Below are 112,517 nucleotides of genomic sequence, written 5' to 3'. Positions count from 1 at the left end.
CTGATGGCCGAACTCCAGAAGATCGGCGACATCATGGTGAAAGAGTGGGAACAGGAAGCACCGGAAGAAGTCGGCGCCATCCTGTCCAACTACCGCTAAAAGTTTACTCAACGGAAGCCTCCCAGGTTGTCGGGAGGCTATTCCGCGAGGCATCCGTTATGAATTCTCTTCGAGAAAAGTTTTATCTGGCGTCCGGCTACGCCGCTGGTTTCTGCATCGCCCTGATCATGGTCGTCATCCTGGCGCAGATCGTCGGCCGCCTGTTCGGCTTTATCATTCCCTCAGCGGAAGACGTGTCCGGCTGGGCGCTTGCAGCCTCCACCTTCTTTGGTCTTGCCTACACCTTTCATAACGGCGGACACATCCGGGTCACCCTGGTGATCCAGAAGTGGTCGGGGCGGCCCCGCTTCGTTCAGGAACTGGTAGTACTGATTTTCGGGTTCGGACTCGCCTGCTACATGACATTCTACTGCTGGCACATGGTGTGGGAGTCCTACATCTTTGAAGAGGTGTCACACGGCTATATTCCCGTTCCCATCTGGATACCCCAGGTTCCGGTTGCACTCGGGATGACAGCACTCAACATTGCCATCCTCGACGACCTGGTCGGGATGATCCGCAAGCGCACACCCTCTTATCAGCAGCATGAAGACGAGCTGAACCTGGAGGACGTGTAATGGATATCGCGTTTCTCTCCATTGTACTGGCAGTGTCGATGATCCTGATGCTCGCGGTGGGCGTGTGGGTGTCTCTGACGCTGGTTGGCATCGGCGTCCTGGGCCTGCTGCTCTCAGGCAACGATCAGATTGGCCTGTTGTTCGCCACGTCGAGCTGGGGCGCCAGCACCAGTTGGTCCCTGACAGCCCTGCCCATGTTCATCTGGATGGGCGAGGTTCTGTTTCGTACCCGACTTTCCGAGGATCTTTTCAAGGGGCTGGCGCCCTGGATGGGCGGACTGCCCGGCAAGCTCCTCCATGTGAACATTCTGAGCTGCGGGATTTTCGCGGCTGTTTCCGGCTCATCTGCAGCCACGGCCGCAACGATAGGCCGAATGACTCTGCCCGAACTGAAAGCCCAGGGTTACAGCGACAAGATGGCGGTGGGTACCCTGGCCGGCTCCGGCACGCTTGGGCTGTTGATTCCTCCCTCCATTATTCTGATTGTATATGGCGTGGCGGCAGAGGTTTCCATCGGCCGCCTGTTTATCGCCGGGGCCCTGCCCGGGCTGATGCTGGTCGCCATGTTTATGGGTTACACCATGATCTGGGCCAAGCTCAACAAGGATCAGCTCCCGACCACCAAGAAGGAAAACCTGGCGTTCTCGGTCAAGATCAAGGCGCTGAAGATGCTGCTCCCGATCGTTGGCCTTATTATTTTTGTGCTGGGATCTATCTATACCGGTTTCGCAACACCAACCGAGGCCGCTGCTCTGGGAGTGTTCGGCGCCCTTATAATTGCGGCCGCAACCGGTTCACTAAGCATCCAGAGTTTCAAGGACAGCCTTCTGGGCGCGGTGAAAAGCTCATGCATGATCGGTCTTATCCTGGTGGGTGCCCACTTCCTGACACTGGCCATGGGCTTCCTCGGCATTCCAAGGGAGCTGGCCGCCTGGATCGGCAGCATGTCCCTGTCGCCGTTCGAACTTCTGATTGGCCTGACCGTACTGTTCGTGCTCCTGGGCTGCTTCCTCGACGGGATTTCAGTCGTGGTTCTGACCGTTGCGGTTGTCATGCCGATGGTTCAACAGGCTGGCATCGACTTGCTGTGGTTCGGGATCTTTATTGTACTGGTGGTAGAGATGGCACAGATTACGCCCCCGGTAGGCTTCAACCTGTTCGTCATCCAGGCTCTGACAGGCAAGGACATACTCTATGTGGCCCGGGCGGCACTCCCGTTCTTCCTTCTGATCATGGCAGCACTTTTCCTGATCGGCTGGTTCCCGGAGATTGTCACTTACCTGCCGCAGACCATGAGCCGGGGATGACGCAGGCAACAACGTTTTTCGGAGGTACACAATGAAACTGAACTGCGATATGGGTGAGAGCTTCGGCACCTGGACCAAAGGCATGGACTCCGAAGTCATGCCTTACATAGATATGGCCAGTATTGCCTGCGGTTTTCATGCATCCGACCCCCTGACCATGGACCACACCGTCAAACTGGCACTGGCCCAGAACGTCACCATTGGCGCCCACCCCGGCTACCCGGACCTGCTCGGTTTCGGCCGCCGCGACATGGACTGCCGGCCGGACGAGCTCAAGGCCATCCTGGTCTATCAGATGGCCGCGCTGAACGGGATCTGCCAGGTGCACGGCACATCCATTTCCTACGTGAAGCCCCACGGGGCTCTCTATAACCGGATGATGGTGGAAAACACCACGCTATCCGTCGTTATGTCTGCAGTGCGCTCCTATGCGCCGCAATGCCCGCTGGTGGTTATGGCAACCCCCGAATGGCAACAGGTCAAGGACCGTGCAGATGAGTACGGTATCGAGGTCTGGTTCGAGGCCTTTTCCGATCGCGCCTACAGCGACGAGGGTAAACTGGTGAAACGGTCGGTACGCGGTGCCGTCCACGAAACCACCGAAGCCATTGAAGAACAGGTCACCCAGATTATCCGGGACGGCACTGTCACCTCCATTTCGGGCAAACGCATTCCGATCAAAGCCGATACCATCTGCATTCACGGCGACAGCTACCATGCCGTCGATGCGGCGCGGCACATGCGACAGGTTGTGGAAGCTATATGAGGATCGAGTCGGTCAACGAAAACACCTGCATGGTGTATTTTGGCGACCAGATAGGCGCGGAGTCTGCCGGCCTGGTCAAGCGGGCCACCGATCGGCTGCGCCGTGACATGCCAGACCTCATCATCGACCTGGTGCCGTCTTACACGTCAATCCTGGTGACCTGGGATCTGGAGCAGGCTGACCGTTTTGCCATCACACGCCGGTTGCGCTCAGCGATAGACTCTGGTGACGATAGCTCCAACGGGGACGACTCCACCCGCATTGTCGAGCTGCCCGTCTACTATGGTCCTGAAGTGGGTCTGGATCTGGAGGATGTCTGCGAGCATGCAGGGCTGTCTCGAGACGATGTTGTCCGCATCCACAGTGAAAAGCTTTATCAGGTCTACGCTATCGGCTTCGCGCCCGGCTTCGCCTATCTGGGAAGCACCGACGAACGGATTGCCATTCCCCGGAAATCGACCCCGAGACTGAAAGTACCTACCGGCTCCGTCGGCATAGCAGGCACTCAAACCGCGATATACCCAAGCTGCACGCCCGGTGGCTGGCAGATTATTGGCCGCACGCCGCAAAAGATGGTCGATTGGGACAGCGACTCCTTGGCGCTAGTACAGGTGGGTGACCAGGTGCGTTTCCGCGCCATCTGTCGGGACGAATTTCTTGAGCTGGGAGGCAACCTCGATGAGCTTTGAAGTTCTCGACCCGGGAATGCTGGCCCTTATCCAGGATTCCGGCAGACATGGCTACCAGCACATGGGCGTGACAACCGGTGGCCCCATGGACGAGTTTGCATTTTTCTGGGCGAACCGCCTGTTGGGCAATGACCTCAATGCCCCCCAGATCGAAATCACCTTTGGCAGGTTCAGCCTCAAGGCGCACCATGATGCCTGCATAGCCATTACCGGTGGCGATCTCGGCGCCCAAATCAACGATAAGACCATTGAACCATGGCGCACCCATCACATCAGCAAGGGTGACCGTCTGGAGTTCAACGCGCCGGTGAGCGGTTTGCGGGCCTACCTGGCTGTCAGTGGCGGATTCAAGCCAGCCATGAAGCTGGGCAGTTGCGCTACCGTGGCACGCGAGGGCTTGGGGGGCCTCGATGGCAAGGGAGCGAAACTGGCCAAAGGCGATAAGCTGGAGTTCGAGAGAAACGCCTCATTTCTTGAGGCGTTTCTTCCCGAACCGGAAATCCCCGATTATCAACAGCACCTGCGTCTGGGGGTAATTCCCGGCTATCAGTATGAAAGCTTCCCGGCCGTTCAGCGGATGAAGTTTTTCTCCTGCGACTATGAAATCAGCCAGAATATCGATCGAATGGGGTATCGCCTGAAAGGCGATGCCATCCATTCAGGTCTGGACGGGATTGTCTCGGAGGGGATCGCCTACGGTGCCATTCAGGTTCCGAAAGACGGCCAGCCAATTGTCCTGATGAAAGACCGGCAAACCATCGGCGGCTACCCGAAAATCGGCTGTCTGAGCGCCCTTGATGCAGGTCTTCTGGCCCAGAGGGGACCGGGATCATCGGTCAGCTTCTTCCTCTCGGACGTTGCAGAGGCCGAAGGCCGCCGAATGCTGTTTAACCAACGGCTGAAAACAGGCGCGCCCGACATCAGGACTGACTGACGCCGGGCGCGTTGGAACCGATTGCCGCCGATTATTCGGAGGCGGCAATCAGGCTGGCGTTACCGCCCGCTGCGGTTGTGTCGACGCACAGGTGACGTTCGATCACAAAACGCTGATCCAGGGTGTGCTCTGTAATCAGCGGCAGCAAGGCGCCATCACGCCTGGCCAGCGCCTCACGGTATTCCTTGAGCAGCGACTGAACGCCACAGCTAACCACTGCTTCGAAACCATCCACCGTAGCCAGTGCTTCTGGCTCCAGCAGACCCTCCACTCCGGTAATCGGCAGTCCTGCCTTCACGGCCTGGTCCACGGTGTCCTGAACACCTGGCGCAATCACCACTACCTTGTTGCCCTGTGACAATGCGGTACCGGCCTGCTCCAGGGCGGTTTGCTTATCCGGCCCCAGACACAGCACCACACCACGAGCGTGGTTGGACAGGCGGTTGGTCTCACCCGTTGGCCCGGGCAGCTCTTCCGCGTGGGCATCCAGCGGCGCTGGAACATCATCGAAGATGGGCTTGATGGCCTCCATACGGGCTTCAGGCTTGGGCGCCTTCAGTTTGTCCAGCTGGCCAATCAGCTTCTGCAGCTGCTTCGCATCCACTGTCCTGACACTGGAATCCGCCTCACGCTCGACCGTGTCACCTTTCAGGAATCGACGAACATACTGAGGACCGCCAGCCTTGGGGCCGGTGCCGGAGAGGCCCTCGCCACCAAAGGGCTGGGAGCCCACGATTGCGCCGATCTGGTTACGGTTTACATAAGTGTTGCCGACCTTGATCCGGCTGGCAATGCGCTCAACCCGGCGATCAACACGGCTATGGATACCAAACGTCAGACCGTAGCCCTTGGCATTAATATCGTCCACCACCTTATCGATGTTCTTCGCCTCAAACGTTGCCACATGCAGTACCGGCCCGAAGATCTCCTCTTCAAGCTCTTCAATACCGCTGACGCTGAGAACCGCCGGAGAAACAAACAACCCTTTCTCGGGAACCTCCATTTTCTTCAGCAGCTTACCGTTGCGCTCGAACTTCTCGCAGTGGTCCACGATCTTCTTGCGGGCATTCTCGTCAATCACCGGGCCCACGTCCGTGGACAGCAACCAGGGATCACCGATGCCGAGTTCTTCCATTGCACCGTAGAGCATTTCCAGAAGGCCATCGGCAATGTCTCTCTGCACATAGAGCATGCGCAGGGCTGAACACCGCTGACCGGCGCTCTGGAACGAAGAAGCCAACACGTCACGGACAACCTGCTCCGGCAATGCCGTGGAATCCACGATCATCGCATTCAGGCCGCCGGTCTCTGCCACCAGCGGCGCGTCCGGCGCCATATTCTCGGTCATCACCTTGTTGATGCGCTGGGCAGTCGCGGTAGAGCCGGTGAAGCACACGCCACTAACCCGCGAATCAGAGGTCAGAGCCGCACCCACGGTGGCGCCGGTACCCGGCACCAACTGGATGACATCCTTCGGGATACCAGCCTGATGCATCAGTTCCACAGCGCGGATTGCGAGCAGAGATGTCTGCTCGGCCGGTTTGGCCACCACGGTGTTGCCTGCAGCCAGATTCGCCAGAATCTGCCCGGTAAAAATCGCCAGCGGGAAGTTCCAGGGCGAAATACAACACATCACGCCGCGGGCATCGCCACTGTCTTTATAACGAATGGCCTCGTTGGCGTAATACTGGGAGAAATCGACCGCCTCACGGATCTCCGCCACCGCATCCAGCAGGGATTTACCCGCTTCACGGGTGGTAAGGGCGAACAGCTCTTCGTAGTTCTCCTCGTACAGGTCGCCGACCTTACGAACGCACGCTGCGCGCTCTTCAGCGGATTTCTCAGACCAGCTATTGAACGCAGCCGCTGCCGCGGTAATGGCAGTGTCCATATCGGCATCGGAGGCCTGGGTTACGTGGCCAACCAGATCGTCCGGATCGGCCGGGTTACGCACCACTTGCACTTCGGTGCCGGCAACCTCACCGGCAATCACAGGACCGCCTTTCCAGCGATAATCCTTATAGGCGCCGCGACCCTTTTCGATTTCATTGACGGTTACCGGGTCGGTAATATCCCAGCCTTTGGAGTTGCGACGCTGATCGCCAAACAGTTTGAACGGATGAACGATTGCCTTGCTGGAAATGTCTTTACCCATTTGCTCAACACTGACAATCGGATCCTTGGCAATCTCCTCGGGGGTGATGCTGGTGTCCACGATCTGGTTCACGAAGGAACTGTTGGCACCGTTCTCGAGCAGTCGACGCACCAGGTACGCCAGCAGATCCTTGTGTGGACCGACAGGCGCATAAATCCGGCAGGGCACGCCACTCACTTTCAAAACCTCGTTGTGCAGGGACTCACCCATGCCGTGCAGGCGCTGGAACTCGTAGTTGTCCACGCCTTTGGTCTTCGCCATTTCCAGAATGGAAGAAACCGAGTGGGCGTTATGGGTGGCAAATTGCGGGTAAATCCGGTTCGTCATGTTCAACAGCTTGGTGGCGCAGGACAGAAACGACACGTCACTGCAGGCCTTGCGGGTGAACACCGGGAAGCCGTCCAGACCCATGACCTGGGCACGCTTGATTTCGGCATCCCAGTAGGCGCCTTTCACCAGCCGCACCATGAACTTGCGATCGTATTTTTCAGCCAGGCCGTAGAGCCAGTCAATAACGAACGATGAACGCTTGCCGTAGGCCTGGACCACAACGCCAAAGCCATCCCAGTTGGCAAGCTCGGGATCTGAAACCAGTGCTTCAATCACATCCAGAGAAAGATCCAGACGATCCTGCTCCTCGGCGTCGATGTTGAAGCCCATGTTCGCAGCCGCGGCCTTTTTCACCAGTTCGCGGGCCCGGGGCAGCAGCTCGTTCATCACACGCTCTTTGTTGCCGTACTCGTAACGGGCCAGCAGGGCCGAGAGCTTGACCGAAATGCCCGGGTTCTTGCGCACATCGCCCTTGCTCGCCTTGGCAATGCTGTCGATGGCATTGGAATAGGAGTCGTAATAACGCTTGGCATCATCATCGGTGCGGGCGGCTTCGCCCAGCATGTCGTAAGAATAGGTATAACCCTTCGCCATGTAGTCTTCGGCTTCATCCTGGGCTTCGTCGATATCGCGGCCCAGAACAAACTGGCGACCCATTTCTTTCATGGCCTGGCCGGCAACAGTGCGGATGACAGGCTCGCCAAAGCGCTTGAGCAGCTTGCGCAGGGTTTCGCCCACGGTATTGCGCTCGGAGTCCTTCAGCAGGTTGCTGGTCATCAGCAGGGCGACCGTGGCCGTGTTGATCAGGCCAGACGACGCCTTGCCCACGTGGGTAGCCCAGGCACCGGAGGTGATCTTGTCTTCGATCAGTTCATGGATGGTCGTATTGTCAGGCACCCGCAACAGCGCCTCCGCCAGACACATCAGGGCGACACCTTCTTTGGTGGTCAGACCATACTCAGCCAGGAATTTTTCCATGATGGTGGACTTGGCATTCTTGCGAACGCTGCGCACCAGTTCGGCCGCGCGAGCAGAGATAGCGTCGCGCTCAGCCTGGGACAACTGGGCACCAGCAATCATCTCGTGGATCACCTTGTGCTCGTCAGCGAGATAATAATCACGAATCGCCTGCCGGCTATCGACAAGCTCGGGCGTCTGTGATTGCTGCGGTCTCATAGTTGTACCCTCTTAGTTGTTTGTCTCTCCGGCATTCTACCGAGATCAACAAAGACTATTTCTCTATAAAATACAGACAGGCCCGCCATTACGACTTTTTTAGATAATCAAAATTTAATATTTTTCTCCGTAAATCGTAATTTACGGGCACTTTGCCTGCCCTCATCCTGCTATGCGACTTTCAATGCCAGCTCTCTGAGGACTCCATGAGCTACTGAGAAAACAGCGCAATCCACCTCATTACCGGCCTGCATGTCGTTCAACATCCTCTCCCAACGCCCGAGCAACATGCGTTTGTCCTCGCGCCAGGCCTCGAGACGCTTTTCCGGCGTTCCATTGCGAGCCACGGGCTCGGACAACACACTGAATGTGAGATTCCGCAACTGATGATCCAGCTCGTCCCTGAAGTGAATGGTCGCCAACACCTGCCAGTGTCCATTCGCCCGGAACGCCCGCATCTGACGGTCCAACCAGGTCAGATTCAGACTCTCACCAAGGGTGAAATACACCCACGCTACCGACTCAAGGTCTTCATCCAGCTGGCGAGCGATCTCAACCATGTCCATCAGCCAGTAGCGGCTTTCCGCGGAGGCGCACCAGGCCGATAAATCCTCGGGAACCATCCACTCACAGTATTCAGCATAGCGTTCATACCACCGACTTGCAGGAATCACCGATTCGAGGCGGCTTTTCGAGGCCAGAACATCGGCCAATGGCGCCCGGTAGTGGTCAATACAGGAAACCGGGTCCAACGCCTGCCGGCGGTTTTGCAACAGCCAACTGGTACTGCGGGTGACCAGTCGAATAGCGTCGGCGAACAATTCCGCCTGAACACCTGCACTGATTTTGCCATCCAGCGATTCTATGGCCTCCCAATGGGCGTCTACGTCATGAATTCGCAGGGAGATCAGGTAAGCCGCAGCAATCCGGCCGGCATCTGCCCCCGTGGAACTACGAATACGGTCGAACCAGGTAATGCCCACGCGGTTGACCATATCGTTGGCAATCTGTGTGGCCGAGATTTCAGCCCGAAGGGGATGAGACTCGACCGCTTCCGGAAAAGCGGTCAGCAGCGAGGCAGGAAAAGCCGAGTGCAGCGCCGAGTTAAAGCGCGTGTCATGCACGATTGGAGATGCGACCAGGGCCTGCTTCAGTTCAATTTTTGCGTAGGAAACCAGAACCGCCAGCTCCGGCCGGGTCAGCCCACCGCCATATTCCCGGCGGGCCTGCAGTTCCTCGTCAGAAGGCAGAAATTCAAGACCGCGGTCCAGCTTGCCTCCAGCTTCAAGCCTGCGGATCAGCCGGTCATACTGGTCTGCAGTGGCAACCGCCGGATTCTGGGCGAGGCTGAGCGCCATGGCCTGCCGATAGTTGTTGCGCAGCACCAGCTCAGCCACTTCCGGGGTCATGGCTCTGAGCATTCGGTTCCGCTCCGGAAGCGACATCAGCTGTCGATGCACCAGATCGTTAAGCAGGATCTTGATGTTCACCTCGTGGTCCGAACAGTCGACGCCACCGGCATTGTCAATAAAATCGCTGTTCACGGAACCGCCGCGACGGGCGAAGTCGATCCGGGCCTTCTGGGTGACACCTAGGTTGCCGCCCTCCCCCAGTGCCTTGCAGCGCAGCTCGTTACTGTCGATTCGAAGCGCATCGTTGGTCTTGTCACCCACGTCTTCATGGGACTCTGAGGGCGCTTTCACATAGGTGCCAATACCCCCATTCCACAGCATGTCCACAGGCGCTTTCAGCAGAGCACTGATCAGATCCGCCGGCGACAGGGTCCGGGCCTTTATGCCCAGCGCCTTTCGCATTTGCGCAGACACCGGAATGGATTTCATGGAACGCGAGAACACCCCGCCGCCATCGCTGATAAGCGCGGTATCATAATCGGCCCAGGAAGAACCGGGCTGGTTGAACAGTCGCTGTCGCTCACGAAACGATGCCGCGGCATCTGGATCGGGATCCACAAAAATGTGCTGGTGGTTGAACGCGCCGACCAGGCGAATCCGCTCCGAAAGCAGCATGCCGTTACCAAACACATCGCCACCCATATCACCGATGCCGACCACGGTGAATTCATCCGTCTGGGTATCCGTGCCTTTCTCGAGGAAATGCCGTTTGACCGACTCCCAGGCGCCCCTGGCGGTAATCCCCATTTTCTTGTGGTCATAACCCTCACTGCCACCGGAGGCAAAAGCATCACCCAGCCAGAAGCGGTACTCTGCGGCCAGTGTGTTCGCTATATCGGAAAACGTGGCCGTACCTTTATCAGCGGCGACCACCAGGTAGGTGTCATCACCGTCATATCGAACCACATTTTCCGGGGGCACCACCTGGCCGTCATCAAGGTTATCCGTGATATCCAACAGCCCCCGGATGAAGGTCTGATAGCAGGCAACACCCTCTTCCCTCAGAGCCTCCCGTGCCCCATCCCGTGGCGGCTGCTTTACCACGAAGCCGCCCTTTGCGCCTGCGGGCACGATGACCGAGTTCTTCACCTGCTGGGCTTTCACCAGACCAAGAATCTCCGTGCGGTAATCCTCGATCCGGTCAGACCAGCGAAGCCCGCCTCTGGCGACCGGCCCTGAGCGCAGGTGCACGCCTTCAATCCGGGGCGAGTATACGAAAATCTCGAACTTCGGACTCGGGCGCGGGATATCGGGAATCAACGACGAATCCAGCTTGAGAGACAGGTACGAGGCAAATCCGCCATCTTCGCGGGTCTGAAAATAGTTGGTTCGGAGAGTCGCCCGGATGATCATAAAGAACCGCCGGAGAATACGATCGTCGTCCAGGCTCGCCACTGCTTCGAGGGAATCACGAAGCTCTGTCTCCAACTTTTCGCTCTTCCCTTTCCGTCCCTTTATATCCGGCTCGAAACGGCTGAAGAAGAAGGCAACGAGCCGCGAGGTAATATCCGGATGGCGTGCCAGTGTTTCTGCGATGAAGGGCTGACTGAAACCGAATCGAAGCTGCTTGATGTAGCGGGCATAGGCCCTGATCAACGCCACTTCGCGCCAGCCGAGGCCGCACAGCATGATCAGCTGGTTAAAATCGTCGTTTTCGGCAAAGCCGTTCCAGATTTCCCGGAACGCCGACTGAATCAACGGTCTGGCAGTTTCCAGATCAGCCGCCCGGCACCGATCGTGGAGCTCTACGGTAAAATCGCTGACTCCGAAGGTTTCGCCGTCCCGGCGACGGACCCGGTAGGGATGCTCACCCAGAACCCGCATTCCCAGGTTTTCCAGAATCGGGATGACGTCTGACAGAACAACCGGCTGGCCTTCACTGTACAGTTTGAAGTGGAATCCGGTCTCGGCTGGATCCCGGGGCTGGTAAAAGCGCATGGGAACATCGGTGCTTACCGCGATGGACTGGATCTGTTCTATATCGGCGAGGGCTTCGGAAACCGGGAATCTTGCCCGGTAGGCAGAGGGGAATCCGCCGCTGAACACCTGGGCGTAGCGACCACCAATAGATTCGCCGAAGCTCTGAACCAGTTCGCCATGCAGGTCATCGTCCCACGATCGGGATTCCTCCACCATTCTCGCCACGATCTCCCGAAGTTCGAGGGAGTCGTCGTTGTCAGACGACTGGTTCTGGAGGACATCGGCAAGCTGTTCCAGCAGGGTTTGTTTTTGTAATGCGCGGGAATCGGTCATCGGAACTCTCCGGACTTGGTATACGTTCACAGTGGGCTGATGTAACTACCAGTATACGCAAGGCCAGAAAGTCACTTAGACCATATAGTTTCCGATTAGAGGAGTTTCGATTATATTTACCATATGATTTAGCCGTTAATTTAAGCTGGAACCAACAACATGGCCGAATTGGATCGAATAGACCAATCAATTATCCGCGAGCTTCAGAAAAACTCCCGGATCACGGTAACCGAGCTTGCGTCCCGGGTAGGCCTTTCCAAAACCCCGTGCCAAGTGCGGATGCGCCGCCTTGAAGAGCATGGATTTATAACCGGGTACACCGCCCTGGTGAATCAGACCAAACTGGGGCTCAGCCACATTGCCTTTGCCCAGGTAACATTGAACGACACCAGCAGCGGCGCGCTCACCGCCTTCAACAAAGCCGTCCAGAGTGTCTCGGCGGTGGAGCAATGCCACATGATTGCCGGCAACTTCGATTATCTGCTGAAAGTCAGAACCCGCAACATGCAGGAATACCGGCAGGTTCTGGGTGAGGAGATTTCGGCCCTGCCCCATGTACTGCAGACCAGCACCTTTGTGGTCATGGAGAACGTCAAGGACGCCGGCTTGTAGAGGAGAACCTTACAACCCGGCGCCAGTTGTCACTCGGATTGCTCGTACTTTGGCTTATAGCCGCTTGCATCCACACGCGCCCGATCAGGCTCATCTTCCGCCAGTGGTTGAACTTCCTGCAGGCTGGCGAGCGACCGAAGCGTCAGTCGCTGGTATTCTTCAGTGCCCTTTTTCTTCCACGCAATCTCCTTGTCGCTCAGCATCCGCATTACCTTGGCCGGTGAGCCAACGATCAGCGAGCCAGGCTCACAGGTGAATTTTGCTTTTACGAAGGCGCAGGCGCCGACAATGGAACGAGGCGCAATATGGGCTTCGTCCATCACCACCGCATTCATGCCTACCATGGCATCCTCACCAACGATGCAGCCGTGCAGAATCGCCCCGTGCCCAACATGGCCATTCTTCTCGACGACCGTGTCCATTCCCGGGAAGGCATGCATCACGCAGGTATCCTGGACATTGGAGCCCTGCTTGAGAACGATTCGCCCGAAATCGGCTCGTAACGAAGCCGCTGGCCCGACGTAGCAATCCGGCCCAATCCAGACATCGCCGATGAGAACCGCAGTGGGGTGAACATAGGCGGACGGGTGAACGACGGGAACAACGCCTTCTATACTGTAGCTGGGCATAGCGATCTCCTGGTTGGCGCGGGCCGGAAGCGATCGGCTATAGGCCGGACCGAAACGTGGGACCCTAAAAGTAATTGTGATTCATTTTCTGTATCACATTATCCTTTTCCGGGAGTTTTTTCACACCCTGACAGCCGTTTCAGATGCGTAATTCGCCTCCATTGCCCGGCCAACTCCTGAGCCCCGATAAATTTTTATCGATTTTTCAGAGATATAGAAATGCCACGCTATGATGCCCGACTAAAGTGATACAAAACCAAGCCAGCACAATCCTTGACGAGTATCAATTCTAAGATATACTCATTTTCCACGATCGATAGCACCGTGCCGAGCAAGGACACCTTTCACGCTATCCCCTACAACAAACAACAGGACAACAACGCCATGACTCAGCCGAGCATTCTTCTTGAAATCGATCAGGGCGTGGCTCTGCTTACCCTGAACCGTCCGGACAACCTGAACAGTTTCAATGTTGAAATGCACGAACGCATGCGCGATGCCATCAGCACCGTGCGCAAGGATGAGTCTGTCCGTGTGCTGGTCATTACCGGTTCTGGCCGGGGCTTTTGCGCGGGGCAGGATCTTTCCGACCGCAGCGTATCCCCGGATCAGGAAATGCCGGACCTGGGTGCTTCCCTGGAGAACTACTACAACCCGCTGATGCGCAGCCTTCGGGATCTTCCGATGCCCGTGCTGTGCGCCGTTAACGGTGTAGCGGCAGGCGCCGGCGCCAATATCGCCCTGGCCTGCGACATTACTCTCGCAGCCCGGTCAGCCAATTTCGTTCAGGCTTTCTGCAAGCTCGGCCTGGTCCCCGATTCCGGCGGCACCTGGACCTTGCCCCGCGTGGCTGGCATGGCGCGGGCCAAAGGCATGGCGCTTCTGGGCGACAAGATCAGTGCCGAGCAGGCAGAGAGCTGGGGCATGATCTGGCGCTGTGTCGATAACGAGCAGCTCATGGAAGAAACCATGAAACTTGCCCGCCATTTCGCTACCCAACCCACCAAGGGCCTTGCGCTGATCAAGCGGGCGCTGCACGCCAGCGCCAGCAATACCTTCGAGGATCAGATCAACCTGGAGCGTGATCTTCAGCGCATGGCCGGTCAGACCGAGGACTACCGCGAAGGCGTTGCCGCCTTCATGGAAAAACGCACGCCGAACTTCAAGGGGAAATAAGCCATGCCGGCACTGGATACTCAAACCAAAGTTGCCGTCGTTGGCGCCGGAGCCATGGGCTCCGGCATTGCCCAGGTGGCCGCCCAGGCAGGCCATCAGGTTTACCTGCACGACCAGAGAGAGGGTGCGGCTGAGGCAGGCCGCAATGGCATCGCCAAACAGCTTCAGCGTCGTGTCGACAAGGGCAAATTGGAGCAACAGGAACTGGACGCGGTTATCGGCCGGATTCAGCCGGTGGCGAATCTCGACGAAGTTGCCGACGCCGGACTTGTGATTGAGGCCATCATCGAAGACCTGCAGATCAAGCGCCAGCTGCTGGCCAACCTGGAAGATCTGTGTGCCGGGGATGCGATTCTCGCCACCAATACCTCGTCCATTTCTGTCACCGCCCTCGGCGCTGAGATGAAGAAACCTGAGCGCCTGGTGGGCATGCACTTCTTCAATCCGGCACCGCTGATGGCGCTGGTCGAAGTCGTCATGGGGCTTGCGACCAGCAAAACCGTTGCCGATAACGTTCACGCGACGGCCACTGCCTGGGGCAAGAAGCCGGTGTATGCGACGTCGACTCCCGGCTTTATTGTGAACCGTGTGGCCCGTCCGTTCTACGCGGAAAGCCTACGCCTGCTGCAGGAACAGGCCACCGATGCCGCCACACTGGACGCCATCATTCGCGAAGCCGGCCAGTTCCGGATGGGCGCATTCGAACTGACCGACCTGATCGGACACGATGTCAACTACGCCGTGACCAACTCCGTCTTCAATTCCTATTATCAGGATCCGCGCTTTCTGCCGTCGCTGATCCAGAAAGAACTGGTGGAAGCCGGTCGCCTGGGTCGCAAGAGCGGCCAGGGTTTCTACCCCTATGGAGAGGACACGGAAAAGCCTCAGCCACAAACCGAACCAGCTCATCAATCGGATGAGACCGCGGTCATTGCCGAAGGCAATCCAGGCGTCGCCGCCCCGCTGCTGGATCGACTGAAAGCAGCCGGCCTGACCATTATCGAGCGCGACGGGCCGGGCCAGATTCGCTTCGGTGATGCGGTAATGGCACTCACTGATGGGCGAATGGCCACCGAGCGCGCTGCCAGCGAGGGCGTCGCCAACCTGGTGCTTTTTGACCTGGCTTTTGACTACAGCAAAGCAAGCAGGCTTGCCCTGGCGCCAGCTGATCAGGCATCTGAAGCAGCGGTTTCCTGTGCCTGTGCTTTACTGCAAAAAGCAGGTATTGAAGTCAGCCTTATCGCCGACCGCCCCGGCCTGGTCATCATGCGTACCGTAGCCATGCTGGCCAATGAGGCGGCCGACGCAGCCCTTCACGGTGTAGCGACCATTGCGGATATCGATCTGGCCATGAAAGCCGGCCTGAACTATCCCGACGGCCCCCTGAGCTGGAGTGACCGGCTTGGTGCGGGGCACGTTTTCACCGTGCTGACCAACATCCAGAACAGCTACGCAGAAGACCGCTATCGCCCTGCCTTGCTGCTCCGGAAGAACGCATTTGCACAGAAGGGGTTCTATTCATGAGCGAGATGGATCCGCAATTACTCGCCGAAGAATGCGCGAAAGCCATGTTCGCGCGGGACCGCGCCAGCCAGAAGCTGGGCATGAACATTGAATCTGTCGCCCCGGGCAAGGCGGTCATCACCATGACCGTAACCGGCGACATGATCCAGGGCCACGGTTCCTGCCACGGCGGCTACCTGTTCACCCTGGCCGATTCGGCCTTTGCCTTTGCCTGTAACAGCTATGACCGGGCCACCGTTGCCTCCGGCTGCAGCATTGATTACATGTACGGCGCCAAAGAAGGCGACCAGCTGACTGCCACCGCCGAAGAGCAGGCCCGCGGCGGTCGCACCGGCGTCTACGACATCACATTAACCAATCAGGATGGCCGCAAGGTTGCCCTGTTCCGGGGCCGTTCCTACGAGGTTCGTGGCACCGTACGCAATTCGGAGGAAACTGCATGAGCACCGACAATACCCTTAAAGACGCCTACATCGTCGATGCCATCCGCACCCCCATCGGTCGTTACGGCGGCGCCCTTTCCGCCGTGCGTGCAGATGACCTGGGCGCCATTCCCATCAAGGCGCTGACCGAACGTCATCCGGATCTGGACTGGTCGAAAGTTGACGACGTGCTCTACGGCTGCGCCAATCAGGCCGGTGAAGACAATCGCGACGTTGCCCGCATGTCCCTGCTGCTGGCAGGCCTGCCGGTAGACGTCCCGGGCAGCACCATCAACCGCCTGTGCGGTTCCGGTATGGATGCGATTGGCAGTGCAGCCCGCGCAATTCGCACTGGCGAGACCCGGCTGATGATTGCCGGCGGCGTCGAATCCATGTCACGGGCTCCCTTCGTTATGGGCAAGGCCGAGTCTGCATTCAGCCGCAAGGCGGAGATTTTTGACACCACCATCGGCTGGCGCTTTGTAAACCCGGTACTGAAAAAGCAGTACGGCATTGATTCCATGCCCGAGACAGCCGAGAACGTGGCAGCCGATTTCAACGTCTCCCGGGAAGACCAGGACGCGTTCGCCCTGCGCAGTCAGCAACGCACCGCGGCAGCGCAGAAAGAAGGCCGACTGGCCGCTGAAATCACACCGGTGACCATTCCCCGTCGCAAGCAGGACCCGCTGGTGGTGGATACCGATGAGCACCCCCGTGAAACCAGCCTTGAAAAGCTGGCCTCGCTGCCGACCCCGTTCCGCGAAGACGGTACGGTGACTGCGGGCAATGCGTCCGGTGTCAATGACGGGGCCTGTGCCCTGCTGCTGGCCGGAGCTGACGCCCTCAAACAGTACAACCTCAAGCCCCGCGCCCGGATTGTTGCCATGTCAACCGCCGGTGTGGAGCCACGGATCATGGGCTTTGGCCCGGCACCGGCGACCCGCAAGGTTCTGGCTACTGCCGGCCTGGAGCTGGCCGATATGGATGTGATTGAGCTGAATGAAGCCTTCGCAGCCCAGGCCCTCGCCGTAACCCGGGACCTGGGTCTGCCAGATGACGCCGGGCACGTGAACCCGAACGGTGGCGCCATCGCCCTGGGCCACCCTCTGGGCATGAGCGGTGCCCGGCTGGTGACCACGGCCCTGAACGAACTGGAACGCCGCCATGCCGCGGGCCAAAAAGCCCAGTATGCCCTGTGCACCATGTGCATCGGCGTTGGCCAGGGGATCGCGCTGATTATTGAACGGACGGATTCGGTGGCCTGAGGCCACCGACCGGAACAGAACAAAGACCATTACTCGACAAGAACAACGCAGGATAGAACCATGACCTTACCACTGCAAAAACTTGGCAAACTTGACCGCATGGAAACCGCCAGCATCGATGAGCTGCGTCACGAACAGCTGCAGCGCCTGCGCTGGAGTGTTGTCCATGCCTATACCAACGTGCCTTTCTATCGCAAAGCGTTCGATGATATTGGCCTGAAGCCAATGGACATCAATTCCCTGGATGATTTGGCCAAGGTTCCGTTCACCACCAAGGCGGATCTGCGCGACAACTATCCGTTTGGCATGTTCGCCACGCCGATGTCCGACGTGGTCCGGGTTCATGCGTCCAGTGGTACCACCGGCAAACCCACCGTTGTGGGCTACACCCAGAGTGACATTCACACCTGGGCCGACATTGTGGCTCGCTCCATCCGGGCCGGTGGCGGCTCCCGTGGCGACAAGGTCCATGTGGCCTACGGCTACGGTCTGTTCACCGGTGGTCTTGGCGCCCACTATGGTGCCGAGCGCCTGGGATGTACCGTTATTCCTATGTCCGGCGGCCAGACCGAGAAACAGGTCCAGCTGATCAAGGACTTCGAGCCGGACATCATCATGGTCACACCGTCCTACATGCTGAACATCGCCGACGAAATGGAACGTCAGGGCATCGATCCCCACAAACTGCCCCTTCGCCTGGGCATCTTCGGCGCAGAGCCATGGACCAACGCCATGCGATCAGAGATCGAGGAGCGCCTGGGCATCGAGGCCCTCGATATCTACGGCCTGTCGGAAGTGATGGGGCCGGGCGTGGGCATGGAATGCATTGAAACCAAAGATGGCCCGACCATCTGGGAAGATCACTTCTATCCGGAAATCATCAACCCGGAAACCGGCGAAGTGCTGCCTGACGGTGAATACGGTGAGCTGGTCTTCACATCATTAACCAAGGTGGCCCTGCCGATTCTGCGCTACCGCACCCGCGACCTCACCCGCCTGCTCCCGGGCACAGCGCGCCCGATGCGCCGGATTGACAAAATTACCGGCCGCAGCGACGACATGCTGATCATTCGCGGCGTCAACGTGTTCCCGAGCCAGATCGAGGAGCAGGTGCTGAAATGCGACGCGCTGGCGCCTCACTACGAGATCGAGGTTTACAAGGATGGCAACCTGGACTGTGTGGACATCCGTGCCGAACTGAAACCGGGCGCAACTGATACCCCTGAAAGTCGTGCCGCGGCAGCCAAGGAACTGACTCACCACATCAAGTCCTACATCGGCATCAGTACCCGTGTAGAGGTGGTCGAAACCAATCGCCTCGCGCGCTCGGAAGGCAAGGCCAAGCGGGTATTTGACCGCCGTAACAAGTAAATCCGACCGACCGGCAGAGAGTCAGACGGCAGCGGATGCCGCTGACTCTCGCACCTTTTGCCCACCCGCAAGCCCCTGTAATCACCGATTTAAAATTGCTTTCCGTTTGCTGATCTCAATAGCCTTTTCTCACGTATCACTTTTTTTATTATGAAAATCAGCACTATAAGATCCTATAAGGAAGCTTTTAGATATAACATGACACACAAAGACAGTTCTTGATATTTATTCAGTATCATATAATATGGAGTTAATGGCCTTCAGTCTTTACTGAGGGCTCTCTGTTCACGGACAACAGAACAACAAGCCCGATCCGGAGGTATTTGTTTATGTACGCCCAGCTCGTTGAAACCGGCGCCAAGCGCCTGAAGACCAAAGAAGAAATGTCGCCCGAAGAGCGCGAGTTTCAGGAAAAGGTCGACGCCGAAACCAAAATCGAACCCAAAAACTGGATGCCGGAAGGCTACCGGAAGACCCTGGTTCGCCAGATTTCGCAGCACGCTCACTCCGAAGTGGTTGGCATGCTGCCGGAAGGCAACTGGGTAACCCGCGCGCCTACTCTCAAGCGCAAACTCCAGTTGATGGCCAAGATTCAGGACGAAGCGGGCCACGGCCTGTACCTATACAGCGCCATGGAAACTCTGGGTGCTGACCGTGACGAAGAGATCGAGAAGCTGCATCAGGGAAAGGCCAAATATTCCAGCATCTTTAACTATCCGACCCTGAACTGGGCCGATATGGGCGCTGTTGGCTGGCTGGTGGATGGCGCCGCCATCGTTAACCAGGTGGTGCTGCAGCGCACCTCCTATGGCCCCTACTCCCGCGCCATGATCCGCATCTGTAAGGAAGAAAGCTTCCACCAGCGTCAGGGTTACCAGATCCTGCTGGACATGATGCGTGAAGGCACCGAAGAGCAGAAAGCCATGGTGCAGGACGCTATTAACCGTTTGTGGTGGCCGGCCCTGATGATGTTCGGACCGCACGATGACGAGTCCCCGAACTCCCAGCAATCCATGGCGTGGAAGATCAAGCGCAAGAGCAACGACGAACTGCGCCAGATGTTCATTGATCAAACCGTGCCGCAGCTTGAGTTCCTTGGCTGCACCGCGCCGGATCCGGATCTGAAGTACAACGAAGAAACCGGCCACTACGATTTCGGCGAAATCAACTGGCAGGAATTCTATGACGTTCTCAAGGGCAACGGTCCGTGCAACCGCGAGCGTATCAAAACTCGCAAGAACGCAATTGATGAAGGCGCCTGGGTCCGTGAAGCGGCAGTCGCCTATGCCGAAAAACAAAAACAGCGCGCGCAAGCCGCCTGATATCGGAGGAATACAACATGTCTGAATGGCGCCTTTACGAAGTCTTTGTACGGTCCAAGCACGGCCTGAACCACAAACATGTGGGCAGCGTGCATGCCTCTGACGCCGAAATGGCCATGGAAAACGCCCGTGATCTGTATACACGCCGCAGCGAAGGCGTGAGTATCTGGGTGGTTCCCTCCGACACCATCACGGCGTCCGCATCCGACGAGAAGGAAGTGCTTTTCGATCCGTCGGAAGACAAGGTTTACCGGCACGCTTCCTTCTACAAGCTGCCCGATGAAGTCGGACACATGTAAGGAGCGTTACCCATGACACAAGCAGAAGCATTAAAGGAATACCTGCTGCGCCTGGCAGATTCCGACATGATCCTGGGGCAGCGCCTGTGCGAACTGTGCGGCAAGGCTCCGGCACTTGAGGAAGAGATGGCACTGATGAACGTTGCCCTCGACCTCGTCGGCCAGGCCCGTAACTGGTACGAGTACGCAGCCGAGCTGATCGACGATGGCCGCGACGCCGACAAGCTGGCATTCCGTCGCGACGCCCAAGACTACCGTAACCTGCTGCTCACCGAGCAGCCCAACGAGGATTACGCCGTCACTATGGGCCGTCAGTTCTTCTTCGACGTGTACCACTATTTCACGCTCAAGAGCCTGACCGAATCCAGCGACGAGCGCATTGCCGGCATCGCCGCCAAGGCTCTGAAAGAGGCGACTTATCACTTGCGTCGTTCCTCGGAGTGGGTGAAGCGTCTGGGCGATGGCACTGAAGAAAGCCACGGCCGGATGCAGGAGGCTGTCGATATCCTCTGGCGCTTTACCGGCGAACTTATAACTCCGGACGACACTGATCGCGTGATGGCCGAGGCGGGCATTGGCCCGGATCCGGACCAGCTCGCCAAAGACTGGCGTGGCATGGTCAACGAGGTACTCACCCAGGCCACCCTGACACCGGGCGCCGAAGACGCCTGGATGTACATGGGCGGCAAGCACGGCGAGCACACCGAACACCTCGGTTTCATTCTGGCAGAAATGCAGTTCCTGCAGAGGGCCTATCCCGATGCCACAACATGGTGATTCAGACAGCCGGTCAGCTGTCGACATTCTGATTGCCAGTGATCGGGTGCCGGCAAATGCCCGCCCCGATCTGCTGACAGAGGACGACATCTGGGCACTTCTTGAAGAGGTCAAAGACCCTGAAGTGCCGGCAGTCAGTGTCGTGGAGCTCGGCATTGTCCGGGCGGTTCACTGGGACGGCAAAGAACTGTCCATTGATGTGACCCCGACCTACTCCGGGTGCCCGGCCACCGAACTGATTGAAGAGCTGATTGCTGAAGCCTTGCGTGCTGCGGGCTTCCGGGATCCAAAAATCAATCAGGTGCTGACCCCTGCCTGGACCACCGACTGGATCACAGACGAAGGCAAAGAAAAGCTTCGGGCATTCGGTATCGCGCCACCCGAGGGCAGCTCCAGCAAAATGAGCCTGCTCGGAGAACCGGAAGTCATTGCATGCCCTCATTGCGGCAGCAAAGACACCGAACGGGTCAGCGAGTTCGGATCCACCGCCTGCAAAGCCCTTTATCGTTGCAAGGAATGCCTCGAGCCCTTCGACTATTTCAAATGCATCTAGAGCCGATACGATCATGAACAAATTTTACTCACTGACCCTCAAAGAGGTCAGACCTGAAACAAGAAACGCCGTATCACTTGCTTTTGACGTGCCGGAAGATCTGGCAGACAAGTTTCACTACCAGCAGGGGCAGCACCTTATCGTGCGCACCAAGCTGGATGGCGAGGAAGTTCGCCGCTCCTACTCGATCTGCCGCAGTGTCAACGATCAGGAGCTTCGCATCGCCGTCAAACAGGTTCCGGGGGGTCGCTTCTCCACCTTTGCCAACGAGCAGCTCAAGCCCGGCCAGACTCTGGAAGTCATGCCGCCGCAGGGCCATTTTTCCATTGATCTGGACCCCGAGCGTGAAGGCAATTACCTGGCCGTTGCCGCTGGCAGTGGTATCACTCCCATCCTCTCAATCGTGAAGACGACTCTGGAGACCGAACCCAAGAGTGAAGTCACCCTGTTCTATGGCAACAAGGCCACCAGCAGCACCATGTTCCGTGACGAGCTTCAGGACCTGAAGAACGAGTACATGTCTCGCCTGAACCTGGTGTATATCTTCACTCGCGAAGAGCAGGACATTGACTTGTACAACGGGCGCCTGGATCACGAAAAGTGTGACGCCCTGTTTGACCACTGGATCAATGCCAAGGAACTCACAGCTGCTTTTATCTGTGGTCCGCAATTAATGACAGAGGACGTCAGAGACTCGCTGCTTCGCCACGGTATGGAAAAAAACCGAATCCATTTCGAGCTGTTTACGCCGGTCGGTGGCGTGCCCCAGGCACGGAAAGACCGTGACCCCGCCCATGTGGATCCGAAGTCCGTCAGCGAAGTGACTGTTATTGCCGACGGCCGTTCCCTGACCTTCCCGCTGGTGCGTGACACCAAGAGCATTCTGGATGCCGGAAACGAAGAAGGCGCTGATCTGCCGTACTCGTGCAAGGCTGGTGTCTGCTCAACATGCCGCGCCAAAGTAGTGGAAGGCGAGGTTGAGATGGACCAGAACTTTGCTCTGGAAGACTACGAGGTGGAAGCCGGATACGTGCTTTCCTGCCAGTGCTACCCGATCAGCGACAAGGTGGTTCTGGACTACGACGAAATGTAGTTTCCATCCCCAAATCAAGATAAGAGCAAGGCAAGTCCCGCAGCAGCGGGACTTGCCTTCGCGTTTCAGAAACGAATGGAGTTTCCCATGTCAGTCCTGAAAAGTTTCATTGCCGGCCAGTGGGTCGGTGAAAAGCCCGCCAAGGCCCTGCCCAGCGCGGTGAACGGCGAGATCGTTGCCCAAACCCACGACGACACCCTCGATTTCAAGAACGCCGTCGAGTATGGCCGCAAGGTTGGCGGTAAAAACCTGATGGCCATGGATTTCCAGGAGCGCGCCCTCGCGCTGAAAGCCATGGCGATGTACCTCCAGGAACACAAGAAAGAACTTTACGCCCTGTCGATGCATACCGGTTCCACCAAGGGCGATAACGGCATCGATATCGATGGCGGCTTTGGCACCCTGTTCTCCTATGCCAGCATGGGCCGGCGCGAGCTGCCTTCCGGCAATGTCGTTCACGAGGGTCCGGTAACTCCGCTGGGCAAGAACAACCACTTTGCAGGCACCCATATCCTGGTGCCCCGTGGTGGCGTGGCAGTTCACATTGATGCCTACAACTTTCCGGTGTGGGGCATGCTGGAGAAGTTTGCACCTACATTCCTGGCGGGCATGCCATCCATCGTGAAACCGGCCACGTCTACCTGTTATGTGACCGAACTGGCCGTTCGCCTGATGCAGGAATCCGGCGCGCTTCCCGAGGGCAGCCTGCAGCTGATCATCGGCAGCACCGGCGACCTGTTCGACCACCTGGAAGAGCAGGACGTGGTGACCTTTACCGGCTCCGCCGCCACTGCGCGGAAGCTGCGTAATCACCCGAACATTATCAACCGTTCGATTCCGTTCAACGCCGAAGCAGACTCCCTGAACAGCGCAATCCTCGCCCCGGACGTGACCCCCGAGCACGAAGAATTCGATATCTTCGTGAAGGAAGTAGGGCGTGAGATGACTGCCAAGGCCGGTCAGAAGTGTACCGCCATCCGTCGTGTCCTGGTCCAGAAAGATCAGGTAAACGCGGTCTGCGACAAGCTGAAAGAGCGGCTGTCGAAGATCACCGTGGGCGATCCTTCTGCTGAAGGCGTTCGCATGGGTGCACTGGCTTCCATCGACCAGCTGGAAGATGTAAAAGCCAACATCCAGGAACTGCTCAAGACCAGCGAGCTGGTGGTGGGTGGCGAAGGCAACTTCAAGGCTACCGGCGATGGCACCGAGAAAGGCGCCTTCATTGAGCCGCACCTGCTGCTGTGCCGAAACCCGGAAAACGGCTGTGGTGCCCACGATATCGAGGCCTTTGGCCCGGTAGCCACCGTAATCCCTTACGACACCATCGACGATGCCGTTGAGTTGTGTTCCAAAGGCCGTGGTTCCCTGGTGACTACCCTGACCACCCGTGACCCCGCCATTGCCGGCAAGGTCGCCCCACTACTGGCCGCCTTCCACGGCCGTCTGCATCTGCTGGATGCCGAAGCGGCGAAGGAATCCACCGGTCACGGCTCGCCCCTGCCCATGCTCAAGCACGGCGGCCCCGGTCGCGCCGGTGGTGGTGAAGAACTGGGCGGTATTCGTGCCGTACATCATTACCTGCAGCGCACCGCGATCCAGGGCTCCCCGAGCATGCTGGCTGCGGTCACCCGCGAATACGTGCGCGGTGCCAATCTCATCGAAACCGATGTGCATCCGTTCCGTCGCCACTTCGAAGACCTGCAGATCAACGAATCGTTGCTGACTCATCGACGCACAGTTACCGAAGCAGACATCGTCAACTTCGGCTGCCTGTCCGGTGATCATTTCTACATGCACTTTGATGAAATCGCAGCGCGGGACTCCCAGTTCGGCAAGCGTATTGCCCACGGCTATTTCGTGCTTTCCGCGGCGGCCGGTCTGTTCGTCTATCCGGGCGAAGGTCCGGTGCTGGCGAACTACGGTCTGGACACCCTGCGTTTCATTGAACCGGTTGCCCCGGGAGACACCATCCGGGCGCGTCTGACCTGCAAGCGCAAGATCGATCAGGGTCGGACATCTCCGGACGGACACCCGCAAGGTGTCGTGGTCTGGGATGTTCAGGTTCACAACCAGAACGACGAAATGGTTGCGAGCTACGACATCCTGACACTGGTTGCCAAGAAGCCCGAGTAACTCCGGGCTTCCCTGCTTTCTCCCTGTCTTGGACCCCAGGGAGAAAGCGTCAGGCAAATAAAAGGGGGACAGGTCGCAAGACCTGTCCCCCTTTTATTGGTGCAAGGAAAAACCCGGGCGCTTACATGCCCAGGTAGGCTTCCCGCACTTTCTCATTGCTGAGCAGCTCACGTCCGGTCCCTTCAATCACCACCTTGCCAGTCTCCAGCACATAGCCGCGATCCGCCAGCGCCAGTGCCTGAGAAGCATTCTGCTCCACCAGGAATATGGTAATACCCTCTTCCTTGAGCTCTTTGACGATGTTGAAGATCTCTTCAATGATCAACGGCGCCAGCCCCATGCTCGGCTCGTCCAGAAGCAAGAGCCTTGGCTTGGCCATAAGAGCACGACCCATCGCCAGCATCTGCTGCTGACCACCGGATAGCTCGCCAGCCAGATTATGCCGCTTCTGGCGTAAGATCGGGAACTTGGTGTACATGCGCTCCAGATCGTCCATCACCTCGGGCGTTTTACCCCGGGTGTAGGCGCCCAGCAGCAGGTTGTCATGCACACTGAGATCCTTGAACACCTGCCGGCCTTCAGGCACCTGAACAATCCCGTCAGCCACCCGCTGATCGGCACTGATCTTTGACAGATCCTTGCCTTCGAAGGTGATGGCACCGCGGTCTGTAGGCTGAAGACCCGAGATGGTCATCAACAGCGTCGATTTGCCAGCGCCATTGGCGCCTACGAGTGACACGATCTCGCCGCTGTTGATGTGAATGTCCACATCATGCAGAACTTCAATCTGGCCGTAGGACGTCACCAGCCCCTTGATAGACAGCATTTCCTCTTTGGCGTGAGGCGCAGTCACCCGGTCCGCGTGCTTCAGGCCAAGACCGCCGAATTTCTCCGGGGTGTAGCTGACAATCTGGTGCCGCAGCTCCCGGAATTCCTCCCGGACCCGTTCACCGAACAGCGGATCGTTTTCGACATCCCGCGCTTCAATGATCTGCTGCCAGTCTTCCTCGGTCAGGAGTTTGCGGGCCCTTGGAATAACCACACCCTCTTCCTTGCGAATGTGTTTGCGCAAGGCTTCCGTGAAACGCGCCAGGGCGTGACTGAATTCCTCGCGCCCTTTCGGCCAGCCTTCTTCGCACTCAGCCAACAACTGGCGCAACTCCACCAGCTTTTCATGACCGATAACATAGCCCTTGGCCAGCTTTTCCAGCAGAGGCGCTGTCTCAGGAGACTTCTCACCGAGCCGTTTGTAGAGCTCAATGTCAGTGGGCGTGCTATGCACCCGCTGGGAGAAGTGCTGAATGTAATCAAAAATGGTCTTCAGTAGCCTCTCATCCGGGCGCTGATCGTTAAGGTTCATATCACTCAGCAACTGGTCCAGCAGATCCAGAATCCGCCACAGCGCCTGGTGCTCATGAACAATAATCCTTACGGCCTGCTCACTGCGTGACTGGGCAGGCGCCATTTCAGTATTTTGCTCGGTCATGTGAAATGTCTCCTTGCTCAGCCACCCAGATAGGCGGCGATAACATCCGGGTTCTGGCGAATTTCCTCAGGGGTCCCTTCAGCCAGAACACGGCCGTAGTTAAGCACCAGTAACCGGTCGGATATCCCCATCACCAGTTTCATGTCGTGCTCAACCAGCATTACCGTGGTGCCCTGATCCGCAATTTTCCGGATCAGTTCCTCAAGGGCCGCGGTTTCAACCGCGTTCAAACCGGCGGCCGGCTCGTCCAGAAGGATAACCTTGGGTTCGGCGGCCAATGCCCTGGCAATCTCCAGGCGCTTGAGCGCGCCATAGGACATCGCCGACGCTTCGGCATCAAGGTAGTCACCACAGCCCACGTATTCCATCAGCTCGGCAGCGCGCTTCCGGGCCGCAGCTTCGTTGCGACGCAGGGAAGGCAAACGGAACAGGGTGGTAAACAGGCTGCTTTTGAGCTGCAGGTGCCGGCCCAGCATCACGTTTTCGATGGCGGTCATGTTCATGCAGATCTGCATCTGCTGGAACGTGCGGCACATACCCCGCTCTGCCAGATCATTCGGTTCCAGTTTTGCGGTACTCTCACCGTTCAGCATGATCTCGCCTTTGGTCGGCGTATAAAGCCCGGTGATCAGGTTGAACAGCGTTGTCTTGCCGGCGCCATTGGGGCCGATAACAGAATAGACCTGACCGGCTTCAACCGAAAAGCTGACGCCTTCCACCGCATGCACACCACCGAAGGCTTTATCCAGCCCCTTTACTTCGACCAGCGCTGTCATGCCTCACCTCCTGCTTTCTTGCGCATTTTTTTGGACACAAACGCGGTCAGTGTGGGCAATAGGCCCTTGGGCATAAAAATCATGGTGAGCATCAGGATCAGGCCGAACATGACATGCTCCAGCTCCTGGAAATCCGCCAGAACCTGGGGCAAAAGCTTTAGCACCACGGCACCGAGAATCACACCGAAGGTAGAGCCCATGCCACCCAGTACAACCATGGTGATGAAGAGAATAGAGAATTCGAAGCTTGCTACCGCAGGCGTAATGAAGCCCTGGAAGTGGGCGTAAAGACTGCCCATCAGGCTGGCGTAGATCGCCGAGATCACGAACACCAGGCTTTTGTATTTCGCGGTGTTCACACCGACAACACTGGCAGCCACTTCCGAACCGTGAACCGAGCGCAGTGCCCGACCAATCGGCGATTCGATGAGGTTCAAGGCAAACCAGACTGCCACCAGAAGCACCACGCTGGCGAAGATATACCAGGCCTGGAAGCCTTCGATCGTGATACCGAACAGCGAATAGCTACCAAAAGCGCTCAGTTCCCAGCCAAACACCTCGAAGGCCGGCACCGGCATACCGTCTGGCCCGCCCGTCAGTGCACGCTCGTTGTTCAGGATAATGGCAATAATAAAGCCAACGGCCAGGGTCGCCATGGAAAGGTAGTGGCCTTTCAGGCGCAGAATCGGCCGGCCGACAATCCAGGCAATAGCGCCCACAACGATGGCACCCACCACCAGAGCGGGTACCGAAGACCAGCCATAAGTACCGGTAGCTATGCCGGTAAAATAAGCTCCGAGACCGAAGAAGCCGGCATGACCCAAGCTGATCTGGCCGGCAAAGCCTACCAGGAGGTTCAGGCCAACCACTGTAGCGGCAATGATCGCCATCTGCGTAACCAGTTCATAGTGGAACGGGTTGCCCAGAAAGGCGGGAAGAATAATGAGAATAAGGGCGAGGAATACCAGCCCCCGGAGGCGCGACTGCATAAACGTATTCAACATCAGACGCGCTCCACTACCTTGGCCCCAAACAATCCGCGGGGCATGAAGAACAGCACCAGCAGGATCATCGAGAATGCCACGGCATCCTTATAGTCCGATGAAATGTAGCCGGCGGCCATGGCTTCAACGATACCCAGCGACAGACCACCGACAACCGCACCAACACCGCTACCAAGGCCGCCAATAGCAGCCGCCACAAAGCCTTTCAGCCCGAGAATAATGCCGATGTCGTAGGACGTGAACGTGATCGGGGCCACCACAATACCGGCTACAGAGCCCAACAGTGCCGAGACCATAAACGCCAGCATCAGAACCATCTGCGTTCGGATACCTACAAGACGCGCCGCTTCCTTGTTCATGGATGTAGCCAGGATAGCCTTACCAATCAGTGTCCTGGTAAAGAACAGAACCAGGCCGACCACCAGGATCGCGCCAATACCGAGAACCCACAGGCTCTGGCTGTTCAGCACCGCTCCGAAAACTTCAATAGGCTGGTCTGTGCTGAAATTCTGCATCACATGGTATTCCTTACCCCAGACAACCTGGGCAATACCGCGGATAAAGATCGACGCGCCGATAGTTATAATGATCAGGGTAACGACATCCGCCTGCTTGGCAGGTGCAATCGCGAACCGCTGCAGGGCGACGCCAAGAATGCCGGCCAGAATGACAGCCAACACGACCGCCAGGATCATGGGCACGCCCATGGCCGTAAGCGAAACCGTAGCCATGCCTCCAATCATCAAAAACTCGCCCTGGGCGAAGTTGATGACGTGACTGGCGTTATAGATGAGGGTAAAGCCGAGGGCTATCAGGGCGTAAGTCGCACCGATAGTAATCCCGGTGAACAGGTACTGTAAGAATTCTGCGAGCATAGCGGTGGTTCCGGTCGAACATCGGCTGGCGACTTACCCTGAGAAGGGATCATCGCCAGCCGCGAGACAGGTTAAAGGGGTAGTATCAGTCGATCAGTTTCCATTCGCCGTTCTGGACTTCCAGAATGCGGAAGGACTCCGGGTCAAGGCCGTTGTGGTCTTCCGGTGACATGTTGAACACACCGGTCACACCGACATAGCCCTGGATATTTTCCAGCGCGTCACGAACAGCTTCCGGATCGGTAGATCCAGCTTCTTCCATGGCGCGAACTGCCAGCATCAAACCGTCATAGGCGTACGCACCGAATGTGGACACCTTGGAATCCCAACGGGCTTCGTATTCAGCCTTGTAGTTCTGAACCACTTCCTTCTGGGGATCGTCGTCTGGCAGCGAGTCCGGCACCAGCAGCGGAGAGGCAGGCAGGCGAAGGCCTTCTGCGGACGAACCAGCGAGTTCGAGGAAGCTGTCAGACGCAACACCGTGAGACTGATAGAACGGAAGTTCCATGCCCAACTGGGCATAGTTGCGGGTTACGATGGCCGGGCCCTGACCAAAACCGAAGTTCAGTACCGCTTCAACACCACTCGTGTTACGGATATTAGTCAATTGGGCGGTCATGTCTGTATCAGATCCGCTGTAGGTAACATCGGCCACCACTTCCATACCCATGTTCTCTGCTACTTCCAGGGTCTGGGTACGGCCGGAGCTTCCAAAGCCACCTGTGCCTGAGATCAGGCCGAACTTGGTAATGCCACGATCCTTCATGTCGGCCAGAACCCGCTCTGCCGCCATGCGGTCAGTTTGCGGAGTCTTGAAAACCCACTCTTTTACCGGCGTCGTGATAACCACAGCACCGGCGAGCGAAATGAAAGGAACCTTGGCTTGCTGGATCAGCGGAACGGCTGCCATGGTGGCGCCGGTGGTGCTGCCGCCAACGATGATATCGACCTGATCGGAGCGAATCAGCCGGCTGGCAAAGTTACGTGCGGAAGAAGCGTTACCCACGTCGTCGTAGTGAACCAGCTCCAGCTGACGACCAAGGACACCGCCTTCTTCATTGATTTTTTCGACGTACATCTCGAGCGTTTTCAGCTCGGGATCACCAAGGAAGGACGCCGGTCCTGTAACAGACAGGAACGAGCCGATCTTGATGGGTTCAGCTGCCTGGGCACTCATCATCATGAGACCGGCGGCTGCAACGGCTGCGCATTTTCCAGCGCGACGAATCACTGTTTTAAACATTGTTTTTGTTCTCCCGAAGTGTGCAAGGGCTTGAGATTTTGTGTCTTCGCTCCCGGTATAATTCGATACCATTGACGAATATCAAACGAAGTTATTGTATCATAACGCTCGTGTCAACTGATTTCAGGAAGTGCCAACACGGCCTGTTTAGTAAAGCCGACACTGGCACAACACGCCAGCGCGGCTTACAGAAAGACAATCCTTTACCTGACACGTGAGAACCGCATAATACGTACAACGTGTTTCATTGATTCTTATTTGCGAACCCAGGCCATGACTGCAAAAAGCCAGCTAGAATTGCTCGTGAAGAACTTCCAGAAGAAGCGCCCCCTGCGTGCAGGGTCGCTTATCATCACCATCTATGGCGATGCCATTGTGCCCCGCGGTGGCAATGTCTGGCTGGGCAGCCTGATGAAGCTGGTCGAGCCCATGGGTATCAGTCAACGGCTGGTCCGCACCTCTGTGTATCGCCTGGTTCAGGAATCCTGGCTGCAGACCGAGAAAGTGGGCCGCTGCAGTTATTACAGCCTCACGGGCCCGGGACTGCGTCGTTTCGAGCAGGCCTTCCAGCACGTCTACAATCTGGACACGGGTGAATGGAGCGGTAGCTGGTGCCTTGTGTATCTGAACCAGCTGTCTCCGGAACTCCGCCAGAAAGTCCGCGAGGAGCTCAAGTGGCTGAGCTTTGGCAGTATGGCGCCCGGCTTGATGGAACACCCTCGGTTTACCCGCAGTGAGCTTATTCCCATGCTTCAGGAATGGGGCGCCCTGGACGACACCATCGTCATGCAGACCATGCCCATGGAACAGAAGAGCCCGAAAGCTCTGAGGCTGCAGGTCCGGGAAAGCTGGAACCTTGAGGAACTGGGTGGTCGATACAGGCGGTTTCTGAGCCAGTTCCGCCCCCTGTGGCGTGAGCTGCAATCTGAAGACACCCTTAGCGCTGAAGAGTGCCTGATTCTCAGGATCCTGCTGATTCACGAATACCGCAAGATCCTTTTGAGGGATCCGCTGCTGCCGGATGAACTGTTACCCGGTGACTGGGAAGGTCGCAGCGCCAAGCAGCTTTGCCGCAACCTTTACCGGCAGATCTATGCGCGTGCCGAGAAGTGGCTGGACGCGAACCTCGAGAACGCCTCTGGGCCCCTGCCAGGTCCAGGCGAGAAGTTTTACAAGCGCTTTGGCGGTTTGAGAGATACCGCAACCCAGGCGAAATCCAAAACAGAACCGGAAGTATTATAAACGCCGGTCAGTCAGGTGATTGACCGTCAGCGGAAGAGAGCTGCTTTCTGGTTGCCAGGCGCCCCTCACGGCGAATCTGGGCGTTGTTATATCTACGCTGCTGCTCGCACGTCTCCGTAATCACATCCGGTACCTCCACAGGGCTGTCATGCTCGTCCAGTGCAACAAAAGTAAAAAAGGCCGAGAGAATATGCCGGGTATCGCCGGTGTAGCTGTTCTCCGCCTCCACCTTCGCCCCGATCTCCATGGACGAACCCCAGCTTCGGTTCAGCGACAGGCTGAATAACAGCGTATCATTACCCTTCGCCGGCGCCCTGAAATGGATTGAATCCACGGCAGCCGTCACACAGACATGGGCAGAATGTCGTTCTGCTACAACCAGCGCGAGCCGATCGCATTTCGCCATGATCATCCCGCCGAACACCGTATCGTGGGAGTTCATGTCGTTCGGAAACACCTTGTACACGTGCTTCTCAATGGCAGATGCGGAGACGGGCTTTGAAGGCTTGTCAGCCATTAACGATCCTCTTTTTCCGGTGCCGATGAAGCAATAACCTTCCTGACGACATTCGCACTGTGCAAAAACGCCGCCTGCTCCTTCTCATCCAATCGCGGATGCAGGACTCGCTCAATGCCATTACGGCCAACAACCGCAGGCAGGCTCAGGCAAACATCATCCACACCGAGAAAGCCGTCGACGCGAAGACTGACCGGTAGCGTATGCTTCGAATCATTTGCAATGCATTCAATGATCTCTGCCGCCGCCAGGGCAACCGCATAGTTGGTACAGCCCTTGTGCCTCAGAACCTCAAAACCCGCGCGGGACGCTCTCTCGAACAAAGCATACCGGCCGGGCGTAGCGTCGAGTGTTTCGCCGCCAACATCCGCGCAACTCATGGCGGGAAACTGGCTGTCCCCGTGCTCACCCAGAATATAAGCGCGAATATCCTCACTGTGGATGCGAAGCTCTTCTGCCAGTAATTGGCGAAACCTGCTCGAATCCACCAATGTGCCGGTTCCGATCACCTGATTCGGACGAAAACCGCCAAACTCCAGAGCATAATGCACCAGAACGTCCACTGGATTCGACACCATTACGATCTTGCAGTCCGGCGACATCCTTGCCAACTCTGGCATCAGCTCCTTCATCAACTGGACATTGCCCTGCGCAAGTTCCAGACGACTGCTCATGTTTTTCGGCGTCGGAACGGATGCGCAGACTGCAATCACATCCGAGCCAGCAGTATCCGAAATCGTACCCGCAGTAACCTGTGCAGGCGTGTTCACAAACAACTGACCGTGCCGCAGATCAAGCACATCACCCAACACGGACTCTTTGCTTCGGCCAACCAGAACCAGTTCGTTGATTATGTTTTTCAACGTCAGCACGAAAGCCAGCGTTGACCCGACATTGCCCATGCCAATGACTGAAACTTTCATGTGGCCTCCGCAGATTTCCTTTCACTTCCCCTGACCTGAGCTCTACGAGCCAAGTGAAGAACAATAACCCCTAACGCCATCACCACCAGGGTCAGCCAGAGGCCGTTGGTGTAGTTGCCTTCCACATCAGCGAGATAACCAACAACTGCCGGCGCCACCATCTGGGCGATACCATAGCTGAACGTAAGCCGACTCATGGGCCGGGAAGGGTTTTCCGGGAAAACCCGCCCCACCATCGCCAGCATCATGCTGACAATACCGATAAAGCTGGCACCGTAAATCACTGAACTGAGCATCACACTGGCCAGACTGGTATTCACGATCAGCATCAGGATGCTGATCGAGTTCAGAGCGTAAGCCAGATATAGCGCCAGCCACTGTCCCCAGCGACGAGAAAAGACATCCCACAACCAGCAGGCCGGCGTGGCGGCAAGACCTGCTATCAGCCAGACCAGCCAACCCTGCCCCTGAAGCTCGGGCATGGATTCAGCGATCGCGACCAGAAATGTGGCCGTGACCACATAGCCCACACCAGCGCAGAAATACGCCAATTGCAGGATACGTATGAATCGGCTGTGCTCGTCACTACCATCGGTTGTCCCCGTTTTTGGCAAGGCACAGGCGCGGTAATCGGGCATCCAGCGCCAGGCGGGGATCAGCAACGCCAGGGCCACCAGACCATAGATCACCCATTGCTGGTCCCATGTAAACGGATCCTTGATCAGCTCCGCGGTAACAGCGGTCAGAACAATCCCGAGCCCGATGCCGGAAAAGAAAACGCCAAGCTCGGACTTCTGGTTGTTCTTGATCAACCAGCTCATCAGCAGACCCGCGCCAAGTAACATGCCCGCGGAGGTGCTCAGCCCTGAGATGAAACGCAGGATGAACCAAAGCCACACGTTGGTGGTGTACCCCATGAGAACCGTCGAAACCACAGCGACCACCAGCCCGAGCTGGTAAAGCCTGACCTTGAGACCGAGATCGCTGATGCGGGTAATCAGCACTGCACCAGTCAGATAGCCGGCGTAGTTAACCGTCGCCAGCATGCCGACAACGGATTTGCTCAGCCCCAGTGCAGCCACCATCTCCGGGATCATGGGCGTGTAGGAAAACCGGGCAATCCCCACCATGACCACAACAGCAATCACGCTGGCGACCAGCACCTTTATCGTTTCTATTGGCTTCACAGGGTTTCCTTACTTCGGAACGGCTTCAGATCAGGCGCGACCCAGGAACTTGCGCTCCTCCACGTTGATGCGAATGCGATCGCCGGTGGAGATGTGCTCGGGAACCTGAACGACCAATCCCGTGGCAAAACGGGCGGGTTTGGTTCTGGCCGTCGCAGAGCCACCCTTCACAGACGGGTCCGTCTCCTCGATTACCAGTTCAACCGTGGGCGGAAGAGCCAGAGAAACCGGCGAATCCTTCAACAGGATGACCATAACGCCCTGCGTATCTTCGGAAATGAACAACAGCTCGTCGGCAATGGCCTCGCGGTTCAGGCTGTACTGGGTGAAATCCTCGGTATCCATGAACACGTATTCATCGCCATCAGCATAGGAAAAGGTGGCTTCCCGGCGAGTGAGATCGGCCAGGTTGAGCATGTCCGAATCCTTGAAGGTCTCGTCCAGCTTCTGGTTGGTCACCACATCGTACATGCGCATGCGGTAGAGACTGCCGCCGGCCCGGCCCTGGGGCACTGAACGCTCGATGTCCTTAACAAAATACACCCGACCATCGTATTCAACGGCGGAGTTCTTTTTGATTTCACTGGCTCTGGGCATGTCTTCTGTTTCCGTAAAATAATTGGGGTTTTGGGGCTGCTGATATATCACGACTTCGCCCCGGAATCGATAGCTCTTAGTTTACTAGAGCTCTCACATCAGATAGAAAGCGGTCAACCTGTTCATTGGTCGTTGCCCAGGAACACATCAGGCGGGCACTGCCTCCAATAAAGTTATAGAAGCGCCAGCCTTTGGCCCGCAGTGCTGCCTGCAACGGCTCCGGCATCTCCACGAAAACACCGTTGACCTGTCTTGGGTAGCGTAGCTGGATACCGGGAAGGCCTTCCAGCCCCGCGGCAAGACGCTGGCCGCAGGCGTTGGCGTGGCGGGCGTTCTGCAACCACACATCGCCTTCGAGAAGCCCGCACCAGGGTGCAGAAATATAGCGCATCTTGGAGGCCAGCTGACCAGCCTGCTTACAACGCCACTCAAAGTCCTCCGCCAGAGACCGGTTGAAGAACACCACCGCCTCGCCGAGCGCCAGACCGTTCTTGGTACCGGAAAAGCATAAAACATCGACACCGGCCTTCCAGGTAATCTCCGACGGATGCACATCCAGCGCAGCCACCGCATTGGCGAAGCGGGCACCGTCCATATGAATATTGAGCTTGTGGCGATCGGCGACCGACCGGATAACCCTCAGCTCCTCCGGTGTATAGACCGTGCCAACCTCTGTGGCCTGGGTCAGGCTGAGCGCCTTGGGCTTGGGGTAGTGAATATCGGTCCGCTTGGTCACCAGGTGCTCGATGCTCTCCGGTGTCAGCTTGCCGTTCTCGCCCTGCCCCAGGAGCAGTTTGGCACCATTGGAGGCATACTCTGGGCCACCGCATTCGTCCGTTTCTATATGGGCCAGCTCGTGGCAGATCACGCTGTGAAACGACTGACCGATCGATGCCAGGGCCAGCGAGTTGGCAGCGGTGCCATTGAACACGAAGTAAACGTCGCAGTCGGTATCGAACAGCGTTCTCAGACCATCGGCCGCCTTCTGCGTCCAACTGTCCTCGCCGTAGGCCGGCTCATCCATCCGGTTGGCCGCTTCCATGGCTCTCCAGGCCTGCGGGCAAACACCGCTGTAGTTGTCGCTGGCAAACTGTTCGGACTGGGACACAACCGCTCCTGAAAACTCTAAGGAAAGCCTTTTACGTTATAGGAACCGTCAGCCGTTGCCAACTTGCCAATCACCCGGTTACCACCGGGTCGGCGGAATGACGAAGCCCGATCCTTTATACTCGTGCCTCTGACAGCCAGCAGAACAAGGACTCTTCCGCCATGAGGCGCTTCAATATCGCCAGCATTCCTGGCCGGATCATCACCGCCATACTCGCAATTGCCTGCCTGGCCGGTAGCTATTACACCATGACCACCGGTCTGAGCCAGCTCACCGAGGCACGGCAACTGGAACGACTGCCTGAGACGCCCGTTGGCGCTTTGACCACGGGCCCTTATGTGGTTGCAGGCGAAGTCACGGATCAGTTGGGAACGCTCGAAACGCCCTACTCCAAAAAAGAGGCGGTGTACTACCGCTACAAACTCGAGGAGGAATATCGCGACTCCGACGGTGATCTGCGTATCCGCACCCTGGACTCCGGCGCCCGTGGCGGCGACTTCCAGCTCAGGGACCAGACCGGCTCCGTCACTATCGCCCCGGGCAGCGACCTGGAAGCGGTCGAATGGAATCTGGAGCGAACCTATCGCAATCAGTCAGGCCGCAGGATCTACTCAGAGTGGGCGCTGATTCCCGGTCACACGGCGCGGGTAATCGGCCAGTACAGCAGAGAAATCGGGGCAGTTACCTTTTATGGCCTCGAGGACTCCAGCCTGCCGGCCATGGTTTCCCGGAACACGCTGGCCGTGGACAGTGGCGACCGGTTCTTCGAAGCAGCCATCCGCATTTCCATCGCAACGGGCCTGCTGGCTCTCGGTATCGCGCTTTCGCTTCCTTTGATCAGAATTCACCGGTTCTGGGTCTATGTTCTGGTAATGACCATTGCGGTGTCCGGCACGCTCTCAGTGCTCGGCATCAACAAACTCCAACAGGAGTGGTCTGCCATCGCCAATTTGTATGAGGCCCGCTACCAACAGATTTATGAAGCCGGCAATCGCTCGCTGGTGCTTGCCGACGTATCCGCGTTGCAGCAACTTATCCGCCAGAGCACCAGTGGCTGGCTGGATCGCTGGATGTTCCGGAGCCTGGTCCAGAATCGCCTGCCGGTCCCTGAGCTTGACGAGCAGACCGCCAGCATGGCCCGGTCCATCGTGGCCAACCAGCCCGAGGGCCGATACCAGCATGCCTGGACCAGCCGCGGACTCGCAGCAGCCAGCATTATTGCGGCCCTGTTGCTGTTGTGGCTGTCGATCCGGACCGTCAAGTTCAAGCGTCTGATCGAAGCGGTACCCACCAGCAGTACCCAGGGGCTCAGTTTTGGCCTCTCTGAGCTCAAGGCCATGGTGGATGTGGATGACGACCACCCACCTCTTCGGGAGCCTTTGAAAAACGAGAAATGCGTTGCCTTCGACTACAAGGTGGAAGAAAAGCGTGGCTCCGGAAAAAACGAAAAGTGGCGAGTCATTGAGCATCGGGAGGAACGAGCGCCCTTCTGGCTGGAAGACAGCGAGGGAAAGGTTCTGGTCCAGCCAGACGGCGCGAAGATCGAATACCTCCAGCACCATTCAGAGCGCCAGGGCGACAGGCGTTACACCGTGCGCTTCCTCGATACCTTCGTGAACGTTTACTGCCTGGGCTTTGCCGGCCTGGATCGCGATCAGCCGGACCGGCTCACCATCCAGAAGGACGAAGCCTCACCCTTCCTGATCAGTGGTAACGAAGAAGAAGACATTGTGCTGGATCGAGGGGCGCGGGGTTTCGCGGGCATCGCCCTGACACTCGGGTTGTTCCTGTTCTCCACCACCGCACTGTTTGCTGCAGACGGTGGTTTCAGCCCGGACAACCTGATTCTGTCGGCTCTTACGGTACCAATCATCTTGCTCATCTACACCGGAATACTGCACTACAACGACATTGTGTTCCTGAAAAACCGCGTGGACCGGGCAGCCGCCAATATCGACACCATTCTCCAGCAACGCCATGACCTGTGGCCCAACCTGGAAAAAGTGGTAAAGGCGTCTCTGGCCCATGAGAAACAGCTGCTGAAAGCGATTGCACAACTACGCAGCGCGGACCCTGTCGAGATGAGTGCCAAGGGCCAGGCTGACAAGCTTATCCAGTTTGAACAGAAGGTAACCAATGCGCTCCAGGCCCGTATCGAGGGATATCCGGACCTGAAAAACAACGAGGTGATTCAGACGTTCATGTCGATCATGGCAGAGACGGAAAACTACCTTGCGCTCCTAAGAAACAGCTTCACCCAGAGCGCCATGATCTACAACACGCGGATCCAGTCCTTCCCTGACGTGATCCTGGCAAAGCTGTTCCGTTTCCGCGAAGCGCCGCAGTTCAGTTCAAAAATGTGAACTAGCCGTTCAGGCCAAGGTGCTCGGCGTCCTGCTCGATGCAACGATCCAGCAGCGCCAGATAGTCCGCTTTGGCCTTTACCTTGGTTTCACGATGGGCGCGCATGTTCAGGGTTTTGAAGTGGAGGGCGAGTTCGGTAGCCCGTTCAATCAGTTTTTCCTGGGCAACTACTTCATCCAGGAATCCCGCCGCTACGGCTCCTTCCGGGTTGTAGATCTCAGCATTCACGACCGAACGGTAGAAGTGAGCTGGTGCCAGTCGATGGCGGGCAATTTCAATACCGGCGTGGTGCATGGTCATGCCAATGGCCACCTCGTTCAGGCCAAGCTTGAAGGGCCCCTCAATACCAATGCGGTGATCCACTGACAGCAGAATGAACGCGCCCTTGGCAATGGCATGGCCACTACAGGCACCGATGACAGGCAGCGGGAACGCCGCCAGACGCCGTGTAAAGCTGGAGCCCGTTTTTACCAGAGTGGCAGCCTCTTTCGGCCCCTTCTGCATTTCTTTCAGGTCATATCCAGCAGAGAACACACCTGGCTGCCCGGTCAGGATCACAACGGCCTTGTCCTGCTCTGCCCGATCCAGCGCCGCATTGAGCCCCTCGAACACTTCATGGCTCAGGGCGTTAGCCTTGCCATTGCTGATGACAATCGTCGCAACACCGTCTTTCAAGTCATAACTTACCAGCTCAGTCACCTGTTCTACCTCTCTACCGGAGTTAAAGTGAGCGTTTGTTTACTTCGACGGAACTGATTGTGGGTTAGGCTCGCTAGAGATTCAATATCCATTGGTTATGTCGCCAAAACCTGGCCGAAATTTGAGCCAGTCAAGTACCCGGTAAGGTCTCAAAGCGGACAATCCGATTAGATTCCCTCCAACCTTTGTTGTCCCTCTTCTCTCTTGCCAGTCGATTTTAGTTGATCCATAAACCATAAAGTTGAGTATTAAACTATCTCAAGGGTTTTTTATGGCAGATAAAGAGATGGGCGCGGATCGGTCCGGAGCTTGGCGTGCAGTGGTAGAGGCGTATCAGGTGTGCAGCAACCGGTACGGTGCAACGCTTGAGAAATGCGGGCTTACAACGGCTCAGTACGAAGTGATGCTTGTTATTCGTACTCTTGGAGAGCAGGCCACGCCGAAGCGAATCGCTGATCGTTTATTGGTAACGAAAGGCAATATCACCGGCGTTACATCCAGATTGCTTTCTCGTGAACTGATCTCCAAACAGGCTCACGACTCCGATGGAAGATCGATGATTTTTGGACTGACAGATGCCGGTTACCGACTGTTGAGTGATGCCCAAGCGGTCGCTAGTGAATTCGTGAATCAACAGCTCGAACCATTCAGCGATGCAGAAGTGGAGATCGTCGGCAGGTTGATGCGGCGAATGAAAACTCACCTATTAACCATTGATCCTGAAACGGTGGTTCACACCGTCTCAAGCCAACGCTAACCGAGCGGGGATCGTAATGATAGACGCTAAATTCTTGTCAACGCCGCCGGTGAGCCTGCGCGCTCTTGAACTGAGAGCCGCCGCTGACGCAGCCGCTTTGCCCATCTGGATGCTCAAAGTTGCGGCCCGGAAGGTGCCTGATGTCGGGAATGGCCGAAGCGTTTTCGTCTTACCGGGTTTCGGTGCCGGTGATCGGGCCATGGCACCGCTGCGTTATTACCTGCACCGACACGGTTTTAAGCCTGAAGGATGGGGGCTTGGGGTAAACAAGGCCGGACTCGATCTGGATCATGATCCGAAAAACATCTCGTGGGCGTTAACCATTGATCGGGAAATTCGCGGGGAAACAGGGGTTCCCTACTTGTGTGATCTTATGGTTGAGCGGATCAAGGGTTTCTGTCGAGAAAACGGCACGCGGGTTTCATTAATTGGATGGAGTCTCGGCGGAACCATAGCGAGAGAGGTAGCCCGCGATCTCCCCGAGCTGGTTGATCATGTCGTGACCCTCGGCTCGCCAGTCATTGGTGGCCCAAAATACACCGGTGCCGCATCGTATCTCGCCGGCCGAGGCCTTGATCTGGACTGGATTGAGGCCGAGGTTGAGCGCAGGAGCCTGATTCCGCTGAAGCCTCCCATCAGTGCCATTGTCAGCAAAACAGACGGTGTAGTGGATTGGTCTGCGGCGGTCCTTCCAGGTGATCAGAAAACGCGCTACATCACCGAAGACGTTGCCCACCTTGGCATGGGAATCAATCGTAGGGTTATGGAGCTTGTCGTGCGCGAGTTGGCCAGACCAGGTAACCAAGGATGAGGTTTGCAGCACAAGAATCCCGGACATTGTTGCTGGTACCTGGCGCAATGACTGGAAAATGGATCTGGGAAGGCAACTACGCCGACGCGTTTGAGGCGGCGGGTTACAACGTCAGGACAATGAGCTTTCGGGGGCATGATGCAAGCTTTAAAGAGCGCCTGGGCATGCGATTTGAAGACTACGTCGATGACTGCGTATCAGCGATACAGCAATGCCCCGAGGCGCCTCTTGTTCTGGGCCATTCGCTCGGTGGCCTGATTTCACTCCATGCGGCTGCGAGAACCCCAGTAGACTCGATCGCGCTGTTGTCGCCGGCTCCAGTCCAGGGAATCTTAAGAAGTATGGTAACACTCGCCCTATCGTCACCCACATCTTTGGTGAAGTTTGGTGCGGCATTGACCGATGCTCGTGTAACTCGCCTGGGTTCGCCCCCAAACGGCATCTATTCGGAAAGTTGTGATGATACAAAGACAAGTCTGATCACGGAGCAACTGAGATCTGAGTCGATTCCGGTCCTCCTGAGCCTGTTGAATCCACCAAAGCTACCTCCCCTGGCCATCGATAGCAGTCGTATCCTTTTTATCGGTGCAACTGGAGATCGAATCATCCCGCCAGTAGAAGTCGAAAAGTCTGCGAGGATTCTGAACAGCCCCTGCAGAATTTACACCGGACTGTGTCATACCTATCAGGCAGAAAAAGACATAACGCCTGTGATCGAGGATTTGCTGGCATTTTTCGAAGCAGAGGTTTTCAAATCCAGTTTATTGCCTACGGGAGAGGCTCAGTAGGTCGCAAAGCGAACATTCGAGCGGATCGACCAACACCTCCCCCGGAGAAATTCAGCCTTTTTGTAAAAATGTTTGCAGTAACGCGGTTGCCCCCAGGAAGCTGGGTCTCGTTAAATTCCACGGATGCCGGGTTTATACAGAGGTAAGAAGCCACTCCCGAAATTCATTTGCCGATGCTTTTAAGGGCAAATGGGTGTTGTGAACAAGGTAGTCTTTTTTGCCAGATTCGAAAACAAATGATCCCACACGTTTCAGCGTGTTAGATCGAAGATCCTCTTTGACCATGAAGTGCCAGCCCAAAGCAACCCCAAGGCCCCGACGAGCCGCCTCGTATGCAAGAGTGACCTGGTTAAAGTTCAGAGAATTCTCGGCCGGCTGATATTCCACGCCAAAGCTACGGAACCAATCATGCCACCCGATACAGTCCCATTCGGTGGAATCCAGCTCTATAAGCGGCATGTGTACCAGATCCTCAGGTTGCCTAGGCTCTCTGAGGTTCAGCTCTGGGTGGCATACAGGATATACGAACTCGGTGAATAGAGGCTGCGTGTCGAGGAGAGGCCAGTCCCCTTCACCATAGAGGATGCCAAAATCGAATTCCGCCACTTTAGACGCATCAATGGCGTTGTCCGATCGGATGCTGACAGTAATTTCTGGATGTATCCGGTTGAACGCTATTACGCGAGGGAAAAGCCAGTAATGGGCGACAGCGTGAGTCGCGATAACGGTGACAGTATGCGCATCGTGACGCTGGCGAACTTGCTCGATACCCGTTGATAGCTGATGCAGTGCGGGCTGAACTGAGTTGAGCAATTCTTTTCCTGCGTTAGTCAGCTCTACGCCACGAGCATGCCGCATGAAAAGCGGCGCTTTGGTTTGTTCTTCGAGGGTCTTAATCTGCTTGCTGATCGCGCTTTGGCCCAAATTGAGTTCACCAGCGGCGGCCGTAAAACTTCCCAGCCTGGCAACTGACTCGAAGGCAGAAATCGCATGAATAGGTGGAAGCCGTTTCAGTTTATTCATAGATCCAGATGTCTGACTCAAGGGCGGTGTTGAGGGTCATTTTGCGTAAACCTGACGAAGAATAATAGCCATGCCCCACAGGCATGGCTCAAGTCGGATATGTCTCTACTGGAACAATCGTGATTGCCCTAGAGTGCGCTCATCAGAATTGGTGTGCCAAAGGAGAACGTTATGATTCGCTCAGGGGTATTACTAGGCGCTGCAGCAGGCGCGTGCTGGGGATTGGTTTTTCTCAGCCCACTAGTGTTGCAGTCGTTCTCGGCGCTGGAGATCGCCACCGGTCGGTTTCTTGTGTACGGCGGGGTCTCACTATTCCTGCTAGCGCCATCGTTTTTGAGGATCTGGAAACGGCTGTCGCTGTCCGATGTAGGCATTCTTATGGTGCTCGGCGCTTTAGGAAACGTTCTTTTTTTCTCCTTGCTGGCCGGATCAATTCAAGATGTGGGCATTGGCCCCGCATCACTGGTAGTGGGTATGGCCCCGGTTGTTGTCACGTTTTTGGGGCAGTCCGACAAAGACACGCTGCCACTCTCGAACCTTGCTGGGCCACTGCTGTTCATTGTATGCGGAATATTTTTTATCAATGCTGATGCATTGCAGATGTGGGGGGAGCGTTCTCAGCCCATCGGCCAGTCCGTGAGAGGATTGTTGATGGCGTTCGGCGCACTCGCCAGCTGGAGCCTGTTTACCGTTTTGAATGCGAGGGCGTTGAAACGCCGAACTGATGTGTCGAGTGGATTGTGGGCTTATCTGACGGGAGTAAGCGCAGGTCTATGGGCTCTTGGACTTGCAGTAGTACTGTGGGTATGCGGCTCGTCCTCTACCTCCACAAATGCTGTACCAGAGGGAAAAGACTGGCTTTTGTTTTGGGTTGTCAGTTTGGGAATCGGAGTAGGTGGCTCGCTGATTGCCAACATGTTCTGGAACGGTGCATCGCGGCGTTTACCCCTTTCATTGACAGGGCAAGTTTTCGTGTTCGAACCGGTGTTTGCTTTGCTATACGGCTTTATCTACAGCAGTCGGTTGCCACGGCCAATGGAGGCTATCGCGATTACCATGCTGGTGACGGGCGTGTTGTGGGCCATGAAAGAATATGGTCGTAAAGCCTAATATTTTTGATTTAGCGGCAAATGGGCGCAATGCGAGTGTTCGCTTTTGTTTAAAAGCACACATGCTGCCAAAACAAACGGTGAAAATAATCATAACTTGGCCGAAACCGCCAAGATATGGTGTCTAAAACAATTATTGCCACCTGCAAAGTCAGCTTTACCCACAAAAACTGTGGATAACTTTGTGGGAACAGCTCGGATAGGTGCCTTCAGCCCTGCAATGGCAGGGCCTCAGCAATTGTGGCGTTTTAATGACCGGCTAGCGAATAAATGGCCTTATCAGGCTAGCGAATACCCTTGGACTGCAGCCACTGGCTGATCTGCGCCTGATTCATGGCGCCGCTCTGGCGGGCGACTTCCCGGCCATTCTGGAACAGGATCATAGTGGGGATACTGCGAATGCCAAACTGGCTGGCCGGACCCTGGGCCTGCTCGGTATTGAGCTTGGCAAAGCGTACCTTGCCCCGCCAGTCTTTAGCAGCCTGCTCAAACTGGGGCGCCATCATTTTGCAGGGGCCACACCAGCTCGCCCAGAAGTCCACCAATACCGGCACATCACTGCGCCCGGTATGGGCAGCAAAGCTCTGGTCCGTAAGTTCCAGGACCTGATCCGGCCACAACGGCTGTTTGCAGGCGCCGCAATTGCCACCCGCTGACAGTTTATCCGCGGGTACGCGATTTACCTTGTGACAGTGGGGACAAACCAGGTGTCGGATGTCAGTCATAATTGATTACCTTCAGATTGAGTACTGGAATAAATGATCAGGGCAGACGAAAAGAAATCAAGCGGTGCAACTCCATACATCCTGGCGCCATCATGAGCCCCATGTGGGAAGCGATGCCTGGAGAGGACGAGGCGCGCGAAGCTGCGATCACCGAGGTAGAAGCCGGCGTTCCTATCAGCAGGATGGGCAAGCCTGAGGATGTTGCCTATGCGACCTTGTACCTGGCTTCTGACGAATCAAACTACGTAACTGGCATTGAGCTGAACATCGACGGGGGCATACTGGCCGGAAGCGCCTCGGCTCCGGCCAAACGATAAGGTCCCAATTCAGAAATCGGACATCACGTCCTGAAGATCCTGCTTGAGCTCTGCAGGTTCGGTGATCCATACCGTTCTATCGAGGCCGGGAAACACACCCACATCAAGGCCATCCCTGGTTAAGCCTGGAACCCATTTCCGAAAGAAGTCTGGCAGTGAAATACTGCGAGGCGTCAGCTCCTCGCCGCCGTTGGCGTACTCGGCGGCAAACGCCGAAGCCGGCCACACGGGCAGGTATTCCACATCGCCATCGTCCGAGGCGATCTTGAGGAACTGGCTCTCGCCGTTCACCAGAATCCAGATTTCCCGTTCCTCGGCCACCTGGCTCAGGAAGTAGTCGTACCGCTCTTCACCATCCATTTCCATTACTTGATTGAGGTCTTCACCGCTCATGTCAGGTACGCCACTCCAGTCGTTTGCTTTTGGGTATTGGTCGGAGACTAACACGGATTTGCAGGGGACTGGCGACCGGTCTGCCAAAACATTACCACCAGGGCGGCGGAAGCGAGATTGCCGAAGAGCATGAACAGCCAGGCCGGCCATGGCAAGATCGTAAGCGAGCCAGAAAAACAGGATGATCAGCCACCAGCGGCCAGACCAAGACCGGCAACGACAGGGCTGACCCCGCCGATCAAAAACCAGATCAGGTTTGGAAACGCCCAAACCGAGTAATCCGATAGCAGCACCGGTATCCAGAAGATATACGCCCACCCCAGGTAAACCAGGGGGAACGCTAATAACGGTCGCCTGATCAATGGCATTGTCCTCGGTAGGTCATTGTTCCGGGCAGTATCCCCGCAACGCGTTAGCCTTTGTTGACATATATCAAGTGTGCGGCAGGTCAATGGCAACCGAAAGACTTCTCGCTACCCCGCCTCGGTTTACCTGCGTATCATCATGGTGCAGTGGAATCGGCTCACCCCTCAGCCATCCACAACACGGACACCCGAGAATGCCTTCTACAGATCAAAGCACACAACCCGATGCCATTCCCTTTCGGGCGGTAACCCTGTTTCTATTGCTGACCTTTGGCATCGCCTGGGGAATCCTGGCTGCCTTCATCTTTTTTCCGAAATCCATGGTTGGACTGTTCGGCGAAATCACCGGCGAACACCCTCTTTTCTATCTCGCCGTCTGGGCCCCGGCCATCTCGGCGTTTATTGTAATTTTTCGATGGTCCGGGCTGGAAGGATTGCGCCGGCATTTGGGACGCGCCCTGCTGTGGCGCTGCTCATGGCCCTGGTATACGTTCCTGCTTCTTGGTGTCCCCCTGGTGTTCTTTGCGGGGTCATTCTTTAAGGGCAACCTGTCGGAGGCTGCCTTTCCATTCCCGTCTGCATCAGCGTTTCTGGTTGCGCTTTTTTTTATTGCCATTAAAGGCCCTGTTGAGGAGTTCGGCTGGCGAGGCCTGGCTCTTCCCCTTCTGCAACGCAAAATGGCACCGATCTGGGCCGCGCTTGTCATTGGCGTCATCTGGGGCCTTTGGCACACGCCAGCTTTTCTGCTGAGCGGTACCGAGCAGAGCGCCTGGTCATTCCTGCCGTTTTTTACGGGCACCATCGCGCTGAGCGTGATTGTGACGCCTCTGTTCAACGCTTCCCGGGGAAGCATTTTCCTGCCCGCGCTCTTTCATTTTATGCTCATCAACCCCGTCTGGCCCGACGCCCAGCCTTATGACACCTATATTTTTGCGTTGGTGGCCATAATCATCATCTGGTTGAACCGCCAGAGTATGTTTTCCCGCGAATACAGCGTTACCGAAGTCCTCCCAAAACAACCGGGCGCTTGATTTTGACTTACCGCGGCAGAGTATTTTCCGGGCTTGGAATAGCCCTTCTGGCAGTTTTGCCCTGGTTGATCTCCTGCTCGGCCGGCTACCAGAAGGCAACCAACACCTCGCTGGCGACAACATTTTCAAATGCAGTGGAGCGGTTTCAGAGAAGCTATGCATTTCCCGGAATAACAGCCAGTTACGTGCTGCCAGACGGCACCAGCCACTCCGCAGCCGCCGGTTGGGCCGATGTGGAAAATGGCCAACCAATGACCTCAGAATCGAGAATGCTGGCAGCAAGTATCGGTAAGACTTTCGTTGCTGCGACCATGGTGTCGCTCGCGCAGGAACGAGCAATTGACCTGGACGCTCCATTATCAACCTGGTTGGGTCAGAACAACTGGTTCCAACGGCTTCCCAACCATCGGAGCCTGACTATACGTCAGCTGCTAAGCCACACTTCAGGCTTACCGAATCATGTTTACCTGCCTGCCTTTGTCGAAACTGTTTCGGAACGCTGGCCGGAACCCGGAAACCCGTTCACCCCCGAAACACTTGTCCGTTTCGTTCTGGACGCAGAAGCACTGTTTCCACCGGGCGAGCAATGGGCTTACACAGACACCGGGTATATTCTCATCGGACTTGTCATTGAAGCCATCACCGGTCGAACTTATTACGAAGAGGTCAACGACCGATTTCTCGAACCACTGGGGCTGAACGCGACATCAGCATCGAACAAACGCAGGCTTTCGGGCCTTGCTGCCGGGTACGCCGCTGCCGACAATCCCTTTGATTTCCCGGTAAAAACAACAGATGAGAACGGCGTTATGTTTTGGAATCCAGCGCTGGAGTGGACCGGCGGCGGACTCATCAGCACCTCCCGTGACCTGGCAAAATGGGGAGCTGCAATTTTTGGGGGACAAGGAGTGTCAGAGGAGATCCTGAACACAATGCTCCAGTCTGTTCCGATTGGCGACGATATGCCTGGAACCTATTATGGTCTTGGCATCTCCATTTTCCGATCGGGTCCGCTTTCACCTGTTTTCGGTCATGGTGGCTGGATCCCTGGCTACAGCTCAAGTCTCCGTCACTACGCCGAAAGCGGGATTACCATTGCCTTTCAGGTAAATAGTGATCGGATATCTCACCAAAGCCTCTCTGAAATCGAACTATGCCTGGCCCGCGTAGTCATATCGAGTGGTGAAAAGACCGACTGTGTACCCTGAGCACATCGCCCCCTACTAGTCGCTAACCCGGAGCTGAAAAATGAAAAAATACCTCGCCCTCCCGATTTTGTGCATCGCGATGCCTGTCTTCGCGCAACCGGCGCCTCAGAAGGGGTTCAGTGGTGAAGTCTCGCTAAATGCGGGGATCATCTCTTCAACGTCCAACTTTAACGTCGATGGCGATGCGACCATCAGTTCCCTGGAGAACAAGGCAGACAGTGAGTCAGAGGGCCTGATTGCGCCGCTTGGCAACGTTGCCTATACCTTTGGCGAGGCATTGGGTCAGCAGGTCTATTTTGGCACCACACGGGAAGACATTGCCGTCGGGACGCTGGCCGTGCAGCTTGGATATAAACACAAACTCAGCTCCGGCACAGTTGTAGATATTTCCTTTTTGCCGACGGTGATTTCGGGAGAAACCTGGCAAAACCCTTATCAGCTCAACACACCAAGAAAAGAAACGGACGTCTCGGGCAACGCCTATCGCCTGCAACTTAACAGTATTTCCGGCTCCGGTTTCAGTCTCGATCTTGCCTTCGCAACGACGGATGTTGAAGATGACCTGACCGCCGGAACGGATCTGGCTCGCGATGCCGACAGCTACTACGTAAAGGGCAGTTACCGTTTCACCGTCTCGCCGACCAGCTTTGTCTCACCCTCTGCCATTTACATCCAACATGATGCCGATGGCAGTGCCAGCAGTTTTGACGCCTATGGCGCGGAGGTGAGCTGGTTCAACATTCTGGGCAGGCACAGCCTGGTACTGACCGCAGGTTTCACAAAGCGGGATTATGACAGCGCCAGCGCGCTGTTCAACAGAAAGCGTTCGGATGATGAGCTCAGCCTGTTTGCAGCCTACGAGTACCCGGAATTCATGGGATGGAAGGATTGGTCGTTTATTTCTTTTGCAGGTTATGGCAACACACAATCCAACCTGACCTTTTTTGATGAATCCTCATACCTGTTTGCGGTTGGTCTGAACTACAAGTTCTGATCGCCAATGATAGCAACAGGCTGATAAGCCGGAGAGTCACGCTTTGGCAAGACGAAACAGGGCTTCGGGCCAGATCCGTTTGACCCAGAGCGCAGCCATTTCCTTACCCTTTCCGACCGGGATCTCCCGTTTCTTGGCTTTGAGGGCTTTGAATACCACTTCGGCGCATTCGGTTACATCCATGCCGCCAGCAATATCGTCGTCCTCTTTGCCGTAGGCTGAACCATCGCCGGAGAGGGCATTTCGGGAAATATCGGTACGAATGAAACCGGGCGTTATTGTTGAGACGCACACGCCCTGGCCTTCAACTTCGGCGCGCAATGCATCGAAGAAACCCATTACCGCATGCTTGGCAGCACAGTAACCCGTTCGCATGGGAGCACCAACCTTGCCGGCGACACTTGAAGTCACCGCAAGGTGCCCGTCACCACGCTCAAGCATGTGGGGCAATACTGCTTTGGTCAGCGCAATCTGGCCCATAACATCGACATCCATCAGTTTCTGGTAAACCGACATATCCGTGTCCTTGCACAGAGAGCGCTGTGAAACACCCGCGTTGTTCACCAAAAGGTCGATAGAACCAAAGGTATCAAGCACCGTTTGAACTTTACCGGGCAATGAATCCCAGTCGGTAACATCTAGCGGCAGCACCAGCACATGATCCGTTGCCACTCCTGCCTCCCGGCAACGCTCGGCAACACGTTCCAACTCAGCTTCCCGACGAGCGGAAAGAACCAGGCGAGCGCCATCCTGTGCAAACTGCAAGGCAAGTGCCTCGCCGATACCAGAGGAAGCACCGGTTATCCAGACGGTTTGGGGAGACATGAAATATCCTCGAAAGTTCTCAGTTTTCAACCACACGGGCTCTGAGCCGTGGCAGCTGAGCGGGATAATATTCCTGAATAAAGGTTACGAGCCCCTCACGGATGGCACATCGAAGATCCCAGCCAACGCTGGAATCAGGAGTACTCATCAGAAAGCGCACTTGCAGGGCCTGATCGCTGGCATCCGTAACCTGTACAGATGCAAAATCACGATCCCACAGACCTGACTCATCCAGCAAACGTTTGAACTCCTGCCTGAGTGGCTCAACCGGCATGGTGTAGTCTACCCAAATGAACACGGTTCCCAACAGATCGGAGGAATTTCTGGACCAGTTCTGGAACGGGTTCTCGATAAACCATTGCAGAGGGACAACGAGGCGGCGCAAATCCCAGACCCGCAAGACCACATAGGTGGCTGTCACTTCCTCCACCCAGCACCATTCCCCCTGTACATGCAGCACATCGTCTATGCGAAAAGGTTGAGTCAGGGCAATCTGCATACCGGCCAGCAGATTGCTGAGCACAGGGCGGGCCGCGAACCCCAGAATCAGGCCGCCAACACCCGCTGAAGCGAGCAGGCTGGCACCCATGTGTCGAACAGACTCAAAGGTCATCAGGGCAGCCCCCAAACCAATGATCACAATGAGTATGTTAAGTGCCCGGACCAGAAAACGGGTCTGGGTTTCGACCTTCCGTGCCCGCTTCCACTGTCCTTCCAGGACCGGATTAAGCGCAACAATGACCTCGCCGATGGCCGAGGTCAGTCGAACCGCCGCCCACGTGATTGCAAGCACCAGCAAAAGGGCTGTGACGTGCTGAATCGCTGCCATCAAGGGTAGATCAGATGGGGCGGTCTCCAGAGAACCTGCCAGGGCAAGCAGGCAAAAAACCACACCGAGAGCCCGGGCAGCGGCATCCAGGAACAGCCGGATGACCGTTCTGGACTCTGAGAAACGCCGAAACACCGCCAGAGCCAGCCGGTAAAGGATATAGGTCGCCGCAACCACAAGAATCGCCGAAAACCCCGGCCACAACCACGCCTTGAAACCGGCTTCAAACGATTCCAGCATCAGCCCTCCCGGAGCTTTCAATCACAGAAGTCAGCCGGCGAACACATCTCTGTATTCTGCTCGGCTCCTTAAAAGCCTAGACCAGCCCCTGCTCACGCGCCATTGCCATAGCCGCTTTCGGCCCGGTCCAGAGCGATGGAAGGATGATCAGTGAAACCGGAATCGCCGTCAGCACAATGAACTGCTGGAGCACACCAATCTGGCCGGCGCCCATATACAGAAGGATGGCCGCCATCAATGCCATGGCACCCCCCCAGAACACACGAATCCAAGGGCTCGGTTCGTCGTGGCCAGCCCCGACCATGGCAATGGAATAGCTCATGGAATCGCCGGTGGTGGCTACGAAAATGGTCGTCAGCAGCAAGATTGCAGCCGCCATCCAGGTGCCACCTGGCAATGCCTGGGCGACCGTCAGTGTCGCCACATCAAAACGGAAGTTATTCAGTGCCTCGGTCAGGTCGAAGGTCCCTGCAAGCTGATGATAGATGCCAGAGCCACCCAGGAGGGTGAACCAGATGGTGGTCGCAATTGGCGCCAAAACAGCCACCGCCAGAACCATTTCGCGAACAGTCCGGCCCCGGGAAATTCTGGCGACGAAGACCGCCATCAGAGGCGTGTAACCGATGAACCAGGCGAAGAAAAACACCGTCCACCACTTCATCCACCAGGCCGGCGCCGTTTCGGCGGTCATGGTCGCCATGGCAAAGAACGAGGTAACATATTCTCCCATCGACTGGGTGTAGGTGTTGGCCAGGAACAGCGTTGGCCCGAAGACAAAAATCACCCCGGCAATAACCAGCGCCAGTATGACGTTGAAACGGCTCAGCAACTGAATGCCCTTGTGCAGACCGGTCATGGCAGAGGTCATGTAGACGCCAGCCAGCACCACCAACACAGTCAACTGGGTGCTATAGCCGTCAGATACCCCAAACAGCTCATGCAACCCAAAGCTCATCTGGGTGGCCAGAAAGCCGATGGGGCCAACGGTTCCAGCCACCACGGCAATCACACAAAAGGCATCAATGACACCGCCGAGGCGGCCCTGAATCACCTTCTCACCAAAAACCGGATATAGCAGGGTTCTCGGCTGTAGAGGTTTGCCCTGGCCATAATGGGCCCGGGTCAGGACCAGAGCTGTGAGGGAGCCGAGCACGGCCCAGGCCAGGAACCCCCAGTGGGTGAACGATTGGGCCATGCCGGGCGCGACCGCTGCGGCCGAACCAGCTTCGGTATCAAAAGCCGGCGGCGTAACAACGAAATGATAAACTGGTTCACCAGCGGCAAAAAACACCCCGCCTCCGGCCAGCAAGGTACACATGATCATAGAAAGCCACCGGAAACGGCCGATTTCAGGTCGGTCCATTCCGCCGATACGCGCGGCACCAGCCCGGCTCAGGGCTGTTCCTATAGCTATGAAAAACGTGAGTAGTAGCAGCAGCTGGAAAAAAGAGCCCAGATAGGTTGCGGTCCACGCAAAGCCGACTCCGATCAGGTCAGCAACGTATCCGCTGTCGACGATTGAGGCACCCACGAACAGAAGTATGAAGCCGATAGTGAGCACCAGAACAACGGGATCGCTATCGGTCAGCGGTCCACTTCTGGCTCTCGGAGCGGGTTGGGATTTCACGGTCATAAGGTCTGCCTCCGGAAGAAAAAGCCGCGCAGGCTACAGGAAGTGAATGGATCATGCACGGAGATTTCTGAAAATACGCATGGCCTGATGAAATATGCCACCGCATTGTTAGGCTTCTATCTTTTGAGGAGATAACTCTTGTCCCATCTGCACTTGGCCATACTGCTGGGCATGACCGTGGCACTCGGGCCATTGGCGCTTGATGCCTACCTGCCCGCTTTCCCGGACATTGCTGACGGGCTCGGCATTGACCACGGGCACGTGGGGCTCACGCTTAGTGCCTATGTCACCACATTGGGTCTTGCCCAACTGGTAGGTGGACCTTTGTCCGATCGATACGGTCGCAAACCGGTGCTTTTCGGGGGGCTGCTGATCTTTATCGCCGGCGCGGTCATGGTATCGCTGGCTGATAGCCTGTCCGACATGGTGTTCTGGCGGATTGCGCAGGGTATTGGTGGCGCCTTCTGCGCGGTGTCGGTTCCTGCCATTGTCCGGGATGAAGTCAGTGGACAGGACGCTGCGCGGCTGTTTGGGCTCATTGGCCTGATCATGTTCATAGCGCCCGCTGCGGCACCCTCGTTGGGATCGCTGATGCTTGCGCTGGGTGAGTGGCAGTGGATATTTCTGATGCTGGCCGGCTATGCCGCGTTTCTTGTGCTGACTCTGCAGATGGCGCTTTTCCCGAGGCTTCAACCGCGTACACCGACAACCACGCCTATTCGCTCGCTGGTGACCAATTACCTGCTGGTGCTCAGGCACAGAACCACCATGCGCTTTATCGGCATTCAGGTACTGTGTTTCAGCACCATGCTCTTGTTCATCACCCACTCCTCATTCATTTACCAGGAATGGTACGGCCTCTCTAACAGCACGTTCGCAATCTTGTTCGCCGCCAACATTGCGTTCATGGCTGCCCTCAACCTGATAAACCGTCCGCTGCTGAGGCGATTTACCTCGGTGCAGTTGGTGCGCGCCCAGGTCATCGCCCAATGCCTGGCTCTTGTCGCTCTGGTTGCCAGCGTTCAGTTCCAGGGACCCCTCTGGCTGGTGGCAGGCTGCATCATTGTCGCCATCGGCTGCCAGGGCGGCATAGTGCCCAATAACATGGCCAATGCCATGGAGTTCTTCCCGAACTTAAGTGGCACCGCGGCCGCTCTGCTGGGCGCATCGCAGTTCACCATTGCCGGGGCCGTCAGCACACTGTCCTCTGTCTCTGGAGACCAGACACTCCTGACCATCGCAGTCTCAATGCTTGTCTGTTCATCGGGTGCCGTTCTTCTTGCACTGGGCGCACCCCGGGCAGTAGCTTTGGCGAAAAAATCCGGTTTGTAACAATTTCAGCAAAGGAATCGTCTAAACAGTTTTCGGGAAAATTGAACCATCCCCCACACAAAAGACGTATTGCTGTTAGCAAACACAACAAAGGACGTGTCCAGAAATGACAATGCCAATACCGGAAGCGCAGTCCCCCACCCGAGCCCTCAACCCCGGAGCCGGCCTCCTCAGAACGCCGGATCTCAGCGTCGGGTCCGAGGAGGACAAACGCGCCGAAATCGCTTCCTACTTCACCAACACCTTTGACACCTACACGCGCCTTTTCGACTGCCTCGCCGATGATTCAGGCTATTTCCAGAAGTCGATCCCCCTGAGACACCCTCTCATTTTCTACCTCGGCCATACCGCGACTTTCTTCGTCAACAAACTGGTACTGGCCAAACTCCTCCCCGAACGTATCGATCCGCACATGGAATCGATTTTCGCGGTCGGCGTTGATGAGATGAGCTGGGACGATCTGGACGAAGATCATTACGACTGGCCCACCGTTGCCGAAGTCATGGATTACCGTGCCAAAGTCCGGGCCACCGTGTTGGAACTGACTGAATCACTCCCGCTCAGCCTGCCGATCAACTGGGAGAACCCCTGGTGGCCGATCGTTATGGGTGTTGAGCATGAACGCATCCATCTTGAGACGTCGTCCGTGCTGATCCGCCAGCACGACCTCGCAAAGGTACGCCCGCAGCCAGAATGGGCACCGATTCGTGGGACCGGGGAAGCACCGGAAAACGAACTGGTCACCGTGCCGGCTGGCAAAGTGTCCACCGGAAAACCCTACGACGACGCCTTCTACGGCTGGGACAATGAATACGGCGAACATGAGGCCCATGTCGATGAGTTCAGGGCCAGTCAGTATCTGGTTAGTAACCAGGAATTCCTCGAGTTTGTTGAAGCCGGTGGTTACCAGGAAGATCGATTCTGGAATGAGGAGGGTTGTGCCTGGCGACAATTCGCCAAGGCAAGGCATCCTACCTTCTGGCGCTGGCAGAATGGATGGCATCTGCGCCTGATGACCGAAGAAGTCGAGATGCCCTGGGATTGGCCCGTGGAAGTCAACTACCACGAGGCTAAAGCCTTTTGCGAGTGGAAACGGGAGCAAACCGGCCAGCCCGTCCGCCTGCCTACAGAAGACGAGTGGTACCGCTTGTGTGCGGAGGCCGGCATCGAAGAAGTAGGCCATGATCCCTCCAACGCCAACCTGCATCTTGACCATGGAGCATCGTCGTGCCCGGTTACCCGGTTCCGGCATGGTCAGTGGTTCGACGTTGTCGGCAACGTCTGGCAGTGGACGGAAACACCGACCTATCCGTTCGATAATTTCAAGGTGCATCCGCTGTACGACGATTTCACAACGCCGACGTTTGACGGGCAACACAACCTCATCAAAGGCGGTTCGTGGATTTCCTGCGGCAACGAAGCCCGATTATCGGCCCGTTACGCCTTCCGGAGGCACTTCTTCCAGCACGCAGGCTTCCGCTACATCGCCTCTGAAAGCGAGGCGGTGCAACCCAATGCTTACTATGAAAGCGACCGGTTACTGACTGAATACGCGGAATTCCACTTCGGTGACACCTGGTTTGGTGTGGAGAACTTCCCGAAAACCCTGGCGGATCTTGCCCTGGACGCGAGGAAGGGCAAGCCCACCGGAAAAGCACTCGACCTGGGCTGCGCCTGCGGCCGTTCCAGCTTTGAGTTGGCAAGAGAATTCAATGACGTGGAAGGCGTGGATTTCTCGGCCAACTTTATCAGGCTGGGCGCAGAAATGGCCGAGCAGGGTTCCATTCGGTATGCGCTTGCAGAGGAAGGCGAACTGGTCAGTTATCACACCCGGACGCTCAAAGAGCTGGGCCTTGAGGAATGCTCAGAACGGGTAAGCTTCTACCAGGGAGATGCCTGTAACCTGAAACCGCAGTACTCGGGCTACGACCTTGTTCTGGCGGCCAACCTGATTGATCGTCTCTACCGGCCAAGGCGCTTCCTGGACAGAATTCACGAGCGCATTAACAACGGTGGCCTGTTGGTTATTGCCTCTCCCTACACCTGGCTGGAAGAACATACGCCGAAAGAAGAGTGGATTGGCGGTTTCAAGAAGGATGGTGAGAATCACACCACGCTGGATGGCCTGAAAGAACACCTTTTACAGCATTTCCGGTTAGTCCGTGAGCCGAGAAAGGTGCCTTTCGTTATCCGCGAAACCCAACACAAGTTCCAGCATACCCTGTCGGAAGTGACTATCTGGGAGCGGTTGCCGCGCTGATCAGCGCGGTAATCTCCCCACTGATCGCCTCGTGATCCACCAAATGATCGAGAAACCCGGGATACATAGTTGGAATCAACGCTCATCACATCATCTCCTGACAAAACGCCTCATAATCCCGTTGCTGTCAATTACAGACAGTTTTCTGAGGCACATAAAAAACCGCGCCCCGAAGAGCGCGGTTGCTATCGGACTATCCAATCACTGAACTTGCCCGAAGTAACCGGTCAGCCGGTCCTTATTCGTGGCTGCAGCAGCGGTCAGCTTGTCTACTGCCGCTTTGGCAGCGTCGTAGTTGACCGGGTCCCCCACCTGAATGACACCGGCCATGTTCAATGCGGCGTGGGGCGTGCACTTATAAACGTATACGCCCTCTTCGTTCAGGGTAACCGTAATGCCCTCATTCATGGCGCCCTGCCAGCCTTCAGCACCCCCGGGCACTTCCACAGACACTGAGTTGTGTGCTGGATCGACAAGAACAAATTTGACCGTATCGCCAGGCTCGGCCTTCACAAATCCCGGTTCAAAGACCATGGCACCGTCAGCGCCGGAGTTCTTCATTTCAACGACGTGTTCGGCCGCCATCGCAACCCCAGAAATCAGAGCGAGCGCGGCTGAAGCAACGGTGTGTTTAAGCATTAATTTCATAGTGACTTCACCTCATTGGTTGGTCATTGAAAGCACTAAGTACTACGCACCCTACCCACATCAGGATCCCTTTCGACTCTAAGGGCATCTCCTTATGGGAATGACACTCCTGGTTCACCGTGGATCGGTCCTGAGAACCAATGAGGGTCTGTTTCGTACAAACTGCCATCGTATCGGCGGATATTAAATAATGGCGGAACTACAGATCGACGGCATGCATCACCAGCAGCTCTCCCAGGTTGGAGTAAGCCGGCAGTTCGAGCAGGAGTTGCGTTGCAGTCATGCGGGAGAAACCGGTGCCGTGTGGATTTACCGGGGAATTCTGGCGACGCGACCCCGAGAAGAGCTGCTGGATTTCGCAACGGAGCACCTGGCGTCGGAGAGCGAGCATCTACGCTTCTTTAACAAGCTTCAGTGCTGCTATCGTCCGAGCCTGCTGCTGCCACTGTGGCGCCTGGCCGGCTTTATCACGGGCTTTATCCCGGCATTAATGGGAAAACAGGCGGTTTTCGCCACGATTGAAGCTGTGGAAACCTTTGTTGACCTCCACTACCAGGCGCAGATCAAAACACTTTCTCCCTATGCACGGCGCGAATCGGAGCGGGCTATACTTGCAGGATTCGAGCAATGCCGGCTCGACGAAGTACACCATCGTGATGAAGCCGGGAAAAATCGATCCGTTGAAGCGAATCGTCCTTTGAAGCTATGGACAGTGCTCGTGGGGGCCGGCTCCAAAGCGGCTGTCCAGTTTGCACGACTGATTTGAGAGTCATTCCATGAGCCTGATATCCAAACCCTTTGATGACAGCGGCGTTGAAATGGTGGACGAGATCGCCCAGTACGGTACCGCCATCTCGAAACGGCTCGAACAATTCCGCTCGAAAAGCCAGCTTCGTCACGACACACCCGGCGGCTACTCGGGCATCGTGATCGCGGCATCCATCTGCAGTGCGATGGAAAACATCATCGAACGCTCGAACCAGGAGCCTTTTCGTGCAGGGTACGCCCGAGCGGCCCAAACGTTTTGCTTTGAAGACGTCTCCCCGGATGCATCATCAAGTCCAGTAACCCTTGAGGATTGCCGCTCTTCGCCCGAGCTCCTGCAGGTCATCAACACCTTATTGGCAGACGAGCAGATACTGCCCGCGGACGGCAGCGTTTCACTCCAGACCGTCATGATGGCTCTGGTCTGGTCGGCACTGACCTTCGCAATGGAGTCTCTACCGCCAGGGCAAGCTCGCTTCTATGTGCAACAGAAGATCCTGGACGGAGACCGGAAATCGGCTCGTCATTAGGCGAAAAGGAGTCTATGCAACAAAAGACGATCACTGACGCAACCTTGAGGATGGGCGTGGACGTCCTTGCTGAGAAAGATCCCGATCTTTACGAGGTGCGAGCCCGGCTTGGATATCCGCCAACCTGGACTCGCGACCCCGGGTTTGCATCGTTGATCCACATCATTCTTGAACAACAGGTCTCGATCAAAGCCGCAGCTACTATGTTCCAGCGGCTCGCGTCACATCTTGGATCGGTAACCCCGAAATCAGTCCGGAAGGCTGGTGAGTCTGAGCTGAGGCGAGTCGGGCTCACACGGCAGAAATCCCGGTACTGTGTTGGGCTGGCGACCAGGATAGCCAACGGCGAGTTGGACCTCTCCCGACTGGCAACACTTGACGATGCCGAGGGCCGGAGCCACCTTTTGGATATACCCGGTTTGGGCCCCTGGACCGTCGACATCTATTACATGATGGCCCTGCGCAGGCCGGACGTATGGCCCCAGGGCGATCTGGCCCTGGCATCTGCGATACAGGACATCAAGAGTCTGGATAAACGACCGACAAAGGATGAGCAACTGGACTTTGCCGAACAATGGGCGCCGTGGCGAGCCGTAGCCGCTCGCATGCTTTGGATGCATTACCTGGACGCCCGAGGCCAGTAAAGGAGGCGGTGTGATCTACGAAACAGAAATGAAACACCTGGCCCGCTGCGTTGAGTTGGCTTCGATGGCGGTTGATCGCGGGAACCCCCCGTTTGGCTCTGTGCTGGTAGACGAGGCCGGCGCAGTCAGGTACGAGGGACACAACGAAACCGCTGGCGGTGATGAAACCCGCCACCCCGAGTTCGAGATAGCTCGCTGGGCCGCCGCCAACATGACTCCGGATGAGCGAGCGGCTTCAACGGTCTATACCTCTGGCGAACACTGCCCGATGTGTGCGGCCGCCCATGGTTGGGTAGGCCTCGGCCGCATCGTCTACGCAAGCTCGTCAGCGCAGCTTTCAGCCTGGCTGAACGAACTGCACGTGGCACCACCGCCTGTGGCAACCCTGCCAATCAACCAGGTGGTTCCGGGTATTCCCACAGAAGGCCCGTTCCCAGCGCTCGCAGAGGCACTGCGTGAGCTACACCGGCGTTATGCTTTGGCCAATCAGAACAAGACGTAATTCTCCAGAATAGGCCGGGGATGAGCATGGCGTTGATTCCAGCGAAGGTTTCTCGTCCGGAGCGACCCTGTGCCCGTATAATAGCCCCGGACGGAGTGCACTTTAATCACTGACCCCGGAGCCCTATGCGCATTCGCGTGACGCACCAAAGAATCACCATTGCTCTGCAATTGATACTGCTCGGTGAAGCACTATTCGCAGTCTGGGGCCAACGATGGTTCACGGCATTTCTGACGGCAATGATAATCGCCATCACCTTCTTCCCGTTGCTGTTTGAGCGCCGATTCCGCATCCACATTCCACCGGAGTTGCAACTGGCCGCCATCGGGTTTGTCTTTGCGTCCCTGTTTCTCGGAGAGATCCGTGATTACTACACCCGGTTCTGGTGGTGGGACATGGCCCTCCACACCACCTCGGGGTTCCTGCTGGGCATTCTCGGCTTTCTTCTGGTGCACATAATGAACGAAACCGAAAAGATTCACGTGCACATGAAACCCGGCTTCGTCGCATTTTTCGCATTCATGTTTGCTCTGGGCGTGGGCGCACTATGGGAGATTTTCGAGTTCACCATGGATTCGGTTTTCGGCATGAATATGCAAAAGCCCATGCTTGGTGATCCTTCCGGGCTGACGGATACCATGTGGGACCTGATCGTCGATGCGACCGGGGCACTGGTCATTTCCGTATTAGGCTGGCGCTATCTGAAGAACCCTGACAAACGCTCCTTTTTAGAGCGCTGGATTGACTCTTTTATTGCCCGCAACCCACGATTTTTCAAAAAATGAAAATCGGCCATCCAGTCATTCGACAAGGCCTGACCGGGGCACCAGACACGCCATCGCTGTAAGCGAAACGTCCCGGAATACGGCCTCCGAGGCAACAACACTCGGGAATCGATCGTAAAGCGTCCGGCGACACGTGGATGTTCGTGCCTCGGCTTTTTCGACGCAATCCTCATAGGCCTTCGCGCCACTGCCCTCGCCAGTAGCATCCGAACAGAATTCCGGAATCTGCTCGAAAATCCAATCGACTGCAGCACTCAATTCAACCGGATTGGCCCGCAAATTGGTCAGACGGTTTGCATCGATGGGATCGGCTTGTTCGCGGGTCTGGTCCCAGAGAACAAACAGCAGGGCAGCAGATACCAATACAACAGTGACCTTGGGAAACTTCATGGGCGCCTTTTCAATCCGGTGAGTCAGATCGCCGATCATAAACGCTCAGGCATCTGCTGTCCCGGTTTCCTATACTAATCAGGATTTCACACAAAAGGGCTTTCGATGGAAAGCGCCCTGCCAATCAAGCAACCCTGTCACTTAAGCCAAAAGGAGTTTTGCAAATGACCACACTGATTGTTGGTCTCATTCTGTTTCTCGGCGTGCACTCGCTTTCTATTATTAACGAGCCGCTACGTAACCGACTGAACGCGTCCATGGGCGAGGCAGCCTTCAAAGGACTCTACTCCGTAGTGTCCCTTGTAGGTCTGGTTCTGATCGTCTGGGGTTATGGCGCCGCGCGGATGGATCCTACCGTGATCTACGTGCCTCCCGGCTGGCTCAAGCATGTGTCCTTCCTGCTTCTGGTCCCCGTATTCCCGTTGCTGTTCGCCACCTACTTACCGGGGAAAATCAAGGCCAAAGTGGGGCATCCCATGCTGGTTGCCGTCAAACTCTGGGCCCTGGCTCACTTACTGGCCAACGGGATGCTCCACGATCTTCTGCTGTTCGGTTCCTTCCTGGCCTGGGCCGTGGCCGACCGTATTTCCATGAAGCGCAGAACCCAGCGGGCCATTCCAACGCTGCCAGCCACCAAAGCCAATGACGTGATTGCCGTCATCGGTGGCCTTGCGGTGTATGTGATCATGGTGGTCTGGGCCCACCAGTGGCTATTTGGCGTAGCGCCGGCCTGAACGACCGGCGCTCAAACGGATTAAAGCCCCTGGGCCCCACGGCGCAACCAGTCATGCACGAACGCAAGCTTGCGTTGCGCCGTTTCCGAGAGGACAAAAGGATACAGGTCGGAAAGGCCCATGGAGCGGTTCACATGGTTAACCCGAATAGCCAGTGATGCAGCAACGTTTATCAGCATTGCCGTATCGGGTTCCGAGTAAGGATCCCAGCCATGTCGTGGCACCTCGGGCGATGTCAGACCGGATGCCACAAGACTGTCTGTGATGTCTGTCAGGTGCAGCAGATGCGCAGCGGTCTCGGCCCAGTCCTCGTGAGGGTGTGCCGAGGCATAGCTGGTCAGGTAAAACAGTCGCCAGTCTTGCGGCGGACCGTTATGGTAGTGATGCTCAAGCGCCGCAGGATAATCAGCGCGTTCATCACCGAACATCTCCCGGAACGCATCCAGAAAATCCTCCCGCAAACTCAGGCGCCACCAGAGCATATGGGAAATCTCATGGCGCATATGGCCGACCATGGTTCGATAGGGTTCGTCCAGGGCCTGTCTTCGGGTAGCACGAACCACGGGGTCAGCTTCGGCTACACTGATCGTTACCACACCGTTTGCGTGCCCCATGGCAACTGGGGTCAACCCCTCTGCCAACATGTGGAACACCGGGCGCGTGCCGGGATCTTCGGGCCGAAACCAGTGCCAACGGCCGAGATTGTCCAGCACCCAGCGTTTCGCGGCCTCGGTCTCAGCCCAGTTCGGCATGGCATTGAAAATATTAGGGTCTGGCGCCAGCGCGGTCATCGCGCAGGAGCGACAGAAGGCCCCCTTTTCGGGCGCAATCCAGTTGCAGCCGATAATGTCCCGGTTCACACAAAACGGTGGCATCGGGACGAACGCTCTTGCCTGGGGGTCGTACGCGACTGGTGTACCCTGGGCAGTGGTCAGATTGTCGAACCACAGATTTCCGGAACCAACCGGGTTGGAAAAAACCTTCATAGAGCTGGTGCTCCTTTTGAACGGCAGCGTGCCTGAGAATGAATTGCCGCTCCCCCGAACCTATACCCTATGGCAAAGGAAAACCAGCCATCTCGTTAAGCGACCAGGGATCAAACATGATCGAAATCTATAACCAACCCTCAAACAAATTCATTTGCCTCATCCGGATGCCGTTTCTAGGATGGTGACTTCTGTCGCCCAAAACAAGAATCACACTCCGGGGAACCAGGCACCATGACTTTCCGCTCCGTATTGATAGCGAATCGCGGTGAAATCGCGATCCGTATTGCCAGAGCCTGCAGTGAGCTCGGCATGCGGGCAGTCACCGTATTCCCTGAAGACGATTCCACCAGTCTGCATACCCGTATGGCCGATGAGGCAGTAGCTTTATCGGGCCGGGGCGTGACGGCATACCTTGATGGGCCGCAACTGGTAGATTTGGCAAAGGCCCATGGCTGCGATGCGGTCCATCCAGGCTACGGATTTCTGGCGGAAAACGCAGATTTTGCCCGCCAATGTGAACAGGCCGGGCTGGTTTTTATTGGCCCGTCACCGGACGTGTTGGAGGGGTTTGGCGACAAGTCTGCTGCCCGAACTCTGGCCGAGCGCTGCGACGTTCCTCTGATCAAAGGAATCAACAAGCCGGTGAGCCGGAGTGAAGCCCGAGCTTTCCTGAACGAGCATGGACCTCTTATGCTCAAGGCGATTGCCGGGGGCGGCGGCCGGGGCATGCGGGCGGTTCACACCGAAGCGGAGCTTGAGCAGGCTTTCCAGCGCTGCCAGTCCGAGGCTCAGGCGGCATTCGGCAATGGATCGCTCTACATTGAGCAACTGATTGGTCAGGCGAGACACATTGAAATCCAGATAGTAGGCGATGGTACCGGAGCCGTCAGCCACCTCTGGGAGCGCGACTGCAGCCTCCAGCGGCGTAATCAGAAGCTGATCGAGATTGCGCCGAGCCCTTCACTGGAGGCCTCGATCCGGGATGCCATGATCGACTGCGCCCTCAGGCTCGCCAGTTCAATTAACTACCGTGGCCTTGGAACTTTTGAGTTTCTGGTGGACCAGGACCAGCCGGGCCGTTTCTATTTTATGGAGGCCAATCCCCGCATTCAGGTGGAGCACACCATCTCCGAAGAGATCACCGGGGTTGATCTGGTGCAAACCCAGCTGAAGCTCCTCGCGGGCCAGAGCCTCGCTGATCTGGCCCTGGAATCTGCACCACCAGTACAAGGATTCGCGATTCAGGCAAGGATCAACAGCGAGACTCTGCACGCTGATGGTCATGCTACCGCGGCTACCGGCACACTCAACACCTACGAGCCACCATCGGGCCCCGGTTTACGAGTCGATGGCTATGGTTACGCCGGCTACAGCATCAGCTCTTCGTTTGACTCCCTGCTTGCCAAGCTGGTTGCCCACGGTAGCGATTATCCATCAACACTCCGACGGCTGTATCGGGCCCTTTGCGAGTTCCGCATCAGTGGTGTAAGCAGCAATATTGGCCTGCTCCAGAACCTGATCCGCCACCCAGGCGTTGAATCCTGGGCTGTTACCACCCGTTTTGTCGAAGACAACCTGGAAGCCCTGATCCCCCAAGAGATCGATACAACCCATCCGAACCTGCACTTTGCAGATACGGTTGCCACCGAGCACCCAGAGAGGCCCGGCGCCACGCCCACGCCCGCAGGCACGATCAGCATCGCAGCGCCCAGCTCCGGCACGGTTGTCAGCATCGATGTTAATCCGGGGGATGCTGTGGCCGTCGGCCATCCCATAGCGGTGCTTGAGGCCATGAAAATGGAGCTCGTGGTCAAGGCAACCAAGTCCGGCATCGTCCACGCACTTACCACAGGAGCCGGAGAAACGGTAAACGAGGGCCAGGCACTGGCCTATCTCGAGCCGGCGGAAGTGGACGCCAGCGGCATTCAAAGCGAACAAACGGCTGACCTGCAGCACATCCGGGCCGATCTCGCCGAAGCTCTGGAGCGTCTTGACTTGCTGAGTGACGAGCGCCGCCCGGACGCGGTCGCAAAACGCCGTAAAACAGATCAGCGAACCGCTCGTGAAAACGTTGAAGACCTGCTCGACCCGGACAGCTTCAATGAATATGGAGCTCTTGCACTGGCGGCACAGCGACGCCGACGTTCGATGGATAAGCTGATTGAAATGAGCCCGGCGGATGGCCTGATTACCGCTATCGGCACCGTGAACGCCCCGGAGTTTGGCCCCGAGGCAGGCCGTTGCGCCACCATGGCCTACGATTACACCGTGTTTGCTGGCACCCAGGGGCTGGCCAACCACCGCAAGGCAGACCGAATACTGGCTCTGGCGGAGCAATGGCGAATCCCACTGGTTCTATTCGCGGAAGGCGGCGGGGGTCGCCCATCCGACACCGACGCCAACGGCGTTTCATTTCTGGACTGTCATACCTTTGTCAGCATGGCACGGCTCTCCGGCGTCGTGCCCACGCTCGGTATTGTGTCCGGCCGCGGCTATGCGGGCAACGCGGCGCTGCTTGGCTGCTGCGACACCATCATTGCCACCAGAGACGCCAATCTGGGGATGGCGGGACCCGCCATGATAGAAGGCGGCGGCCTTGGGCGGTTCAGCCCGGAACAGGTGGGGCCGGTTTCCGTCATGGGGCCCAACGGTGTGATTGATGTCCTCGTCGAGGACGAAACTGAAGCGGTTAGTGTGGCGAAGAAATATCTGTCCTACTTTCAGGGCACGTTGGAAGACTGGCAGTGCGACGATCAACGACGGCTACGCCACCTGATTCCGGAAAACCGACTGCAGGTCTACGATATCCGCCAGGTTATCGAAACCCTGGCCGATCAGGACAGTGTCCTGGAATTCCGAAGCCAGTTTGCGCCAGGCCTGATCACGGCGCTGGTCCGCATTGAAGGTCGCCCCATGGGCCTGATCGCCAACAACCCGGCCCATCTGGGAGGCGCGGTCGATGCCAGCTCTGGCGACAAGGCTGCCCGCTTCATGCAGCTGTGTAACGCCCACAACCTTCCCATCCTGTCACTGTGTGACACACCGGGCTTTATGGTGGGGCCTGACGCCGAAAAACAGGCCACCATTCGCCACGTTTCCCGCATGTTCGTGGCAGCAGCCAAGCTCAACGTGCCTTTCTTCACCGTGATTTTGCGCAAGGCGTACGGCCTTGGCGCGCAGGCGATGGCCGCAGGCAGCATGCTCACGCCTTTCTTCACGGCCGCCTGGCCCAGTGGCGAGTTCGGGCCCATGGGTTGGGAAGGCGCCGTCCGTCTGGGCTTTGCCAAGGAGCTGGCCGCCCAGCCCGACGAGGAATCGCGAAAGACCATGTTCGATGTCCTGGTGGCCAAAGCCTACGAGCAGGGCAAAGCGCTGAACGTGGCCAGCTATCTGGAGATTGATGCGGTCATCGACCCGCAGGAAACTCGGGCGTGGCTGGTCAGGGGGCTTAATTCCACTTCTGGTGGTCGCACCGACGAGGGCGGGAAGTTTGTCGATACCTGGTGAACCGGGCTCTAGAATTGGCTTCGGCCTCGCAGCAGAATCTGAAAATCATCAATACTGTCATCACCATCCAGCGGGAAGGCAAAGTCGAGGTGCAGCATCCGCTGCACCTCGATCCGACTGGACGCCAGCCGCATGCCGAAGCCAACATCCTTCAGCACGCCTTCATCCGGCCCACTATTCCGGTCGTCGGTGAACCAGGTGCGGCCTACGTCGGTGAACAGGACACCTCCTACCCGAAACAGCTTGAACGGATGCCAATCCGGGAAGTAGCGCCGCTCCAGGGTCCATAATACCCGGCGGTTACCTTGCTGGTATTCACTGGGATAGCCGCGCAGACCGTTCTCCCCGCCAATCAGCAGCTGCTGATCGGCTGTCAGATTGTGCGCTGCGGTGAACGCCAGATTGGTGTACCAGCTGTTCCACCGCTCGGAACCGCCATGGAAGTACCGAACGCTCACTGTGCCCAGCAGGTTTTCCACCTGGTCCTCGTCGAGACGGTAAGTGCCACTCTGGCTGAGGTGATAGCGGGCGTAGTTTGTCTCGGATACATGCAGTACATCCTGAAAATCCATATTCAGCACCACACGGTCCTCGGTAGCACCCAGCCCACTGCCGGAGTAGCCCAACTCGGTTCGCCACACAAATCCATCGCGCACGTCCTCCACCCGCTGTAGCCGGGTCAGGTTGGTCATTTCCCGGAAGCGGTTCTGGCGGTAATCGAAGCCAACCCAGGGGTAACTCAGGGTCCGGTTGTCGGGGAGGATGTCGAGATTGGGTTCGTTGGGCAAACGGTCGAACACGAGTGCATCGTAGCGGTAGCCGGCAAGCAACCTCAGTTGCCGGTCGTTCCTCTCAGCCAGACGCCAGCCTCCGTCGATACTGAAGAACTCCTGGCTGCGCCGATAATCTGCAATAGCCTCCGCTCCGACGTAGCGCGACTCCTCCCGCTCGTCGTCGATGGCGCTCAGCCCAAAACGCCAGTCGGTGGTCTCACTGAAGAAAGGCCTCTCGAGGTAGGCGCCGCGGCCCCGGCCGTCGCTTCTCTCATCAAACGAGAACCCCGCCTGCCAATGCGAACCAAAGACGTTGGGATCATCAAAATACAGACTGGTTTCGGTGCGGTCCGGGTCCTTCGCATAGCCGACACCAAGGCTCTTGCCCGACCCGGCAAAGTTGGGATCAGACAGCCCGAAGTTGGTAGTGTTCTCGCCCCCGGACCTTGATACACCGACACTGGGAAAGAGTGTCCAGGTATCGCGCGCCAGAACGCTTACCTCAATCTCGTCTCCACAAACACGAGTTACGCCCACCCATGCAGCGGTCAAATACTCCCGCTGGCGCAGCACCCGCTCGGATTCAGAAATAAGCTCGGGCTCGTAGACATCCCCTTCTTCAAACACCAACTGGGCACGCAAGGCAGACTCCCAGGTAGGTGTATTGAGTGCGTTCAGGGTTCGATAGAGCGCGTTGTCCTGCTCAGGGTCGGTGGTATCAAAGATGGGGCGGCGAAGAATTCGGATGCTGCCAATACGCGCGCCCTCCGGAATCACCAGATCGTTCTGGCGGGCGAGCTGATCCCTCGGCGTGTCCAGATCAATGGCTTCCGGCTGGATACTGCTGGTAACGCAGACATCCCTGCGCGATTCGGCAGCAAGGCAAGATCCGGCGAAAAGCAGCCCTGATACAACAAGCATTTTCCTGAAAACCATACTGACCTCTACAGCCGCATAGACAATAATTTAGCCCAGCGTTACTTCAATGTCAGCGGTCCGGCGGTCGCCATATGGGAACATCCTCCTGCTTTGGTTCTTCCCAGTCGCTATGCATGGCGCTGCTCAGGGCTTCTTCGAGCTTCATGAATAGTTCCCCGTAGCGGGGGCTGAAGCGAATACCCTCCTCAATTTCCTTCCATGCGTCGAACAGCTCATCCTCATGGGCTTTCTCATTATTCAGGAAGGCCCAGGTCATCTGACGGGCACGCATTGGATGAACGCCCATGGCAGTCAGGGCATGACCGCCAAGTTCGAGCGCCGAATGATAGGTTTCACTCACCACATCATCGGCCCCTGCTTCTCGCAGTCGGTACCCGTGCCCTCTGTCGAAAGCGCGAGCCAGCACCCAGACACCGGGGAAGAACTGCTTCACGTGCTCAACCATCTGGACCGAGCGGTCACGGTCGTCGATGGCCACTACAAGCAGACGGGCCTGCTCGATGCCTGCGGTTTCCAGCAAGTCTGGCCGACTGGCATCCCCGAAGAAACTCTTGATGTTGATCTGCCGGAGGTTTTCGATCTGCTCGATCTCATGGTCCAGTGCAACAATGGGCACCTTATTGGCCCGCAGCAGCCGGCAGACAATCTGGCCGAACCGACCGACACCGGCAACAATAACCGGCGCCTGCTCATCGATGGTATCCGCCTCCCGGTCGTCGTTCTGTGAACGCCGATAACGCGGGAGCACCACGCGGTCATAAACGATAAACAACAGAGGCGTCAGGAACATGGATAACGCCACCACCAAGGACAGCACCTGGGAGGTTTCCACGGCAATCACACTGTTCTGGACACTGTAGGTCAGGAGCACAAAGCCAAATTCACCAGCCTGGGCCAAGGACAGGGTGAACAGCCAGCCATTGCTGCCATGCACCTTGAACAGCAACGCGAGACCGAGCAGGATCGCGGCCTTGACGGCGATCACGGCGGCCGCAAGCGACACAACCGTGCCCCATTGTGCGGACAAAACATCAAAATTAATGCCAGCGCCAACCGTGATAAAAAACAGGCCCAGCAGCAGCCCTTTGAAAGGTTCTATATTCGCTTCGAGCTCATGGCGGAATTCACTGTTGGCCAACACCACGCCAGCCAGGAAGGCCCCGAGCGCCGGGGACAGATTCACCAGGCTCATCAGGGCCGCAATCCCGATGACCAGCATCAACGCCGTAGCAGTGAATACTTCACGCAGCCCCGACTGCACCACATAGCGAAACAGGGGTCGGCTCAGGTAGTGGCCGCCCACAATGACGGCACCGACTGCCGCAACCACAACCAGCCCATGGGCCCAGCCAGGAAGACTGTCCACCAGACTCAGGTTGCCGCCGTCGCCATTGGAAGTACCGGCAGAGTCCATGAGTTCCGGTAATGCCAGCAAGGGGATCAGCGCAAGCATCGGGATGACAGCGATGTCCTGAAAGAGCAGAACGGAGAAAGCACTGCGCCCGCCTTCGGTTTTAACCAGCCCCTTTTCGTTGAGGGTTTGCAGGACGATCGCCGTGGACGACAGGGCAAAGATCAGCCCAACCGCAAGTGCTGTCTGCCACTGCAGTCCCATCCATGCCGCCACAGCCGTGCCGGCTGCCGCCGTTAGCACCACCTGGAGTCCACCAAGACCAACCAGACGAACACGCATGGCCCAGAGCGCCTTGGGATCAAGCTCCATGCCAACCAGGAACAACATCATGACCACGCCAAACTCGGCAAAATGCTGGATGGTGTTAGCTTCCTGCCCCACCAGCCCCGTGACCGGACCAATCACCACACCGGCCACGAGATAGCCAAGGACGGATCCCAGACCCAAACGTTTTGCCAGTGGCACAGCGATCACTGCTGCGACCAGGTAAATAAAGGCCTGGACGAAATAAACTGTCATCAATGATGTCCTTGATTCAAAGTCGGGAGGCTAGAGGGTGTGCAAAAGGCCATTCCTGGCAGCTCCGTTTAGCGTAGACCCTGGAAGGCTTCTTTCACATGGGAGGCAAGCGCATCGTTAAGAGGATTTGAACCCCGCCGTACCAGCGCCAGCTGATAGAAGCCGATTTCCGGCAGGCTGTCACCGGCCACCTCTTTGAGGGGTGGGCGTATCAGGCTCTGCGGAAACGGAGCTACGGCAAGGTCTGCCAGCATGGCAGCTTCCTGCCCTGAACAATGCTCGCAGGTATAGGCGATCCTGTAGGATATGCCGGCTTTATCCAGCGCACGCAGGGTCATCCGGCGCCAGGCGCATCCTTCGTGAGCCATGGCAATGGGGAGGGGAGACCGCTGGTAAGCCGAGCAGCCTTCCCGCCCAGCCCAGACCAGCGGTTCTTGGTGGACCACCTCACCGCGGGGAATACGACCCTCGTCGGCCACGGTCACCAGGGTCATATCCAGTTCACCGGCGTCCAGACGAGCGAGATTCTGCTTGCTGGAGCCGACCACAACGTCCACGAGCACTGCCGGATAGGATCGGGCAAATTCTGCCAACACTTCGGGCAGAATCCGGGTGCCAACGTCGTCGGAGGTACCAATACCCACCTTCCCCTCAAGAGTCGGCGAGATAAAATGCTGCACTGCCTCTTCATTCAGTCGCAACAAGCGGCGCCCGTAATCAAGGAGAACCTCACCTTCTGCAGTCAGAGTGACTCTCCTGGGCTCCCGGATAAACAGGGTTTTGCCGAGGTTCTGTTCAAGCTGTTTGATCTGCATGCTGAGGGCTGACGGTGTGCGATGCACGGCTTTGGCAGCACTGGTGAACGTGCCGTGTTCCGCAATGGCAACAAAACTCCGGAGCACATCGTTATCAAGCAGAGGCATATTCATGGACGGACCTTACGGATAGTTTTTTGGCCTGCAACTGCCTTAAGCATAGCTGAACGAGATCTTAAATTCTTTTCGTTTGATTGAAGGCAGAGACAGTACCAGAATACGGGATGTAGGCACCCGTGAGCGAGTTAAACGACGTCTCCAAACGAGCTGCTGCAAGCCATTCACCAACCGTCGGGGCCGTAGACATGTTGAAGAGCACAGAGCATTACTCCAACTCCGCAATGCAGCCAATTACATCCTGGATAGAGGGATATAGCAGACGCCAGCAGTTCCGACGTATGGCGCAGTCATTGTTGAAAGAGAAAGATGACACACTGTCGGATCTCGGCTATGACCGCCATGATCTGGAGGGCGCCCTGCACCTTCCCCTCCGGAACGATGCGATGCAATATATCGAGGCACGTCGTTCCAGACGCGCCATGGAAGCGCGCAGGACAAAAAGTCCTCGACTCGCCGGCTAACTGTGGGCCAATTCTGAGAACCGTACCAGGTTATACTCGCCTGTCAGCACATCGGCCAGATGGCTGATGTGCTCGGGCGTAATTTCACAACAGCCGCCCACAACGCCCGCTCCATCTTCCAACCACTGTTGCACCTGCAGCGCATACAACCCGGGTGAAACGTCCGGCCTCGCTTCCAGTTCATCCACCAGAGCTCCACTGGCCATAGGCTCAACGGTTTTGAACGCGTTGGCGTAACCGCCAGTGCATGGGAACAGCCCGGCCAGCTCAGGCATTGCCTCAGAGATCACCTCCGGATCACAGCAATTGAGCATGACCGCTGTTGGCCCGAACGGCTTAACCGCTTCGACAGCCTCTGCAAGCGTTTCCCCGGACCGAAGCTTGCCATCCGTTTCCAGCCGGAACGCCACCCCGAAGGGCTTGCCTGATTCAGCGGCGGCGGCACAGGCAGCTTTCGCCTCGAGCGAGTTCGTCATGGTTTCGATGAGGAAGACATCTGCCCCACCCTGCAGTTCAACGAGGATGTCGAACTCCGACTTCAAATCCTCAAAGGTCCGGGCAGGCTGGCTTCGATAGCTACCAACCAGCGGTGGAAGGCAACCGGCGATATCGACGTCGGCGCCCGTTAACTCGATGGCACGTTCCAGTACGTCGAACGCTCGCTGATGTATGGCTCCGATCTCGTCACCAAGGCCTTCTCTGGCCAGTCGCGTGGGCGTTGCGGCATAGGTGTTCAGCGTCAGGGTACGGGCCCCCGCCCGGATAAAATCAGCATGGACATCGGTAACAACGTCCGGCTGCTCCCGCATTACCGCCACTGACCAGAGCAGTGACGTAACGTTCATGGCCCTGCGATAGATTTCCTGGCCCAGGCCGCCGTCGAGAAGTGCAACAGATTTCATAAAGTACTCATCAGGGTGTCACGATATTGAACCGGCCCTGAGGCTTGTCCAGCATGCTGAAGAAGCCTATCAGGTCGAGCCTGCTTCCCTCAAAGCTGATCTCGTCACTGAACAGAAGTTCCTTCAGCCCTGCCCGTCCAATCAAAAGGTCTACGAACAGAGGCCGCGTCAGGCGCAATGTAGCGTCAGCAGGAATATCCTCACTGATGAGACGGTTGTGAAGCACTGAATGTTTCAGAGTCAGCAAATAACTTTCCTGCAGATCCGTGAACACGATCTTGATGGTGGTGTTCTCGCCTTCTGCGTCCTCAGGCTTGAGCCGCACCGCCATGCTGTCGAAGAACAGCGATACTGGCGTGTGCAGCAGCATCTCTCTCATCATCGCCGGTTTGATGCCCTCTTCCGGCGAGCCGTGGCGCAGCTCGTAAGCACCGGTCAGATAGAAGTCCCGCCACGGGGCGGCTTCCGCCTGATAACCGAGCTGGTCATAGACGCTGGCCAGAAGCCGTTTTGCCTCATAATTCCCGGGTTCGGCGAAGACCACATGATTGAGCAATTCCGCCAGCCAACGGTAGGTGTCGCGCCCCTCGGTCGAGCTCATATCCGATGCCGCTTCGAAATCCTTTCGAGCCTTCTCCAGAACTTTTTCCGCGCCACCCATCATCTGTACATAACGTTTTGCCGAATCGGTCTCTGGAAGCGAATCGAGCTGAGCCGGGTTGGCGGTAAACCAGCCCAGGTAATGCTGATACACCGCTTTCGCGTTGTGAGACACAGTGCCGTAGTAACCCTGGTTGTGAAACGCCTGATTCAGTTCCGGGGGCAGCTTGAGCTGGTCGGCGATCTCCCGGGGCGTGGCGCCCTGGTTCATCAAACGCACCGTCTGATCGTGAATGAACTTATAGGTATCCCGCTGCACCGCCAGGAAGTCCCGGATATTCTCTTTCCCCCACAATGGCCAGTGGTGGCTACCGAAATAGATATCGGCATCGGCAAACAGGGTCTTTGCCTCGTCGATGAAGCTGCTCCAGAGCTGGGCATCGCGAACCTTCGCGCCCCTCAGGGTGTAGATGTTGTGCATGTTGCGGCTGACCAGCTCGGCACCGCAGAAGGCCTTCTGCTCGGGAAGATAGAATGTGAACTCTGCTGGCGCCTCGGAACCGGAGACAATCTGGAAAATCATCGGCACGCCGTCCACCTCCAGCTCCGTGCCGGTTTCGCTGATCAGATCCGTCGCCGGGGCAAAGCCAAAGGTGCCGAACGCCGGCCCTTTGCCCAGACCAGTGCCAACATGGCCGCGTTCGTCTCTCTCCAGGCGTTTGCCATACATAAACATCGCCCGACGGGTCATGGCGGGGCCAGCAATAATGTTCTCGCTGGTCGCCTCTTCCTCAAAGCCCTCCGGCGCAATAATGCGCAGGTTGGCTTTTTCCTCGTCCGAAAGGTGCTGGAGAATCCCTTGCACGCCGCCGAAGTGGTCAATGTGACTGTGAGTAAAGAGAATTGCGCGTACCGGCTTTTCGCCCAGATGCTCGCGGGCAAACAGGAAAGCTTTGCTGGCAGTCTCCCGGGCGGTCAGAGGATCCACCAGAATCCACCCCGTATCGCTTTCGATAATCGACATATTCGCCAGATCGTAACCCCGGATCTGGTAGAGCCCGTCGGTGACCTTGAACAACCCGTGAATGTTGTTGAGGGCAGCCTGGCGCCAGAGGCTTGGATTGACCGAGGCCGGGGCATTTTCTCCATCCTCATCGATAAATCCGTACGCCGGCATGTTCCAGACCTCGCCGCCGTCAAGATGTTCAATAACCAGTTCCGGATCCTGGGCAATCAGCCCGCGTCGCGCGTTCTCGAAATCGTCACGATTATCGAATGGTCGCTGACCAAGCACCTCCTGATTGGCTTGCCCTGTAGTGGCCGTCGGCGCACTGTGTCCGGCACTGTTGGCTGCAGAAGAATCGGGGCCGGAATCGCAACCGGTCAGGGCGAGTGAAATACCAAACAGAGGGGCAAGGAGGATCTTCAGGGGCAGGGACATTCGGCTAACCTATCGATCTACTGTCATTGGTTACCTACAGTTTACCCCAGTATCCGTCATGGCCGGCGTGGGTCAGCCAAAATACTCCTGAATCCAGTCGAACAGCCTGGTAGCCGTCATGTCGCCAAGCGCCATCTGCTGGAAGTCATTCCCTACCTCATCTTCAATAGTTACGAACTGGTACAGAAGAGTGCCAGGCTGTTCATCATGAAGTATTAGCGTGATCCTTCGGCGGGTGCGAAGACAGTCAATGGTCATCACATCCGCCGGTATTCCGGCATCACGCATGCCCCGGCGAACCTCCACTATCGGATTGATGTGCTGGTGAGTGGCCTGGATACGGGCATGGGCATCGCTGGCAAGGTCGGACAGGGTTTTGAGGGGATCTTCAGACATTGGGGCCGAGTCGCTCCGAGGGTTGTCATATTTGCTCAGCCAGATTACCAGAGAATGAGCAATCCTTAAGCGAAATCTACCTCACTTGTTAGTAGCCTGCGCCTGACTTGATCAACGCTGAGGGCTAACCAATATGGTCAACATGCTGGCCGCTATTCCAGTCAGGGCACTATTCGCCCGACTATTTTCACTCGTTTTTTTCGTGCTTGCGTTCACTTTGGTCAGCGCCACCGTTATGGAGGTGATCGGCGCCCTTCAATCTGGCCAGCAACTCATGCAGGCGCTGATCAAGGGCGTTAACGGCAGCATCATCGCTCTCGCTGTCTACGAGCTGGCAATGGTTATCCGCTCCGAATACAGCGGGCGCTCAGAATCCCACGACGTCATAACCATGATGAGACGGACACTGCCGCGTTTTATAGGCACGGTCTGCGTTGCCATGTCGCTTGAAGGACTGATCATGATCATCAAATACAGCCAGTTGGAGCTGGCCGGCAACCTCTATTATCCCGTTGCCATCATCATCAGCACCGCCCTGCTGCTGGCATCCCTGGGATTATTTCTGAAGATGGCTCCCAAAGACCAGACTGGCCCTTGAGAAATCGTGTCATCCAGGCTGAGGTCACTCATAGACATCATGCAAGGTCAGCACCTTGAAGTCCGGGACCACACCCAGTCCCGGGCGGTCGCTGAGTGTCATTCGCCCCCTTGAAACCTCCGGCGCGGCCGTTGCGATGCCGCACCCGCTGCCGCAATGATTGGCATTCCTCATACCCCTTGCAGGGCTGCTCCAGGTAAAGATCCACATCCTCCACCGCCCGGGAAAATCGCAAGGTCTGATCCCGCCGCCAAGCGGCATTGATGTCGCCAATCCAGAGCTCATCGGGTTGCTTCAGCTTGCTCAAGGCTCGAACCAGCTCAATGTCTTCTTCAACATCGTGCCCGAGCTTGATCTGGATATGGCGAAATCCCTCCGAGCGGTACTGGCGCAGGGACACCTGCATCTCAATCGGGTCGGCCAGGGGAACGATCCGGTGCAAAGGCATGGACGGCGTCTGCAGGCCACCAAGCAGGGTATAGACCGGAAGGCCAGTGGCCTTTCCCAGAATGTCCCAGCAGGCGATATCAATAGCCGCTTTGGCAACGGCCTGGCCGGTAAGAGCCTGATTCATCAGCTCATGGAGGTACGAGATTTCCCTGGGGTCCTGACCGATAACCGCGGGTGCCAGCAAGGACAGGCAGGATGGAATTCCTTCGGCAAACGCCGGCATGTAGTTGGGGCCGCACGGACAGACCTCGCCGCAACCTTCCAGCCCGGTATCCGTCGTTAAAACCACAACGGTGCTGGTGAAAACCTGATGAGAACGGCCTCCAGCAAAGGCATAGGCCTTGCCCGTGTACTCAAGATCTGCGGTGTAGGCTGCAATACTGGCGATACGCATGATTGCACTCGGGCTTAGCCCCTGAAAATGATCCACTGTACATCCAATTGAAGTGTAGTCCCTGCCCCCTGTTTCGCTCAGAACATGTGCCAACGGATCAAGCCACTGATGTCAGCGTCCCATGCCATATTGCCAGGGCCAGACTCTTTAGAATTAGCTTTCGGAGCTCCTGAGCCCGTGGCAAGCTGACTGTCAGAACCAATTAAAAGGAGAATTCAATGGGAAGTTCAAAACTGGTCGGTATCGTTTTATTGGTGGTTGGCATTGGGCTACTCTATTTCGGCTACCAATCAACCCAATCTCTGGGAAACCAGTTGACCGAAACCGTCACAGGCCGCTTTACCGACGAAACCATGTGGTACCTGATTGGCGGTGCCGCCGCGGCTGCCGCCGGCGCTTTCCTGGCATTTTTCAAGAAATAAGCCTGCCTGCTTTTCACCGCTCGGGCCTGACCACAAACCAGCTGGCCAGGACGAGCGCTCCGAAAACCGTGTACGCCAGAATAAACACCCAGTCCGGCGCACTGTAATACAGAATGGAATGCAGCCAGTGCTGGATGAAAGATCCCTCATAGCCTGCCTCCCCGGCCTTTGCCCGAAGCGCCATTTCCCAGGTCGTAAGCGGGCATAGCACACCCAGCCAGGACTGCAGAACCACAACAACAATCACAGCCAGGTGGCTGAGACGGAACCAGACATTGCGAACCCAGCGCCACTGGAGAAAATAGCCAGCGAACGTCGCCAGCAGCCCCAGAATCACGAAGGCCACCAGCATCGTGTGCAGGATCAGGAGCGCATCAGCAAAGATCAGTAACCATTGACTGTCCATCGCTACTCTCCATCGCTAATCTCCAAAGACTGCCGAGTTGCCAGTTTTGGTCTATTGTACAGGCACGTCAATCTCTGCCAGTGAGGGAGCGATCAATGAGCCATACACCGCCTCCAGCCAGGCTTGGATTTCTCTACCCGGGCCATGCGGCCGAAGATGATTACCCCCTGATGGGTTCCATGGTGAAGCCTCCGGCGCAGGTAACTCTCATCCACACCGAATTCCTGGAGGACGCCCATTCCGTTGAAGCCCTCAGTGAGATGGGCAGCATCAGCCGTCTCTCAAAAGGTGCAGAAAAACTGGCTAACTCAGGGATTGAGTCGGTGATATGGACCTCGACCAGTGCGAGCTTTGTGCTCGGCCTCGACGGTATTCGCCAGCAGATTGACACGCTCGAGAAACTGCTGGGCGTACCCGCTTCCACAACGGCAATGGCATTCGCCAGAGCAGTGAAAGCCATTGGCGCCAAACGGGTGGCCATCGCTGCCACCTACCCCGATGACGTCGCACAGCGATTCCGGGCGTTCCTCAATCATTTCGATATCGAAGTTGTGCATCTGGCCAGCCGCGGCATCATCACAGCGGCGGAAGTAGGGTTGCTTGAGAAAGGCGCGGTTATCGAATTTGCTTTGGCCAACGTCAGGAAAGAAGCCGATGCCCTGCTGATTCCAGACACTGCGCTCCACTCTGCGGCCTGGCTCAACGATCTGGAGCAAGCCATCGGGCAGCCGGCGCTGACCGCCAATCAGGTCAGTTTCTGGGAGGCTTTGCGACTATGCGGCAAGCTCGCTCCCCAACCGGAGCTCGGCCGTCTGTTCGAACACATGCCCGAAGACTAGGCGATGACGTATCTGGCACGGCCCTGCTTTTTCGCGCGGTACAGCGCTTCATCGGCCCTTCGAATCATGTCATCGATGGAATCAAACTCGCTGGCCAGGCCCTGACAGATTCCGATGGAACAGCTGAGTACCTTGCTATCGGGGCTATCCTCGTTCGGCACTGCACGCTCCTGCCATTGCTTCAGAACCGCTGCAGCAAGGAATTCAAACCGGTCGGAATGCTCGCCCTCGATCACAGCCATGAATTCCTCGCCACCATAGCGCCCGAGGATATCCGTCTGGCGTTTGAATACCTGCCTCATGATGTCAGCCTGCAGTCGAATAGCCTGATCACCCTGCTGGTGGCCATAGTGGTCGTTGAACTGCTTGAAATGATCCAGATCCATCATGAACACAGCGAGTCGCTGATTGGAGCGCCGCTGCAGGGCGAACAAACGCTCGGATTCACTCATCAGTGCCCGGCGATTGAGCAGATCGGTGAGCCCATCAACGGTGCTCAGTGCAACCAGCTGCTCATTGGCATCCTCAAGCTGACCCAATAGCCGATCGATCCTGTGCCTGCCAATCACTCCAATGAACAGCGAACCAACCACGAATCCAGCGTTCATCCAGGTTCGCTCGCCGTATACGGGATCCAGCAGCATCAAGCCAATAAATCCAAGCGAACTGAGCAGCATCGCGGTTAACGCGTAATAGAATTTCATTCCGAACACGAAAAAACCGAAAAAAGCGTAAAGCAAAGTTCCCTCATAAGGAAAACTGAACCCCGCCTGCGCCCAGGAAACATGGATAACGTAGTAATTAGCGTATGTGAGGGCAAGAACTGTCCCCAGAAAAGCTGTTTGCGCAAAATTTCGGAATTGCGAAAAAAAGGTGACGGCGAGCAGGCTGGCGAGAATTGGAAGCTGGACCAGAACCCTGTTGGTGATATAGGCACCTGCCAGTTCCCGGGGGATCAGCTGCAAGTCACCAATCATGAATAGGGCAATCAGTACGCCGCCAACCAGAATAGATAGCCGGAGCAAGAGTATGTCGCGGGACGATGTGGTGTTTGGGACAACCGCGATATTCGGCATAAAAACAATTCTCGCAAGACTCAATCACCGTGACACACAAAAGATCTAAACAAATTATCGTTTAAACAACCAGTAGTTTGTCAGATCCTTGCGGACGGCAAGGTTTGATATCAGAAACGACCACTGTCAAGCTCATGACCGAGTCTCTTGATTACCCTAACCATCGGAGAATGCGCTATGACACTGCATCTGGAACTCGCCCCCCTTATCAGCCTTGGCGCCGGGATCGGCATACTGGTGTTCCCCAAATTGCTCAATTACATTGTGGCCGGCTACCTGATTGCGCTGGGTGTGCTCGGTCTATTCGGGCATTCCTTTTAAGGCAGCCCGACATTCCCGGCCTTGCCGTTTTTGGACGACTCGGTGTCGTATTGGATTTACCTCCCCTGACCAATTAGAGCCACATTGAATCAAGGCCCTGTCCGTTGCGGCAGCGCAGTGACGTTCATTGCAGGCAAAGGGGAAGAAAAATGGCACAACTACCGAAACGAGCGAAAGTCGTAATCATTGGCCAGGGCGGTATCGTTGGCTCGTCGGTAGCGCACCACCTGATCGAACAAGGCTGGGATGACATCGTGGGCCTGGAAAAGTCCGCCATTCCCACCGATATCGGGTCCACATCCCACGCTTCGGATTTCTGCTTCACCACTTCCCACGACAAGTTGAACATATACACCACCAAATACAGCCAGGCGTTTTATGAAAAGCGCGGCAATTACGTGAAATGCGGTGGAATGGAAGTGGCCCGCTCTGATGACGACGAACGTATGGACGAGCTTCGGCGCAAGGTGGGGTCCGGGAAAGCGTTCGGTACCAACGTGAGCATAATATCGCCCAAACAGGCAAAGGAACTGTTTCCACTGCTCGACGAAAGTCAGATCCAGGGCGCCATGTGGGACCCGGATGCCGGACTGGTGGTGCCCCGCTCCCAGAGAGTGGCCGGCGACCTGGTGGAAGAAGCTGTGGCCACCGGTAAACTGCAGGCTTTTGCCTATACACCTGCCATCCGCATTGATGTCCAGGACGGTCAGGTTCGCGGCGTTGAGACCGAAAAGGGATACATTCAGACTGAATATGTGGTGCTTTCGATGGGCATCTGGGGCCCCTTGATGGCTCACACTGCCAACGCCCCCCTGCCACTGATGCCGCTGGAGCATCCTTTACTGTTTTTCGGCCCCTACGAGGAGCTCAATGGCACCGGCAAGCAGATCGTCTATCCGCTGTTCCGCGACCAGGGCAATTCCGCCTATGTGCGGGACACCGGCGACCCAACCACCACCGAAGGCGGTCGTATCGAGTGGGGCTATTACGAAGCAGAGAACCCACGGCTCGTTTACCCCGGCGCCATTGCGGAGCCCGGTGATGCGCGGATGTCGCCATCAATGCGGGATCTTTCCTTGGACCAGGTGATGGACGCCTACGAAAAGGCCATTGAGATGACGCCGATCCTTGGCGAACTGGGGTGGGAAGAGAAGCACTCGTTCAATGGCCTGCTCTCTGTAACGCCGGACGGCGGTTCACTCATGGGCGAATCCCCGGAAGTCCGTAATCTGTGGTTCTGCGAGGCGGTCTGGGTGAAGGACGGCCCGGGTGCGGGCAAGGTGCTGGCCGACTGGATGACCCACGGCTCACCGGAGATGGATCCCCACAGTATCGACATCGCCCGCCACTACCCACTGCAGAAAACGCCCGACTTCGTCTACAACCGCTGCTACGAGACCGCCAAGAAGATCTACACCCCGGCGGTTCACCCCCGTGAGCCATACCTTACCGGTCGCAAGATGCGAACCAGCCCGTTTTACCTGCGGGAAGTTGGCCTGGGTGCTTACTTCATGGAGGCCGCCGGCTGGGAGCGTGCTCACGGTTATGCGGCCAACGAGTCCACCCTCCTGGCGAAATATCGCGACCGGATCCCCGTGCGGGAACACGAATGGGACGCCCGACACTTCTGGGAGGTATCCAGCGCCGAACAGCTTGAAATGAGCGAATCCGTGGGCATGATCAACCTCTCCCATTTCGCCATTTTCGACATTTCCGGTGACAACGCGGAGGCGCTGCTGGAATATCTGTCGGTTGCCAAAGTCGGCGGTACCACGCCCAACGGCAAAGGTGTCTACACCCATTTCCTCGACGAGCGCGGGGGCGTGCGTTCCGACCTGACCATCATTCGGCGGGGCGTGCAAGATTATCGGGTTGTCTGCGGCGGCGACACCGGCCATCGGGACTATTGCTGGATCACCCGCATGGCCCGGGAGAAGGGGCTGGACAACATCCAGGTGCATGACCGAACGGACGAACTGGCGACCCTCGGCCTCTGGGGGCCAAAGGCCCGGGAGACATTGGCCCAGTTCGTTACCGACCCGGACCAGTTGTCCGCGGACAGTTTCCCGTTTGCCACCGCCCGGGAACTGAACATTCGAGGGGTCCCGGTCTGGGCCTTCCGGATTTCCTACGTTGGCGAGCAGGGCTGGGAGCTCTATTTCCCCTTCAGCTATGGCCTGAGAATCTGGGACCTGCTCTACGATGCCGGCGTTACGCCGGTAGGCATCGAAACCTACGCCAATACCCGTCGCCTGGAGAAGAGCCTGCGACTGCAGAACGTGGACCTGGAAACGGAATACAATCTCTACGAAGCCGGACTGCAACGGCCCAAGGTCAAGGAAGCCGATTTCCATGGCAAGGCCGCGTATCTGGAGCAGCGGGAGCGGCCCCGGCAGGCGGCCTACCTGTGCACCATGACCATGACCGAGCACCGGGATGCCAACGGCATTCTGCGCTACCCGATCGGCCAATGGCCCATTCTGGCCCCACAAACCGGTGAAGTGCTGGTGGATAGCCTCGGTCGCCGCTCTTACAACACCAGTGTGTCGTGGGGGCCTTCAGTGGGGAAGATCATCCTGCTGGGTTACATCCCCGCCGAGTACGCCCAGGAAGGGCGTGAGCTGACCCTGGAATACTTCCAGGAGCACTACCCTATCCGAATCGAAGCGGTGGGTTACCGGGCACTGTTTGATCCGGACAACGAGCGGGTCAAACCCTGACGGAAGACAGGTCGCGTGGGGGCTATTCCGGCATGCTTAATGTCGCTTATGGACCATTGCTATTCTGAGCACGCCCTACAATGGAATCGGAGTGGAACTGATCACTTATTGCACGACCCGAGTGCAACAGCTAGTGTTCATGATGTGGTGGCGGTTCAAGTCATAAGGGCAGTTGCCGTTGCCACTTGCCCAGACAGGGCAAACGGGGGTTGCTTATGACCATTGATATTGGCTCGCAAACAGACCGGTGCATCGCGCAGCCCTATCGCGTTGGCTTTCTTCTGATCGACAACTTTACCCTGATTGCGCTTGCCACTGCCGTTGAACCCCTGCGCGTAGCCAACCAAATGGCGGGTACGGAGCTCTATTCCTGGAAGCTACTCACGGCCGATGGCGGCTATGCCCGAGCCAGCGACGGTATCACCATGGTTCCGGACGCCGGAATCCGGGAAGAACACAGCTTCGATCTGGTCATTGTTGTTGCCGGCATTAATGTCACCCGCAGTTTTTCACGCCATGAAATCCAGTGGCTGAAACAGATGGCGCGGCGTCATATCGTTATGGGAGCGGTCTGTACCGGCGCCTATGTGCTGGCCAGTGCAGGGTTACTGGACGGCTACGCCTGCAGTGCCCACTGGGAATGTCTGGAAGCCATGCAGGAAGACTTTCCACGGGTTCAGACCAACAACCACCTGTTTACGGTCGACCGTGAGCGTATGACCTGTACCGGTGGCACCGTACCAATGCACATGATGCTCAGCTTCCTGGGACGTCGCCATGGCCAGGAGCTCAGCAATGCGATCTCCCACATGTTTGTTTGTGATCGGATCCGGGAAGACCGGGAACAGCAACCTATGCCAATGCATCCGGGCCTTGCCAAAGCACAACCCAAACTGGCGGAAGCGGCGCAACTGATGGAAGCCAATATCGAAGAGCCGATTGAACTGCAGGAATTGGCAATGCTGGCTGGTATCTCTCGCCGACAACTGGAACGGCTGTTTCTGAAACATATGGGGTGTACGCCGTCACGCTATTACCTGAGAGTAAGGCTAAACCGGGCGCGTCGGCTGCTCAAACAGACTTCCTGTTCGATCGTGGAAATCGCCTCCCTGTGCGGCTTTATTTCCGCAACCCACTTCAGTCGCTGCTACAGAAAGACCATGGGACGCGCTCCCAAGTATGAACGGATGGAAGCCTTGGCTCCGACTGATGCCGAGGGTCTCCTCAAAGACCCCGCGGCCAGCTTGCCGTCTGCATCCCTGCAAGCCCTGAAACGGTCGCGAACCGAGCCAACCTACGGGACTTTTGAGGATTACCCCGGGCGCACCGTCTCAGGTTAACCCCACTACAAGGCCATTCTCATCCAGCGCAATGTCCAGAGCGGCAGGCCGCCGTGGCAGCCCTGGCATGGTCATGATGTCGCCACAGACCGCCACCACGAAGCCGGCTCCGGCCGCCAGGCGCATTTCCCTCACTGGCAACATATGCCCGGATGGGGCGCCCTTCACCGACGAGTCCACCGAGAAGCTGTACTGGGTCTTGGCGATGCACACGGGAAGGTGACCAAAACCCAGGCTTTCATATTCCTCCAGCTGCCGTTTGGCAACCGTTGTAAACTCCACGCTTCCGGCATGGTAAATGCGGGTAGCGACGGTGCGAATCTTGTCCGCCAGGGGCAGGCTGTCTTCATAGAGAAATTCCACCTCTGGTCTGCCCTCATCCATCTGGTCAAGCACAGCCCTGGCCAGTTCAGTGGCGCCCTCACCACCGCTTGCCCAGTGATCAGCGGGCACTGCGCGCACGCCCAACTCCTCGCTGATGGACTGGACCAGTGCCATCTCCTCTTCCGTGTCTTCCGGGAAACGGTTGATGCACACCACCGGGGTCAGTCCAAATTGCTGCAGGTTACGGATATGCCGCTCAAGATTGGCAGCCCCTGCGCGCAGCGCAGCCAGGTCAGGAATGGCAAGTTGGCTGCGGGGAATACCACCCTGCATTTTAAGAGCCCGAATGGTGCAGACCACCACGGCCGCATCCGGGCGCAATCCCGTGTGCCGGCATTTGATATCAATGAACTTTTCCGCGCCCAGATCGGCGCCGAAGCCAGCCTCGGTCACCACCACGTCGTTCAGGGCCAAGGCAGCACGGGTCGCCGTAACGGAATTGCACCCATGAGCGATATTGGCAAAGGGCCCGCCATGGATGAACACGGGGTTGTGCTCCAGGCTCTGCACCAGGTTCGGCTGCAGCGCCTCTTTCAATAAAACAGTGAGCGAGCCCTCCACGCCAAGGTCACGAACCGTCACCGGTGACATGTCAGGACGCCGTCCAATGATGATATTCCCCAACCGCTGCTTCAGGTCCGCACGCCCGTCTGCCAGGCACAGAATCGCCATGATTTCGGAAGAAACGGTGATATCGAACCCGGTCTCACGGGGCACGCCGTGCGCCGCCCCGCCCAGGCCACAGACCATGTTTCGCAGTGACCGGTCGGTTATATCCATGACTCTACGCCAACTTATATAACGCGGATCCAGACCGGCTTCATTGCCCCAGTGAATATGGTTATCGATCAGTGACGCCAGCAGGTTATGAGCACTGGTGATGGCATGGAAGTCACCATTGAAATGCAGGTTGATATCTTCCATTGGAATCACCTGAGCCCGGCCTCCGCCAGCTGCCCCGCCCTTCATACCGAAGCAGGGACCCAGGGAAGGCTCTCGCAAACAAACGGAAGAGCGCATGCCTAACCGGTTGAAGCCGTCGTTCAGTCCCACACTGGTTGTCGTCTTTCCTTCCCCTGCAGGGGTTGGTGTAATCGCAGTCACCAGGACCAGTTTGCCTCTGGGTGCCGATGCAGACGTATCCACATAAGCCATGTCCAGCTTTGCTTTGTAATGGCCAAAGGGCACCAGGCTCTCCGCCGGCAAACCGAAACGCTGCTGTGCCAGCAGAAGAATAGACTGGGGCTGGACCGAACGGGCGATCTCGATATCCGGCGTGCCCGGCGGCGGAAAATCTGAGGACGCTGGCGCTTCGGATGTCAGTTGACTGTACTGAAGACTCATGACACTGCCTCCCTCTGGTCCTCGAAGGACCCGCTGTGTTCCTGAATCCACTGAGCCGACTGACGCAGCCCTCCGAACGGAAACAGATGGATGCCCCGCAGCAGGGTCTCCGGGTTTTCCAGGCAATACTGAGCCAATGCCCGGACCATATCGTCGGGTTTCCAGGCGCCCAGCCTGCGCGCGCTGCCGGGTCTACGGAGCAGCATGCGGGCGGATGCGCCTACCCCACACATGGCCGCATAAGCGATGAGCGTTTTGATCCGTGTCGGACCCGCCACACCGATGTAGACGGGCACCTCCTCAAAAATGCCGCCCAACCCGCTTAGCCAGTCAGTGACCAGGTTGGCGTCAAAGGTAAACTGGGTAACGACCCAGAGTCTTGTCGCTGTCGTACGGGCGTACTCACGCTTGATGCTTAATGCCTGCGCCAGCGTTGCTCGATCCGCCATCGGATGGCCATCCGGGTGAGCGGCCACGCCTATCCCATGGAATTGGAACTCGGACAACACTCCGGATTCGAGTACGGCGAGGGTATCGGGAAAAGGACCGGCAACCGCATCGCTGTCGCCCGCGATCAGCAGAAAACGGTCGACCTGGCTCTCATCCAGTTGAGCCAGCCAGTCCTGCAGTTGCCCTCGGCTCTGGGCCATTCGGGCAGGCACATGGGGTACTGGCTGCATACCCAGATCCAACAGGCGACGACAGGCTGCCAGCGTATCGGGAAAATGACCCTTTGGCAGGAAAGGTACGTACACGCAGGTACCCGCTGGCAGCATGTCTGGCAGATGCTCTGTTGTCAGGATCTGACGGGGTGTTGCCTCGATGGAAGCGGAGCGCACCAGTTTTCGAAACCTGGCTTCTGACTCTTCCCCGGGCCAGGCGACTGCCTGACCTCTCTTTGCCTGTGTCATGCCTACCACCCTTAACGGTTTTTACCCGGCCATTGCCAACGCCGCCTCTCTTGGCCCTGTCAGTCGGCGAAGTCGATACCCTTGGCTCTGGCCCTTTCGCGGGCGTTGGCATTCACCGAAGGCCGGAAGGGTATTTCGACAACCTCCGCCTCCACAGCCGTTGAGCCGTCCGCAGCGGAGTACTCCACCGGAAGATGAACCGTCAGGCGTGTGCCAACAGAGCTAAGATCAAGTGGCACATAGGCCAACGCAATGTTTGTCTCAAGTTCGGGTGAATACCACGGTGATGTCACGTAGCCCTCCGGGTCACCACCATCCGGGCCGCTAATCAGCCAGAAATCGTTGGCATAATCAGTCACCTTGCCTCCACCAAACCGGATACCCACCATAATGTGGCTGAACGGCGGGCGACCGGCCTCCATCTGCTCCCGGACCTGCTCAAGCTTTTGTTTGCCGATGTAATCGACCTCCTTATTGCGCGGCACTTGGTAGGCCAGGTTGCACTGGAACGGAAGGGTTTCCTGATCCACATCCTGGCCCCAGGACAAAATGCCGGCGGCAATCCTTCGATGGTGGGCAGGCGCAATTACCCTGAGGTTGTGGGCTTCGCCAGCGGCCAGCACGGTATACCAAAGGTCTTCAGCGTATTTGGTGGCATCCTTGAGGTAGATTTCATAACCCTTCTCGCCAGTGAAGCCAGTCTGCGAAACGATCACGTCGTGCCCCGCCACCTGGCCTTCCATCAGCCCGTAATAGGGAATCTCACGAACCGCCTCGCCAAAAAGATCCGCCATCAGCGCTTCCGACTTCGGGCCCTGGATCTGAAGAGGCGCCACATCGATTTCCGCGATGGTGACATTGAAGCCCATCCCGATGTTCACGCCCCGCATCCAGAGCTCCAGATCGCTGTCAGAAAGCGAGAACCAGAATTCATCTTCGGCGACCCGCAGCAAAACAGGATCATTGATGATGCCACCCTCTTCGTTGCACAGGATCACGTATTTGCCACGCATGGGCTTGATCTTGGTGGCGTCCCGGGTGATCACGTAATTCACGAACCGCTCGGCATCCGGGCCTTTGACCTGAATCTGGCGTTCAACCGCCACGTTCCACATGGTGACGTCGTTTATCAGCGACTCATACTCCAGCATGGCACCACCATCTTCAGGGCGGACATAGCCCCGGGGATGGTACATACGGTTGTAGACTGTCGCTCGCCAACAGCCGGCCTCATAGGCCAGATGCCAATACGGCGACTTGCGGACCCGTGTGGAAATCAGCATCTCCACCGGCGTGGGTCCAGATTGACGAAGGTTGATCGGAACGCGTCGATCAGACTGGTCGACGCTCTCGGGCAGGCGCGCAGCACCCGCCCTTTGTTGTGGATAATCCAGAAGTGCTTGCTCGAATTTAACAGCCATTGCTATCTCCCTCTTACCGGGTTGTCGATAGCCCTAATGTGGTCGTCTTTCAGGTTTCCGGGAGGAACCAATACGACATTCAGTCGACTAAAAACGTCAGAGCGCCCGCAGTCGCTCTAGAGGACCAGCGTCAACCCACCGGTAACGATGGCGAACAGAATGGATAACCAGATCACGGTCCTCCAGGGGAAAGGCGGAGGAGGCGGTTCAATCGCCAACTCTTTTTCAAGGTAGTTTCTGAGCAGGCGGGTGTTGCGGGTGTTGGCTTTATAGACCGCGTCAAAGGCATCACCGACCACCGGCAGCAGCCCACCCAGGAAATCAATACCCATGTTGCGCAGCATGCGAAGCTTAACGGCCTTACTAGCACCCGCCCGCTGCGCCTCCACCAGCACGTAGCCGGCGAGCACCAGGCCCACGGCGTCTCCCACCACTGGCAGCAAGCCAATTACAGCCTCTGCACCAATCCTTACATTGGTAAACGGAATAGCAATGTTGCTATCCGTAAACCGGCTGAATTTATCCAGCCGCTCGAGAATGGCCCGCCGACGGGCTTCGGATGGTTTCGGCATATCCTCTCCAGCTCAAGCGATCATTCAGGCTTTGCGCCGATTTCCTCGAATGCCTGAACCAGGGTATCCGGTTCCTGGGCGCCGGAGATCAGGTATTTACCATTCACAATAAACGCCGGCACGGCAGAAACGCCCGCCTGTTGGTAGGTAGCTTCGTCCTGTCGAACCACGTCGGCGAATTCGTCAGAATCCAGAATTTGCTCAGCCCTGGCTCTATCCAGCCCCAGGCTCTCGACGCAGCCCAGCAACACGTTCTGGTCTGAAACATCCTCTGCCTTTCCGAAATACGCCTCAAAAAGCGCCTGCTTCATCTCCGTCTGCTTGCCCTGCTCGCCGGCCCACTTCACCAGCCGATGCGCATCGAAGGTGTTGCAGGTGAATCGTTCCTGCATCTTTTCAAAGTTGAGGCTCAGATCTTTCGCAATTGTCATCATCTGGTCCTGGGCGGCGCGCATCTCATCCTCGCTCCGGCCATATTTCCGGGCCAGAGCCGGGAGGATAGGTTCACCCGCGCCACTGTGGTCCGGGTTGAGTTCAAACGCATGCCATTGCACGCTGAACTCATACTCTGGCTCCAACTGCGCCATGGCCTTTTCGAGGCGGGCAAAGCCGATCGCGCACCAGGGGCAGGCGATGTCGGAAACAATGTCAATGTGGATTTTTTGCATGGAAATTCCTGTCAATCGGTGGACGGTTCAAAGGCATCAAGAAAGGTCTGGAAATCCCGTTCCACACATTCCGCGTAGTGGGTGGCAATCGCTCCCACCAACGTAACAAATTCACTCTCCCTGTCTTTAGTCAGGCGCTTCACAGACTCTTCAAACATAAACGGTTGGTCCGGATTAAGCGGACGGCTTGCCCGTTTGTGCTCGGTTGCCAGAACTTCGCCCCAGGTGGCAGCCATCTTCAGAAATCGCTTCTTCTTATCCAGTTTGTCAGTGGGAAAATCGTCCTTGAAAGGAGACCTCTCCCTGATCGAGAAAACCCTGTCCTCGAATTCGAGCCAGCCAAGATAACGGTCCGGGTGTTCCGCCAGGGCACGGAATGCCGCTTCGTGCCGAACGCCTTCGTTGGGGTAAACCCGCCGGTAGGCCTGCAGTTCAGCTTTTGACATGGCAAGCAGCAAGGAAGGCCCGCCCTGCTCCTTGATATCCAGGATGATGTCATCGTTCTGGGAGCCATCTTGGCCTTCGATCAGGGCATAAAACCGCATGGTGCCAAGGGATCCGGTGCCCGCACTGATGCGACGAACCACGTCCTTGAGCCGGTAGAAGTCATGTTCGCCACCTTTCTCTCTTTTCGCACGATAGGCCTCGAACGCCTCCACGAATCGTTTACGGGCGACGGGAGACAAACGTTTGAGTTTCGGATTAGTGGCGTCGAAAACCCGCTTGCCGCTCTTCTGCAGACGCGTCCACTTATTCAGCATGCGTTTGCGGCCCTTCTTCTTGCCAACCTTCTGCAGAAACTTCTTCAGCGGTTTGCCGGCGGTATCCGCTGTGTAGTGAATTTCCCGCTCCAGGTCGCCCTTGCCGTATCGGGTCGCAGTCTTGAGGTAGCCCTCCACCAGGGCTTCCAGCGCCCCGCGACAGACCGAATCATCAAAGCTGCCATTAGCACGGGTATCGAGCACGAGACTTACCGCCAGCCGCCACAGGTCGTACTGGTAATCCGACACCACTGCGTCATCAAAGTCATCCAGCCCATAAATCACCTCGCCATCATGGTTGGCGAAGGCGCCGAAGTTATACACATGGGCATCGCCCTGTATCCAGGTCTGGGTACCTGCCACCCCGCCAAACAGGGCAAATCGCCAGTCGTTGTACATGTCCTGCCAGAACAGATGGCTGGTACCACGGAAAAAGCGGTAGGGGGACTCAGCCATGGCCGCAAACTTTTTCTTGCGGGCCGGCGCATCAAGCTCAGAGTTGTTCTCGTTGATCGCCTGAATGACCTGTTGATCCCGATTGTGAAGCGTCAGATCCTTGATCATATCCAGCTCTCTTTGATGGTTTTCGAAGACTGAATCCAGCCTAACATGGACGCCGGTCAGCCATCTCCCGCCAGATGCTCGCGGATCAAATCCGCCATCTGCCGTGCGGGCTCCGTTGGTCGGCCAGACGGGCGATGAAGCGCCATCTCGATGGATTGCAGGGCGGGCATGCCGCTTCGTTCGTCCAGAACCCGCAACTGGGGTGTGAGCATATCGCGGGTCACAGGAACCACCGCCAATCCGGCCACAACAACGGGCATCAGCCCCGTCATCGACTGACTTGAGTATGCCAGGCGCCATTGCCGACCCGCAGAAAACAGCGCCTGCTCCGCCACCTCCCTGAACACATCAGCGCCCGGAGAGTAGAGCGCAAGAGGAATGGGGTCTGTGAGGGACGGCTGTTTCTCGGCGCCGACCGCCCACACCAGTGGCTCCCGGCGAATCACTTCACCCCCGGGAGAGCGGGTCTGACGGGTCACAACCGCCAGATCCAGCTCACCGGCCTGCACCTGCTGCAAAAGCCTGACGCTGGAACCACAGATAACCTGAAGCTGGACTGCCGGAAAAAGCTGACTGAAATGGGAAAGAACGGAGGTCAGCAAAAACGCATAGTCTTCGGGGATACCCAGGCTCAGCTGCCCCGATACCTGCCGCTGCCGGAGCGAATCCAGTGCCTCGTTGTTCAGGGACAGCATTTTCCGGGCGTAACCAATCAACTGTTCGCCCTCAGCGGTGAACCGTATACGTCGGCCCTCTCGCTCGTGAAGGGGCACTTCCAACATGGCTTCCAGGCGATGCAACTGCATGCTGACAGTTGACTGGGTATAGGCAAGCCGCTCAGCCGCGGCGGTAACCGTTCCGGTATCGGCGATAGCCACGAGCGTTTGCAGAACGTTCAGATCAAGAATCCGGGGACGCAAATCATCAACTCCTGTGATGCTTTTTATCACTAACCGTTGTTTTTGTGATATCTCAAGCGAGTATATCCTCCCGCTGTCAGATCACAACACACCAGCTAAAGGAGGACTGCCCATGAGGATTCTTAACGCGACCATCCGTCTGCCCAACATCCTGAGCATCAGCGCGGCTCTGGTTGCCGTCGTTCTTTGGGCTGTTGCCCCTTTGCTGGCTGATGCAGCGCAGTCCATCCCGCCCTTCCAGCTTACGACCATCGCCCTGATCAGTGGCGCACTGGCCGTGCTACCCATGAGTTTCCGGGGCCGCGAAGCGCGCAGATCTGTGAAAGTGTCCTGGCAATGGAAACTGGTGATTTTCGGTCTTGTGCCTTTGCTGGTGCTGGGGGCGGTCGGCGCCTATCTGGCCGGGCTGGGCATGGCACCCACCGCAGAGGCGTCACTTATCACCTATACCTGGCCGGTGATGTTCATCTTGATCAGCCAGTGGGCTTTCCATCGGGGGATCGCCCTCCCGGTTATTGCGGGGGCACTGATTGCCTTTTCCGGCGCGGCTTTGCTGCTGGGTCCGGAGGCCCTGAATAATGGTTTTTCAGGCAATCTGACTGGTTACGGGCTAGCTCTTGTGGCCGGGGGATGCTGGGCGCTGTATTCATGGATCTGCCAGGCCACGCCTGTTGCTATAGCTCCTGTCATGCCCGGTCTGTTCCTTCTGGCCGGTGCCGGGGCAGCGGCCGCGGACACCGTTTCCGGCTCTGCCGCCGTGCTGCCGTCAGGAACGGCTCTCGCCGCAGGCGTCGCCCTCGGTCTGGGGCCATACGGGCTGGCCATGGTGGCCTGGGACCTGGCTCTCCGGAAGGGGCCCACGGCCCTGGTGGGCAGTCTCGCCTACGCGGTACCAGTGCTGGCGGCCCTTTTCCTGGTGCTGGCCGGAATCGCAGCGCCGGACTGGCGGCTGCCCCTGGCAGCCGTGCTTGTGGTGCTGGGCTCACTTGTGGCATCAAGCCGCAGGCAGGCTTGAACAGGCCATACCGTGAGGCAAGCCCGCTTGGTCAGGGACAGCGGTCTTTACTGGAAGACTTGCGTATACTCCTCATGAGTCACTCAAACCGCATGAGGAGTATGCCAATGGTCGATGAAGATACACTCACCGCTCTGAAAACCGCCTTTACCTTCATGCCCCAGCCGGTCGAGATCAACCGGTTTGAATACGGGGATGACGCTGACAGAATACTCGCTCAGGTGAACTTTGTGCGGGAAGTGCTAACCAGTCACGGCATTGACCCGGAAGAAGTCGCCGGCGAAATCAATCCGGACTCATCCCCCAATTCCTGCTACTGAACCAACAGTGTTTTCGGGAGAACGCATGCCTTACCAGTTTGACGATCTGAAGCGAAGCTGCCAGTCCGAGTGGCAGGCGTATATCCAGCACGACTTCGTGCAGCAATTGGGTAATGCGTCGCTGGCGCCCGAAGCGTTCCAGCATTATCTGAAACAGGACTACCTTTTTCTGATCCAGTTTGCCCGTGCCTTTGCGCTGGCCGCCTATAAAAGCCCGACACTGTCGGACCTCCGCCAGGCCAAGGACGGTTTGCAGGCCATCCTGGATGTGGAACTGGATCTGCACGTCAGCTACTGCAAGGAATGGGGCATTTCCGAACAAGAACTGGCCGACCTGCCGGAAGCCCGCGCCACACTCGCCTACACGCGCTATGTTCTGGATACCGGCAACCGCGGCGATCTGCTGGACCTGCACGTTGCCCTGTCACCGTGCATGGTGGGTTACGGTGAAATCGCCAACTGGCTGAACAGCCGGGCGGAAACGATTCGGGGTGAGAACAACCCCTACGACGCCTGGATCGCGATGTACGAGAGCGACGAGTTCCAGGACGCCATGAAGGCAGAGATCCGCTGGCTCGATGAGCGACTGGCCGAAGTCTCCCCTGCCCGCTTCAAAGAGCTGAGTCGGATTTTCAGCGACGCCACCCGGCTTGAAATCGATTTCTGGGAAATGGGCCTAAAGCAGAGCGACTGACCGGCCTCACCGGAGTGGCAGGTAGAGCCCACGGTTAATATTCAACCTCGCTCTGCCTGCTCCTCCCGCAGTTTCGTCCGTACGTTCATCAACACTTTCCCGTAACGGTTCTCGCCCCGCCGATCCCGGCCACAGCCCCAGAAATAATCGAAATTGCTGTTCTCAACGATTTTCGTGTCGCCGGTATCCAGTAGAGCCTCTGCCAGTTCGGGATGGGTTCGGCAGCGCACGTAGATCCCTCGTGTCATAACGGTTTCGCGCACCTGTTTCCAATCCCGCCGCAGGCTCTTATGACGCTTGCGCCCAAGCTTTCCTGCCTTGCCGGGCGTATCGGCGTTGCGCACCTTTTCCTGGCGGTTGTCGTCAGTAAACTTCATCCCCTGGAAATAGTGTTCCACGGTTGGCCAGATCTTGCCTTCCAACTCGAAACTGTATGGGGCATGGGTGCCCAGCGGGTTTTCCGGGTCGGTTCGTGACATGAACAGGTCGTTCTCGCCGTTGTCGTCGGGGAAGAGAGACATTCTTGCGATCCTTTAGAAAAGAAGTGGTCCTAGAATACCCACAGTATCAACGAGTCCGCGCCAATGGTCACGCCAATAAATCGGCCTCTCGGCCAGACTAGAGATCCTGCGAGCGCTGATTAATTGACCTACCGCCCGCAGAGCGCGCAAACTGCTTTGAGTGACTCTTCAAGAGCGAATGCCATTACTATGCCCGCAAACGTAAAAACCCGGGTTCTCTTTCATTCCAGACGCCTGAATATCTACCTGGTCAGATATCCAGAAGGCCACAAGGTAGGGCCGCACGTGGACATGGTTTCCGAGGGCCGGCTCTATAAACTCAATTGGGTTCTGGCCAAACCCAAAGCCGGTGGCGAATTCATTTGCGACAAGAACATTTTCAACCTTTTTGGAAGATTATATCTGTTTCGCCCGGATCTCTATCAGCATCGGGTATCAAAGATCGAGCGCGGAAATCGATGGCTGTTAAGCTTTGCATTGACTTCCGGCCTCCATAACTCAAGCAGGACAATGTCATGATGTATTTTGCCCATGAAATGAGCCGCGCTGCGCTGATGCCCTTGCGCATGATGACAGACGCACAGAGTAAATTGCTCAGGCATCCTCTCAGCCCCCTGTCCCGCTTACCGGGCGCTCGCAGTATTGCCTCCGCCTATGGCGTGTTCGGCGACCTGACCCGCCGCTACCCGAAACCGGCCTTCAATCTGCACACAACGGTGTGCGACGGCGAAGAGGTCGACATCAGTGAAGCCATCGTCAAACGCAGACCCTTTGCCCAGCTCAAGCATTTCCAGCGCAGCGTATCGCGCCCCGATGATCCGAAACTCCTGATCGTTGCGCCCTTGTCCGGGCACTTTGCCTCACTGCTGCGTGGCACTGTGAAGGAAATGCTGCCAGACCACGACGTCTACATCACCGACTGGCGCGATGCCTGCAGGGTTCCTCTGTCCGCTGGCGACTTTGGGCTGGACGACTATATCGACTACGTTATCGATTTTATTGAAGAACTCGGGCCGGACACCCATGTATTGGCAGTGTGCCAACCCGTAGTGCCGGTGCTCGCAGCTACGGCCATCATGGCCGAGGACAATAACCCCGCGACACCACGCTCGCTGGCCCTGATGAGCGGCCCAATAGATGGACGCGTCGACCCCACCGCACCATGCGAGCTCGCGACCAAACACAATCTGGCCTGGTTCCGACGCAACCTGGTTCACCCTGTGCCCGCGCCTTACCCGGGAGCCATGCGAAAAGTTTATCCCGGCTTTCTGCAACTGACCGGATTCGTGAACATGAATTTTGACCGCCACGTTGACGCCTACCGGGGACTTTTCAAGTCCATGCGGAATAAGGAAGTCGAGAAGATCAGGCGTCATCGTGAGTTCTACGATGAGTATCTTGCGGTCATGGACCTACCGGCCACTTACTACCTGGACACTATCCAACGTGTGTTCCAGGAGTTTCACCTTGCCCGGGGTTGCTTCATGCATCGCGGCCGAAAAGTGAATCCGGCGGCAATCGAAAAGACAGCACTGATGACAATCGAAGGCGAGAAAGACGACATTTCCAGTCCCGGACAGACCCGGGCCGCCCACGACCTGTGCGTGAATATTCCGGAATCCAGGCGTCTGCACCATCTGCAAAAGGGAGTTGGCCATTACGGTGTCTTCAACGGCAGCCAATGGCGCGAATCCATTGCGCCGCGGCTCAAGACGTTCATCCGCAAAGCGTGACAGGCATCAAGTTTTCTTGTCGCATTTCAGGAGCTCTGCTAGCTTGAATGAGGTTATGAATCATAAAAAATTACATTCAAAGCGAGCTATCGCTCCAGGGAGGATTTCATGCAAGATCTCAAAGGGAAAGTCGCCCTCGTAACCGGCGCCTCACGAGGCATCGGTCGCCATATCGCGCTTCAACTTGCCCAGCGTGGCGCCGATGTCGCCATCAACTACCGCTCCCGTCAGCATGAAGGCGATGAGGTTGCCAAGGAAATCGAGGCGACCGGCGTCCGGGCGCTTGCCTTCAAGGCAGACCTGTCAAAAATGCCGGAAGCACGGAGCCTGGTACGCCAGGTTCAGGATCAGTGGGGCCGCATCGATATCCTGGTGAACAACGCCGGCATCACCAAAGACAAGTCCATGAAGAAGCTTACCGACGACGATTGGAACGACGTCCTCGATACCAACCTGGGCAGCGTCTACGCGACCTGCTCCGAAGTATTGAAGATTATGATGGAGCAGAAGTACGGTCGCATCATCAATATCACGTCTTTCGTCGGGCAGGCGGGCAACTTCGGGCAAGCCAACTACGCGGCCAGTAAGGGCGGCATTATTGCCTTCACCAAGACCCTGGCGCTCGAAATGGCCAAGTACAACATCACGGTCAATGCCATCGCCCCCGGCTTTACCGAAACCGAAATGCTGGCTCAGGTTCCGGAGAACATCCGGGAACAGATCATTGCCCGGGTTCCCATGGGTCGTTTTGGCAAGCCGGAGGAAATCGCCCGCGCCGTGGTTTTCCTGGCCGCAGAAGGGGATTACATCACCGGCCAGCAGATCAACGTTAACGGCGGCGTTTACATGTAACATTTGAAAGACAGAAGGCGAAAAAATGGCTGATAAACCAATAAAAAAGCAATCACCGCCTGAATTCGAACCCAATGTGGTAAGCCGCTCACTGGCGCGAGTCGGTGTTCATGGTGGCCGTTTGCTCAAGCGCTCTGTCATGCGTCGTTTACGGGGTGGCCCGCCGAATCCGGCCAGCGTGGGGAGCATGACCAAACCCTTCGTTACCCTGACCGGCAAGCTTGCCACCCAGCCAGACACGCTTCTGTTCGCGCAGATGCGACTGTTAAAGGATACCAGCCTGTTCTGGTCTGGCATGCTCGCCAGCGGCATTGGCAAGAAACCACTGACCGTAGCCGAACCGGAACCCGGCGACGGCCGATTCCGGGACCAGGCCTGGAACGACGTCATAGCCTTCAACGCCCTCAAGCAGGCCTATTTGCTGTCAACCCGCTGGGTTATGGACACCATTGACGATGTCAGGGATCTGGACGAGCACGATAAACGGAAAGTCCGTTTTTTCACCAGCCAGATGACCGATGCCCTTGCCCCGAGCAACTTCATCCTGAGCAATCCGGAAGTGCTGCGCACAACCGTGAAGACACGGGGCAGGAATTTGCTGCGAGGCCTGGCAAACCTGCTTCGTGATCTGGACGAGGGCAAGGGCCCGATGCCCTTCCGCATGTCTGATCCGGACGCCTTTGAGGTGGGCGACAATCTGGCCAACACACCGGGCGACGTGGTGTTCCAGAACGATCTGATGCAACTCATCCAATACCGGCCGACCACCGACACCGTCCATCGCCGGCCTTTGCTGGTGATCCCCCCCTGGATCAATAAGTACTACATCCTCGATCTTGGAGAGAAGAAATCCTTCATTCGTTATTGGGTGGAACAGGGGCACACCGTGTTCGTGGTTTCCTGGGTAAATCCCGGTCCAGAGCTGGCACACAAGACCTTTGAAGATTACATGCTCGAAGGTCCGGTCGCCGCGATGGATGCGATCGAGCAGGCGACGGGTGAGCGAGAAATCAACACCGTCGGGTATTGCATCGGCGGAACACTGCTGGGTTGCACGCTCGCCTGGCTGGCCGCTCGCGGGGATGACCGCGTTAAAAGCGCGACGTTTCTCAACAGCATGATGGATTTCTCGGACGTCGGAGATCTGGAAGTCTTCATCGACGAAGACTCGATCGCCAAAATCGAAAAGGCCATGAACAAACAGGGCTATCTTGAAGGTGCTTCCATGGCAACGGCCTTCAACATGCTAAGGGCCAACAGCCTGATATGGTCATTTTTCGTCAACAATTACCTTCTCGGCCGCGATACTGCGCCCTTTGACCTGTTGTACTGGAATTCGGACGCCACTCGCATGCCGGCGGCCATGCACAGTTTCTACCTGCGAAATATGTACCTGAACAACCGGCTGCGCGAACCCGGTGGCATAACACTGGCAGGAACGCCAATCGATTTGAGGAAAGTGAAGATACCCAGCTATTTTGCCTCCGCTATTGAGGACCACATAGCGCCCTGGGTCTCATGCTACAAGGGTGCACAGAACCTTGGCGGCCCATTGCGTTTTGTCCTCGGCGGCTCCGGACACATCGCCGGCATCATAAATCCACCCGAGAAGAAAAAGTACGGGTATCGCCTGAATGCAGAGAACCCACCCAACCCAGAAGAATGGCTGAAAGGTGCCGAGCAGTTTGAAGGTTCCTGGTGGCCCGACTGGGTAGCTTGGGCAGAACAGTTCGGCGGCGGCGAAGTGAAGGCCCGGACTCCGGGAGAGGGCAATCTGCCTTTGATCGAGCCCGCGCCTGGAGCGTACTTGCGCAATGAGCCGGCGCCTCCGACCCCGGCCGTCCGGAAGCCACGTCAGCCGATAAAAAGGAAATCGGCTTCTGATAAGCAGAAGGCTTCATCAACCGAGAAAGTCAGCCCAGCAGGCACTCCTTAGCCTCATTGATGCGTGCCGCCAGATAATTGCTGCCCCCATGGTCGGGGTGCAGCTTCTGCATCATCCGTCGATGAGCCTTGATGATCTCATCCCGACTCGCGCCGGGCTCCAGCCCCAGGATGTCCAGCGCCTCGTTTTCAGTCAGAGGACCGCCAGCATTGCCGGTTCCGCCTGACTGAGTGTCTTCAGAGGCGGTCTCATCGTCTGCTCGCCAGGAGTCGCCGAACCGACGGTCCAGGTAGGTCTCCAGAAGGCGGGCTGAGTCCTCATCCTGCGCCCGGCAATAGCGCAGCAACTCAAGGAACTCGCTCTCGCCCAGATCCGCCAGCTCACGGCCCTCCATTGGCCCCTTGATGATTTTTCCATTCATGGTCCCGGAATCGTGATCCAGGGTCATTTCCAGGATGTCACTGGAAACATGCGATTGGTTACCCGATTTGGCACTGGCACCGCTCGCCATGCTGCCCAGGCCTCCTCGCAATAGAGAGGGCAATAACCGACGCAAAAGCGGATAAAGAAACGCCATCCCCGCGAACAGGAAATGCAGACGGCCGGTTGCGGCCAGTAAAACCACTATCCCGATACCGGCCAGAAGAGCGAGCTTGAGAATGGCGGTATTGCGCTGGCTGGCCGGCTGGTTACGCAACCATATCCAGGCAACAACCGCGACAACGATGACAACAAGCGTTAATGGCACTCAGTTACTCCGGGCCAACAGGCCCCTCAGTGGATGTCTACAGGCGCTACCGGATCTGTTTGGTCAAGCGCTTCACTTCCGGAGAGCTGCGGCTGGAAAAGTCCTGCAGGGCCTTGGCTCCCCCGGAAGCATAGACCGCAACGGCCGCCATAAGATCCTTGAGCACCTGCGGGCTATTGCGGTCAAAGGGCGCATAGGCACCTCCAGAGAGTTTGCTCACCTGCTGGAAGACCGCCCGGGCGCGGGCATCGTTGCCCTCGTGAAACATAAACACCGGCGTTCGCAGCATGCCCAACTCCCCGGCGGTATGGCAAAGCTCGTCCACCGCTTCCTCGCAGCAGTCGCCAATAAACACCACCGCCTTGACGGGCTTCGCGCGGGTCTCTTTCACCGCGTGGGCCAATACCCGGCTGATCTGAGTTCGGCCACCGAGGCAGGAAACACCGTTCATCAGGTTCAGCAATTGTCCGGTTTCGGTAACGAACCCCGTGGCCTTGAACTCACCGAAGCCACGGTAGTAACAAAGCTGAATAGCCAGCCCACCCAGATCCCGGGTAGCCATAAACAGTTCACTCTGCAGATGACAGGCCTGATCCCAGGTAGCCTCACGGCTGGCGGTTGCGTCCAGCGCAAAAATCAGCCGCCCCTGTCCACCGCCCTGTTTGGGCAGCGTACGAACCTCGTTGATAAACTGATCGATGGCCTGTTTGTCGGATCGGGTGCGTAGCTCTTTGTCGGACATAGGCTTCTGAAAATCTCCGCGGCTGAAGAATCTGACGCTAAAATAGTAGGGCATAGATCGCGCAATTCACAGGCTTTGCACGAGGCAACGCATGGTGGGCACAGGGCGTTGGTATCAAACCAGGAATTTCGCCAGATTAGGGCTTTCTGTTCTGGCCCCGTTTCTTTTTGTCACTCTGGCCATGCCATGCATGGCGCAGGCATCAAGCAATGCTTATCTGCTCTATCGCCAATGGCAGCCTTACGATTGGCCTGAGAATCGGCCGTCTGCCAACGAAGTGACCCGCTCGCAGCGAGGGCTTGGCTGGCAAAACCAGGGCTCATCCGGCACCTTCGGTATCGATTACGATTACCAGCCATTACGCATCCGCACCGGCGAGCCGGCCCACAACGGGCATCTGCATCGGTTAACCTTCGGCGGCGAATGGCAATACCGACTTTACCGCCTGGAAGCACGGGCCGGTATTGCCGGAACCTCCAACATGTTCAAGTATCAGGACTTCCACAGTGACGTGGTGAACGGCCGTATCGCGCTGTTCCGTGCCATAAATGAAGCCAGCTCCTTCAGCCTCGGCGTTGGCGGCGACCATCGCTTCGGAACTTTCCGCTGGCTTCCAAGGGTGCGCTGGAAACAAAGCAATGAACGTGGCCAGTGGTTGGTAGACCTGCCGGTCTTAGTGCAGTGGCAAAGCCCCGGTCGGCTTTGGGAGTTCCGCTTGGAGCGAATCGGGGATCGATGGGCCACGCTGGATAAGGCCAGGGAAGTCGAAAGTGCCCTCTATTTACGTGAGTGGAGAACAGAACTGACGTACCGGGTTCACGATGGCGAGGGATCCTGGCCGGCAGTGGCTCTTGGCATCGGCGCCAGTATCGATACCCGTGTCCGATACCAGGATCTGGGCACGGGTACCGTGGATCTGAGCCTGGGCGAGGCGCTTCTGGCCAGCCTCAGGCTCGATTGGTAAAAAGGCCATTCATGTCCAAGAGCGGACGTAAACGCTGAAGCTCAACCCGCCAGCGCAGCTCTCACTTTCTTGCTCAGATGTCCCATCTCAACCCGGCCAAGCACCTGGGGCTTGAGCTCGCTCATCACTTTACCCATGTCCTGAATCCCCTGGGCGTCGGTTGCACTGATGGCCATTCGGATCAAACCGTCCAGGTCATCCTCGTTCAGGGCCGCAGGCATGAATTCCTCAATGATCACCATTTCGGCACGCTCTTTGTCTCCCAGTTCCTCACGACCTGCGTCATCGTACTGACTGGCGGCATCGCGGCGCTGCTTGAGCATCTTGTCCAGCACCTTAAGGACGTCCTCGTCGTTGAGCTCGCGGCGTTCATCAATCTCAATCTGCTTCACGGCAGACTGGGCCATGCGCAAAGTAACCAGACGGGTTTTGTCCTTGTTACGCATTGCTTCTTTTACCGCGTTGTTCAGTTGTTCCTTAAGGGTTGGTGCCGTCATTGCTGATCTCCTGTTGTTTGGCTTTACTCTGGTTTATGGGGACGAATCGGGAATAATACAAAGGGTGGGAACCCCATGATTCATGCTGCACTGTAGAATGCAGACATCCCAGGAAAGAAAAAGGCGCCAAGAGCAATGATCGATTTCCGCAGCGATACTGTCACCCGCCCTACCCCCGAGATGCGCGAGGCCATGGCCAGCGCCGAGGTGGGAGACGACGTCTATGGCGACGACCCTACCGTCAACAGTCTGCAGGCCTACGCCGCCGAGCGGCTCGGCTTCGAGGCGGCTCTCTTTACCGCCACCGGCACCCAGGCCAATCTTCTGGCCATCATGAGCCACTGTGGCCGGGGCGATGAGTACCTTTGCGGCCAGTCTGCCCACAATTACCGGTATGAAGGCGGCGGCGCCGCCGTGCTGGGCAGCGTGCAACCTCAACCGATCGAGAACGAGCCAGACGGCAGCATTGATCTCGACAAGGCCAAGGCGGCCATCAAGGCTGACGATTTCCATTTTGCCATTACCCGACTGCTCTCCCTGGAGAACACCATCGGTGGCAGAGTGCTGCACCTGGACTACCAGGGGCAAGCCCGTGCGTTCTGTGACGAGCACGGACTGCTTCTGCACCTGGACGGCGCCCGGGTTTTTAATGCCGCAGTAAAATCCAATTGCGATGTCACCGAGATAACCAGGCACTACGATTCCGTCAGCGTGTGCCTGTCCAAAGGCCTGGGCGCACCGGTTGGGTCGTTACTGCTGGGTTCCCGGGCCTTTATCGAACGGGCAACCCGGCTACGCAAAATGGTGGGTGGCGGCATGCGCCAGGCAGGTATATTGGCCGCTGCCGCGCGCATCGCCCTGGACGATGGGCCGCTCAGGCTGTTTGAGGACCATGACAATGCTGAATACCTGAGTACCGGGCTGGCCAAGATTCCGGAACTGGAGATCAACCCGGCCATTACCCAGACCAACATCGTCTACGCGCGATGCAAGGCAGGCAAATCGTCACAACTAAAAGACTTCCTGGCGGAACAAGGCATCCTGATTACCGCCGGCAACCCTATCCGTTTTGTCACTCACCGGGATGTCAGCCGACAGGATGTAGACACCTTGCTGAGCGCCATACAGCAATTCTATCCCTCTTGATCACCCTCCCTGAAACAACAAAGCCCCTCGATGAGGGGCTTTGTTGACGCTTCAGGTTGTAATGGATCTGCCGGTCACATCTTGCCCTCGGCAATCAGCAAGCGGCGCTCGTGATGAAGGCCTTTGAACAGACTGTACATCATCACCAACAGCACCAGAGTAAAGGGCAGCCCAACACTCAGGGCGCCGGCCTGCAGCGCGCCCAGCGCTTCTTTACCGCCTACAAACAGCAGCACCCCGGCAATCGAACCTTCAATAACCGCCCAGAAAATCCGCTGTGCCTTCGGGGCGTCAGTCTTACCACCTGAGGTGATGCTATCGATCACCAGTGAACCGGAATCCGAGGAGGTCACGAAGAAGGTCAACACCAGAGTGATCCCGATGAACGATGTAATCCCCGACAATGAAATGTTCTCAAGCGCCTGGAACATCGCCAGCGATACCTCGGTAAGCCCCTCAGACGCCAAAACGCCAATGTCGTTCTGAACCTGGTGGAGGGCACCGCCGCCGAAAGCGCTCATCCAGAACAGTGTGATAATCGTGGGGATAATCAGCACGGCGGTGACAAATTCGCGCACCGTGCGACCATGGGACACCCGCGCGATAAACATGCCCACGAACGGTGACCAGGAAATCCACCAGGCCCAGTAGAATACTGTCCAGCCATGGAACCAGGTCGTGTCTTCCTCCCGACCGAACGGGTTGCTGAGAGCAAACATGTTGGATGCGTAGGACACCGACGTATCCCAGAGCCACTGGAACACCGCCAGCGTGGGTCCGGCAAACATCACAAACACGAGCAGCAACCCCGCCATCACCATGTTGGCGTTACTCAAAATCCGGACACCGCCGTGAATGCCGCGAATTACCGATAAGGTTGCGACAGCCGTGACACCTGCAATCACACCCACCTGAATATTCAGGCCACCTTCGATACCAAACAGATAGGAAATACCCGATGCGGCCTGCTGGGCGCCAAAGCCGAGCGAGGTCGCAAGACCAAAAATCGTCGCCAGAACAGACACAGTATCGATCACATGACCGGGCCAGCCCCAGACCTTATCCCCGAGAATCGGGAAGAATGCAGAGCGAATGGTTAACGGCAGGCCCTTGTTAAAGGCAAAGAAAGACAGCGAAAGTCCGACAATCGCGTAAATAGCCCAGGGATGCAGACCCCAGTGATACATGGTTGCACCCATCGCCAGGCGCGCACCTTCTGCGGTGTTAGGCTCAACGCCAAGAGGCGTTCCATACCAGTCGGTGTAATAGGCAACTGGCTCAGCGACCGACCAGAACATCAGCCCTGTGCCCATGCCTGCCGCAAACAGCATGGCAAACCAGGAAAGCATGGAGAATTCCGGCTTGGCATCAATACCGCCAATCCGGATCTTGCCCACCGGCATGAAAATCAGGGCCAGGCAGAACAGAACAAACAGATTTGCACTGAGAAGAAAGCCCCAGTCGAAGATAGCGATCGCACCATTCTTGGCGCTATCGAGCAATTCCTTTGCACCCGAAGGAAAAATGAGTGTTCCGACAACAAAAGCAACGATCAGGATAGCGGTTAACGGGAAAACAATGTTGTGGATATCAAACCCGAATTTCTCGATATTATCCTGACCCGCCACGTAGTCGGTCTGATAATCATCTTTGATGATGTCACCCAATGTGAGGACTCCTTTGACTGCGTAACCCGGCAGTCGGTTGGAAAATTTACCTCCTTAAGTGCTACACCAATATTTTGAACTCTAAGAATTAAAATTTCCAACTTGTTCTCAAAAGCCCACGAAATTTACCCCGATAAACGCAGATCCGCGCTCGTTGGCATCCTGCTGAATTAATCACGCCAGTTACTCTGGTAGACTTGTTCAAACGCTTACCTCCGCGAAAACGTTAACAGGCCTACGACCATGAAACTCAACCCATTTAATACCCGAATCGGCCTGGCCCTGGGGGGCGGCGCGGCAAAGGGCATTGCGCACATTGGTGTGCTGAAAGCGTTTGAAGAAGAGCAAATCAAGATTCACTGCATTGCCGGCACCAGTGCAGGCGCACTGATCGCAAGCTACTACGCCTTCGGTCGCCCGGCGGAATCCATCCTTTCCATCTGCTCGACGCTGAACCTCTCGAAAATCATCAACTTTACCTTTGAGCGTGGCGGCCTGTTCAGCACCCACGCCATTCGGGAGATGATCCACCGGGATCTCGGGGATGTCCGGATCGAAGACGCCGAGATCCCACTGGCAATCTGTGCAACGGATATCGAAACCGGCGAACAGTTGATCTTCCGGGAAGGCAACCTGGCGGATGTCGTTTGCGCCTCCATGGCGGTACCCGGCCTGTTTGTACCGGTTGAGATTGATGGCCGAACCCTGGTCGACGGCGGGCTGGTTGAAAACGTCCCCATTTCGCCTTTAGCGAAAATGGGCGCCGGGATTACAGTAGCGGTTGATCTCAGCCATGTTAGCCGGTACCCGAAACCGGACAACACCTTCGATGTCATCACCAACGCCATCAACATCGGCATCGACTTCAACACCCGCAAGCAGCTGAAAAACGCCGATATATCAGTACCGCTGGACCTGAGCGACTACAGCCTCACCAACAACGCAGACCGTGTTGACGAGCTTTACCTGGAAGGCTATCACCCCATGAAGAAAAAGATTCGCCAGTTACTCTGGTACAAGCGAATGCATCTCGCCATCAGCCTTCTAAAAACAACCCGGACGTTAATGCCCTTCAAGGTGCCCGAGATTCTCAAAGAGCTCAAACGCCACGGCTTTGCGCTGCGCCATCGACATTAGCCACTCAATCGCCTTGAGCGGTGAACCAAAACGCTCTTTGAAGACTACTCTTCACACCCGACCATTTTTCAATGCGAACGGAGCTTGCGCATGATTACAGTCCACCACCTCAACAATTCCCGCTCACAGCGTGTTCTCTGGATGCTGGAAGAACTGGGTGTTCCCTACGAGATCAAGCACTACCAGCGTGATCCCAAGACCATGCTGGCTCCTGAAAGCCTCAAAAAGGTACACCCGCTGGGAAAATCTCCAGTGATCACCGACGGTGATCTGGTGGTGGCCGAATCCGGCGCCATTATTGAATATCTGGCCCATACCTACGGCAAAGACACCATGCTGCCGGAGAGCGGCGGTCAGGCCTGGCTCGACTACACCTACTGGCTGCATTACGCCGAAGGCTCATTAATGCCGCCACTGGTGTTGCGCCTTGTCTTCGAAAAGGTAAAGACCAGCCCAATGCCGTTCTTCGTCAAGCCCGTCGCCAAAGGCATTTCGGACAAAACCAACGAAATGTTTATCGGCCCCATGATCAAGGCCCACCTGGATTTCGTGGAAAGCCATCTGGCGAAAAACACCTGGTTTCTGGGTGACAACCTGAGCGCGGCGGATATTCAGATGAGCTTCCCGCTTGAGGCCTCCGTAGCCAGAGGCATCGTCGGCAGGAACCGGCCTCACATCACCGGGTGGGTCAAACGCGTTCATGCCCGGCCGGCTTACCAGAAGGCGCTCGAGAAAGGCGGTGATTACGACTTCGCCTGAAGTCCGGCAATCTGTTAGTGCTCAACACCCTGCCCCGGGCCTCTGAGGCTCTGGGCTATTACCCTTCGGAAAATAAACGCGCCAGAAAATTATCCAATGCCTGATTAACCGGATCCGGGTGCGACAGATTTGCAGCATGCCCGGCACCGGGAATCGCGACCAGTTCGGCATCCGGGATTTTGTCCGCCATCATCTGTGCCCGCTCCATCGGAATCGCTATGTCAGCATCACCATGGATAATGAGCGTGGGCTGGGAAACGTCTGAGAGACGTTCTGTCAGGTCATCGCGGCTTGCCAGCGTCTGGAAGTTGTTGCCGATGTTAGCCGCCGACATCATTTTCCACTTTTCCTTCCAATGGTCACTGTCAGGGTAATCACTTCCCAGGATGATGTTGGCAATGGTGGTACCGACTTCCGGGGTCAGCCCCTGCTCCATGAAAGAGCTTATCAGTTGCTGGTACAGGGGTAGCTTTTCTTCCTGCTCAGTACCTGCCTGGCTATCAAGCATCACCAGGCCGATCACCCGCTCCGGATGAGTCAGAGCGCACCGGAGTGACAGGAAGCCACCTTGAGACATCCCCACCAGAACGGCTTTTTCTATACCCAGGTGCGTAAGTAGTGCGGCAAGGTCATCTGCGGAATCGTAGTAACTGAAGGGCTCTGGCTGGGCAACGGCGGTGTGCCCATGCCCCCGCTCATCCCATGTGATGCAACGAAAACGGTCGCGAAACGCCGACACCTGCGGAGCAAACATTTCGTGGTCCATCAGCAGACCGTGCGAGAACACCACAACCGGTCCAGTCCCGCCAGTGTCCTCGTAGTAAAGCCGTTGACCATCTACCTCAGCGAAAGCCATTGCACATCCTCTTTTGTTGTTTATTCTCGGATCAGCATAGCATCCTATGCTTTCAGCAGTCTGTCCATCCCCTGAGAGGCACTCCGCCAAGCAATGGTCTAACCTTGATCCTGCATCTCGTTGACTGCTGCCTTTTCTGGCTCAGAAAAGCGTACAGCCAAAACAAAAACAGGAACTGGGGACCGTATGATTTTCGATTACATCATTGTAGGTGGCGGATCGGCTGGCGCTGTGATGGCGGCGCGATTGAGTGAGAACCCTGATGTCAGCGCCTGTCTCCTGGAGGCAGGCGGCAAGGGCGATCACTTGTTGACCCGCGCACCAGCTGGTGTAGTCGCGATCATGCCCGGCCATGGCAAGATCAATAACTGGGCGTTCAATACAGAGCAGCAGCGGGAGCTGGCTGGACGTCGCGGATTCCAGCCCAGAGGCAGGGGGCTGGGCGGTTCCAGCCTGATCAACGCGATGCTGTATGTGCGTGGACACAGGGCGGATTATGATAGATGGGCCGAGCTGGGTTGCGACGGCTGGGGATGGGACGAGGTTTTGCCCTACTTCCGCAAAGCGGAGTGCCATGAAGGCGGGTCCAATGAACATCACGGGGCCGATGGCCCACTGCATGTTTGCAAACAGCGATCACCAAGGCCCATTTCCGAAGCCTTTATCGAAGCGGCTAAAGAGCGAGGCTATCCCGCAAGCGACGATTTCAATACCGGCGACAATGAGGGCGTTGGCCTCTATGAGGTTACTCAGTTTCATGACACCGAACGCAATGGTGAACGCTGCTCTACCTCTGCGGCGTATTTGTATCCGATTATGGAACAGCGCAACAACCTCAAGGTTGTGACCGGAGCTCGTGCGACCCGAATTCTGTTTACCGGAAAACGTGCTTCAGGCGTTGAGTATTGCCTCAAGGGACAAACCCATACAGTCTCAGCGAACCGTGAGGTGATCCTCTCCGCGGGCGCCTTCGGCTCCCCGCAGTTACTCCAGCTATCCGGAGTGGGAAACCCCGACGACATCCTCCCTCATGGTATTCCCATGGTCCACGAGCTGCCGGGCGTCGGGCGCAATCTGCAGGATCATCTGGACTTCATTCTCGCCTACAAGTCCGCGGATACCGATAACTTTGGTTTCAGTTTAACGGGCATGAAAAACATGCTCCGCCATTCCCTGCAATGGCGAACGGATGGAACGGGTATGATTGCCTCACCGTTTGCAGAGGGGGCGGCATTCCTGAAATCTGACCCGCGAGAGGAAAAACCGGACCTGCAGCTGCACTTCGTAGTTTCCATCGTAGAGGATCACGCCCGTAAACTGCATTGGGGGCACGGCTTCAGTTGCCACGTCTGCAACCTGCGGCCAAAATCCCGGGGACGCGTTTTTCTGCTCAGCGACGATCCAATGGCGGATCCCGGCATCGACCCCAATTATCTGTCCGATCCAGACGACCTGGACTTAATCATCAAAGGCGCAAAAATCACCCGGGAGATTCTGGAAGGGCCTGCACTCTCGCCGTACCGCCAATCCGAAATGTTCGGCGTTCACGACGGCATGAGTGATGAGGAATGGACACGCCACATCCGCGACCGGGCGGATACGATCTATCACCCGGTAGGCACCTGCAAGATGGGCATAGATGATCTGGCCGTGGTTGACCCGAGCCTCAAGGTTCACGGGCTTGAGGGTTTGCGAGTGGTCGACGCTTCGATCATGCCGACTTTGATTGGTGGAAACACCAACGCCCCGACGATCATGATTGCTGAAAAGATCGCCGATATTATTCAAACCAAAAGATAACGGTCTCACCGCAGGTGGCAAAATGACAACAACAGACAAACCAGTTGCTCTAATCATCGGGGCTGGAGACCACCTCGGTTCTGCCATCGCCCGGCGCTTCGCACGAGAAGGGTTCCACCTTGTGGTCACCCGCAGGCGCGGGGTCGCAAAGAAAATGCTGCAACGCAATGAAGGCACAATCCTCTTCACCGGCGCCTCCGCCAGCCTGCGCGGCGGGCGCGGCTTTGCAGCCTTTGCCGGCGGTAAACATGCGCTGCGCGCCCTGGCGCAAAGCATGGCGAGGGAACTGGGCCCGCAAGGGATTCCGTGGTCGTGGATGGCCTCATCCGCAATGAGGCCACTGCAGAATTTTTGCCAGAGCTTTATGCGAGCAAAGGCGAAGACGGTATTATCGAGCCCGACGACCTCGCGGAAATCTATTGGCAGCTACACAACCAGCCACGCTCAGCCTGGACTTTCGAGCTGGATGCGCGGCCTTTCTCAGAGAGTTGGTAGCTACCGACTAACCGATTGGCCTTTAAACGTAGAAATCCAGATCTTCCTGGGCTTTCAGCAAGTCTCGCATCTTGATCGGGTCATCCCCGAAGAAGAACACAAGCCCCCAATGAGTGCCGAAAGCAGATCGGTCCGGTACCATCTCCTCTGTCGGCTCCATCAATTCGTGCGACTCAAAGTAAGGATGTTCAATGCACTCTTTGGGCATTTCCAGCCTGCTGACCACTCGACGTCTCGGATAGACACCAAAACAGCCTGCATAGCCCTTGGCATCGACCACTTCGCGAGGGAAGAAGGCATCGACCTCTTCTTTGGTGCTCTTGGGGTCAAACACAAGCATGGAGGCCTGGTAGGCATTGAATCCATAAGCCCGTTCAATCAGTTCAAATGCCTTGAACCCCGGTGGACGGTAGGCAACCTCACCGAAGTACATGGTACCGTCGCTGGTCACGAAGTACTCCGGATGAATCAGCCCAAACTGGATATCAAATGTCTTGATCAGCAACTCGATCTGCTTGGTAATCGCGTCCCGCCAGCTTTCGAGTTCCTTGGTTGCGGGCACAAATACTGAATAGCCCAGGGTGACGTACTCTGAAATATTCAGGAACTGGATCTTTCCATTGTGGATCCAGGCTTCAACCGCAAACTCCCAGCCATCCAGGTGACTCTCCATGAGAAGCGGGTATTCCTCATCCGGAATCATTTCGATCTCTTCCAGTGTCCGGATCATGCGGTGGCCAAGGCAGCCCGCTTTGTCGAATGCCTTCACGTGAATCGGGTCGTCAGGATCACCGTCAAGCTTGAGCAACGTCTGGTTAACCCGCTTCATGAATCGGATGATGTCCTCTTTTTCATGAGCTTCTTCGAAGATCCCGACACGAATCCCGCCAAGCTGCGCGCGACGCTTCATCAGCGCCTTGTCCCGGAACAGAATCGACTGGCCATACATACGGGGATTGTCGAGCAGCACGGAATTGATCGCCCCGGACCATTCAACTGTCTCCTCGAACAGCGGGACGGCGACATCCACGCCTTCGGCTTTCAGCTTTTCAGCGATTTCCATGGAGCGATCGTTCAGGCGAACAAAATCCCAGGCGATGAAAGGTATATTGTTGGCGGTACAAAAATCCGCAGCCCAATCCGGGGCCACCACGATATAGCGGCGATCAAACTTCTGAGCCGCCTTGATCGCATTAATACTCCAGCCAAGAAGGGCAATATAGCCCTTGCTTGGATCCTTGGGTGTTTCCGTTCCGAGAACCGAGTCCATGGAAGGGTCGCGCCAGGCCAGCACTTCCTGCGACATTTTGGATTCCGGTGTGATCGCCATAAGTTAAACCTTTGTATTCAAAATAACGCACAGGGCATTGGCAACAACCCGATGCGTCAGACTGGAGTGTCCCAGCCAAACGCGGAATTCAGTTTCCATACTGATTAACCTAGACCCTTAAAGGCTATTTAACTAGCTATACTCCGCCCACGAGTACGAAAACTTCTCAAGGAATCTTCCTATGACGCCTGAACTCCCGGAGTTACAAGAGATATTGATAAGTAGCGCGGAAGGCAACCCCGCATCCTGGGATTTTGAGCCCACGACGGGCATTGTCATTCTGCTTCCCGACGCTGATCGAGACGCAATCGAATCGACACCCTGGGGTGATTTTCTTACCCAGACGCTGTCAAGGTACCCGGAAACCGAAAACCCGGTGCATGTCTCCACACCCCATGGTGGTCGCGCCGCGGCGGTCTCTGTGCCCGAAGCTATTCAGACTTTCAAAGCCCTGACTCTGGCCCGCAAAGTGATTGGACCATTACTGGCAGAACGACCCTCAGAACTCACGGTTATTTCTTTTTTAAATGATGATTCGTCCGCTCGGACTATGGCAGAGGCGCTACTGGCGGCTGTCCATGCAGCTCTGTTCCAGTTGCCTCGCATTTCGGGCACCCCACCGACACCGAAAACGCTTGGGGCTATCCGCTTTTACGGCACTGGATTTCAACATGCAGACTTCGGGCACGTTGAAGCAACAGCTGAAGGCAATAACCTGGCCCGGTGGCTGACCCATTTACCAGGCAACTACCTGACTCCCGGCATTTATCGGGAGTTGGCCGAGTCCCTGGCAAAAAAGGAAGGCTGGGAGCACCATTTTTACGACCGGGACGAACTGGAAAAGCTTGGAGCCGGGGCATTTCTCTCCGTTGTCGAAGCAAGCCCGGTGAGGGACGCAGGCATACTACACCTGAAATACCGTCCCGACGGTGCCGAGGGCAAACCTCTCGCCCTGGTGGGCAAAGGGATCTGTTTTGACACCGGTGGAAGCAACCTGAAGGTCGGTGGCAGCATGCTTGGCATGCACGGTGATATGCAGGGCAGCGCGGTTGCGCTTGGCGCTTTTGTGGCCATTACCCGCCTCAAGCTGTCGCAACCGGTAGATTGCTGGCTCGCGCTTGCCGAAAACCACATCGGGCCTCGCGCCGTTAAGTGCAACGATGTCATCACGGCCCTCGATGGCACGACCATTGAACTGATAAACACCGATGCGGAGGGACGAATGGTTCTTTCCGATACTCTGGCACTGGTGTCCCGGGGTAAACCTCGGGCAATCATTGACTATGCAACGCTGACGGGCGCGGTTGTAGCCGCTCTGGGGCAACGGATGGCCGGTGCCCTGACCAATCGCCGTGAATGGGTGGGGCCCATAATCGAGGCCGGAGAAAAATGCGGTGAGCGAGTCTGGCCGTTCCCCTATGAAGACGATTACGACGAAGACCTGGAGTCAAAAGTTGCCGACACCCTGCAGTGCCGAACAGCAGGCCCTGGCGATCACATATACGCAGCACGCCTGCTTGGGCGCTTCGTGGACAAAGACATCGGGTGGATACACGTCGATATGGCGTCCTCCGGCACCCACAAGGGCGGCCTGGCCCACATCCCGACGGACGTGCAAGGGTTCGGGGTTCGGTTCGGCGTGGAGTGGTTCAAGAAGCTGGCCGAAGCGTAAATACGCCAAAATAAGCGCGACACCAAGTCAACCTGCGGGGATAGTCAGTTTTATCCCCGCCTGCTGTAGAGGGGTTCGAGAACCGGCTTAAGTCCCTTTGCATCGTCAATGAACAGCTGCAAATGAGGGAAGGGAATCTCTATACCGGCTGCATCCAGCGCTTCTTTCATCTGCTCCAGAATATCGGCCATGATTCTGGGCCGCACATCCAGATTGTCGGGCGTTATCCACACTTTGACTTCAAGGTTCACCGACGAATCACCGAGGCTCTTGAGCAAAACACGGGGCTCCATACCAGCGACCTGCAAAACCGACGGCAATACCGACGATGCCCAGACCGGCGATAACCGCAAACAGATTCTGGACCAGTTGCCGGATGGAAGGATCCATTCGATAGCGTGAAGTGCCGTCCTTGATCAGCCGCCGGAAAACTACCCAGACGACATAGAAACCGAGCACCATGAAACCTGCCCTCGCCATGACCTTGAGAACCTCAGGCGAAACCCCGAACTGCGCAATAATAACCACCAGCGCACCCCAGTCGAGATTCTCGCCTGACACTGCCTGAAAGGCATCGCCAAGATTTCAACGGAGCTGCTCAATCAAATCTGCACCGAATGATTCCACCATCATCTGTACGACACCTTTGCTGTCCATACATCAAGTAAAGGCGCGAATGGCATTTTGCTCAAATGGCCTTCCAAACCTCTCAAGACCATTGCGAGCTGGCGCTGGGCGATAGTGTGCAGGTCTGCCGGTAGGCCCAGGGTGTAGCGTCTGTGCAACTAACATTGACGGATCACTCTGGAAGGTCCTCAATATAAGAACGATGACCTTGCGGAGGAAATGTAGATGAAGTGGATTGTACTCGCGATTATTGTCTCGATCATCGCCGTCTGGCTATATCGGGGCAAACGCAAAAACTACGTTGAAGATCCTGATGTAAAGACTTTCGATGAGAAAGATTACTACCTCACATCGAATGATAACGCCTCAGATGACGAGTCTTCTCCCGAACAGAGCAATCCTCGCCACTGAGATAGACGTTACTTTTTCAGGCTGATCTGCTTTGAACCCGTGGTGGCAACTTGTCCGCTTTTGCCCTTGCCGACATATTCAACAGATCCGCCCGCTTTCAAAAAGGCGGCGGTTTGTTCTTCAATCGCGGCAGACGTCAGGGTTACTTTCTCGGGTTTCTTGCTCATAGTAGTATCCAGGTCAGGATGGCTTGATTAACATCATTGGCCGGCCATTATACCTGAAGTGGCTAAAAATTGTTCGCTCCCTGGAGATCATGTACCTCCCCTGCATCAGTTCGGCCTGAGCTACCATAGGTCTTTGCGAGCAAACGCAACGGAGGCCTTCATCGCATGGAAACCGCTGACATCTTCCTGGCACTGCTGTTCGGCTGCATCGGTTTCGGATATTTCATGTATGGTCGGCGCAGGAAAACCATCGTCACGCGATACTGCGGTATTGCCCTGATCTTGTATCCGTACCTGGCCAGCAGCGCCTGGGAAATGCTGGCAGTGGGTGTCGGGCTCATGGTTGTGCCGCGGTTTGTCGAGCTCTAATGGATGCCCCGTTACTATCCTTTCACAAGCACGTCTGAAATTTGCGCATAAAGCATCCGCGTGCCATGTTTTAAAGACGGCTCTAAAAAGGAGGATAGGAAATGCTCTATTGGGCTATCGTCTGTCTGGTAATTGCGATCATTGCCGGCGTTCTGGGTTTTGGAGGTATCGCAGGAACGGCCGCCGGCTTTGCGAAGATCCTGTTCTTCATCTTCCTGGCACTGCTGGTCGTGTCACTGGTTGTGAACGTCTTTCGCGGCAAAGGACCAAAAGTCTAGCGGCTGACCGGGCCGCGAACACTGAGTTGGATTGTCCGCAGGAGATCAAGCATGTTCGAGAGCGAAATCCCGGCAATGGACATTTTCGTCCGTCTGTTGATGGCTGCAGGACTGGCACTACTTCTGGGGCTTGAGCGGGAACTGCGCGGCAAACCCGCAGGGTTGCGCTCTCACATGCTTGTTTCAGTGGGTGCTGCCGCATTCATTCTGATTGGCCTTCACATCCTGATGACAACGGCAGAAGGCGACCCCTCTGCACGTATCGATCCTTCGCGGATCGTTGAAGGTGTGATCGGCGGGATCGGTTTCCT

General features: G+C 56.8%; 111 protein-coding genes and 2 pseudogenes (2 of these 113 only partly in view). 62 read left to right on the top strand and 51 right to left on the bottom strand.

What is annotated here, in order from left to right; all coding sequences use genetic code 11:
* The 6 genes in view from CFT65_RS07405 to CFT65_RS07380 are tightly spaced (at most 59 nt apart) and all read left to right on the top strand, a layout consistent with a single transcriptional unit that may run on beyond the window.
* Nucleotides 1-99, top strand: the end of a protein-coding gene (locus CFT65_RS07405) for a TRAP transporter substrate-binding protein (RefSeq protein ID WP_088827394.1). The gene continues 867 nt to the left of window position 1, outside the view; the window shows 99 of its 966 coding nt (coding positions 868-966); its start codon lies beyond the left edge, outside the window; its stop codon occupies nt 97-99.
* Nucleotides 100-158: 59 nt separating this feature from the next.
* Nucleotides 159-677: a TRAP transporter small permease gene (locus CFT65_RS07400; protein WP_088827392.1), complete on the top strand. Its 519-nt coding sequence runs from the start codon at nt 159-161 to the stop codon at nt 675-677.
* Nucleotides 677-1,984, top strand: coding sequence for a TRAP transporter large permease (locus CFT65_RS07395; protein ID WP_088827391.1), 1,308 nt, complete (start codon nt 677-679; stop codon nt 1,982-1,984). The genes CFT65_RS07400 and CFT65_RS07395 overlap by 1 nt, the downstream gene beginning before the upstream one ends.
* Before the next feature lie 31 nt (nt 1,985-2,015).
* Nucleotides 2,016-2,750, top strand: a complete 735-nt coding sequence (locus CFT65_RS07390; protein ID WP_088827389.1) for a 5-oxoprolinase subunit PxpA — start codon at nt 2,016-2,018, stop codon at nt 2,748-2,750.
* Nucleotides 2,747-3,439, top strand: a complete 693-nt coding sequence (pxpB, locus tag CFT65_RS07385; RefSeq protein WP_088827387.1) for a 5-oxoprolinase subunit PxpB — start codon at nt 2,747-2,749, stop codon at nt 3,437-3,439. Before CFT65_RS07390 ends, pxpB begins: the two co-directional genes overlap by 4 nt.
* Nucleotides 3,429-4,373, top strand: a complete 945-nt coding sequence (locus CFT65_RS07380; RefSeq protein ID WP_088827386.1) for a biotin-dependent carboxyltransferase family protein — start codon at nt 3,429-3,431, stop codon at nt 4,371-4,373. The genes pxpB and CFT65_RS07380 overlap by 11 nt, the downstream gene beginning before the upstream one ends.
* 31 nt (nt 4,374-4,404) lie before the next feature.
* Here the strand turns inward: CFT65_RS07380 and putA are convergent, their stop codons facing one another.
* Both putA and CFT65_RS07370 read right to left on the bottom strand, forming a co-directional pair.
* Nucleotides 4,405-8,034, bottom strand: coding sequence for a bifunctional proline dehydrogenase/L-glutamate gamma-semialdehyde dehydrogenase PutA (gene putA / locus CFT65_RS07375; protein ID WP_088827384.1), 3,630 nt, complete (start codon nt 8,032-8,034; stop codon nt 4,405-4,407).
* A gap of 170 nt (nt 8,035-8,204) precedes the next feature.
* The gene (locus CFT65_RS07370; protein WP_088827382.1) at nt 8,205-11,699 is read right to left on the bottom strand and encodes an NAD-glutamate dehydrogenase; all 3,495 of its coding nucleotides are present in this window, start codon (nt 11,697-11,699) and stop codon (nt 8,205-8,207) included.
* 159 nt (nt 11,700-11,858) lie between these two features.
* Here CFT65_RS07370 and CFT65_RS07365 point away from each other — a divergent pair, with 159 nt between their 5' ends.
* The gene (locus CFT65_RS07365; RefSeq protein ID WP_088827380.1) at nt 11,859-12,311 is read left to right on the top strand and encodes an Lrp/AsnC ligand binding domain-containing protein; all 453 of its coding nucleotides are present in this window, start codon (nt 11,859-11,861) and stop codon (nt 12,309-12,311) included.
* 29 nt (nt 12,312-12,340) lie between these two features.
* On the opposite strand, the gene paaY is transcribed toward CFT65_RS07365, so the two are convergent.
* Nucleotides 12,341-12,940 (bottom strand): phenylacetic acid degradation protein PaaY, encoded by a 600-nt coding sequence (gene paaY / locus CFT65_RS07360; RefSeq protein ID WP_088827378.1) that lies wholly within the window; start codon nt 12,938-12,940, stop codon nt 12,341-12,343.
* Between the two features lie 384 nt (nt 12,941-13,324).
* Here paaY and paaG point away from each other — a divergent pair, with 384 nt between their 5' ends.
* The 11 genes from paaG to paaZ all read left to right on the top strand — a co-directional run bounded on the left by paaG (nt 13,325) and on the right by paaZ (nt 24,875).
* On the top strand, nt 13,325-14,116 hold the full coding sequence (gene paaG / locus CFT65_RS07355) for a 2-(1,2-epoxy-1,2-dihydrophenyl)acetyl-CoA isomerase PaaG (RefSeq protein ID WP_088827376.1): 792 nt from the start codon (nt 13,325-13,327) through the stop codon (nt 14,114-14,116).
* 3 nt (nt 14,117-14,119) lie between these two features.
* Nucleotides 14,120-15,640: a 3-hydroxyacyl-CoA dehydrogenase PaaH gene (paaH, locus tag CFT65_RS07350; protein ID WP_088827374.1), complete on the top strand. Its 1,521-nt coding sequence runs from the start codon at nt 14,120-14,122 to the stop codon at nt 15,638-15,640.
* Entirely contained in the window at nt 15,637-16,083 is a 447-nt protein-coding gene (paaI, locus tag CFT65_RS07345) for a hydroxyphenylacetyl-CoA thioesterase PaaI (RefSeq protein ID WP_088827371.1), read from the top strand. The genes paaH and paaI overlap by 4 nt, the downstream gene beginning before the upstream one ends.
* Nucleotides 16,080-17,327 carry a 3-oxoadipyl-CoA thiolase gene (gene pcaF / locus CFT65_RS07340; RefSeq protein ID WP_088827369.1) on the top strand — a complete coding sequence of 416 codons (1,248 nt, stop codon included), beginning with the start codon at nt 16,080-16,082 and terminating at the stop codon, nt 17,325-17,327. Before paaI ends, pcaF begins: the two co-directional genes overlap by 4 nt.
* Before the next feature lie 60 nt (nt 17,328-17,387).
* Nucleotides 17,388-18,698 carry a phenylacetate--CoA ligase PaaK gene (gene paaK / locus CFT65_RS07335; RefSeq protein ID WP_088827368.1) on the top strand — a complete coding sequence of 437 codons (1,311 nt, stop codon included), beginning with the start codon at nt 17,388-17,390 and terminating at the stop codon, nt 18,696-18,698.
* A gap of 329 nt (nt 18,699-19,027) precedes the next feature.
* Complete coding sequence (paaA, locus tag CFT65_RS07330) at nt 19,028-20,020, top strand: 1,2-phenylacetyl-CoA epoxidase subunit PaaA (RefSeq protein WP_088827366.1); 993 nt, start codon at nt 19,028-19,030, stop codon at nt 20,018-20,020.
* A 17-nt stretch (nt 20,021-20,037) separates the two neighbouring features.
* Nucleotides 20,038-20,319: a 1,2-phenylacetyl-CoA epoxidase subunit PaaB gene (paaB, locus tag CFT65_RS07325; RefSeq protein WP_088827364.1), complete on the top strand. Its 282-nt coding sequence runs from the start codon at nt 20,038-20,040 to the stop codon at nt 20,317-20,319.
* A 12-nt stretch (nt 20,320-20,331) separates the two neighbouring features.
* Nucleotides 20,332-21,096, top strand: coding sequence for a 1,2-phenylacetyl-CoA epoxidase subunit PaaC (gene paaC, locus CFT65_RS07320; protein WP_088827362.1), 765 nt, complete (start codon nt 20,332-20,334; stop codon nt 21,094-21,096).
* The gene (paaD, locus tag CFT65_RS07315; RefSeq protein WP_069182870.1) at nt 21,080-21,649 is read left to right on the top strand and encodes a 1,2-phenylacetyl-CoA epoxidase subunit PaaD; all 570 of its coding nucleotides are present in this window, start codon (nt 21,080-21,082) and stop codon (nt 21,647-21,649) included. Before paaC ends, paaD begins: the two co-directional genes overlap by 17 nt.
* 13 nt (nt 21,650-21,662) lie before the next feature.
* Complete coding sequence (paaE, locus tag CFT65_RS07310) at nt 21,663-22,742, top strand: 1,2-phenylacetyl-CoA epoxidase subunit PaaE (protein WP_088827360.1); 1,080 nt, start codon at nt 21,663-21,665, stop codon at nt 22,740-22,742.
* 87 nt (nt 22,743-22,829) lie between these two features.
* Nucleotides 22,830-24,875 carry a phenylacetic acid degradation bifunctional protein PaaZ gene (gene paaZ, locus CFT65_RS07305; protein ID WP_088827359.1) on the top strand — a complete coding sequence of 682 codons (2,046 nt, stop codon included), beginning with the start codon at nt 22,830-22,832 and terminating at the stop codon, nt 24,873-24,875.
* A gap of 121 nt (nt 24,876-24,996) precedes the next feature.
* On the opposite strand, the gene CFT65_RS19225 is transcribed toward paaZ, so the two are convergent.
* The 6 genes and pseudogenes from CFT65_RS19225 to CFT65_RS07280 form a co-directional block, all read right to left on the bottom strand.
* Nucleotides 24,997-25,701, bottom strand: a complete 705-nt coding sequence (locus tag CFT65_RS19225) for an ABC transporter ATP-binding protein (protein WP_064228284.1) — start codon at nt 25,699-25,701, stop codon at nt 24,997-24,999.
* 210 nt (nt 25,702-25,911) lie between these two features.
* Nucleotides 25,912-26,340: pseudogene (locus tag CFT65_RS19220) on the bottom strand (hemerythrin domain-containing protein); the annotation flags it as partial.
* Between the two features lie 38 nt (nt 26,341-26,378).
* Entirely contained in the window at nt 26,379-27,137 is a 759-nt protein-coding gene (locus tag CFT65_RS07295; protein ID WP_088827355.1) for an ABC transporter ATP-binding protein, read from the bottom strand.
* Complete coding sequence (locus CFT65_RS07290; RefSeq protein WP_088827353.1) at nt 27,134-28,141, bottom strand: branched-chain amino acid ABC transporter permease; 1,008 nt, start codon at nt 28,139-28,141, stop codon at nt 27,134-27,136. The genes CFT65_RS07295 and CFT65_RS07290 overlap by 4 nt, the downstream gene beginning before the upstream one ends.
* Nucleotides 28,141-29,016, bottom strand: a complete 876-nt coding sequence (locus tag CFT65_RS07285; RefSeq protein ID WP_088827351.1) for a branched-chain amino acid ABC transporter permease — start codon at nt 29,014-29,016, stop codon at nt 28,141-28,143. The genes CFT65_RS07290 and CFT65_RS07285 overlap by 1 nt, the downstream gene beginning before the upstream one ends.
* A gap of 85 nt (nt 29,017-29,101) precedes the next feature.
* Nucleotides 29,102-30,259 carry an ABC transporter substrate-binding protein gene (locus CFT65_RS07280; protein ID WP_088827349.1) on the bottom strand — a complete coding sequence of 386 codons (1,158 nt, stop codon included), beginning with the start codon at nt 30,257-30,259 and terminating at the stop codon, nt 29,102-29,104.
* A 273-nt stretch (nt 30,260-30,532) separates the two neighbouring features.
* Between CFT65_RS07280 and paaX the strand changes: the two genes are divergently transcribed.
* Complete coding sequence (paaX, locus tag CFT65_RS07275) at nt 30,533-31,501, top strand: phenylacetic acid degradation operon negative regulatory protein PaaX (protein ID WP_088827347.1); 969 nt, start codon at nt 30,533-30,535, stop codon at nt 31,499-31,501.
* A gap of 7 nt (nt 31,502-31,508) precedes the next feature.
* Here the strand turns inward: paaX and CFT65_RS07270 are convergent, their stop codons facing one another.
* From CFT65_RS07270 to CFT65_RS07250, 5 genes are all read right to left on the bottom strand, one after another.
* Entirely contained in the window at nt 31,509-32,018 is a 510-nt protein-coding gene (locus CFT65_RS07270) for an acyl-CoA thioesterase (protein ID WP_088827345.1), read from the bottom strand.
* Nucleotides 32,018-32,941: a malate dehydrogenase gene (locus tag CFT65_RS07265; protein WP_088827344.1), complete on the bottom strand. Its 924-nt coding sequence runs from the start codon at nt 32,939-32,941 to the stop codon at nt 32,018-32,020. The genes CFT65_RS07270 and CFT65_RS07265 overlap by 1 nt, the downstream gene beginning before the upstream one ends.
* Nucleotides 32,938-34,128, bottom strand: coding sequence for a YbfB/YjiJ family MFS transporter (locus CFT65_RS07260; RefSeq protein WP_088827343.1), 1,191 nt, complete (start codon nt 34,126-34,128; stop codon nt 32,938-32,940). Before CFT65_RS07260 ends, CFT65_RS07265 begins: the two co-directional genes overlap by 4 nt.
* Before the next feature lie 30 nt (nt 34,129-34,158).
* On the bottom strand, nt 34,159-34,725 hold the full coding sequence (yeiP, locus tag CFT65_RS07255; protein ID WP_062781535.1) for an elongation factor P-like protein YeiP: 567 nt from the start codon (nt 34,723-34,725) through the stop codon (nt 34,159-34,161).
* A 76-nt stretch (nt 34,726-34,801) separates the two neighbouring features.
* Nucleotides 34,802-35,833 (bottom strand): threonine aldolase family protein, encoded by a 1,032-nt coding sequence (locus CFT65_RS07250; protein WP_088827341.1) that lies wholly within the window; start codon nt 35,831-35,833, stop codon nt 34,802-34,804.
* 161 nt (nt 35,834-35,994) lie between these two features.
* Here CFT65_RS07250 and CFT65_RS07245 point away from each other — a divergent pair, with 161 nt between their 5' ends.
* A complete protein-coding gene (locus CFT65_RS07245; RefSeq protein WP_088827339.1) occupies nt 35,995-38,196 on the top strand; it encodes a LemA family protein in 2,202 nt (733 codons plus the stop codon).
* Nucleotide 38,197: 1 nt separating this feature from the next.
* Here the strand turns inward: CFT65_RS07245 and CFT65_RS07240 are convergent, their stop codons facing one another.
* Nucleotides 38,198-38,896, bottom strand: a complete 699-nt coding sequence (locus CFT65_RS07240; protein WP_088827337.1) for a crotonase/enoyl-CoA hydratase family protein — start codon at nt 38,894-38,896, stop codon at nt 38,198-38,200.
* A gap of 271 nt (nt 38,897-39,167) precedes the next feature.
* Here CFT65_RS07240 and CFT65_RS07235 point away from each other — a divergent pair, with 271 nt between their 5' ends.
* The 3 genes from CFT65_RS07235 to CFT65_RS07225 are packed head-to-tail and all read left to right on the top strand — an operon-like array spanning nt 39,168 to nt 41,252.
* The gene (locus CFT65_RS07235) at nt 39,168-39,653 is read left to right on the top strand and encodes a MarR family winged helix-turn-helix transcriptional regulator (protein ID WP_088827335.1); all 486 of its coding nucleotides are present in this window, start codon (nt 39,168-39,170) and stop codon (nt 39,651-39,653) included.
* A gap of 16 nt (nt 39,654-39,669) precedes the next feature.
* The gene (locus tag CFT65_RS07230; protein WP_088827333.1) at nt 39,670-40,464 is read left to right on the top strand and encodes a hypothetical protein; all 795 of its coding nucleotides are present in this window, start codon (nt 39,670-39,672) and stop codon (nt 40,462-40,464) included.
* The gene (locus CFT65_RS07225) at nt 40,461-41,252 is read left to right on the top strand and encodes an alpha/beta hydrolase (protein WP_088827331.1); all 792 of its coding nucleotides are present in this window, start codon (nt 40,461-40,463) and stop codon (nt 41,250-41,252) included. Before CFT65_RS07230 ends, CFT65_RS07225 begins: the two co-directional genes overlap by 4 nt.
* Before the next feature lie 132 nt (nt 41,253-41,384).
* Here the strand turns inward: CFT65_RS07225 and CFT65_RS07220 are convergent, their stop codons facing one another.
* Nucleotides 41,385-42,275, bottom strand: a complete 891-nt coding sequence (locus CFT65_RS07220) for a LysR substrate-binding domain-containing protein (RefSeq protein ID WP_088827329.1) — start codon at nt 42,273-42,275, stop codon at nt 41,385-41,387.
* 171 nt (nt 42,276-42,446) lie between these two features.
* Between CFT65_RS07220 and CFT65_RS07215 the strand changes: the two genes are divergently transcribed.
* Nucleotides 42,447-43,385: a DMT family transporter gene (locus CFT65_RS07215; RefSeq protein WP_088827327.1), complete on the top strand. Its 939-nt coding sequence runs from the start codon at nt 42,447-42,449 to the stop codon at nt 43,383-43,385.
* 283 nt (nt 43,386-43,668) lie between these two features.
* Here CFT65_RS07215 and trxC read toward each other — a convergent pair whose 3' ends face one another.
* On the bottom strand, nt 43,669-44,109 hold the full coding sequence (gene trxC, locus CFT65_RS07210) for a thioredoxin TrxC (RefSeq protein ID WP_088827324.1): 441 nt from the start codon (nt 44,107-44,109) through the stop codon (nt 43,669-43,671).
* A gap of 2 nt (nt 44,110-44,111) precedes the next feature.
* On the opposite strand from trxC, the gene CFT65_RS07205 reads away from it, so the two are divergent.
* Nucleotides 44,112-44,426, top strand: coding sequence for an SDR family NAD(P)-dependent oxidoreductase (locus CFT65_RS07205; protein WP_323807562.1), 315 nt, complete (start codon nt 44,112-44,114; stop codon nt 44,424-44,426).
* A 9-nt stretch (nt 44,427-44,435) separates the two neighbouring features.
* Here the strand turns inward: CFT65_RS07205 and CFT65_RS07200 are convergent, their stop codons facing one another.
* Complete coding sequence (locus tag CFT65_RS07200) at nt 44,436-44,819, bottom strand: DUF2750 domain-containing protein (protein ID WP_088828179.1); 384 nt, start codon at nt 44,817-44,819, stop codon at nt 44,436-44,438.
* Between the two features lie 185 nt (nt 44,820-45,004).
* Complete coding sequence (locus CFT65_RS19010; protein ID WP_172408433.1) at nt 45,005-45,181, bottom strand: hypothetical protein; 177 nt, start codon at nt 45,179-45,181, stop codon at nt 45,005-45,007.
* A 263-nt stretch (nt 45,182-45,444) separates the two neighbouring features.
* On the opposite strand from CFT65_RS19010, the gene CFT65_RS07195 reads away from it, so the two are divergent.
* The 3 genes from CFT65_RS07195 to CFT65_RS07185 are packed head-to-tail and all read left to right on the top strand — an operon-like array spanning nt 45,445 to nt 48,417.
* Entirely contained in the window at nt 45,445-46,215 is a 771-nt protein-coding gene (locus CFT65_RS07195; RefSeq protein ID WP_216360414.1) for a CPBP family intramembrane glutamic endopeptidase, read from the top strand.
* Nucleotides 46,216-46,271: 56 nt separating this feature from the next.
* The gene (locus CFT65_RS07190; protein ID WP_216360413.1) at nt 46,272-47,423 is read left to right on the top strand and encodes a serine hydrolase domain-containing protein; all 1,152 of its coding nucleotides are present in this window, start codon (nt 46,272-46,274) and stop codon (nt 47,421-47,423) included.
* Nucleotides 47,424-47,463: 40 nt separating this feature from the next.
* Nucleotides 47,464-48,417 (top strand): DUF2860 domain-containing protein, encoded by a 954-nt coding sequence (locus CFT65_RS07185; RefSeq protein ID WP_088827319.1) that lies wholly within the window; start codon nt 47,464-47,466, stop codon nt 48,415-48,417.
* Between the two features lie 36 nt (nt 48,418-48,453).
* On the opposite strand, the gene CFT65_RS07180 is transcribed toward CFT65_RS07185, so the two are convergent.
* The 3 genes from CFT65_RS07180 to CFT65_RS07170 form a co-directional block, all read right to left on the bottom strand.
* Nucleotides 48,454-49,242, bottom strand: a complete 789-nt coding sequence (locus tag CFT65_RS07180; protein WP_088827317.1) for an SDR family oxidoreductase — start codon at nt 49,240-49,242, stop codon at nt 48,454-48,456.
* A 19-nt stretch (nt 49,243-49,261) separates the two neighbouring features.
* A complete protein-coding gene (locus CFT65_RS07175) occupies nt 49,262-50,311 on the bottom strand; it encodes a mechanosensitive ion channel family protein (RefSeq protein ID WP_088827315.1) in 1,050 nt (349 codons plus the stop codon).
* A gap of 76 nt (nt 50,312-50,387) precedes the next feature.
* Nucleotides 50,388-51,944, bottom strand: a complete 1,557-nt coding sequence (locus CFT65_RS07170) for a BCCT family transporter (protein ID WP_088827313.1) — start codon at nt 51,942-51,944, stop codon at nt 50,388-50,390.
* 138 nt (nt 51,945-52,082) lie between these two features.
* Here CFT65_RS07170 and CFT65_RS07165 point away from each other — a divergent pair, with 138 nt between their 5' ends.
* A complete protein-coding gene (locus CFT65_RS07165; RefSeq protein WP_088827311.1) occupies nt 52,083-53,276 on the top strand; it encodes a multidrug effflux MFS transporter in 1,194 nt (397 codons plus the stop codon).
* A gap of 106 nt (nt 53,277-53,382) precedes the next feature.
* On the top strand, nt 53,383-55,536 hold the full coding sequence (ovoA, locus tag CFT65_RS07160) for a 5-histidylcysteine sulfoxide synthase (protein WP_088827309.1): 2,154 nt from the start codon (nt 53,383-53,385) through the stop codon (nt 55,534-55,536).
* A gap of 201 nt (nt 55,537-55,737) precedes the next feature.
* On the opposite strand, the gene CFT65_RS07155 is transcribed toward ovoA, so the two are convergent.
* Nucleotides 55,738-56,184, bottom strand: coding sequence for a pseudoazurin (locus CFT65_RS07155; protein ID WP_088827308.1), 447 nt, complete (start codon nt 56,182-56,184; stop codon nt 55,738-55,740).
* Between the two features lie 190 nt (nt 56,185-56,374).
* Here CFT65_RS07155 and CFT65_RS07150 point away from each other — a divergent pair, with 190 nt between their 5' ends.
* From CFT65_RS07150 to CFT65_RS07130, 5 genes are all read left to right on the top strand, one after another.
* Nucleotides 56,375-56,950: a demethoxyubiquinone hydroxylase family protein gene (locus CFT65_RS07150; RefSeq protein WP_228705800.1), complete on the top strand. Its 576-nt coding sequence runs from the start codon at nt 56,375-56,377 to the stop codon at nt 56,948-56,950.
* Nucleotides 56,951-56,960: 10 nt separating this feature from the next.
* Nucleotides 56,961-57,479: a hypothetical protein gene (locus CFT65_RS07145; RefSeq protein ID WP_088827305.1), complete on the top strand. Its 519-nt coding sequence runs from the start codon at nt 56,961-56,963 to the stop codon at nt 57,477-57,479.
* Nucleotides 57,480-57,493: 14 nt separating this feature from the next.
* On the top strand, nt 57,494-58,123 hold the full coding sequence (locus CFT65_RS07140; protein WP_088827303.1) for a DNA-3-methyladenine glycosylase family protein: 630 nt from the start codon (nt 57,494-57,496) through the stop codon (nt 58,121-58,123).
* Nucleotides 58,124-58,133: 10 nt separating this feature from the next.
* On the top strand, nt 58,134-58,625 hold the full coding sequence (locus CFT65_RS07135; RefSeq protein WP_228705799.1) for a nucleoside deaminase: 492 nt from the start codon (nt 58,134-58,136) through the stop codon (nt 58,623-58,625).
* 125 nt (nt 58,626-58,750) lie between these two features.
* Nucleotides 58,751-59,410 carry a hypothetical protein gene (locus tag CFT65_RS07130; RefSeq protein WP_088827301.1) on the top strand — a complete coding sequence of 220 codons (660 nt, stop codon included), beginning with the start codon at nt 58,751-58,753 and terminating at the stop codon, nt 59,408-59,410.
* 15 nt (nt 59,411-59,425) lie between these two features.
* Here CFT65_RS07130 and CFT65_RS07125 read toward each other — a convergent pair whose 3' ends face one another.
* Nucleotides 59,426-59,839 (bottom strand): hypothetical protein, encoded by a 414-nt coding sequence (locus CFT65_RS07125; RefSeq protein WP_088827299.1) that lies wholly within the window; start codon nt 59,837-59,839, stop codon nt 59,426-59,428.
* A gap of 125 nt (nt 59,840-59,964) precedes the next feature.
* Between CFT65_RS07125 and CFT65_RS07120 the strand changes: the two genes are divergently transcribed.
* Nucleotides 59,965-60,534 (top strand): NnrU family protein, encoded by a 570-nt coding sequence (locus CFT65_RS07120; RefSeq protein ID WP_088827297.1) that lies wholly within the window; start codon nt 59,965-59,967, stop codon nt 60,532-60,534.
* Nucleotides 60,535-60,554: 20 nt separating this feature from the next.
* Here CFT65_RS07120 and CFT65_RS07115 read toward each other — a convergent pair whose 3' ends face one another.
* A complete protein-coding gene (locus CFT65_RS07115; protein WP_088827295.1) occupies nt 60,555-61,520 on the bottom strand; it encodes a zinc-binding metallopeptidase family protein in 966 nt (321 codons plus the stop codon).
* A 234-nt stretch (nt 61,521-61,754) separates the two neighbouring features.
* Between CFT65_RS07115 and CFT65_RS07110 the strand changes: the two genes are divergently transcribed.
* On the top strand, nt 61,755-65,030 hold the full coding sequence (locus CFT65_RS07110) for a carboxyl transferase domain-containing protein (protein ID WP_088827293.1): 3,276 nt from the start codon (nt 61,755-61,757) through the stop codon (nt 65,028-65,030).
* Nucleotides 65,031-65,038: 8 nt separating this feature from the next.
* On the opposite strand, the gene CFT65_RS07105 is transcribed toward CFT65_RS07110, so the two are convergent.
* The 3 genes from CFT65_RS07105 to CFT65_RS07095 form a co-directional block, all read right to left on the bottom strand.
* Nucleotides 65,039-66,724: a BamA/TamA family outer membrane protein gene (locus CFT65_RS07105; protein WP_228705798.1), complete on the bottom strand. Its 1,686-nt coding sequence runs from the start codon at nt 66,722-66,724 to the stop codon at nt 65,039-65,041.
* A gap of 67 nt (nt 66,725-66,791) precedes the next feature.
* A complete protein-coding gene (locus tag CFT65_RS07100) occupies nt 66,792-68,675 on the bottom strand; it encodes a monovalent cation:proton antiporter-2 (CPA2) family protein (RefSeq protein ID WP_088827289.1) in 1,884 nt (627 codons plus the stop codon).
* A 68-nt stretch (nt 68,676-68,743) separates the two neighbouring features.
* The gene (locus CFT65_RS07095; RefSeq protein WP_088827287.1) at nt 68,744-69,604 is read right to left on the bottom strand and encodes a LysR family transcriptional regulator; all 861 of its coding nucleotides are present in this window, start codon (nt 69,602-69,604) and stop codon (nt 68,744-68,746) included.
* 284 nt (nt 69,605-69,888) lie between these two features.
* On the opposite strand from CFT65_RS07095, the gene CFT65_RS07090 reads away from it, so the two are divergent.
* Nucleotides 69,889-70,071, top strand: a complete 183-nt coding sequence (locus CFT65_RS07090) for a hypothetical protein (protein ID WP_228705797.1) — start codon at nt 69,889-69,891, stop codon at nt 70,069-70,071.
* Here CFT65_RS07090 and CFT65_RS07085 read toward each other — a convergent pair.
* From CFT65_RS07085 to CFT65_RS07075, 3 genes are all read right to left on the bottom strand, one after another.
* Nucleotides 70,068-70,973: a homocysteine S-methyltransferase family protein gene (locus CFT65_RS07085; RefSeq protein ID WP_088827286.1), complete on the bottom strand. Its 906-nt coding sequence runs from the start codon at nt 70,971-70,973 to the stop codon at nt 70,068-70,070. The two genes, CFT65_RS07090 and CFT65_RS07085, sit on opposite strands and share 4 nt — an antisense overlap.
* Before the next feature lie 10 nt (nt 70,974-70,983).
* On the bottom strand, nt 70,984-73,014 hold the full coding sequence (locus CFT65_RS07080; RefSeq protein ID WP_088827284.1) for an alkyl/aryl-sulfatase: 2,031 nt from the start codon (nt 73,012-73,014) through the stop codon (nt 70,984-70,986).
* A 72-nt stretch (nt 73,015-73,086) separates the two neighbouring features.
* Entirely contained in the window at nt 73,087-73,410 is a 324-nt protein-coding gene (locus tag CFT65_RS07075; RefSeq protein WP_088827283.1) for a hypothetical protein, read from the bottom strand.
* A 133-nt stretch (nt 73,411-73,543) separates the two neighbouring features.
* Here CFT65_RS07075 and CFT65_RS07070 point away from each other — a divergent pair, with 133 nt between their 5' ends.
* On the top strand, nt 73,544-74,008 hold the full coding sequence (locus CFT65_RS07070; RefSeq protein ID WP_088827281.1) for a hypothetical protein: 465 nt from the start codon (nt 73,544-73,546) through the stop codon (nt 74,006-74,008).
* Between the two features lie 37 nt (nt 74,009-74,045).
* Here the strand turns inward: CFT65_RS07070 and CFT65_RS07065 are convergent, their stop codons facing one another.
* Complete coding sequence (locus CFT65_RS07065; protein ID WP_228705796.1) at nt 74,046-74,852, bottom strand: mandelate racemase/muconate lactonizing enzyme family protein; 807 nt, start codon at nt 74,850-74,852, stop codon at nt 74,046-74,048.
* A gap of 218 nt (nt 74,853-75,070) precedes the next feature.
* Here CFT65_RS07065 and CFT65_RS07060 point away from each other — a divergent pair, with 218 nt between their 5' ends.
* The gene (locus CFT65_RS07060) at nt 75,071-75,274 is read left to right on the top strand and encodes a DUF3185 family protein (protein ID WP_088827279.1); all 204 of its coding nucleotides are present in this window, start codon (nt 75,071-75,073) and stop codon (nt 75,272-75,274) included.
* A gap of 13 nt (nt 75,275-75,287) precedes the next feature.
* On the opposite strand, the gene CFT65_RS07055 is transcribed toward CFT65_RS07060, so the two are convergent.
* Nucleotides 75,288-75,680 (bottom strand): DUF2784 domain-containing protein, encoded by a 393-nt coding sequence (locus tag CFT65_RS07055; RefSeq protein WP_088827276.1) that lies wholly within the window; start codon nt 75,678-75,680, stop codon nt 75,288-75,290.
* A gap of 95 nt (nt 75,681-75,775) precedes the next feature.
* Between CFT65_RS07055 and CFT65_RS07050 the strand changes: the two genes are divergently transcribed.
* On the top strand, nt 75,776-76,519 hold the full coding sequence (locus CFT65_RS07050) for a maleate cis-trans isomerase (RefSeq protein ID WP_088827275.1): 744 nt from the start codon (nt 75,776-75,778) through the stop codon (nt 76,517-76,519).
* Here CFT65_RS07050 and CFT65_RS07045 read toward each other — a convergent pair.
* Entirely contained in the window at nt 76,516-77,595 is a 1,080-nt protein-coding gene (locus CFT65_RS07045) for a GGDEF domain-containing protein (protein WP_088827273.1), read from the bottom strand. The two genes, CFT65_RS07050 and CFT65_RS07045, sit on opposite strands and share 4 nt — an antisense overlap.
* Nucleotides 77,596-77,772: 177 nt before the next feature.
* Here CFT65_RS07045 and CFT65_RS07040 point away from each other — a divergent pair, with 177 nt between their 5' ends.
* The 3 genes from CFT65_RS07040 (at nt 77,773) to CFT65_RS07030 (ending at nt 81,976) form a co-directional block, all read left to right on the top strand.
* The gene (locus CFT65_RS07040) at nt 77,773-77,916 is read left to right on the top strand and encodes a DUF3096 domain-containing protein (protein WP_088827271.1); all 144 of its coding nucleotides are present in this window, start codon (nt 77,773-77,775) and stop codon (nt 77,914-77,916) included.
* 149 nt (nt 77,917-78,065) lie between these two features.
* The gene (locus CFT65_RS07035; protein ID WP_088827269.1) at nt 78,066-80,636 is read left to right on the top strand and encodes a GcvT family protein; all 2,571 of its coding nucleotides are present in this window, start codon (nt 78,066-78,068) and stop codon (nt 80,634-80,636) included.
* Between the two features lie 215 nt (nt 80,637-80,851).
* On the top strand, nt 80,852-81,976 hold the full coding sequence (locus CFT65_RS07030; protein WP_088827268.1) for a GlxA family transcriptional regulator: 1,125 nt from the start codon (nt 80,852-80,854) through the stop codon (nt 81,974-81,976).
* On the opposite strand, the gene CFT65_RS07025 is transcribed toward CFT65_RS07030, so the two are convergent.
* The 7 genes from CFT65_RS07025 to CFT65_RS06995 all read right to left on the bottom strand — a co-directional run bounded on the left by CFT65_RS07025 (nt 81,968) and on the right by CFT65_RS06995 (nt 89,521).
* Nucleotides 81,968-83,704 (bottom strand): formate--tetrahydrofolate ligase, encoded by a 1,737-nt coding sequence (locus CFT65_RS07025; RefSeq protein WP_088827267.1) that lies wholly within the window; start codon nt 83,702-83,704, stop codon nt 81,968-81,970. The two genes, CFT65_RS07030 and CFT65_RS07025, sit on opposite strands and share 9 nt — an antisense overlap.
* Nucleotides 83,701-84,615 carry a methylenetetrahydrofolate reductase gene (locus CFT65_RS07020; RefSeq protein ID WP_088827265.1) on the bottom strand — a complete coding sequence of 305 codons (915 nt, stop codon included), beginning with the start codon at nt 84,613-84,615 and terminating at the stop codon, nt 83,701-83,703. Before CFT65_RS07020 ends, CFT65_RS07025 begins: the two co-directional genes overlap by 4 nt.
* Before the next feature lie 59 nt (nt 84,616-84,674).
* Nucleotides 84,675-86,036, bottom strand: a complete 1,362-nt coding sequence (locus CFT65_RS07015; RefSeq protein WP_088827264.1) for a glycine cleavage T C-terminal barrel domain-containing protein — start codon at nt 86,034-86,036, stop codon at nt 84,675-84,677.
* A 116-nt stretch (nt 86,037-86,152) separates the two neighbouring features.
* On the bottom strand, nt 86,153-86,608 hold the full coding sequence (locus CFT65_RS07010; protein ID WP_088827262.1) for a DUF4112 domain-containing protein: 456 nt from the start codon (nt 86,606-86,608) through the stop codon (nt 86,153-86,155).
* 20 nt (nt 86,609-86,628) lie between these two features.
* Nucleotides 86,629-87,276: a DsbA family oxidoreductase gene (locus CFT65_RS07005; RefSeq protein ID WP_088827260.1), complete on the bottom strand. Its 648-nt coding sequence runs from the start codon at nt 87,274-87,276 to the stop codon at nt 86,629-86,631.
* An 11-nt stretch (nt 87,277-87,287) separates the two neighbouring features.
* The gene (locus CFT65_RS07000) at nt 87,288-88,601 is read right to left on the bottom strand and encodes a DUF2252 domain-containing protein (RefSeq protein WP_088827258.1); all 1,314 of its coding nucleotides are present in this window, start codon (nt 88,599-88,601) and stop codon (nt 87,288-87,290) included.
* A 56-nt stretch (nt 88,602-88,657) separates the two neighbouring features.
* Nucleotides 88,658-89,521: a LysR substrate-binding domain-containing protein gene (locus tag CFT65_RS06995; protein ID WP_088827256.1), complete on the bottom strand. Its 864-nt coding sequence runs from the start codon at nt 89,519-89,521 to the stop codon at nt 88,658-88,660.
* 112 nt (nt 89,522-89,633) lie between these two features.
* Here CFT65_RS06995 and CFT65_RS06990 point away from each other — a divergent pair, with 112 nt between their 5' ends.
* The 3 genes from CFT65_RS06990 (at nt 89,634) to tenA (ending at nt 91,550) form a co-directional block, all read left to right on the top strand.
* Nucleotides 89,634-90,536, top strand: coding sequence for a DMT family transporter (locus CFT65_RS06990; protein WP_088827254.1), 903 nt, complete (start codon nt 89,634-89,636; stop codon nt 90,534-90,536).
* Between the two features lie 107 nt (nt 90,537-90,643).
* Nucleotides 90,644-90,856: a penicillin-binding protein gene (locus CFT65_RS06985; protein WP_088827252.1), complete on the top strand. Its 213-nt coding sequence runs from the start codon at nt 90,644-90,646 to the stop codon at nt 90,854-90,856.
* A 25-nt stretch (nt 90,857-90,881) separates the two neighbouring features.
* Complete coding sequence (tenA, locus tag CFT65_RS06980; RefSeq protein WP_088827250.1) at nt 90,882-91,550, top strand: thiaminase II; 669 nt, start codon at nt 90,882-90,884, stop codon at nt 91,548-91,550.
* A gap of 41 nt (nt 91,551-91,591) precedes the next feature.
* Here tenA and CFT65_RS06975 read toward each other — a convergent pair whose 3' ends face one another.
* Nucleotides 91,592-92,071 carry an NADAR family protein gene (locus tag CFT65_RS06975; RefSeq protein ID WP_088827248.1) on the bottom strand — a complete coding sequence of 160 codons (480 nt, stop codon included), beginning with the start codon at nt 92,069-92,071 and terminating at the stop codon, nt 91,592-91,594.
* 189 nt (nt 92,072-92,260) lie between these two features.
* Here CFT65_RS06975 and CFT65_RS06970 point away from each other — a divergent pair, with 189 nt between their 5' ends.
* From CFT65_RS06970 to CFT65_RS06955, 4 genes are all read left to right on the top strand, one after another.
* Entirely contained in the window at nt 92,261-92,590 is a 330-nt protein-coding gene (locus CFT65_RS06970; protein WP_088827246.1) for a 2OG-Fe(II) oxygenase, read from the top strand.
* Nucleotides 92,587-93,804 carry a polyhydroxyalkanoate depolymerase gene (locus tag CFT65_RS06965; protein WP_088827244.1) on the top strand — a complete coding sequence of 406 codons (1,218 nt, stop codon included), beginning with the start codon at nt 92,587-92,589 and terminating at the stop codon, nt 93,802-93,804. Before CFT65_RS06970 ends, CFT65_RS06965 begins: the two co-directional genes overlap by 4 nt.
* Before the next feature lie 108 nt (nt 93,805-93,912).
* The gene (gene fabG, locus CFT65_RS06960) at nt 93,913-94,656 is read left to right on the top strand and encodes a 3-oxoacyl-[acyl-carrier-protein] reductase (protein ID WP_088827242.1); all 744 of its coding nucleotides are present in this window, start codon (nt 93,913-93,915) and stop codon (nt 94,654-94,656) included.
* Between the two features lie 25 nt (nt 94,657-94,681).
* Nucleotides 94,682-96,592 carry a PHA/PHB synthase family protein gene (locus tag CFT65_RS06955; RefSeq protein WP_088827239.1) on the top strand — a complete coding sequence of 637 codons (1,911 nt, stop codon included), beginning with the start codon at nt 94,682-94,684 and terminating at the stop codon, nt 96,590-96,592.
* Here CFT65_RS06955 and CFT65_RS06950 read toward each other — a convergent pair.
* Together CFT65_RS06950 and CFT65_RS06945 are read right to left on the bottom strand one after the other, a co-directional pair.
* Nucleotides 96,570-97,289: a DnaJ domain-containing protein gene (locus tag CFT65_RS06950; protein ID WP_088827237.1), complete on the bottom strand. Its 720-nt coding sequence runs from the start codon at nt 97,287-97,289 to the stop codon at nt 96,570-96,572. The two genes, CFT65_RS06955 and CFT65_RS06950, sit on opposite strands and share 23 nt — an antisense overlap.
* Before the next feature lie 46 nt (nt 97,290-97,335).
* Nucleotides 97,336-98,031: a hypothetical protein gene (locus CFT65_RS06945; protein ID WP_088827235.1), complete on the bottom strand. Its 696-nt coding sequence runs from the start codon at nt 98,029-98,031 to the stop codon at nt 97,336-97,338.
* A 190-nt stretch (nt 98,032-98,221) separates the two neighbouring features.
* Between CFT65_RS06945 and CFT65_RS06940 the strand changes: the two genes are divergently transcribed.
* The gene (locus tag CFT65_RS06940; RefSeq protein WP_141103805.1) at nt 98,222-98,995 is read left to right on the top strand and encodes a hypothetical protein; all 774 of its coding nucleotides are present in this window, start codon (nt 98,222-98,224) and stop codon (nt 98,993-98,995) included.
* Nucleotides 98,996-99,036: 41 nt separating this feature from the next.
* On the opposite strand, the gene CFT65_RS06935 is transcribed toward CFT65_RS06940, so the two are convergent.
* Complete coding sequence (locus CFT65_RS06935) at nt 99,037-99,492, bottom strand: GatB/YqeY domain-containing protein (protein ID WP_088827232.1); 456 nt, start codon at nt 99,490-99,492, stop codon at nt 99,037-99,039.
* 135 nt (nt 99,493-99,627) lie between these two features.
* Between CFT65_RS06935 and ltaE the strand changes: the two genes are divergently transcribed.
* Nucleotides 99,628-100,638 carry a low-specificity L-threonine aldolase gene (gene ltaE, locus CFT65_RS06930; protein WP_088827231.1) on the top strand — a complete coding sequence of 337 codons (1,011 nt, stop codon included), beginning with the start codon at nt 99,628-99,630 and terminating at the stop codon, nt 100,636-100,638.
* Nucleotides 100,639-100,712: 74 nt separating this feature from the next.
* Here ltaE and CFT65_RS06925 read toward each other — a convergent pair whose 3' ends face one another.
* Nucleotides 100,713-102,305 (bottom strand): BCCT family transporter, encoded by a 1,593-nt coding sequence (locus CFT65_RS06925; RefSeq protein WP_088827230.1) that lies wholly within the window; start codon nt 102,303-102,305, stop codon nt 100,713-100,715.
* A 243-nt stretch (nt 102,306-102,548) separates the two neighbouring features.
* On the opposite strand from CFT65_RS06925, the gene CFT65_RS06920 reads away from it, so the two are divergent.
* Nucleotides 102,549-103,442, top strand: a complete 894-nt coding sequence (locus CFT65_RS06920; RefSeq protein WP_088827229.1) for a patatin-like phospholipase family protein — start codon at nt 102,549-102,551, stop codon at nt 103,440-103,442.
* Between the two features lie 90 nt (nt 103,443-103,532).
* Entirely contained in the window at nt 103,533-104,201 is a 669-nt protein-coding gene (locus tag CFT65_RS06915) for a glutathione S-transferase family protein (protein WP_088827228.1), read from the top strand.
* 58 nt (nt 104,202-104,259) lie between these two features.
* Here CFT65_RS06915 and CFT65_RS06910 read toward each other — a convergent pair whose 3' ends face one another.
* Nucleotides 104,260-105,057, bottom strand: a complete 798-nt coding sequence (locus tag CFT65_RS06910; RefSeq protein ID WP_088827227.1) for an alpha/beta fold hydrolase — start codon at nt 105,055-105,057, stop codon at nt 104,260-104,262.
* A gap of 186 nt (nt 105,058-105,243) precedes the next feature.
* Between CFT65_RS06910 and CFT65_RS06905 the strand changes: the two genes are divergently transcribed.
* The gene (locus CFT65_RS06905) at nt 105,244-106,857 is read left to right on the top strand and encodes a GMC family oxidoreductase (protein ID WP_088827226.1); all 1,614 of its coding nucleotides are present in this window, start codon (nt 105,244-105,246) and stop codon (nt 106,855-106,857) included.
* A gap of 22 nt (nt 106,858-106,879) precedes the next feature.
* Nucleotides 106,880-107,352 (top strand): annotated as a pseudogene (locus CFT65_RS06900) (SDR family NAD(P)-dependent oxidoreductase).
* Between the two features lie 22 nt (nt 107,353-107,374).
* Here the strand turns inward: CFT65_RS06900 and CFT65_RS06895 are convergent.
* Nucleotides 107,375-108,682, bottom strand: a complete 1,308-nt coding sequence (locus CFT65_RS06895) for an ATP-grasp domain-containing protein (RefSeq protein ID WP_088827225.1) — start codon at nt 108,680-108,682, stop codon at nt 107,375-107,377.
* 181 nt (nt 108,683-108,863) lie between these two features.
* Between CFT65_RS06895 and CFT65_RS06890 the strand changes: the two genes are divergently transcribed.
* The gene (locus CFT65_RS06890; protein ID WP_088827224.1) at nt 108,864-110,354 is read left to right on the top strand and encodes a M17 family metallopeptidase; all 1,491 of its coding nucleotides are present in this window, start codon (nt 108,864-108,866) and stop codon (nt 110,352-110,354) included.
* A 50-nt stretch (nt 110,355-110,404) separates the two neighbouring features.
* On the opposite strand, the gene CFT65_RS19215 is transcribed toward CFT65_RS06890, so the two are convergent.
* Nucleotides 110,405-110,632 (bottom strand): mechanosensitive ion channel family protein, encoded by a 228-nt coding sequence (locus CFT65_RS19215; protein WP_267283774.1) that lies wholly within the window; start codon nt 110,630-110,632, stop codon nt 110,405-110,407.
* Nucleotides 110,613-110,915 carry a hypothetical protein gene (locus CFT65_RS19210; protein ID WP_228705794.1) on the bottom strand — a complete coding sequence of 101 codons (303 nt, stop codon included), beginning with the start codon at nt 110,913-110,915 and terminating at the stop codon, nt 110,613-110,615. The genes CFT65_RS19215 and CFT65_RS19210 overlap by 20 nt, the downstream gene beginning before the upstream one ends.
* A gap of 291 nt (nt 110,916-111,206) precedes the next feature.
* Between CFT65_RS19210 and CFT65_RS06880 the strand changes: the two genes are divergently transcribed.
* Nucleotides 111,207-111,392 carry a hypothetical protein gene (locus CFT65_RS06880; protein ID WP_088827223.1) on the top strand — a complete coding sequence of 62 codons (186 nt, stop codon included), beginning with the start codon at nt 111,207-111,209 and terminating at the stop codon, nt 111,390-111,392.
* Between the two features lie 8 nt (nt 111,393-111,400).
* Here CFT65_RS06880 and CFT65_RS19005 read toward each other — a convergent pair whose 3' ends face one another.
* Nucleotides 111,401-111,559 carry a hypothetical protein gene (locus tag CFT65_RS19005; protein WP_172408432.1) on the bottom strand — a complete coding sequence of 53 codons (159 nt, stop codon included), beginning with the start codon at nt 111,557-111,559 and terminating at the stop codon, nt 111,401-111,403.
* A gap of 165 nt (nt 111,560-111,724) precedes the next feature.
* Between CFT65_RS19005 and CFT65_RS06875 the strand changes: the two genes are divergently transcribed.
* The 3 genes from CFT65_RS06875 to CFT65_RS06865 all read left to right on the top strand — a co-directional run.
* Nucleotides 111,725-111,928 carry a hypothetical protein gene (locus CFT65_RS06875; protein ID WP_088827222.1) on the top strand — a complete coding sequence of 68 codons (204 nt, stop codon included), beginning with the start codon at nt 111,725-111,727 and terminating at the stop codon, nt 111,926-111,928.
* Between the two features lie 101 nt (nt 111,929-112,029).
* On the top strand, nt 112,030-112,206 hold the full coding sequence (locus CFT65_RS06870; protein WP_088827221.1) for a DUF1328 domain-containing protein: 177 nt from the start codon (nt 112,030-112,032) through the stop codon (nt 112,204-112,206).
* Nucleotides 112,207-112,257: 51 nt separating this feature from the next.
* Nucleotides 112,258-112,517 carry the 5' portion of an MgtC/SapB family protein gene (locus tag CFT65_RS06865; RefSeq protein ID WP_088827220.1) on the top strand. Its footprint extends 193 nt past the window's final position, so only the first 260 of its 453 coding nucleotides appear in the window; its start codon is at nt 112,258-112,260; the stop codon falls past the right edge of the window.

Source organism: Marinobacter sp. es.048 (assembly GCF_900188435.1).
Classification (GTDB): domain Bacteria; phylum Pseudomonadota; class Gammaproteobacteria; order Pseudomonadales; family Oleiphilaceae; genus Marinobacter.
This window is presented reverse-complemented; position numbering and strand designations above follow the sequence as displayed.

Excerpts from the sequence above, each read along its gene's own strand:
- CFT65_RS07400 (WP_088827392.1), top strand. The coding sequence starts at position 159 with ATGAATTCTCTTCGAGAAAAGTTTTATCTGGCGTCCGGCTACGCCGCT.
- CFT65_RS07395 (WP_088827391.1), top strand. The coding sequence starts at position 677 with ATGGATATCGCGTTTCTCTCCATTGTACTGGCAGTGTCGATGATCCTG.
- CFT65_RS07390 (WP_088827389.1), top strand. The coding sequence starts at position 2,016 with ATGAAACTGAACTGCGATATGGGTGAGAGCTTCGGCACCTGGACCAAA.
- pxpB (WP_088827387.1), top strand. The coding sequence starts at position 2,747 with ATGAGGATCGAGTCGGTCAACGAAAACACCTGCATGGTGTATTTTGGC.
- CFT65_RS07380 (WP_088827386.1), top strand. The coding sequence starts at position 3,429 with ATGAGCTTTGAAGTTCTCGACCCGGGAATGCTGGCCCTTATCCAGGAT.
- putA (WP_088827384.1), bottom strand. The coding sequence starts at position 8,034 with ATGAGACCGCAGCAATCACAGACGCCCGAGCTTGTCGATAGCCGGCAG.
- CFT65_RS07370 (WP_088827382.1), bottom strand. The coding sequence starts at position 11,699 with ATGACCGATTCCCGCGCATTACAAAAACAAACCCTGCTGGAACAGCTT.
- CFT65_RS07365 (WP_088827380.1), top strand. The coding sequence starts at position 11,859 with ATGGCCGAATTGGATCGAATAGACCAATCAATTATCCGCGAGCTTCAG.
- paaY (WP_088827378.1), bottom strand. The coding sequence starts at position 12,940 with ATGCCCAGCTACAGTATAGAAGGCGTTGTTCCCGTCGTTCACCCGTCC.
- paaG (WP_088827376.1), top strand. The coding sequence starts at position 13,325 with ATGACTCAGCCGAGCATTCTTCTTGAAATCGATCAGGGCGTGGCTCTG.
- paaH (WP_088827374.1), top strand. The coding sequence starts at position 14,120 with ATGCCGGCACTGGATACTCAAACCAAAGTTGCCGTCGTTGGCGCCGGA.
- paaI (WP_088827371.1), top strand. The coding sequence starts at position 15,637 with ATGAGCGAGATGGATCCGCAATTACTCGCCGAAGAATGCGCGAAAGCC.
- pcaF (WP_088827369.1), top strand. The coding sequence starts at position 16,080 with ATGAGCACCGACAATACCCTTAAAGACGCCTACATCGTCGATGCCATC.
- paaK (WP_088827368.1), top strand. The coding sequence starts at position 17,388 with ATGACCTTACCACTGCAAAAACTTGGCAAACTTGACCGCATGGAAACC.
- paaA (WP_088827366.1), top strand. The coding sequence starts at position 19,028 with ATGTACGCCCAGCTCGTTGAAACCGGCGCCAAGCGCCTGAAGACCAAA.
- paaB (WP_088827364.1), top strand. The coding sequence starts at position 20,038 with ATGTCTGAATGGCGCCTTTACGAAGTCTTTGTACGGTCCAAGCACGGC.
- paaC (WP_088827362.1), top strand. The coding sequence starts at position 20,332 with ATGACACAAGCAGAAGCATTAAAGGAATACCTGCTGCGCCTGGCAGAT.
- paaD (WP_069182870.1), top strand. The coding sequence starts at position 21,080 with ATGCCACAACATGGTGATTCAGACAGCCGGTCAGCTGTCGACATTCTG.
- paaE (WP_088827360.1), top strand. The coding sequence starts at position 21,663 with ATGAACAAATTTTACTCACTGACCCTCAAAGAGGTCAGACCTGAAACA.
- paaZ (WP_088827359.1), top strand. The coding sequence starts at position 22,830 with ATGTCAGTCCTGAAAAGTTTCATTGCCGGCCAGTGGGTCGGTGAAAAG.
- CFT65_RS19225 (WP_064228284.1), bottom strand. The coding sequence starts at position 25,701 with ATGCTGTCTATCAAGGGGCTGGTGACGTCCTACGGCCAGATTGAAGTT.
- CFT65_RS07295 (WP_088827355.1), bottom strand. The coding sequence starts at position 27,137 with ATGACAGCGCTGGTCGAAGTAAAGGGGCTGGATAAAGCCTTCGGTGGT.
- CFT65_RS07290 (WP_088827353.1), bottom strand. The coding sequence starts at position 28,141 with ATGTTGAATACGTTTATGCAGTCGCGCCTCCGGGGGCTGGTATTCCTC.
- CFT65_RS07285 (WP_088827351.1), bottom strand. The coding sequence starts at position 29,016 with ATGCTCGCAGAATTCTTACAGTACCTGTTCACCGGGATTACTATCGGT.
- CFT65_RS07280 (WP_088827349.1), bottom strand. The coding sequence starts at position 30,259 with ATGTTTAAAACAGTGATTCGTCGCGCTGGAAAATGCGCAGCCGTTGCA.
- paaX (WP_088827347.1), top strand. The coding sequence starts at position 30,533 with ATGACTGCAAAAAGCCAGCTAGAATTGCTCGTGAAGAACTTCCAGAAG.
- CFT65_RS07270 (WP_088827345.1), bottom strand. The coding sequence starts at position 32,018 with ATGGCTGACAAGCCTTCAAAGCCCGTCTCCGCATCTGCCATTGAGAAG.
- CFT65_RS07265 (WP_088827344.1), bottom strand. The coding sequence starts at position 32,941 with ATGAAAGTTTCAGTCATTGGCATGGGCAATGTCGGGTCAACGCTGGCT.
- yeiP (WP_062781535.1), bottom strand. The coding sequence starts at position 34,725 with ATGCCCAGAGCCAGTGAAATCAAAAAGAACTCCGCCGTTGAATACGAT.
- CFT65_RS07245 (WP_088827339.1), top strand. The coding sequence starts at position 35,995 with ATGAGGCGCTTCAATATCGCCAGCATTCCTGGCCGGATCATCACCGCC.
- CFT65_RS07235 (WP_088827335.1), top strand. The coding sequence starts at position 39,168 with ATGGCAGATAAAGAGATGGGCGCGGATCGGTCCGGAGCTTGGCGTGCA.
- CFT65_RS07230 (WP_088827333.1), top strand. The coding sequence starts at position 39,670 with ATGATAGACGCTAAATTCTTGTCAACGCCGCCGGTGAGCCTGCGCGCT.
- CFT65_RS07225 (WP_088827331.1), top strand. The coding sequence starts at position 40,461 with ATGAGGTTTGCAGCACAAGAATCCCGGACATTGTTGCTGGTACCTGGC.
- CFT65_RS07220 (WP_088827329.1), bottom strand. The coding sequence starts at position 42,275 with ATGAATAAACTGAAACGGCTTCCACCTATTCATGCGATTTCTGCCTTC.
- CFT65_RS07215 (WP_088827327.1), top strand. The coding sequence starts at position 42,447 with ATGATTCGCTCAGGGGTATTACTAGGCGCTGCAGCAGGCGCGTGCTGG.
- trxC (WP_088827324.1), bottom strand. The coding sequence starts at position 44,109 with ATGACTGACATCCGACACCTGGTTTGTCCCCACTGTCACAAGGTAAAT.
- CFT65_RS07200 (WP_088828179.1), bottom strand. The coding sequence starts at position 44,819 with ATGAGCGGTGAAGACCTCAATCAAGTAATGGAAATGGATGGTGAAGAG.
- CFT65_RS07185 (WP_088827319.1), top strand. The coding sequence starts at position 47,464 with ATGAAAAAATACCTCGCCCTCCCGATTTTGTGCATCGCGATGCCTGTC.
- CFT65_RS07180 (WP_088827317.1), bottom strand. The coding sequence starts at position 49,242 with ATGTCTCCCCAAACCGTCTGGATAACCGGTGCTTCCTCTGGTATCGGC.
- CFT65_RS07175 (WP_088827315.1), bottom strand. The coding sequence starts at position 50,311 with ATGCTGGAATCGTTTGAAGCCGGTTTCAAGGCGTGGTTGTGGCCGGGG.
- CFT65_RS07170 (WP_088827313.1), bottom strand. The coding sequence starts at position 51,944 with ATGACCGTGAAATCCCAACCCGCTCCGAGAGCCAGAAGTGGACCGCTG.
- ovoA (WP_088827309.1), top strand. The coding sequence starts at position 53,383 with ATGACAATGCCAATACCGGAAGCGCAGTCCCCCACCCGAGCCCTCAAC.
- CFT65_RS07155 (WP_088827308.1), bottom strand. The coding sequence starts at position 56,184 with ATGAAATTAATGCTTAAACACACCGTTGCTTCAGCCGCGCTCGCTCTG.
- CFT65_RS07150 (WP_228705800.1), top strand. The coding sequence starts at position 56,375 with ATGGCGGAACTACAGATCGACGGCATGCATCACCAGCAGCTCTCCCAG.
- CFT65_RS07145 (WP_088827305.1), top strand. The coding sequence starts at position 56,961 with ATGAGCCTGATATCCAAACCCTTTGATGACAGCGGCGTTGAAATGGTG.
- CFT65_RS07140 (WP_088827303.1), top strand. The coding sequence starts at position 57,494 with ATGCAACAAAAGACGATCACTGACGCAACCTTGAGGATGGGCGTGGAC.
- CFT65_RS07130 (WP_088827301.1), top strand. The coding sequence starts at position 58,751 with ATGCGCATTCGCGTGACGCACCAAAGAATCACCATTGCTCTGCAATTG.
- CFT65_RS07125 (WP_088827299.1), bottom strand. The coding sequence starts at position 59,839 with ATGATCGGCGATCTGACTCACCGGATTGAAAAGGCGCCCATGAAGTTT.
- CFT65_RS07120 (WP_088827297.1), top strand. The coding sequence starts at position 59,965 with ATGACCACACTGATTGTTGGTCTCATTCTGTTTCTCGGCGTGCACTCG.
- CFT65_RS07115 (WP_088827295.1), bottom strand. The coding sequence starts at position 61,520 with ATGAAGGTTTTTTCCAACCCGGTTGGTTCCGGAAATCTGTGGTTCGAC.
- CFT65_RS07110 (WP_088827293.1), top strand. The coding sequence starts at position 61,755 with ATGACTTTCCGCTCCGTATTGATAGCGAATCGCGGTGAAATCGCGATC.
- CFT65_RS07105 (WP_228705798.1), bottom strand. The coding sequence starts at position 66,724 with ATGCTTGTTGTATCAGGGCTGCTTTTCGCCGGATCTTGCCTTGCTGCC.
- CFT65_RS07100 (WP_088827289.1), bottom strand. The coding sequence starts at position 68,675 with ATGACAGTTTATTTCGTCCAGGCCTTTATTTACCTGGTCGCAGCAGTG.
- CFT65_RS07095 (WP_088827287.1), bottom strand. The coding sequence starts at position 69,604 with ATGAATATGCCTCTGCTTGATAACGATGTGCTCCGGAGTTTTGTTGCC.
- CFT65_RS07090 (WP_228705797.1), top strand. The coding sequence starts at position 69,889 with ATGGCGCAGTCATTGTTGAAAGAGAAAGATGACACACTGTCGGATCTC.
- CFT65_RS07085 (WP_088827286.1), bottom strand. The coding sequence starts at position 70,973 with ATGAAATCTGTTGCACTTCTCGACGGCGGCCTGGGCCAGGAAATCTAT.
- CFT65_RS07080 (WP_088827284.1), bottom strand. The coding sequence starts at position 73,014 with ATGTCCCTGCCCCTGAAGATCCTCCTTGCCCCTCTGTTTGGTATTTCA.
- CFT65_RS07075 (WP_088827283.1), bottom strand. The coding sequence starts at position 73,410 with ATGTCTGAAGATCCCCTCAAAACCCTGTCCGACCTTGCCAGCGATGCC.
- CFT65_RS07070 (WP_088827281.1), top strand. The coding sequence starts at position 73,544 with ATGGTCAACATGCTGGCCGCTATTCCAGTCAGGGCACTATTCGCCCGA.
- CFT65_RS07065 (WP_228705796.1), bottom strand. The coding sequence starts at position 74,852 with ATGCGTATCGCCAGTATTGCAGCCTACACCGCAGATCTTGAGTACACG.
- CFT65_RS07060 (WP_088827279.1), top strand. The coding sequence starts at position 75,071 with ATGGGAAGTTCAAAACTGGTCGGTATCGTTTTATTGGTGGTTGGCATT.
- CFT65_RS07055 (WP_088827276.1), bottom strand. The coding sequence starts at position 75,680 with ATGGACAGTCAATGGTTACTGATCTTTGCTGATGCGCTCCTGATCCTG.
- CFT65_RS07050 (WP_088827275.1), top strand. The coding sequence starts at position 75,776 with ATGAGCCATACACCGCCTCCAGCCAGGCTTGGATTTCTCTACCCGGGC.
- CFT65_RS07045 (WP_088827273.1), bottom strand. The coding sequence starts at position 77,595 with ATGCCGAATATCGCGGTTGTCCCAAACACCACATCGTCCCGCGACATA.
- CFT65_RS07040 (WP_088827271.1), top strand. The coding sequence starts at position 77,773 with ATGACACTGCATCTGGAACTCGCCCCCCTTATCAGCCTTGGCGCCGGG.
- CFT65_RS07035 (WP_088827269.1), top strand. The coding sequence starts at position 78,066 with ATGGCACAACTACCGAAACGAGCGAAAGTCGTAATCATTGGCCAGGGC.
- CFT65_RS07030 (WP_088827268.1), top strand. The coding sequence starts at position 80,852 with ATGACCATTGATATTGGCTCGCAAACAGACCGGTGCATCGCGCAGCCC.
- CFT65_RS07025 (WP_088827267.1), bottom strand. The coding sequence starts at position 83,704 with ATGAGTCTTCAGTACAGTCAACTGACATCCGAAGCGCCAGCGTCCTCA.
- CFT65_RS07020 (WP_088827265.1), bottom strand. The coding sequence starts at position 84,615 with ATGACACAGGCAAAGAGAGGTCAGGCAGTCGCCTGGCCCGGGGAAGAG.
- CFT65_RS07015 (WP_088827264.1), bottom strand. The coding sequence starts at position 86,036 with ATGGCTGTTAAATTCGAGCAAGCACTTCTGGATTATCCACAACAAAGG.
- CFT65_RS07010 (WP_088827262.1), bottom strand. The coding sequence starts at position 86,608 with ATGCCGAAACCATCCGAAGCCCGTCGGCGGGCCATTCTCGAGCGGCTG.
- CFT65_RS07005 (WP_088827260.1), bottom strand. The coding sequence starts at position 87,276 with ATGCAAAAAATCCACATTGACATTGTTTCCGACATCGCCTGCCCCTGG.
- CFT65_RS07000 (WP_088827258.1), bottom strand. The coding sequence starts at position 88,601 with ATGATCAAGGATCTGACGCTTCACAATCGGGATCAACAGGTCATTCAG.
- CFT65_RS06990 (WP_088827254.1), top strand. The coding sequence starts at position 89,634 with ATGAGGATTCTTAACGCGACCATCCGTCTGCCCAACATCCTGAGCATC.
- CFT65_RS06985 (WP_088827252.1), top strand. The coding sequence starts at position 90,644 with ATGGTCGATGAAGATACACTCACCGCTCTGAAAACCGCCTTTACCTTC.
- tenA (WP_088827250.1), top strand. The coding sequence starts at position 90,882 with ATGCCTTACCAGTTTGACGATCTGAAGCGAAGCTGCCAGTCCGAGTGG.
- CFT65_RS06975 (WP_088827248.1), bottom strand. The coding sequence starts at position 92,071 with ATGTCTCTCTTCCCCGACGACAACGGCGAGAACGACCTGTTCATGTCA.
- CFT65_RS06970 (WP_088827246.1), top strand. The coding sequence starts at position 92,261 with ATGCCCGCAAACGTAAAAACCCGGGTTCTCTTTCATTCCAGACGCCTG.
- CFT65_RS06965 (WP_088827244.1), top strand. The coding sequence starts at position 92,587 with ATGATGTATTTTGCCCATGAAATGAGCCGCGCTGCGCTGATGCCCTTG.
- fabG (WP_088827242.1), top strand. The coding sequence starts at position 93,913 with ATGCAAGATCTCAAAGGGAAAGTCGCCCTCGTAACCGGCGCCTCACGA.
- CFT65_RS06955 (WP_088827239.1), top strand. The coding sequence starts at position 94,682 with ATGGCTGATAAACCAATAAAAAAGCAATCACCGCCTGAATTCGAACCC.
- CFT65_RS06945 (WP_088827235.1), bottom strand. The coding sequence starts at position 98,031 with ATGTCCGACAAAGAGCTACGCACCCGATCCGACAAACAGGCCATCGAT.
- CFT65_RS06940 (WP_141103805.1), top strand. The coding sequence starts at position 98,222 with ATGGCGCAGGCATCAAGCAATGCTTATCTGCTCTATCGCCAATGGCAG.
- CFT65_RS06935 (WP_088827232.1), bottom strand. The coding sequence starts at position 99,492 with ATGACGGCACCAACCCTTAAGGAACAACTGAACAACGCGGTAAAAGAA.
- ltaE (WP_088827231.1), top strand. The coding sequence starts at position 99,628 with ATGATCGATTTCCGCAGCGATACTGTCACCCGCCCTACCCCCGAGATG.
- CFT65_RS06920 (WP_088827229.1), top strand. The coding sequence starts at position 102,549 with ATGAAACTCAACCCATTTAATACCCGAATCGGCCTGGCCCTGGGGGGC.
- CFT65_RS06915 (WP_088827228.1), top strand. The coding sequence starts at position 103,533 with ATGATTACAGTCCACCACCTCAACAATTCCCGCTCACAGCGTGTTCTC.
- CFT65_RS06910 (WP_088827227.1), bottom strand. The coding sequence starts at position 105,057 with ATGGCTTTCGCTGAGGTAGATGGTCAACGGCTTTACTACGAGGACACT.
- CFT65_RS06905 (WP_088827226.1), top strand. The coding sequence starts at position 105,244 with ATGATTTTCGATTACATCATTGTAGGTGGCGGATCGGCTGGCGCTGTG.
- CFT65_RS06895 (WP_088827225.1), bottom strand. The coding sequence starts at position 108,682 with ATGGCGATCACACCGGAATCCAAAATGTCGCAGGAAGTGCTGGCCTGG.
- CFT65_RS06890 (WP_088827224.1), top strand. The coding sequence starts at position 108,864 with ATGACGCCTGAACTCCCGGAGTTACAAGAGATATTGATAAGTAGCGCG.
- CFT65_RS06880 (WP_088827223.1), top strand. The coding sequence starts at position 111,207 with ATGAAGTGGATTGTACTCGCGATTATTGTCTCGATCATCGCCGTCTGG.
- CFT65_RS19005 (WP_172408432.1), bottom strand. The coding sequence starts at position 111,559 with ATGAGCAAGAAACCCGAGAAAGTAACCCTGACGTCTGCCGCGATTGAA.
- CFT65_RS06875 (WP_088827222.1), top strand. The coding sequence starts at position 111,725 with ATGGAAACCGCTGACATCTTCCTGGCACTGCTGTTCGGCTGCATCGGT.
- CFT65_RS06870 (WP_088827221.1), top strand. The coding sequence starts at position 112,030 with ATGCTCTATTGGGCTATCGTCTGTCTGGTAATTGCGATCATTGCCGGC.